We start from the raw sequence: 114,975 nt of genomic DNA, 5'->3' as shown, positions 1-114,975 counted from the left end.
TGCGGTGCACGGCACGGACCGGGATCGCGAGCAGCCACCAGTACTTGGCGAGGGTCGGTGACCAGAACGCCACCGGGATCGCCGTGGCGAAGACCAGGACGACCAGGAGGTTGCTGCGGACCGCCGTCCGCAGCCGCCCGGGCTCCACGTCCGCGGTGGCCAGCGCGGGCGCGGTCAGCAGCCGCAGGTACATCGCGCACAGGAGGCCCAGGGAAAGGGCGATCGCGCCCGAGTAACAGGCCGTCGCCGTGGTCGTCTCGCCGTACTGGCTGAGCAGCTTGGTCGGGAAGGGCAGCGCGGCCACGACCGCCAGCAGGGCGAAGTACAGGTAGAGCAGCGAGCGGTCGACGTCGGCGATCCGCGTGAACAGGGCGTGCTGGGTCAGCCAGAGCACGCCGATGACGGCGAAGCTCAGCAGGTACGCGCCGATCGCGGGGAACAACTCCCGTACGGCGTGGGCGACCTCGGAGTCGTGCAGGCCCTCGGGGACGGTGATGTCGAGGGCGAGCAGCGTGATGGCGATGGCGAACACGGCGTCACCGAGCATCGCCAGCCGTTCCGGTGCCACGGAGACCTCGCGGCGACGGAAGGCAAGGGGGCGGGGTCGGTTCATGGAGGCGGCACCACGGCATTCCTCGACGTACGGGACGACGGAATGATTACCACACCGCGGTGTACGCCAGGAGCGGGTACGACCAGGACGTGGCACGGCCTTGACCGACGGCCGTGCCACGCCCGGGCTCACAGGAGGGTGTGCGATCAGCCGATGATGCGGTGGGTGGCCCAGAACGACGTCAGGTCCGTGGTCGTGGCGGCCTGCGCGGCGGCCTTGAACTCGGCCGTGGTCGAGACGCCGTACCAGTGCGAAGTGGCGTAGTCCTTGAGGAGTTTGGCCATCACGGTGTCACCCAGGGTGCGGCGCAGATCGTGCAGGGCGCACTTGCCGTAGCCGTAGACGACGGTGGAGTAGCGGGACGAGTGGGCGTCCCAGTAGGCCATCGAGTTGGTGATGTTCTCCGCGGACGAGGCCCAGGAGACGCTGTTCCAGCAGTTCGTGCCGGTGCTGCCCAGGGCCAGGTCGGTGGCGTAGTCGGTGAACGCCTCGTCCAGCCAGGGGCTGTTGTACTCGTCGTCGCCCACGATGCCGTAGAACCACTGGTGGCCGATCTCATGGGTGAGCGCCGTGGTGCTGACCAGGTCGAGGACGAAGCCGGGGTACTCCATGCCGCCGAACCAGAAGTTGTTGTCGATGACGGCGTCCAGCTCGCCGTACGGGTAGGCGCCGAAGCGGCCCGCGTGGGCGTCGACCGCGGTCTTCGCGGTGGTGAGCATGGACTGCGCACTGGACGAACTGATGCCCGAGACCGAGTAGATGTTGATCGGGGTGCCCGCCGTCGAGGTGCCCGAGATCTTGGTGAACGGGCCCGCCGCCCACGCGAAGTCACGGACCTTGGACGCGGTGGCCGTGGTGACCGTGCGCCCGCTGGTGCCGGGGGTGTCGACCGAGGTGCCGGTGGCCGGGACCAGCAGGGTGGTCGGGTGGTCGAGGGTCACCTTGAAGTCGGCGGCCAGGGAGTAGAAGGACTCGCCGTTGTTCGTGTACGGGTCCAGGTGCCAGCCCGAGCCGTCCTTGACCGCGAGGACCGGCAGCGCGTTGCCGATCATGCTGAAGGCGCCGTCGTGGCCGAACCGGTCGGCGCCGCTCGGGACGGTGATCCCCAGGTCGAAGCCGATCGTGGTCGACTGGCCCTGCGCCAGCGGGGTCGGCAGCGCGATCTGGAGGGCCGTGCAGGCCACCGAGAGGGCGCCCGCGGTACCGCCGGTGACATTGGTGACCGTGATCGGCGGCGCGGAGCAGGTGCCGTGGTAGTTGTCCCACAGCCGCAGGTACACCTCGGTGAGCGGAGTGGCCGAGGCGTTGGTGAAGGTCGTGCTCTCGTGTCCGGTCCAGACGGTGCCGGCGGTGTTGCTGCTGAGACTGACGGTGTACGACGGGGCGGCCGGCGTGCGCGTCGAGTCGGCCGGCGGGGCGGTGTCGCCGGAGGTGTTGAGGGCGATGTCGTCCAGGACGAAGCTCGTCTGGAGACTCGAGTCCTCGGTGCCGGTGAAGGCGAGGCTCACGGTCTGGCCGGCGAACGCCGACACGTCGAACGACTTCTGGACGTAGCCGGTGGCCTTGTTCAGGTTCGAGTACGTCGCCAGGGTCGTGCTGCCGATCTTCGCCGTGAGCTTGTCGTACGCGGTGGACGAGGTGGTCTCGGCGGTGTCGATGTGCAGCCAGAAGGTGAGGGTGGCGCTGCTGCACCCGGACGGGATCGTGACGCTCTGGGAGAGCGTGTCGGTGTGCGTGCTGCCGACGCCGTCGAGCCAGGCGAAGCTCGTGCCGCCGTGGGCGCTCTGCCCGGTGCGGCTGGTGATCACACTGGTCGAGGACTGGGTCCAGGACGAAGTGCCGCTCTCCAGGCCGCCGTTGGCGACCACTTGGGTCGGAGTGCAGGCCGCCTCCTCGGCGGCCGACGCCGTGCTGCCGGGGAGCAGGGCCGCGGCCAGCGCCGCGACGGCCAACGCACTGGTGACGAAGGCCTTGTGGGGGGTCGATCTCACACGAAACTCCTTTGCGGCGACCGGGATCCCGGTCTGCTCGGTGACCGCCGGTCCGGCTGGGGTGCGCCGGGGAGCGGTCACAGGTCACGCGTTACGAGTGGTGCGAGTCCGAAGCCTGACAGACTTGACCAGGCCATGTCACTAAGGGATATCCCGCGCGTCAGAGATGGTCCGCGCAGCACGGGGTGGGGTTGGGGACCTCGAACGGGGCCAGCAGGCCGCCCGCCGCCGGGACCAGGGCCAGGGTGAGGACGCCGTCGCGCCACTCCGGGCGTACGTGGTCCTGCGTCAGGATCTGTGTGGCGGGCGGGAGTTCGGCGGCCGGTGCGCCGAGCACCACCAGGCGTTCGACGGCGGTGCGGTCGAGGATCGCGCCCGCGGTGACCGTGCCGGTGAGGCGCCGCACGCCCGGGTAGACGACCGCCCTGCCGGAGGTGCGGGGTGCGGCGGCCGCCCGGCGGGCGCTGTCCGCCGCGTCGCCCGGGCCGTGGGTGCGGTCGGCCAGGGCCAGGCCGGTGCCCTCCGGGAGCGCCGTCAGCAGTTCCCGCCACACCGCGTCCGGGTCCGGGACCGCCAGCGACACCGCCGTACCCCGGCGCTCGTCGGTGCGGTGCAGGTGGGTGCAGGCGAACACGCCGTCCGGGAGCGCCAGTCGGCCCAGCAGCTCGTGGATCAGATGGTCCGCCTCGCGCAGGGTCGCCGTGCCGGCGTCCACCCCGATGACGGGGTGGACGCCGGCGGCGTGGTGCCGGGAGGTCATGCGGGCAGGACCCACATCGGGTTGGAGTAGAACCACAGGTCCTTCCACGGGTCGGCGTCGCCGAGGACGTCGATGGCCGGGCCCGCCGGGTCCACCGCGGCACCGTGGATGCCGACCGCCGAGCGGTTTCCGTCGGTGCCGCGCAGCCGCACGTACACCGGCTTGTCGAGGCGGCCGAGGGAATAGGTCAGCCGGACGGCCCCGGTGGCCTTGTCGACCTCGAAGGACTTCACGACCTTGGTGGCGGGCGCGGCGAAGGTGTCCTTGTCGCTCACCTTGCCGGTGACATCGCCCTGGATGACGTCGACGCGGGCCAGGGCCGGCACGAACTGCGCCCAGTTGGGGCCGTTGGCGAGGCTGATCTCGACGACCAGGTCGACCTGGCTGCCCCTGCGGACCTGGAGCACGCCGCCGAGGGTGACCGCGCGGGAGCCGGAGCGCAGCTGGGCGTTCAGGCCGCTGATCAGGCCGCCGTGGTCGACCCAGACCCGGCCGGCCCGGATGCCGTCCATGACCGACTTGTAGGAGAAGGAAGCGGCACCGACGTGGGTACGGGAGTACTGGCCGGGCCAGAAGTCGGTGTCGGTGAGGCTGACACCGCCGCCATAGACCGGGTCGTTGTAACGGCCGTTGGCGTTGAAGTCGCTGTTGGGGCCGCGTACCGCGGTGTCGGCGTACACGTTGTGGGAGTCGGAGTTGGCGGTGATCCACCAGGGTTTGCCCTCGGCGAGCAGGCTGTCCCAGAGGCCGCCGACGGTGGCGGTCATCCAGTCGAAGCCGCCCCAGGTGCGGTAGCTCTCCAGCGGGTAGCCGCCGAAGGAGTCCGCGCTCGGGCTGTTGTCGTAGATGCCGCGCGCGGAGCCGGGGCCGTTCGGCTTGGGCAGGCCGCCCGCCTGGTGGCCGGGGGCGCCCTCCATGCCGACGGCGATCGACGGCTGGGCGTCGCGCCAGGCACGGATCTCGTGCGGGGAGTCGATGCCCTTGCGCGCGGGGTGGTTGGCGAGGAACAGGGCGTCCTTGACCTTGCGGCGCTGCACCTGCTCGGCGAGGAAGTTGAGGCCGGAGATGGCCAGCGCCTCGTTGGCCGGGGTGTTGGCGGAGGCGCCCTTGACCGAACCGTCGAAGGAGTTCTCGAACTCCTTGAGGACGGCGACCTCGTTCTTGCCGGGGTGGACGAAGACGGTGCCGTGCTCGGCGGCCGGGATGTTCCACTCCAGGCCCTGGAAGACCAGCGTGTCGTCGATCTCGTCACGGGCCGCGACGATGTCCGGGTTGACCTTCTCGACACCGATCTTGGCGTGCTGCTCGCTGCCGTGGTCGGTGATGACCATCCAGTCCAGGCCGTGCGCGTTGGCCTGGCGGACGTGGTCGACGACCCGGTACTTGGCGTCCGAGCTGTACTGGGTGTGGATGTGGTGGTCGCCTGCCAGCCACAGGAAGTCGCCGGAGCGGCCGCTCCCGGAGTGGGAGGAGGAGACCGAGGCGGCGGCCTGACCCGCGCCGGCGAGGACACTGCCCGCCGCGAGGCCCGCGCCGAGCAGACCGGTGCGGCGCAGCATCGAGCGGCGGGAGAGCTGACCGGGCGTCAGCTCCTCGTCGGGGACCGACAGATCGAGGGCGGGCGGCAGCGAGGAGGCGTCGCCGTCCGTGTGGTGGTGATGGTGGTGATGATGACCGTGGTCGTGGCTGTGACCGTGGCTCATGCGCGAACTCCCGCGGGCCGTCGGGCTGGGGGGTGACTCCAGGACGTGCAGAGTCTGCGAAGGTCGCGTGAACAACGGGAGTCGAGGTCATGGTGAGGTAAAGAACCGCTGATGTGCAGCAAACTACGGGGAGTTGGCACGTAAAGAAGGTGCACGCGGACGTAAAGCACGGCACGCGGCCGTACCGCCCCGCAGCGGACGCGAAACCGGCCGTGGAGCCGCACGCACAAAGCCGCCCGGGCCGGCCGGTGAGGCCGGCCCGGGCGTCAGACGCCGGGCTTCGCCGGGATCAGACCCGCCGATGTCAGACCCGCCGCTATCAGACCAGGTCGAACCGGTCCGCGTTGGCGACCTTCGTCCAGGCGGCGACGAAGTCCTTCACGAACTTCTCCTTGGCGTCGTCGCTGGCGTAGACCTCGGCGACCGCGCGCAGCTCGGAGTTGGAGCCGAAGACCAGGTCGGCACGGGTGCCGGTCCACTTGACCGCGCCGGTGGCCAGGTCGCGGCCCTCGAACGTGGTCTGGTCCTCGGAGGTCGACTTCCACTCCGTGCCGTAGTCGAGCAGGTTGGCGAAGAAGTCGTTGGTCAGCACACCCGGGGTCGTGGTGAGGACACCGTGCTTCGACCCGCCCTGGTTGGCACCGAGCACCCGCAGACCGCCGACCAGGACGGTCAGTTCGGGGGCGCTCAGGCCGAGCAGGTTGGCGCGGTCCAGGAGCAGGTACTCGGCCGGCAGGCGGTTGCCCTTGCCGAGGTAGTTCCGGAAGCCGTCGGCCGTCGGCTCCAGGGCCGCGAAGGACTCGGCGTCCGTGTGCTCGTCGGTCGCGTCGACCCGGCCCGCGGTGAAGGGCACCTCGATGTCGACGCCGGCGTCCTTGGCGGCCTTTTCCACGGCGGCGGCACCGCCGAGGACGATCAGGTCGGCCAGGGAGACCTTCTTCGCGCCGGAGTTGAACTCCTGCTGGACGCCCTCCAGGACGCGCAGCACCTGGGCCAGCTCGTCGGGGTCGTTGGCCTCCCAGCCGCGCTGCGGCTCCAGGCGGATGCGGGCGCCGTTGGCGCCACCGCGCTTGTCGCTGCCGCGGAACGTCGACGCCGACGCCCAGGCGGTGGAGACCAGCTGCGCGACCGTCAGGCCCGAGTCGAGGAGCTTGGCCTTGAGGGCCGTGACGTCGGCGGCGTCGATGGCCTCGCCCTCGGCCGCCGGCAGCGGGTCCTGCCACAGCAGGGTCTCCGCCGGGACCTCCGGGCCGAGGTACAGGGACTTCGGGCCCATGTCACGGTGGGTCAGCTTGTACCAGGCGCGGGCGAAGGCGTCCGCGAACTCCTGCGGGTTCTCGTGGAACCGGCGGGAGATGGACTCGTAGATCGGGTCGAAGCGGAGCGACAGGTCGGTGGTGAGCATCGTGGGCAGACGCTTCTTCGACGGGTCGTGCGCGTCGGGGATGATCGCCTCGGCGTCCTTGGCGACCCACTGCTTGGCGCCGGCCGGGGACTCGCTGAGCTCCCACTCGTAGCCGAAGAGGATGTCGAAGAAGTCGTTGCTCCACCGGGTGGGCTTGGTGGTCCAGGTGACCTCCAGACCACTGGTGATCGCGTCGCCGCCCTTGCCGGTGCCGTAGGTGCTCTTCCAGCCGAGGCCCTGCTGCTCGATCGGCGCACCCTCGGGCTCGGCGCCCACGTTGTCCGCGGGGCCGGCGCCGTGGGTCTTGCCGAAGGTGTGGCCACCGGCGATGAGGGCGACGGTCTCCTCGTCGTTCATCGCCATGCGGCGGAAGGTCTCACGGATGTCGCGGGCCGCGGCGATCGGGTCCGGGTTGCCGTTGGGGCCCTCCGGGTTGACGTAGATGAGGCCCATCTGGACGGCGCCGAGCGGGCTCTCCAGGTCGCGGTCGCCGGTGTAGCGCTGGTCGTCCAGCCAGACCTTCTCGGGGCCCCAGTAGACGTCGTCCTCCGGCTCCCAGACGTCCACGCGGCCGCCGGCGAAGCCGAAGGTCTCGAAGCCCATCGACTCCAGGGCCACGTTGCCGGTGAGGATCATCAGGTCGGCCCAGGAGATGGCCTGGCCGTACTTCTTCTTGACCGGCCACAGCAGCCGGCGGGCCTTGTCGAGGTTGCCGTTGTCCGGCCAGCTGTTGAGCGGGGCGAAGCGCTGCTGGCCGGCGCCGGCGCCGCCACGGCCGTCGGAGATGCGGTAGGTGCCCGCGCTGTGCCAGGCCATCCGGATCATCAGCGGGCCGTAGTTGCCGAAGTCGGCCGGCCACCAGTCCTGCGAGGTGGTCAGCACCTCCGCGATGTCCCGTTTCACGGCCGCGAGATCAAGGCCCTGGAACGCCTCGGCATAGTCGAAACCCTCGTCGAGCGGGTTCGCGACGGCGGGGTTCTTGGCAAGGATCTTCAGGTTGAGTCCCTCGGGCCACCACTGGCGATTGCCGCCGCCCTGGGTGGGGTGCGGGGCACGGTCGTGCGCGACCGGGCACTTGCCCGCGGCGTTCTCCTGGGTCTCAGACATGGGGGAAATCCTTCCGGAAGGGGCGGATCAACGTACTCAGGAATTACTGACGGTGGAGCAGGCGGGGCACAGGCCCCAGTAGATGACCTCGGCCTCGTCGATGGCGAAGCCGTGGTCGTCCGAGGCGGTCAGGCACGGGGCTTCGCCGACCGCGCAGTCGACGTCGGCGACGGCACCGCACGACCTGCACAGGACGTGGTGGTGGTTGTCGCCGACGCGCCCCTCGAACCGGGCCGGGCTGCCGGCCGGTTCGATACGGCGTATGAGTCCTGCCGTGGTGAGCGCGTGCAGCGCGTCGTACACGGCTTGAAGCGATATGTGGCCTACACGCTCGCGGACGCCCGAGGCGACCCTTTCGACGTCGAGGTGGTCGCCGGCGCGGACGGTCTCCAGCAGCGCGACACGGGCGGCCGTCACCCGCAGGCCGGCACCACGCAGCTCGTCGGCGGTGGTCGGAGGCTGGGATGCGGTCATGACGCCAACCTATCCTCATAAACACGAGTGATTCAAGAAAACAAACCGTTCAAGTTTGATGTCGAGGCGAACGACCCCCGCGCCTCGGCCATCACCCGTCCGTGGGCTTTGCCATCTCTTTACAACCCGCCCCGGTGCCGGGTCGTCTCTCCGCTCGATCCGTTACTCAGCCCGCCCTGACCACCGCGGGCCGACGAAAGAGAGCGTCTCCATGCGCCGAACTGTCCTGACCGCCACGGCACTCGCCTGCACCGCCGTCCTGGCCGGCACCGTGCCCGCCTTCGCCGACGGCACCAGCCCGAGCCCGGTGCCCACCGTGGCACCGTCCACCGCCCCTTCCGCGGAACCCTCCGCCGTCCCGTCCGAGGCGCGCTCCGCCGAGCCCACCCGGGCCGCCACCCCGGCGCCCGCCCGGGACCGGGGCCAGGTCGCGGCCGTGCCCCAGGGCGCGCCCGACACCGGCGTGGCGGAGCCTTCCTCGGACTCCGGGACCGAGAACGCGCTGATCGGCGGCGGCGCGGCGGCGGCGCTCGCCGCGGGCGCCGTGGTCTTCGCCGTGCGTCGCCGCCGGGCGACCGGGGCATGACCTCGCTCTCCAGGCGCGCCTTCGTCACCGCCGCGACGGCCTCGCTGCTGGCGGGCTGCGCGGGGCAGGCGGCCCACTCGACGGCCACCACCGTCCACCGCGAGGAGCCGCCGGCGCCTTCGCCGTCCGCCACGCCGACCGCGCTCGGGCGTTCCGTGCCGGTCCGGCTGCGCATCCCGGCGATCGGCGTCGACACCCCGCTGCTGCGGCTGGGACTGGCGGCCGACGGCACGGTGCAGGTGCCGCCGATCACCGCGCACGACCGGGCCGGCTGGTACCGCCACTCCCCCACCCCGGGGCAGGTCGGCCCGGCGGTGATCCTCGGCCATGTCACGGTCGGCTCCTACGGTGACGGCGTCTTCCGCCGGCTCGCGGAGCTGCACCGGGGCGAGCAGGCCGTGGCGCGTCTGGAGAACGGCCGGTCGGCGGTGTTCACCGTCGACGAGGTGCGTACGGTCGCCAAGGCCGAGTTCCCGACCGAGGACGTGTACGGGGACGTGGACCGCCCGGAGCTGCGGCTGATCACCTGCGGCGGCCCGCGGGGCGGCGACGGCTACCTCGACAACGTGATCGTCTTCGCCACGCTGACCGGCACGACAGCCTGACCCGGCGGACACGGATGCGGGACCGGTGGAACGTACCGAACCGGTTCCGCATCCTCCTCATCGTCCGCGACGAGCCCTTCGACCCTGGAGAACGTTGAAACGGTCCCGTGACAAGGCGGCGTCCGAGCTCTTCGCCGCCCTGTACCCGCGCCTGGCCGGCTGGTGCCGCCGTCTGGTCGACGACGACGAGACGGCGCACGAGGTCGCCTCGGAGGCGTTCACCCGGCTGTGGGCCCGGTGGACGTCGGTGGAGGAGCCCCGCGGGTTCCTCTACGTCACCGCGGCCAACCTCGTCCGGGACCACTGGCGCAAGCTGGAACGCGAGCGCCGGACCGTGCGCCGCGTCGGCTCGGAGGCCGCGACCCGCCCGCACGCCGAGCAGGCGGACCCCTCGGTACGGCTGCTGGTGCAGTCGCTGCCCGAGCGGCTGCGCGTTCCGATCCTGCTGCACTACTACGCTGACATGCCGATCCGGGAGGTGTCCGAGCTGACCGGGCGCAAGGAGGGAACCGTCAAGGCCGATCTGCACGCGGCCCGTGAACTGCTCCGCGGCCATCTGAGGAGAAGCCTTGACCACACGCTTTGACGAGGAGCCGGAGTTCGACGGCCCCGACGACCCCCTCACCGTCGTGCTGCGGCCGCCGGCCGCCTATCTGGGCCCGCCACCGGGCCGGTACGAGGAGATCCGGCGCGCCGCGGGCCGCCGCCGGCTGGTGCGTGCGGCGGCCGGGGCGGGGGTGACCTGTGCCGTCGCCCTCCTGGTGGCCCTGCCGATGCGTCTGACGGCGCCCTCGGCACCGGTGTCCCCGCGGGTCCCCCTCGCGCCGCCGGCCGTCAGCCCCACGGCCCCGCACCGCGTCCCGGCGTCTCCGGCGCCCCGCAGCCCGTCACCGAGCGCCAGCACCACGCCCGGACCACCGAGTCCCAGCACCACGCCCGGACGGAGCCGCACCACACAGGTGCCCACCCGTGGGCCGTCGACGGCTCCGTCGGCGGTACGGGTCACGCCCTCCGAGGGCCGGCGGAGCACCGCCGCCACGCCCTCCCCGTCGTAGCGGCGTCAACACGGCGAAGGGCCACATCACCCGTTCGTGCCCCCGTGTTTCGGCGCGCCGCCTGTCCTGCGAACGCGCGGGCCAGGGCGTCGGGGCGGGGGGTACGGCGCCCCGCGAGGGCCGTGGTCCGTGTCGGCCGTCCGGGTAGGGTCGCACCGCCCATCCGGCCGCTACGGCCCGTTTGGCCGAGGCCGCTGCTCGGCGTTGGTGTGATGTTTCGTACGAGGCCGGAATGAAAGGTGTGGAACGGGCAACGCTCCGTTCCATGCTCCACGCGCGAACCCTCCGGCAGGTGACCTGATGACGACGGCGACCAAGGCCCCTCTGACCGCTCCGGCCGCCGCGCCACCCTCCCGTCCCCAGCCGTCCGCCCCCGCCCCCTCGCTGCCGTCCCTCACCGGGCTGAGATGGATGGCCGCGCTGCTGGTCTTCGGACTGCACGTGCACAACTTCCGTTACTTCGGCGGCACCGGCGCCCGCTTCATGTCCTGGGGATTCGAGGCCGGCGCGTCAGGGGTGTCGTTCTTCTTCGTGCTGTCCGGGTTCGTGCTCATGTGGTCCGCGCGGCCGGGTGACCGGGCGGCGCGTTTCTGGTGGCGGCGTGTCGCCCGGGTCTATCCGGTGCACCTGGTGACCGCCGCCGTCGCCCTCGTGATGGCCCTCACGCTGCCCCGCCAGCCGAGGCCGACCCTGCCGCAGGGCGTGGCCGACGTCTTCCTGGTGCACTCCTGGTGGCGGCCCTGGTGGCAGACACTGGACCCGGTCAGCTGGTCGCTGGCCTGCGAGGCCTTCTTCTACGCCGCCTTCCCGCTGCTGGCCCTGGTGCTGCGCCGGCTGGACGTGCGGGGCGCCAGGCTGCTGGCCGCGCTGTCCGTCCTCGCGGTGCTGGTGCTGGCCTGGACGGACGCCCACCACTGGTGGGACCAGCCGATCAGCTCCTTCCCGGCGGCCCGGCTGCCCGAGTTCGTGCTCGGCGCGGCCGCCGCGCGGCTGGTGCTGCTCGGCCGCTGGCGCGGCCCCGGTCTGGAGGCCTCGCTCGCGCTGGCGATCGTCGGGTACTTCCTGGTCCCGCAGTTCACCGACGAGTACGCGGCCACCGCGTGCACCATCACGGGTTTCGCGCTGCTCATCCCGGCGGCCGCCCTCGCGGACCTGCGCGGGCTGCCCTCGCTGTGGCGGCGCCGGTGGCTGGTGCGCCTCGGCGAGCTGTCGTTCGCGTTCTACATGGTCCATCTGCTGGTGCTGCGGACGGGCACCCACCTGCTCGGCACCCGCCCGCGCTTCGGCCTGCTCACCGGGACGGCCGCCGCCACCGTCGCGTTCGCCCTGTCGCTGGGCCTGTCCTGGCTCCTCTGCGAGGGAGTGGAGCGGCCCGCGCGACGGCTGCTGCTGCGGCGTCCGGCCCGGCGGACGACGGCCTAGCCGGCTACGGGAACTGCGTCACCTTCGAGGGCACCGTGCTGGTCCCCGAGGTCGGCGCTCCCGTGGTGTTGACGACGTGGGCGTACTGGCCCATGCCGCCCAGGGAGATCACCAGCAGGTCGTGCATCTTGATGCCCGAGCCGGTCGGCACCTGGAAGCCGTTGGACTGCACGATCGACGGGTCGGACGTGTAGTTGCAGTAGCTGCCAAGACCCCATGCCTCGTGACTGGTCACGGTGTCGGCGACCTTGTAGGCCGCGTAACCGACGACGCCGTCGTGGGTGATGGCGGCGGCGTTCGGGGCGTCGTAGGCCTTCTCGTTCTGGAAGAAGATCGTGCGGCCCCGCTGGCCGTTCCAGTAGACGTCGTACTTGTTGAAGTGCTCGACGAACAGGCCGGTGGCGAGGACGTCGTTGCCGTTGACCCGGAGGCCGTAGTCGGCGCGGTTGGTGTCCCAGCCGACCCCGCTGCCGTGGTCGGCGCGCCAGAGCCAGGTGTGGTCGATGATGACGTTGTTGCTGTTGACGACCACGGAGTTGGTGGCGAGGCCGGGTCCGGCACCGCCGACGCGGACGAACACGTCCTGCATGCTGGTCGGGTTGGCGGAGTGGTCGGCGGTGGAACCGGGGTCGCCGATCCGCAGCAGGGTGTCGGAGTTGACCGAGCCCGCGTCGATGAGGAACCCGGCGAGCTTCACGCCGTCGACGTCGGCCACGTGCATGGCGTCGATGCCGTTGTCGGGAACCAGGGTGGCCAGGCCCAGGCCGAGGACGACGGTGTTGGCGCGGGTGACGTTGATGGTCTGGTTGAGGTGGTAGACGCCCGGGGTGAAGAGCAGGTTGAGGCCCTGGGCGAGGGCCTGGTTGATGGTGGCGGCGGTGGCGCCGGCCTTGACGACGTAGAACTGGTCCAGCGGCAGCGAGGTGCCCGCGTTCGCCGGCCAGGAGACGCCCCGGGCGTTGGTGCGCTTCGCCGGGACGAAGACCTTGTAGGTGCTGCCGTCCAGGTACAGGAACGGCTTCTCGCGCGAGACCGGGGTGGTGTCCAGCGTGGTGTACGGACCGGAGTCGAAGTTGGTCGCGGGTGCGCCCTGGACTCCGGAGAAGGTCATGTTCCAGACGCCGTTGGTCCAGCCGCCGACCGAGCTGTCGCGGGTGTACCACTGCTGCTGGGAGTACGGGCCGACCGTGCCGTCGATCTTCGAGTCGGCGATGTAGCCGCCCGAGGCCCAGCCGTAGCCGTTCGGCGCCAGGTTGAGGCCGCCCTTGACGTGGATGCGACGGAAGGGGGCCGCCTGAGCCACGGCCCAGCGGTCCGTCCCGTTCGACGGTGTGATGGCGAGGTTCTCCGCCGAACGCCAGAAGTTCTGGGTGGCGTTGCCGTTGAACCAGCCGGCGTCGACCGTGACATCACCGTTGATCTGGGTGTCGTCGGGGTTGAGACCGAGGCCGGAGATCGAGGTGTAGAAGCCGATCTGGGCGTTGATGCCGTTGTAGGTGCCCGGCTTGAGCAGGAACTGGTAGCGGCCGCTGCCGAACTGGGCCGACTCCTGCTGGGCGAAGACGGAGTCGAACTTCTGCTGGAGGTTCGGCGTGGACGGGTCGACGACGATCACGTTGGGGCCGAGGTCGCCGCCGCCCTGGACCGGGGGCGTGCCGGTGGTGCTGCCGAAGACCTGGAACTCCCAGAGCGAGTAGCCGTACTGGGTGGCCCGGTGCACGCCCTGCATCCGGACGTAACGGCCCTGGCCGGAGACGGCGAGGGTGTCGGTGCCGCCGTCCCCGCCGGTGACCGACGTGAGGTCGGTCCAGCTGCTGCCGTTCGCGGAGATCTGGACCTTGTAGTCCTTGCCGTACGCGGTCTCCCAGTTGAGGACCACCTGGGTGACCGTGGCGGTGGCGCCGAGGTCGACCTGGAGCCACTGGTCGTCGGTGAAGGCGGACGACCAGCGGGTGCCGGTGTTGCCGTCGACCGCGTTCGCCGCGACGGTCCCGCCGTTCTCCTCGGAGGAGGCGGTGGCCGTCTTCCCCTGGGACAGCAGAGTGTCGGCGGCCTGGGCCGCCGGGGCGTGCACGGTGGGCAGGGCGAGCAGCGCCGCCATGGCGGCGAGCGCTACGCCCAGGGATCTCAGTCTCATCAGCGGCTCCCTGAGATGGGCACGGACGTGCCCGACGGGCGCGCCTCCGTGCTTAGTTCAGGATTTGATTTAAGTGATGAGGCAACCGGGCGACAACCCTTCGGCACCGGAATATTTTCGACGACCGCCCCTCCGCGACCGGGCGGAGGGAGGCCGACGGGCGGTCGGGGGGATCAGCTCACCGGGCGGCGAGTCGCTCGTACATGGCGGCCGGGTCGCCGGACAGGGCGCCCTTGACCCAGCGCGTGAGGTCGTCGGCGAGCACCTCGAAGGCGTCCGACTCGACACCGTCGAGGGCCGCCGCCGCGATGTCCTGCGGGCTCGTCTTGGGCGCGTCGACGTGGGCCGCCATGTCGGTGTCGACATAGCCCATGTGCAGGCCGGTGACGCCGATGCCCCGCGGCTGGAGCGCCAGGCGCAGGCTGTTGGTCTGCGACCAGAACGCCGCCTTGGAGGCGCTGTAGGCGCCGCCCTCGGCGAACCAGGACAGCACCGAGTGGACGTTCAGGACGTGACCGCCGCCGTTGCGCTCGATCAGCGGGACGAAGGCGCGGGTGAGCAGCAGCGGCCCGTAGAAGTTGATCTCGAACTCGTGGCGGATGTCGTCGAGCGAGGAGGTCAGGAAGCGGGTGCCGGTGGCGACCCCCGCGTTGTTGACCAGGAGGGTGACGTCCTGGGCCTGCTCGGCGACCGCGGCCACGGAGGCGGGGTCGGTGACCTCCAGCGCCAGCGCCACCGCGTCGGGGTGGGTGACGGAGCGCGGGTCGCGGGCGGTGGCGTAGACCTTGCCGGCGCCGCGTGCGTACAACTCCTCCACCAGCGCCTTTCCGACGCCCCGGCTGCCGCCGGTGACGAGGACGACGGAGTCCTTGATCGCGGTCATGACACTCACACTCCAGACTTGGGACACAGCCGAAAACCGATCGGTTTCCGACGACTGCGGCCATGGTAAACCGATCGGTTTCCGACTTCAATCGCCGAGGGTGGCCCCAAACCCCCGGCCGCATCGGACTCCCTTACGGGCAGGGCTGGTTACTCGATCCAGTTCGTTGCGTCCGACCTCTGGCTCCGGACTCCTACCGGGCGGTATACAGACCCCCGACACACGCGTGCGGACCACCCGTCGGGAGCGGTTCCGCGCGCGTCCCGGTTCCAGGGGGGATCTTCATGGCGTACGGCACCCCGTCCGACGGTTCGGCGAGACGGCACCGGCGGAAGGCCACCATGGCCGCGGCGCTGGGCGGCTGCGCCCTGGTGGCCGCGTCCACCACACCGGCCGCGGCGCACGGCGGCGGTCACGGTGGCCACGATCGCGGCACCAGCTATGCGGCGCTCGGCGACTCCTACACCTCGGGCCCCGTGATCCCGACGCAGGTCGACGCCAACTGCGCCCGCTCCGACCACAACTACCCCTCGCTGGTGGCGGCGGCGCGGCACGTCAGCGCCTTCAAGGACGTGAGCTGCGGCGGTGCCACGACCGCGGAGATGTGGAAGGCGCAGGGCACCAACGGCCCTCAGCTCGACGCCGTCGGGCGGGACACCGACCTGGTGACGGTCCAGATCGGCGGCAACGACATCGGTTTCAGCTCCATCATCGGCACCTGCGCGACGCTCAGTGCCACGGACCTGACGGGCAACCCCTGCCAGCGGTACTACAACGCCTCCGGCTCCGACCAGCTGACGGTCCGGATCGCGCAGACCGCACCCAAGGTCGACAAGGTGCTGCGGGCCGTCCGCGCCCGGGCCCCGCACGCCCGGATCCTGGTCGTCGGCTACCCCGACCTGCTGCCCGACGACGGCAGTGGCTGCTATCCGACGGTGCCCTTCGCCGCCAAGGACTTCCCCTACCTCCGGGACGTCGGGAAGCGGCTGAACCTCATGCTGCGCCTGGTCGCCGCCTGGAACGGCGACCGGTACGTGGACACCTACGGCCCGACCGTCGGCCACGACATGTGCAAGGCCCCCGCCGACCGCTGGATCGAGCCCCTCCAGCCGACCTCGCCGGCGGCTCCCGCCCACCCCAACGCCAAGGGCGAGGCGGCCATGGCCGGGGCGGTGCTGGAGCGGCTGGGCAGGCGGTACTAGCAGCTGGTCGACAGCGGCTCGGGTGCCGCGCCCCACGGGGGTGCCGGCGCCCGAGCGGCCCGGACGGTCCGACACCACGGCCTGTCCGCCCCCGTGGAAGGGACCGGGGGACGGTTCGCGATAGGTTGGCCTTCATGAGCGACAACGTTTATTTCGACATCTCGATCAACAACGAGCCGGCCGGCCGGATCGTGTTCAACCTGTTCGACGACGTGGTCCCGAAGACGGCCCGCAACTTCCGTGAGCTCGCCACCGGGCAGAACGGCTTCGGCTACGCCGGTTCGGGGTTCCACCGGGTCATCCCCCAGTTCATGCTCCAGGGCGGTGACTTCACCCGCGGTGACGGCACCGGCGGCAAGAGCATCTACGGCGAGAAGTTCCAGGACGAGAACTTCCAGCTCAAGCACGACCGCAAGTACCTGCTGAGCATGGCCAACGCGGGCCCGCACACCAACGGCTCGCAGTTCTTCGTCACCACCGTCCTGACCCCGTGGCTGGACGGCAAGCACGTGGTCTTCGGCGAGGTCGTCGAGGGTTCGGACATCGTGGACAAGATCGAGGGCTACGGCACCTCCAGCGGTGCGCCGAAGGCCAAGATCGAGATCACGGCCAGCGGCACCGTCTGACGAAGACCCCCCACAGCTGAACGGTGACCGGGCGACCGCCCGGTCACCGTTTGTCCCGAGCGCGCCGGGGTTTCCCGGCCTCCGGCGGGGCACGCCCGGCCGGGTGATCGTGCGCGGTGAGGTGTTCCAGGGCCTCGGCCAGTTCCTGGCAGGCCTCCTCGACGGAGAGCCGCGTGTTGCGCTGCTCGGTGATCACGGCGGACAGCAGCAGGGCGGTCAGGGCCAGCGAACCGTTGAACAGCTGGAGCTTCAGCATCACCTCGACGTGGGACAACCGCGTGAACGCGCCGACTCCTCTCGTCGCGGCGACCGTGGCCATCACCGATGTGAACAGGGCGCACAGCATGCTTCCCGCAAGGCGGAACCGCAGCGCGGCCCAGATCAGCAGCGGGTAGACGAGGAAGAGCGCGCTCATGGAGCTGCGTGTGGCCACCGAGACCAGGACGGCTGCGACGACCGCGAGAGCCAGCGCCTCCTTCCAGCGGGCCAGGGACGGAAGCCCGCGGGCTTCGAACAGCACCAGCAGGACCGGGGTGACGATCAGGACTCCCATCGCGTCGCCGACCCACCACGCCAGCCAGATGGGCCAGAAGTGGGTCGCGGCGAGCTTGCCGGCCAGGATCAGCGTGACCACGTCGACGGTGGAGCTGACCAGCATGGCGGCGAGCGCCCCGAGGAACACCAGGGCGAGGCCGTCCCGGAGCCGCCCCAGGTCGGTGCGGAAGCCGACCCGGCGCAGCATCACGTAGGCGCACACCGGCCCGGCCGTGTTGCCGAGGAGGATGCCCAGGACGTCGGGCCCGGGCGCACCGAGCGACAGCACGAGGAAGAAGGCGCCGAGCGTGACACCCGGCCAGCAGCCCAGGCCGAAGACGAGCAGACAGGCCACCGCCACTCCGGTCGGCGGATAGATGGGGGTGAAGACGGCGCCCTCGACGGTGAGCCGGCACAGCAGCCCCAGCCGCCCTGCCGCGTAGTAACAGACGGCGACGGCCAGCGTCAGGAGGGCGTAGCCGGCCGGTCGGCGCGGATCCTGGATACCCACCACAGCAGCCATCAGACACCGAGGCGGCCGGGTCGGCGAGGCGGGGACCGCCTACGGCTGAAACCCCGGGCCGACACCGCTCACCCACGCCCCTTACAACCGGGACACCCGTCCCACGGCCGTTCCGCTCGAGGGCGAGGGCGAGGGCGAGGGCGAGGGTCTTCACGGCGTGCGATCGCGACCGCCGCCGCCCCCGACCGGAAGCCCATCACACCGCACGCTCGCAGCCACCGCAGCCCACGACCGGAAGCCCATCACACCGCACGCTCGCAGCCACCGCAGCCCACGACCGGAAGCCCATCACACCACACGCTCGCAGCCACCGCAGCCCACGACCGGAAGCTCGTCACGCCGTGCGGTCGAGGCTGTCGTGGCCCACGACCAGGACCGCGGCGTCGTCCTCGTGGCCCACCTGTTCCGCGCCCTTGATCACGGCGGCGGCCAGGGAGTGTGCTTCCAGGCCGGCGACGGCGGCGATGCCGGCGAGCCGCACCACCTGGTCGAGGCCCTCCTCGACGCTCATCGACGGCCCTTCCACCACCCCGTCCGTGAGCAGCACGAACATGCCCCCGGTGGTGATCCGGAACCGGGACACCGGGTACTCGAAGCCGGGCTCGATGCCCAGCGGCGGCCCGCCCTCGTCCTCGCCGACCCCGGACTTTCCGTCCGCGGTCGCCCAGACGAAGGGGATGTGACCGGCCCGGGCACTCTCCAGCACCCCGGTCTCCGGGTCGAGCCGCATGAACGTGCAGGTGGCGAAGAGGTCGTTGCCCAGGGAGACCAGCAGGTCGTTGGTGCGGGCCAGCAGTTCGCCCGGCTCGCTGGTCACCGAGGCGAGCGCCCGCAGCCCCGCCCTGACCTGGCCCATGAAGGCGGCCGCCTCGATGTTGTGGCCCTGGACGTCGCCGATGGACAGGCCGATACGGCCGTCGGGCAGCATGAAGGCGTCGTACCAGTCGCCGCCCACGTTGAGTCCGTAGGTGGCGGGCGCGTACCGGACGGCCAGGTGGAAGCGGGGGGTGTCGGGCAGGTCCCGGGGCAGCATGCCGCGCTGCAGGGCGATGGCCAGCTCGACCTGGGAGCGCTGGTACTCGGCCCGCTCGCGTGCCTGGGCGGTGAGCGACCTGAGTCTGACCAGCAGCTCGTCGTCGTCCATGGAGCGCTTGCGGGGCATGGATCACTCCGGCCGGGGCGGCAGCCCTTCCAGGGCAAACCCTTGGATTTTCACCTTTACAGGATCATAGTGCGCATGACGGGCAGCAGGTCGGCCGCACCGGCGACGGCCGGGCACGGCCGGCCGTCGCCGTCCTGACCACGGGACGGCCCGGCGGGCGGGGCGGGCTCGCGGTCCGGACGGGGGGTTCACCCCTGGCGGATCCCGTCCGGGCGGCGCGAGGCACGCAGCGTGCCGACCGTCTTCAGCAGCCGGTCCGCCGGCTCACGCAGCCGGGGATGGGCGAGGACGGTGTTGCGCAGCCCGCGGACCGGGCGGCGCCACAGCCGGTGCGCGGCGGCCACCGGATGGGTGCGGGTGACGAACCCCTCACCCACCCGCAGTTCGCGGGTCTTGAGCCAGTCCTTGTACTCCTTGTCCCCGCGCCCGAGGTCGACGAGGGTCACACCGCCGCGCGCCGCGCCCTCGGCGGTGCGCAGATGCATCATCAACCCGGGTGAGTAGTAGTGCATTTCGGGGTCGTAGGCGGTGAACCAGGCGGCCAGTACGGTGCCCGAGCGCGGCCCGAAGTGCGCGGCCACCGGGCGGTCGCCCGCGTAGAGCACGGAGAGCACACCGGTGAAGTGCTCCTCGCGGACATGGAAGAGGTGGTCCACGAGGTCGACGATCCAGGGGCGGGCGAAGCGGTCCATCCGCCCGGTCCGCCGGTACTGGGCGGACTTCCAGCGCATCAGGGTGCGCAGGGCCGCCGGGTCGCGCTCGTCGAACTCGAACCGCAGGTCGCCGATGTCGCGCCCGAGGCGCCGTTCCTTCTTCAGCGTGGTCTTCGCCAGACCGGGGTAGGTGGCGCGCAGCCACTCGGGGTAGCCGCCGTCGCCGGGTTTGACGTCGATCACCGGCGAGGCGAAGGTGCCGGTGACATGGCCGGCGAACGGGCCCTGCTCGGCGACCAGATGATCGAACTCGAAGATGGACATCCCGCACGCGCTCAGCAGCTCCTGGGCGTCCCAGGTGACTCCCGGCCGGTGCACCAGCGCCTGGCAGTCGGAGAGGCCGAGGCCGATGGCCCGGCCCACCCCGAGGGCGTTGCGTTCGAAGGGGAAGAAGCCGACGGGTTCGCCGGCGTCGCGCAGGACCGCGACCCGGACGCCCCCGCGGTGCCTGCCGACCCCGATCGTGAACTCCGGGGCCAGAAAGGGATTGGCGTACTCCGGTGACTCGTCCATCGCATGGTGCCAGGCCCGGCAGAGCGACTGGGTCAGCTCGCCGGGTCTGTGGATCGTGATGTCCACCTCAGATCAACCGCCCTTCGGTTGACGAGGTGCGTGGCGCATGACTCCGGGACCTACTCCCGGACGGGCCTCTGCACTGGCCTCTGGATCGCATGGGCGACCACTCCCCCCCATAACGCGGATTCCGCGTTCTGCCGCTGCTACGAACAGCTCCTGTTCCCCGCCGTACACCTTCGGTCCGCGACCGGCGACGGGGTCGCCGGTCCGGAGGTGTCGCTCAAACGTGGCGAAACAGTACGCACGCTGTCAAGAGTGCCACTGTCACGGCGGGATGGGGGTGGGGTGACTCGGACTTTCCCGGTACTTTCCGTCAGGTCGCCGTCGCCGCGGCCGCCGCCCGGCCCGCCTGGCGGCCCGAGAAGAGACAGCCGCCGAGGAAGGTGCCCTCCAGCGAGCGGTAGCCGTGCACCCCGCCGCCGCCGAAGCCGGCGACCTCACCGGCGGCGTACAGGCCGGGCACCGGGGAGCCGTCGCTGTTCAGGACGCGTCCGGAGAGGTCGGTCTGGAGACCACCCAGGGTCTTGCGGGTGAGGATGTTGAGCCGGACGGCGATCAGCGGGCCGGCGCTGGAGTCCAGGATCCGGTGGATCGGCGCCGTACGGCTGAGGGAGTCGCCGATGTAGCTCAGGGCGTTGCGGATGCCCTGGACCTGAACGTCCTTGGTGTACGGGTTGTCGATCTCGCGGTCGCGGGCCTCGATCTGCCGTTTGAGGTCGGCGAGGTCGATGAGGTGGTCGCCGGTCAGCTTGTTCATGCCGGTGACGAGGTCGGTGAGGTTGTCGGCGACCACGAAGTCGGCGCCGTTGTTCTTGAACTTCTCGATGGGCTCGGGGGTCTGCCAGATCCGGGACAGCAGCTGCCAGACGTTCTTGTTGGTGAGGTCGGGGTTCTGCTCGGAGCCGGAGAGCGCGAACTCCTTGGCGATGATCTTCTGGGTGGTGACGAACCAGGAGTAGTCGTAGCCGGAGGCGGTGATCCACCCCAGCGTGTGCAGGGTGTCGTAACCGGGTACGTCGGGGGTGTTGAAGCGCCGGCCCTTCGCGTCGAACCACATCGAGGACGGGCCGGGCAGGATGCGGATGCCGTGGTTCGGCCAGATCGGGGCGTAGTTGCGCAGGCCTTCGGTGTAGTGCCACATCCGGTCGGGGTTGACGATCCGGCCGCCCGCCTGCTGGGTGATGGCCAGCATCCGGCCGTCCACGTGCGCGGGGACTCCGGTCACCATGAACTTGGGCGGGGTGCCGAGCCGGGCCGGCCAGTTCTGCCGTACGAGGTCGTGGTTGGCGCCGATACCGCCCGAGGTGACCACCACGACCGGGGCCCGCAGTTCGAAGTCGCCGACGACGGTACGGCTGCTCGGGGTGCCCCGGGCCGCGCTGCTGGGCTCCAGGACCGCGCCCCGCACGCCGGTCACGGCGCCCGCGGTGGTCACCAACTCGTCGACCCTGTGACGGAACTTGAAGGTCACCTTGCCCGCGGCGACCGCCGCGCGCACCTTCTTCTCGAACGGCTCCACGACGGCCGGACCGGTGCCCCAGGTGACGTGGAAACGGGGCACCGAGTTGCCGTGGCCGTCGGCGAGGCCGCCGCCGCGCTCGGCCCAGCCCACGATCGGGAACCACTGCACGCCGAGGCCGGAGAGCCAGGAGCGTTTCTCGCCGGAGGCGAAGTCCACATACGACTGGGCCCATTTGTAGGCCCAGTAGTCCTGGCCCTTGGGGTCGTCGACGTCGCGGTCGAAGCCGGCCGTGCCGAGCCAGTCCTGCCAGGCCAGGTCATGGGAGTCCTTGACGCCCATCAGCCGCTGTTCGTCGGAGTCGACGAAGAACAGTCCGCCGAAGGACCAGAACGCCTGGCCGCCCAGGCTGGCCTCCGGTTCCTGGTCGAGCAGCAGCACCTTGCGGCCGGCGGCGGCGAGTTCGGCGGTGGCGACCAGGCCGGCGAGGCCGTGGCCGACGACGATCGCGTCCGCGTCCTGGGACTCGGCGGCGAACGCCCCCGCCTGACTGAGGGCCATACCGGCGAGCGTGCCGCCGGCCACCGTCAGTACCTGACGGCGGGTGAATCGGGACGGCTGGCCGGTGCCGTCGATCGGGCCGGCGCCTGCTCTGGGATTCTCCATGGATGGGGGTGCCTTCCGTACGGATGCGGGCGGTGCGGGAGACAGGTCTGAGACTGCCGGGACGGCAGGGTGTTACCGACGGTAGCCCAAGGTGGCGGGCGGCGACCAGAGTTCTGCACACGGGGATTGTCAGATATTCCGAGGCGGCCAGAGGCATCACGCGGGCAGGCGATTTCCTATAGGATTTTGGCGGCGGATGCACGGAGGACACACGCTCAAGCGGCGCGGAGGGTGATTCCGGGGCGAGCGTCGCCCGCATCACCGCTGATCACATCGGTTCCTGTCACAAGTCTTGACGCACAGCCCTCCCTGACCCACGATCTCCGCATCGATTTCCTATCTGATTCCGCAGGGGTGGGCGATGCACTTCCCGACCAGATCCGTCCTGCCCGGGCTTCTCACAGCGGCCCTGCTCGCCGCGGGGACAGCGGCCTGCACCTACCGCAACGCCCCCGGCCCCGCGGCCGGTGGGGCCACGGCTGCCCAACGGACCGGCGGCGGTGCCGAGTTGGCGGACGGCTCCCGGACCGAGGTGGCCCTGGTCCCCGGTGGCGCACATCCCTACTTCCAGCCCTGGAAGACCGCGGGCGCCGTCGCGAAGAAGACGTACGGCCTCGGGTCCGTGACGTTCGACGAGACGGCCGAGTGGGACCAGCAGAAGCAGAACAACCTGCTGTCCACGCTCGCGGCGCGCGGCTACAACGCCTTCGGGGTGTTCGGGGTCTCCCCCACCGACATCAACACGACCTTCGCGGACCTCAAGTCGCAGGGCTTCCCGGTGGCCTCCCTCGGCTCGTGTCCGGCGGGCGGTACCGACGAGGCCGACTTCTGTCTCTCCACGAACGTCGAACTCGCCGCGTACAAGGCGGCGAAGGCGGCCATCGAGGCCATGGGCGGCCAGGGCACCCTGGTCCATCTGACCGGCAACAACGTGGACGCCAACACCCAGTTGCGGATCAAGGGGGTCGCCCGGGCCGTCGAGGAGTCCGGCGGCAGGGTGCGGCTCCTGCAGACCGTCACCGACATCGACACCGACCTTCAGACCGCGCAGAAGGCGGTGTCCGACCTGATGGCGGCGAAGGGCGACCGGATCACGGGCATCGTCGCGACCGCCTACAACCCCGCCGTCGCCGCCGCCGACGCCGTCCGGTCGTCAGGGTCGAAGGCGAAGGTCATCGCCATCGACGACGACGCCAAGATCCTCAGCGGCATCAGGCAGGGCACGGTCACGGCCACCGTCGTGCAGAACCCGGTGGGCCAGGCCGAGATCGGTGTCTGGGCGCTCGCGCTGCTCCAGACGAAGCAGTGCACCGTGCGCGACCCCGGGGTGGAGGTGGACTCCGGCTCGTTCGTCGTCGACAAGGCGAACGTGGCCGACTACGACAAGGCCCGGCGGACGAAGACCGCGCAGCTCAAGCAGGAGTTCGCCGACAAGATCCTCGCGTGCGGCTGACCGCCCCGACACAGAACGGACATCGATGACCCTCATCACGACCGCGACCGCCAGGCTGGCCGACATCGCCGTCGAGACGGACCGTACCGACGCGGTGCAGTCCTTCGTCAAGCAGGAGACGGTCCTGGTCGACCTGGAGACGACGGACGGCCTCACGGGCACCGGCTACGCCTACACGATCGGCACCGGCGGCAGCTCCGTGCTGGCCCTGCTGCGCGACCATCTGCTGCCCGCCCTGGTCGGGCAGGACGCCCGCAACGTCGAGGCCCTCTGGCAGCGGCTGTTCGCGCTGACCCGGGCGACCACCACCGGAGCCATCACCTCCCTCGCGCTCGCCGCCGTGGACACCGCCCTGTGGGACGTGCGCTGCAAGCGGGCGGGCGAGCCGCTGTGGCGGCTGGCCGGCGGACACCGCCAGGAGGTCCCGGTCTATGACACCGAGGGCGGCTGGCTCCATCTGAGCACCGAGGAACTGGTGAAGAGCGCCCTGCGGGCCCAGGAGGCGGGCTGGGCGGGCGTCAAGATCAAGGTGGGCCGGCCGCATCCCGCCGAGGACGCGGAGCGGCTGGCCGCCGTACGCGCGGCCGTGGGCCCCGCGCTGCACATCATGACCGACGCCAACCAGTCCCAGACCGCGTCCTCGGTGCTCCGCCTGGCGGCCGCGCTGGAGCCGTACGCGCCCTACTGGCTGGAGGAGCCGCTCCCGGCGGACGACATCAGCGGGCACGCCCGGCTCGCCCGGGCCACCGGGATACCCGTGGCCGTCGGCGAGTCCATGTACTCGCCGGCGCAGTTCCGGAGTTACCTGGAGGCCGGTGCCGCCTCCGTCGTCCAGGTGGACGCCGCCCGGATCGGCGGCATCACCCCGTGGCTGAAGGTCGCGCACCTGGCGGAGAGCCACAACGTGATGGTCTGCCCGCACTTCCTGATGGAACTGCACGTCAGCCTGGCCGCCGCGGTGCCCAACGGCAGCTTCGTCGAATACATCCCGCAGCTGCGGGCCGTGACCCGGACCGAGCTGGCCATCCGCGACGGCCTGGCCGTGGCGCCGGACGTGCCGGGCATCGGCATCGACTGGGACCGGGACGCCCTCGACGACCGGAGGGTGGCATGACGACGTCCGTCAGCCCACCGGACACCGTCCCGGAGGAGAGGACAGCCGGTCACCGCATGCCGTTCTGGGTCAACCAGCGGCTCGGCCTGCTCGTCCTGGTCATCGCGCTCGGCGTCCTGTTCGGCGTGCTGCGGCCGGCCTTCCTCGACCAGCGCCTGGTGCTCTTCCCGCTGCTGCGGGACGTGGCCACGCTGACCGTGGTGGCGCTCGCCCAGATGGTCGCCCTGTCCGTGGGGCACATGAACCTCGCGGTCGGGCGGATGGCCGCCTTCGGCGCCATGTTCGCGGGCCTCGGCTACGACAGGCTCCATCTGCCCATGCAGTTGGGCCTGTTGCTGTGCCTGGCCGCGGGCGCGGCGATCGGCGCGGTCACCGGCTGGCTGATCGCCCGCACCGGGGTGAGCTCCTTCGTCGTCACGCTGGCGATGGACTTCGCCCTGCTGGGCCTGGTCTCCCTGCTGTACTCGGCCCTCACCGAGGACGCCGCCTTCACCACCCGCCCGGCCGGCATCGACGCGCTGCGGTCCTACTCCCTCGCCGACATCTGCGTCGGACCGGTCTGCGGCTCGCCGGCCATCCCGCAGCTGGCCCAGTTCACCGTGTACGCCATGCTCGGTCTCGGTTTCCTGTACGGCTGTACGCGCATCGGCAGGGAACTGCTGCTCACCGGGGCGAACCCGGCCGCCGCGGAGCTGTCCGGGATCCCCACCGGACGCCGGGTCCTGCTGGCCCACACCCTCTCCGGGCTGCTCGCGGCGCTCGCCGGTTTCATGGCCGCCGCCGGGACGGGCACGTTCCGCGCCTCCATCGGCGACGACTTCATGCTGCCGTCCTTCCTCGGCGCGGTGCTCGGCGGCACCCTGCTCACCGGCGGGGTGGTCTCCGTCCTGGGCACGCTGCTCGGCACCGCGCTGGTCGGTGTGATCCGCAAGGGGCTCGACCTGCTCGGCGTCGGCCTGGAAAGCCTCAACATCTATCTCGGCTGCATCCTCCTCCTTGCCCTGTCGGCCGACCGTATCCGCACCGTGGTGTCCTATCGCAAGGTGGTGCGCTCCACATGAGCACGATCGATCAGCACAACCGTGCGGCCGCGGTGCTGCACCGGTTCTCCCGCACGACGACGGCCATGCTGCTGCTGGTGGTCGTGGCCGGCTCGGTGGCGCTGGAGGTGGCGTCGTCGGGCTCCTTCTTCGAGGGCCCCTCGGTACGGGTCTTCCTGCAGTACCTGGCCACGCCCATCCTGATCGGTCTGGCGCAGATGGTGGCGCTGTGCGTGGGCCAGCTCAATCTCGCCGTCGGCGCCCTGGGCGGTTTCACCGCCTGTCTGACGGGGGTGCTCATGGCCGATCACGGAGTGCCGGCCGTGGTCGCCGTGCCGGCGGGCCTGCTGACGGCGACCGCCGTCGGCCTGGTGACCGGCATCGTCATCGTGGCCACGCGGATCAACGGCTTCATCGTCACGCTCGCCACCATGACGATCCTCCTCGGCGCCCAGTACCGGCTCACCGGCACCCGTACCGTCGACGGCTACTCGCCGGCCCTGCGCGACCTCGGCACGGCGGCGCCGCTGAACGTCCCGCTCGTCTTCGTCACGGCGATCGTCGCGGCGGTCCTGCTGGGCGGGTTCGTCTACCGGACGGTCGCGGGACGGCGACTGCTGGCCGCCGGCGGCAATCCACTGGCCGCCCGGCTGTCCGGGATCTCCACCGACCGGCAGATCGTGGTCGCGCACACGCTGTCCGGACTGCTGGTCGGGGTGGCCGCCGTGACGGCGACCGCCTCGCTGCCCGGCGTCAACCGCAGCGTCGGCGGTGACTGGCTGCTGCCGAGCTTCGCGGCGCCGATCATCGGCGGTGTCGCGCTGACCGGCGGCTCCATCGCCGTGTTCGGGACGGTGCTGGCGGCCTTCGTGACCCGGCTCATCGACGCGGCACGCGCCCAGTTCTCGCTGGACCCGAGCTGGGTGAACCTCCTGATCGGGCTGGTCGTGCTCGGCACGGTCGCCGGCGGGCACCTGCACCAGACCCGGCTGGCGAGGGCCACGCCGTCTCCGCAGCCGGGAGGTGCGCGGTGAATCCGGTCCTTCTCGAATGCCGCGACCTGGTCAAGGTCTTCCCCGGGGTCCGCGCGCTGGACGGCGTGGGGCTGCGGCTCACCGCCGGCAGTGTGCACGCGCTCCTCGGGGAGAACGGCGCCGGCAAATCCACCCTCATCAAGGTCCTGACCGGGGTGCACGCCCCCGACGGCGGCACCCTCGTCTGGTGCGGCGAACAGGTGCAGCTCCGCTCGCCGTTGGAGGCGACCCGCACCGGCATCGGCGTCGTCCACCAGGAACGCAACCTGATCCCTGGCTTCTCGGTGGCCGAGAACATCACCCTGCAGAAGCCGCCCGCGCGCCGCGGACTGGTGGACTACGCGGCCATGACCGAACCGGCCCTCAGCTGCCTGACCGAGCTGGGCGTCGACCTCGACCCGGACCGGCCGGTGCGCGAACTGTCCGTCGCCCAGCAGCAGTTGGTGGAGATCGCCAAGGCCCTGTACACCGAGAGCCGGGTGCTGCTCCTGGACGAGCCCACCGCCTCGCTGTCCCCCGAGGAGACGGAACGCCTGTTCGAGGTGGTCCGGCGGCTGGCCGAACGCGGCGCCTGTGTGGTGTTCGTCAGTCACAAGCTGGAGGAGGTGTTCGCCGTCTGCGACACCGTCACCGTGCTGCGGGACGGGAAGTCGGTGCTGGAGTCCGCGCCGCTGGCCGAGCACACCCACGACGACATCGTGAGCCTCATGGTGGGCCGCGCCCACGCGGCGGCGGAGATGCGCCCGCGCGCGGTCGACCGGTCCGCCGCGCCGGTCCTGGAACTGGACGCGGTCGCCACCGCCGGCGGGCACCGGGACATCAGCCTGGCGGTACGGCCCGGGGAGATCGTCGGTCTGTACGGGCTGGTCGGCGCCGGGCGGAGCGAGCTGGTCAAGGCGGTGCTCGGCCTGGACCGCGTCACCGGCGGGGAGGTGCGGGTGCACGGCAGGCCGGCCCGGATCGCCTCGCCGCGCCAGGCGCTGCACGAGTTCGGCATCGGGTACGTGACCGAGAACCGCAAGGAGGAAGGCGTCTTCCTGGAGCAGCCGATCGTCCGCAACATCACGGTGACGGTGTGGCGGAGGCTGGCCAGGGCGTTCGGGTTCGTCCCGGCGGCCGAGGAACGCGCGGTCGCCCTGGACCTCGTCGGCCGGCTCGGCATCCGGATCACCGGCCTCTCGCAGAACGCCGGTGAGCTCTCCGGCGGCAACCAGCAGAAGGTCAGCCTCGCCAAGTGGCTGGCCGCCGACACCCGGCTGCTGATCGTGGACGAGCCGACGGTGGGTGTGGACGTCCGTACCAAGCGTGCCTTCCACGAGCTGATCTGGGAGCTGGCCGGCGACGGCCTGCCCATCCTGCTGATCAGCAGCGACCTCGCGGAGATGGTCACCCTCGCCGACCGGATCGTGGTCATGACGGACCACCGCGTCCGCGGCGAGCTCGACAACGACCGTGACTACGAACGCATGAGCGGCCGGATCATCCGCCTGATCCACGCCCAGGACCCGGTGCGCTCGTGAAGCGCGGGGCGCCCCGGGTCAGGGAGCAGCCGGCGGCTCGGGGGCGTCCTCGCCCTCGCGGCCGCCGCCCTCGCCGTCGCCCTCGGCGACCTGTCGTTCCATGCTGCGGGTGAGGTGGTCGGTCATCGCCTCGGCCGCCCGCTCGGGGTTGCGGCGCAGTACGGCCCGGACGATCCGCTCGTGCTCGGCGACGGTCGGGCCGCCGGCGCCGACCACCTTGCTGAGCCGGAAGATGTGCAGGTGGGCGTGGAGGCGTTCCACCGCGTCCACGAGGAGCGGGCGGTGCGCGGCCTGTCCGATCGCCTCGTGGAAGCGCTGGTCGAGCGCGGCGAAGTCGCGGTAGGACGCGTACCGGCCGTTCGGGCTGGGCTGGGCCTGCATCTCCTCGACGATCCGTTCGAGGTGGTCGAGTTGGTCCTCGGTGGCGTTGGCGGCGGCCAGGGCGGCGGCCCGCGGCTCCAACAGCAGCCGCATCTCGAAGAGTTCGGCGAGGCCCTGACGGGTCAGCAGCTCCGTGGCCCGGTATCCGGACAGGGCGCGCTTGACCACCAGTCCGTCGGACTCCAGCCGGGCCAGGGCCTCACGGACCGGGGTGGGCGAGACCTTGAGGGTGCGGGCGAGCGCGTCGATGCCGACGCGGGCGCCGGGGGCGATCTCGTGGTCCATGACCATCGCCTTGATGCTCTCGTACACACTGTCCGACAGCGCCTGCCGGACGGGAGGCGGCCCGTCGTGCTCCTCACCCTCGGCCGGGGCCCCGGCCGCGGAAGAGCTGTGCGACGGCATCCCGGCTCCTCGTCCTCAAGGCCTCTGTGTCGTCCACAGTTTACCCAGGTGGGCGGGGTGGGAGGCGTGAAAGTCCTGATCACGCACGGCAGCTGCGGCATCCGGTCCGCCACCCTTCCCACCGCCGCCTCGCACTGGTGTGCTAAGACCCTGTCCATGGAACCCGAGCCGATCACCCCCTCCACCCCACGGCCCGTGCGGCGGCCGACCCAGGTGCAGGGCTGGCACGAACTCACCTTTCTGCACTGGCCGGTGGCGCCGGAGCGGGTGGCGGGGCTGCTGCCCGCCGGCACCCGGCCGGACACGCTGGACGGGGTCAGCTACGTCGGCCTGGTCCCCTTCCTGATGCGGGGCGTCGGCCTGGGCCCGGGACCCGGACTGCCGTATCTGGGGACCTTCTGCGAGACGAACGTACGGCTGTACTCGGTGGACGAGCAGGGCCGGCGCGGTGTGGTGTTCAGATCCCTGGACGCGGCCCGACTGTTCCCCGCACTGGGGGGCCGGCTCGGATTCCGGCTGCCGTACTTCTGGTCCTCGATGCGGCTGCGCCGCGAGGGCGAGACGATCACCTACACCTGCCGGCGACGGGGCCGCCCGGCCACCGGTAGCCGGGCGGTCGTACGGATCGGGCCGCCGATCGCCGAGCCGTCGCCGCTCGAGCACTTCCTGACCGCGCGCTGGGGGCTGCACACCACCTGGCACGGGCGCACCATGCACCAGCCGGCCGAGCACCCGCCCTGGCCGCTGCACCGTGCCGAACTCCTCGATCTGGACGACGAGTTGGTGGCCGCGGCGGGCCTGCCCGCACCTGCCGGGCCGCCGGTCAGCGTGCTGTGGTCGCCGGGCGTGAAGGTGCGGTTCGGGCGGCCCACGCTGTCCCGGCGCGCCAGGTAAAGAACTCGTATGGTCTAGTCCAAAGTGCGCTTTGGTCCAGTCCAATCTATTGACGTGATCGCGACACCTCCGGAAGCTGGGGCACCACCCCCACCTCCCCCCGCCCCCTGGAGGCACCAGTGAGACCCCTTCGCGCATGTCTGGGCGCGGCGGCCGCCGTCACCCTCGCCGCCGCCGGCACGACCGCGCTCGTCGCGAGCAACGCCTCGGGTGCGACCACCGCGCTGAGCAACCGGTGGTACGCGGCCGCCCCCTACCTGATGCCGCTGGACAACAACCCGCCGAACGCGGCCACCATCATGGACGCCACCGGCCTCAAGGCCTTCCAGCTGGCGTTCGTCCTGGCCCCCAACGGCGGCGGCTGCTCCCCCACCTGGGGTGGCACGGCGGCGGTCTCCTCGGACACCGCCGTCCAGTCGGTCATCAGCACCATCCGCGCCAAGGGCGGCGACGTCTCCGTCTCGATCGGCGGCTACGGCGGCACCAAGCTGGGCCAGACCTGCGCGGACGCCACCTCCACCGCGGCGGCCTACCAGCAGGTCATCACCAAGTACGGACTGCACGCGATCGACTTCGACCTGGAGGAGCCGGAGTACGAGAACACCGCGGCGATCAAGAACGAGATCGGCGCCGCGAAGATCCTCCAGCAGAACAACCCGGGCCTGTACGTCTCGGTCACCACGGCCGGCACGGCGGACGGAACCGGCTGGTTCGGCAAGCAGATGCTGCTGGAGGCGAAGTCCCAGGGGTTCACGCCGAACAACTTCTCCATCATGCCGTTCGACGGCGGATTCAGCGGGGCGGCCTCGCAGACCAGCGCGCTCACCAACTTCAACGCCATCCTGCAGTCCACCTTCGGCTGGGACCAGGCGACCGCCTACGCCCACGAGGGCTTCTCCGGGATGAACGGCCGCAGCGACAGCGGCGAGTACTTCACCCAGGCCGACTTCCAGACGGTGCTCGACTACGCAACGAGCCACAACATGGACCGCTTCACGTTCTGGTCCCTGAACCGCGACCGGCAGTGCAGCCCGCCCGACAACAACGGCACCACGTCCGGGACCTGCTCCAGCGTGGCACAGAGCGACTGGGACTTCGCCAAGTACTCGGTGAGGTTCGCCGGGGTCACCCCGCCGACCGGCACGCCCACTCCCACGCCGACCCCGACTCCGACCCCGACCCCGCCGTCCACCTCCTGCAAGACCGCGTGGAGTTCGACGGCGGTGTACACGGCCGGCAACGAGGTCTCGTACAACAGCCACAACTGGAAGGCCAAGTGGTGGACCCAGAACGAGGTGCCCAGCGCCTCGGAGTGGGGCCCCTGGCAGGACGAGGGCGCCTGCTGAACCTCTTGACGGGGTTGGTTCGGACCTTTAGCTTCACGGGTCATCGACGGTTATGGATGCGTCCGGAGTTCACCGACATGAACCCCCTGCCGAGTTCCGGACGCACCCCTCCTCCGAAGGGACCCCCCACATGAACCGTTCCCGGCTGCTCGCGGCTCCACCCGCCGCGGGCCTCGTCCTCGCCCTCGTCCTGCTCACCGGCGGCAGCGCGGGCGCCGCGGACCCGAGCAAGGCGCCCGGCGGCAACTTCGACCTGTCCATTTGGCAGCTCCAGGAGCCGGTCGGCTCCCCCGGCTCACCGACCACCATCCCCTCGTCCCGGCTGCAGGGTGCCAACGGCTACCAGGACGCGTACTTCTACACCGACACCCGCGACGGCGCGATGACCTTCTGGGCGCCCGAGAAGGGCGTCACCACGCCGAACTCCAACTACGCCCGCTCCGAGCTGCGCGAGATGAACCGCGACGGCAGCGCGGCCAACTGGTCGCTGAGCGGCAGCCACCGGATGAGCGCGACGCTGCGGGTGGTCTCGGTGACCAAGAACGTGTGCGTGGGCCAGATCCACCTCGGCACCGGCGGCTCCTCCACCAAGCCCCTGCTGGAGCTGTACTACCACTCCAACGGCGACATCGTCCTCGGCACCGAGAACTCCCCGTCCGGCGGCCAGACCACGCACGACGTGGGCCATGTGTCGATCGGCAAGACCTGGACCTACACCATCGCCGTCTCCGGCGGGAACACCATCGACCTGACCGTCAACGGCACCACGACCCACTACGCCATCCCGTCCTCCTTCAACCCGTACAAGCAGTACTTCAAGGCGGGCTCGTACAACCAGTCGTCCTCCGACAGCACGACCAACGGCGCCCGGGTCGCGTTCTACGGCCTGACCGTCAATCACGGCTGAGTTCTGCCACCGCTCTGGCGGGGGCGGTGGTTCCGCCGCACGATGGACATGCCATCCGCGCCGCGGGCCGGACGACGGGAGGACTCATGACGCAGAGCTGGGCACCACGTCCTCCCGTCCCTGCGGACGACGCCGAGTGGCGGCCCGCGCTGGACATCCCGGCACCCGGGCCGCAGCGCCGCTGGACGGTACTGCTGCGCTGGCTGCTGCTGATCCCGCAGTTCGTCGTCGTCTGCCTGCTGGGCATCGCCGCGTTCTTCGTGACGGTGGCCGGCTGGTTCGCGGCGCTCGTCCTGGGCCGGCTGCCCGACGGGATCGCCGGCTTCCTGGGCAGGTACCTGGCGTACGAGACCCGGGTCACGGCCAGCTCCATGCTCCTGGTGGACCGCTATCCGCCGTTCGCCCTGACCGCGCCGGAGTACCCGGTGCAGATCGAGCTGCGGCCCACCACCCTGAACCGGTTCGCGGTGCTGTTCCGGCTGATCCTGATGATCCCGGCGGGGATCGTCGCCAACTTCGCGGCGGCCGGCTGGTTCGCGATCGGCTGGATCTTCTGGATCACCGGGATCGTGCTGGGGCGGCTGCCCGGGCCGGTCTTCGGGGCGACGGCGGCGGTCGCCCGCTACCGGATGCGGTTAGGCGCGTACGCCGGCATGCTGACGCCCGTCTACCCCAAGGGCCTGTTCGGCGACCAGCCGGCCGCCAAGGCGCAGGAGGCCCGCTCCGCGACCCGTCCGCTGCTCCTGGACACCACCGCGAAGGTCCTCGTCTGGCTCTTCCTGGTTCTCGGCCTGCTCACCCAGGTCTTCTCCCGCTCCACCGCCGACTACGACGACAACGGGCTCGCCCACCCGGCGCAAGTGGTACATCCGGCGGGACGGTCGTAGCGTCGAAGGGAAGGCAATACGGCGGAACTGGTGGGAGCGACCATGCGCAGACCAGTGGTGGGAACGGCGATCGGACTCGGGGCGGCCCTGCTGCTCACGGCGGGCATGACGACGGCTTCCGCGACACCGCCGACACCGGCCGCGTCGCGGGCGGTCCAGCACCCGGTGCTCGTCGACTGCCTCTGGCACCAGCGGTTCCGGCCGACCGACTTCCTGCTGGCCTGCGGTGACGGCAACAGCCTGCTGACCGGTATGCGTTGGACCCAGTGGAACGACAACACGGCGGTCGGTCACGGCGTGAACGCGGTGAACGACTGCAAGCCGTACTGCGCGGCCGGCCATTTCCGCAAGTATCCGGTGACGGTACGGCTCGACCGGCCGACGGCCTGGACGAAGCATCCGAACGTGGAGCAGTTCACGCGGATGAGCCTGAACTACTCCGGCGCCAAGCCGGAGGGATACACGCAGGTCATGAACTACCCGCTGTGGAACTGAGCGGGACCGTCACCCGGCTGCACGGCAAGCGGGGCCACGCCGTGCGCCGGGCGGGCGACGTCCCGGCCGGGGCTGCCCCGGGCCGGGACCGACGAGCAGTCATGTTGGTGTGACCGGTACGCCGGAGCTTCGCGCTCCCGTCGAAAGAGGTCACATGCCCCGATTTCTCCGTCCGGCCGCCGTCGCCCCGGCCGCGATCGCGATCGGCCTGCTCGCGGCGGCTCCCGCCGCGAGCGACGAGCCGGTCGTCTCCAGTCCGCACGTCATCGCGCACTTCGACCTGGCCGCCGGGCAGACGCCCGAGAACGTCGTCACCGAGCGGGGCGGCTCGGTCGACGTGACCTTCGCGTTCGCCCGGCAGGTCGCCAGGGTCACCCGGGAACGCCGGGTCCGGGTACTGGCCACCCTGCCCGCCGAGGACCACCCCCGCACCTCCCTGATGGGCGGCGCCGTCACCCTCGGCCTGGCCCGCGCCCACGACGGCACGCTCTACGTCAACTACGCCACCGGCACCGACCGGACCGGCGTCTGGCGCGTCCCGGCGGGCGGCGGCACACCCGAGCGGATCGCCCAGTTGCCGTCGGACAGCCTGCCCAACGGCCTGGCCCTCGACGAGCGGCACGGGGTGCTCTACGCCGCCGACTCGGCGCTGGGCACGGTGTGGCGCATCCCGCAGGCCGGCGGCACGCCGACGGCCTGGGCCAAGGGCACCGAACTCCGCGGGCTTCCCGCGCCGGCCAGCGGCTTCGGCGCGAACGGGGTCAAGGTGCACCAGGACGCGGTCTGGGTGACCAACAGCGACCGCGGGACGCTGCTGCGCATCCCGGTCGGCGCCGACGGTTCGGCCGGGGCGACCGAGACCCGGGCGACCGGCCTCACCGGCGTCGACGACTTCGTCTTCCCCGGTCACTCGGACGTCGTGCTCGCCGCGCTGAACACGTCCAACGAGGTCGTCATGGTCCGCCCGGACGGCACCCGCAGCACCGTCCTCACCGTGCAGGAGGGCCTGTCCAACCCGACCTCGCTGGCCGTGAACGGCCGCGATCTGTTCGTGGCGGGCGGCGCCTACTCCACCCAGCGCGACCCGAACCTGCTGAAGGCGCGGCTGCGCGCCCACTTCGCCCGCTCATGACCGAGGAGGGGAGGCCCGGCACCGGCCGGCCCCCCCCTCGCCCTGGTACCGGCCGGACTCAGGCGATCTCGACCAGCAGGTCGCCGCCCTCGACCTGCTGGATGCGGTTGATGGCGAGCCGGGAGATCCGGCCGGCCTTCGAGGCGGTGATGGTGGCCTCCATCTTCATGGCCTCGATGGTGGCCACCGTGGCGCCCGCCTCGACCTCCGCGCCCTCCTCGACGGCGAGGGTGACGACTCCGGCGAACGGGGCCGCGACATGGCCGGGGTTGGCGCGATCGGCCTTCTCGGTGGCCGGGATGTCCGAGGCGGCCGCCCGGTCGCGGATCTGGATGGGCCGCAGCTGGCCGTTGAGACTGGACATCACCGTGCGCAGACCGCGCTCGTCGGCCTCGCCGATCGCCTGGAGCTCGATGAGCAGCCGGACGCCGGGCTCCAGGTCGACCGCGTACTCCTTGCCCGGGCGCAGGCCGTAGAAGAAGTCCTTGCTGTCGAGGACGCTGGTGTCACCGTAGGTCTGACGGTGCGTCTCGAACTCCCGGGTCGGGGCCGGGAACAGCAGCCGGTTCAGAGTGGCGCGGGGGTCCTTGGCGAGGCCCTCGCGGTCCTCGGTGCCCAGCTCCGGTGCCGGCTTGGCGGCGCCGCGGCCCTGGAGCGCCTTGGTGCGGAACGGCTCGGGCCAGCCGCCGGGCGGGGTGCCCAGCTCGCCGCGCAGGAAGCCGATGACCGAGTCGGGGATGTCGAACCTGTCGGGGGTCGCCTCGAAGTCCTCCGGCTGCACCCCCGCGCCGACCAGGTGCAGGGCCAGGTCGCCGACCACCTTCGAGGACGGGGTGACCTTCACCAGCCGGCCGAGGATCCGGTCGGCGGCCTCGTACATCGCCTCGATGTCCTCGAAGCGGTCGCCGAGGCCGAGCGCGACGGCCTGGGTGCGCAGGTTGGAGAGCTGGCCACCGGGGATCTCGTGGTGGTAGACGCGGCCGGTCGGGGAGGCGAGGCCCGCCTCGAAGGGCGCGTAGACCTTGCGGACGCTCTCCCAGTACGGCTCCAGGTCCTCGATCGCCCGCAGGTCGAGCCCCGTGGGACGCTCCGAGTAGTCGGTCGCGGCCACGATCGCCGACAGCGAGGGCTGCGAGGTCGTACCCGCCATGGAGGCCACCGCGCCGTCCACCGCGTCCGCGCCCGCCTGGATCGCGGCCAGGTAGGTGGCCAGCTGGCCGCCCGCCGTGTCGTGGGTGTGCAGGTGGACGGGGAGGTCGAACTCCTGGCGCAGCGCGGAGACCAGCTTCGCGGCGGCGGGGGCGCGCAGCAGGCCCGCCATGTCCTTGACGGCGATGATGTGCGCGCCGGCCTCGACGATCTGCTCGGCGAGCCGCAGGTAGTAGTCGAGGGTGTAGAGCCGCTCGTCCGGGTTGGAGAGATCGGCGGTGTAGCAGAGGGCGACCTCGGCGACGGCGGTGCCGGTCTGCCGTACCGCCTCGATGGCGGGGCGCATCTGGCCGACGTCGTTGAGGGCGTCGAAGATGCGGAAGATGTCGATGCCGGTGGCGGCGGCCTCGTGTACGAAGGCGTCGGTCACCTCGGTCGGGTACGGCGTGTAGCCGACGGTGTTGCGGCCGCGCAGCAGCATCTGCAGGCAGATGTTGGGGACGGCCTCGCGCAGGGCGGCCAGCCGCTCCCAGGGGTCCTCGGCGAGGAAGCGGAGCGCGACGTCGTAGGTGGCGCCGCCCCAGCACTCCAGGGAGAGCAGTCCGGGCAGGGTGCGGGCGACGACCGGGGCGACGGCGAGCAGGTCCCTGGTGCGTACGCGGGTGGCGAGCAGGGACTGGTGGGCGTCGCGGAAGGTGGTGTCGGTGATGCCGACGGTCGGCGACTGGCGCAACGCGCGGGCGAAGCCCTCCGGGCCGAGTTCGACCAGGCGCTGCCGCGAGCCCGCGGGCGGCTCTCCGGCCGGCAGCGGGGGCAGCTTGGTGGTCGACTCGATCAGGTGGGGGCGCTCGCCGTGCGGCTTGTTGACGGTGACGTCGGCCAGATAGGTGAGCAGCTTGGTGCCGCGGTCGGCGGAGGAGCGGGCGGTGAGCAGGTGCGGGCGCTGCTCGATGAACGAGGTGGTGATCCGCCCGGCCTGGAAGTCCGGGTCGTCCAGGACGGCCTGGAGGAAGGGGATGTTGGTGGCCACACCGCGGATGCGGAACTCGGCGACGGCACGCCGGGCGCGGCCGATGGCGGCCTTGAAGTCCCGGCCCCGGCAGGTGAGTTTCACCAGCATCGAGTCGAAGTGGGCGCTGATCTCCGTACCGGCGTGGGTGGTACCGCCGTCGAGGCGGATACCGGAGCCGCCCGGGGAGCGGTAGGCGCTGATCCGGCCGGTGTCGGGGCGGAAGCCGTTGGCGGGGTCCTCCGTGGTGATACGGCACTGGAGGGCGGCGCCGTGCAGCTTCACCGTCTCCTGCGACAGCCCGAGGTCGGCCAGGGTCTCGCCGGAGGCGATGCGCATCTGGGCCTGGACCAGGTCGACGTCGGTGACCTCCTCGGTGACCGTGTGCTCGACCTGGATGCGCGGGTTCATCTCGATGAAGACGTGCTTGCCCTGGCGGTCGAGGAGGAACTCGACGGTGCCGGCGTTGCGGTAGCCGATCTCGCGGGCGAAGCGGACCGCGTCCGCGCAGATGCGGTCGCGCAGTTCGGGATCGAGGTTGGGCGCGGGGGCCAGCTCGATGACCTTCTGGTGGCGGCGCTGCAGCGAGCAGTCCCGCTCGAAGAGGTGGATGACGTTGCCCTCGCCGTCGGCGAGGATCTGCACCTCGATGTGGCGCGGGTCGACGACCGCCTTCTCCAGGAAGACGGTCGGGTCGCCGAACGCGGAGGCCGCCTCCCGGGAGGCCTGTTCGATGGACTCACGCAGCGCGGCCGGGTCCTCGACCCGGCGCATGCCGCGGCCGCCGCCGCCGGCGACGGCCTTCACGAACACCGGGAAGCCGATCTCGTCGGCGGCGCGGACCAGTTCGTCGATGTCGTTGGAGGGCTGCGAGGAGCCGAGCACCGGTACCCCGGCGGCGCGGGCGGCGGCGACCGCGCGGGCCTTGTTGCCGGTCAGCTCCAGCGTCTGGGCGCTCGGCCCGACGAACGTGATGCCCGCCTCCTCGCAGGCGCGGGCGAGTTCCGGGTTCTCGGAGAGGAAGCCGTAGCCCGGGTAGACGGCATCGGCCCCGGCCCGCCGGGCGGCGGCCACGATCTCCTCGACGGAGAGGTAGGCCCGTACCGGGTGCCCTGGTTCCCCGATCTCATAGGCCTCGTCGGCCTTCAGCCTGTGCAGCGAGTTGCGGTCCTCGTGGGGGAACACGGCGACCGTGCGCGCGCCCAGTTCGTAGCCCGCGCGGAAAGCGCGAATGGCGATCTCTCCACGGTTGGCGACCAGCACCTTGCGGAACATCCCTGGATCCCTTCAGCCTGCCGGCGACGAACACCATGGTGTCAGCCGCGCCCTGCCGTAGCCCGCGCAACATTAGGGGTTGCCCGGACCGGCTGAAGTGCGAAAACCATCACATTGACGTCGATGAGCAGTTCGGCGGGTCGGCCGCGTGACTTATGGGGTTTCGGGGAAGACGACAGAGTTGGGGAGTCTCAGGGGATCCGGAGCGACGGCACGGGGCGCTGCGGTGCGTCGGGCCGGGGTACGGGCGGGTCGGACCGGGGCGGGGTCGGCGGGGTGCGGAGGCGTTCGGCGGGGCGTTCGACGAGCCGGGCGGACATCGGCAGCCTGCGGCCGCGCAGCAGGCCGAGGGCGATCGCCGTGGCCACCGCGATCAGGTGCTCGCGGCCGGCGAGGTTCGGTACGGCGACGGACTCCCACACCATCGAACCGCCGGTCAGCGCGAAGACGACGGGCGCCCGGCGGACCACGGCCAGATAGGTGAACAGGCCCACCACAGCGGCGGACGGCCCCGTGTCGAGGATCCGGCCGGCCTCCGCGGGCAGGCCGAAGCCCCACCAGCCCGGGCCCAGCGCGACCATCACCCGGGCGGTCATGGTGCCGGCCAGGGTGGTGAGGTACGCGACGGCGAGGGTCCGGGCACGGCCGAGGATGAGTTCGGCGAGGGCGAAGGCGAGGAAGAGCTGGGTGATGCCGGCCCAGACCGGGAGGTCGAGCGCGGGGACGTAGAGCGAGACCGGGGTGCGCAGCAGGGACAGCCACAGGGGTAGGTCGGCGGTGACACCGCCGAGGTGCCACACCAGCCTCCTGCCGAAGGGGTGCTGGGCGATGCCGTGGAAGAAGATGACGCCGAACGCGGCCACGAACGCCAGCACGATCCCGCGGAGACCACGCCGTACGAGCTGCCGTACCGGCTCCACGACGATGGAGCGCCCTTCGTCGCGCAGGGTCCGCCCTGCGAACCGGACCGCACGCGCGGCCGCCGTCCCCCAGCTTCCGTTCCCCGTCATGAAAGGCATCGTCCCCTCGACACCGGCCCCCGGCCGTCGGCCCTGCGCCCCTGAAGAGCCTCTCCGCTCTCCGGCCGTTCCACGCGTCATCGTAGAGACGTTTGGATCATTTGCGACGATGCGGGAGCTACTACCGGCCGGATATCGGCGTCAGGTTTGTCACCCGTCCACGACGGAACCTCCGGGGACGTGATCACGTCCCCCTCGTCGAAACCTCGGCAAAGGAGTGGTAATGCAGCAGCCGTCGCGCCGTGTTGTGCTGACCGCGGCCCTGGGAACCGCACTGCCCGCCCGCACCGCCCCGGACACCACGGCCGGATTCCGGGCGCTGGAGCGCGCGCACGGGGCCCGGCTGGGGGTGTTCGCCTGGGACACCGGCTCGGGGGCCCAGGTCCGGCACCGTTGCGGTGAACTCTTCCCGATGTGTTCGACGTTCAAGACGCTCGCGGTCTCCGCGGTGCTGCGGGACCTGGACGAGGAGGTGCTCGGCGAGGTCGTCCACTACGACCGGACCGATGTCGAGAAGTCGGGCGGGGCGCCCATCACGGGGAAGCCGGAGAATCTCGCCGCCGGAATGACGGTCGCGGAGCTGTGCGCGGCGGCCGTCTCGTACAGCGACAACACCGCCGCCAACCTTTTGCTGGAGCAACTGGGCGGTCCGGTGGCGGTGACGCGGCTGTGCCGTTCGATCGGGGACCGGGTGACCCGGCTCGACCGGTGGGAGCCGGAGCTGAACTCGGCGGAGCCCGGCCGGGTCACCGACACCACCACTCCCCGGGCCATCGGCACCAGCTATGCGCGGCTGGCCGTCGGCAACGCCCTGGACGGTGCGGACCGGCGGCGGCTCACCGGCTGGCTGCTCGCCAACACCACCGGCGGGGAGCGGATCCGCGCGGGGCTCCCCGCGGACTGGAAAGTCGGTGACAAAACCGGAACGGGCGCCTACGGCACCGCCAACGACGTCGCGATCGCCTGGCCCCCGGGCCGCGCCCCGGTCGTCGTCGCCGTCCTGTCCACCCACACCGACCCCGCCGCCCAGGCCGACTCGGCGCTGGTGAAGGAGGCGGCCGCCGTGGTGGCCGACGTGCTCACGCGAGGCGATTCATAGCATCGTTCACAGTCGGGACACGGCAAGTAGGCGTCACGGACAGCGGTTTCCGGCAAGGGGACCGGAACTGTTCTGTTTCGATCACGAACTCTCGTATAGTGACGGCCAGTTCAGTACCGAGCGTCACATCTCCTTCACCGGAAACACTTCCCTACCCGCTCCGAGGACCAGACCGGACCGATGACCGCGCCCACGCATACCGGCGATCGACCTGCCCTCCGCACGCTCGTTCTCACCCTCGCGCCGACCGCGGTGGTGTCGGCCCTCGTGGTCGTCGCCGCGGTGACCGCCGCGCCGCCTTCGGTCCGCACCCCCCTCGCCCTGGGGGCCGGCGCGGCCGCGCTGGTGCTGTGCGCGGCGGTGACCTGGGCCGCCCACGCGGCGCGGGCCGCCCGGCGCGCCCGGCGCCGGCTGGAGACGGTGAGCCAGGACATCGGCCGGCTGCTCCAGCAACAGGTCCGCACGACCGAGGAGGCGCGCCAGGAGCAGCAGCGGCTCATCGACGAACTGGCCCAGCAGCGAAGCGAGTTCGCGGACTCCTTCGAGCAGGAGCGGGCGCGGATCCACGAAAGCAGCAGCCAGGAGCTGGACTGGTACCGGCAGGAGAACGGCCGGCTCACCGCCGACCTGGAGCAGGCCTCCCGGGAGCGGGCCGCGGCGATCGCCGCGGCCGGCAACGCGGCCGGCCGGATGCAGGCCCTGGCCACCGCCACCCTCGCCGACCTGCGGGCCATGGAGGAGCGGCACACCGACGAGGAGGTGCTCGCCGACCTGCTGCACCTCGACCACCGCACCGCCCAGGCGGGCCGGATCGCCGACTCCATCGCCGTCCTGACCGGGGCGCGCTCCGGCCGCCGCTGGGCGCGTCCGATCAGCATGGAGTCCATCCTGCGCGGCGCGCTGGGACGCATCAGCGGCTACCGCCGGGTGCGGGTGCACTCGGTGAGCGAGACGGCCGTCACCGGGCACGCGGCCGAGGGCGTCATGCACGCGCTCGCCGAACTCCTCGACAACGCGGCCAACTTCTCGCCCCCGACGGCCGAGGTCCACGTCTATGTGGAGGAGGTGCCGGCCGGGGTCATCGTGTCCGTGGAGGACAGCGGGCTGGTGATGGGCGATGTGCAGCTGCGCCGCGCCGAGCGGGCGGTCGCCGGTGACACCACCGAACTGGGCGGGCTCACCGGTACCCGGCTCGGGCTCGCGGTGGTCGGCAGGCTGGCCGGCAAGCACGGTCTGAAGGTGTCGTTCCGGCCGTCGGCGCGCGGCGGCACCGGGGTGCTGATGCTGGTCCCGCAGGACCTGCTGACCCGCCCGGTCGCCGACGAACCCGCGCTGCCCAGGCGGCCGGAGGCGGCCGAACCGGTACCGGCCCCGCCGGACCCGGCACCCGTGCACGAGTCCGCGGAGCCCGACGAGGACGAGGAGGGCCCCACCGGGCTGCCCAGGCGGCGCCGCGGCCGGACCCTCGCCGAGGCCGAGCGCCGGTCGGCGCCCCAGCCGGCCGAGCCGCGCCCGGCGCCCGCCGCCGAGGACGCCCGGGTCCGCGCCGCCCGCTTCAACAGCTTCCGGCAGGCCGTCCGCCCGGCCGCGGCCGACCCCGCCGAGGCCCCGGGCGCATCGGACCACGCCGACGCCCTCGGCGCGCCCGGCTCGGCCGGGGCCCAGGGCGCGGCCGACGCCGCCACCGCCCCCTACACCCCTAGCCCGGCGCACGACCCGGTCCCCGCCCCCCACCCGGAGTCCGGCCCCGAGCCCACGTCCCACCCGCACGCGCACCCGGAAGGCGACACCACTTCATGACCGGCAGGACCACCGCCGACGACAAGCTCACCTGGCTCATCGAGGGCCTCCTGGAGCGCACCCCCGGCGCGCGGCACGCCCTGGTGCTCTCCCGCGACGGGCTGAAGCTCTGCCGTACCCCGGAGCTCTCCGTCGACCAGGCCGACCAGCTCGCGGCGATCGCCGCCGGCATCCAGTCTCTGTCGCACGGGGCGTCCGTCGAGTTCGGCGACGGCAGCGGCGGTGTGCGGTCGGCGATGACCGAGTTCTACGGGGGCGTGCTGTTCATCGTGGAGGCCGGCGACGGCGCCCATCTGGCCGTGGTGACCAGCGAGGACGCGGACCCCGGGCTGGTCGGGCACAACATGAGCGAACTGGTCGAGCAGCTCGGCGAGCACCTGACCGCGCAGCCCCGTACGTCATGAGCCGGCCCGGCAGGGACGACGCACCCGACCGCCTGTACACCATCACCGGCGGCCGCAGCGGCACCGGACCGGACAGCCCCTTCGACCTGGTCACGCTGGTCGTCGCCGAGTCGGAGCCGACCCCGGGCATGCAGTCGGAGCACGCGGCGATCCTGCGGCTGGCCGAGTTCCCGACCTCGGTGGTGGAGATCGCCGCGGAGCTGAAGCTGCCGGTGAGCATCACCAAGGTCCTGCTGTGCGACCTGCAGGCGGCCGGCCGGGTCAGCGCCCGCCATCCGTACCGGCCGGCCATCACCGACCCCGACATCCTGGAGCAGGTGCTCGTTGGACTCCGCAACCTCTGACGCGCGCACCCCGTTGGGTGCCTCCGCCGACCACGGTTTCAAGATCGTGGTCGTGGGCGGCTTCGGCGTCGGCAAGACCACCCTGGTCCGTTCCGTCAGCGAGATACGTCCCCTCAACACCGAGGAGACGATGACCCAGGCCGGCGAGGAGGTCGACGACATCCGCGAGGTGCGTGGCAAGTCCGCCACCACCGTCGCCTTCGACTTCGGCCGGATCACGCTGGACGCGCGCAACGTGCTGTACCTGTTCGGGGCGCCGGGCCAGGAGCGGTTCTGGTTCCTGTGGGACCGCCTGTTCTCCGGCACCCTCGGCGCGGTGGTGCTCGTCGACACCCGGCGGATCGACGACTCCTGGTACGCCATCGACCGGCTGGAGAAGCACGGCACGCCGTTCATCGTGGCCTGCAACGACTTCGGCGGCCCCGTGCACACGCCCGAGGACGTCCGGCACGCGCTCGACCTGGACCCGCACATCCCGCTGGTCACCTGTGACGCCCGCTCCCGGCAGTCCGGCAAACAGGTGCTCATCCAGCTGGTCCAGCACGTCAAGAACCGGTACGCCGGCCCCTCGGCACCGGCGGACCTGCCCCGACAGGAGTTCGTGTGACCCCCGAAGCCGTGCCGCTCGGCGGCCCCCGGTTCCAGACCGAACCGGCGCGTCTGTACCGCGAGATGCGGCGCGACCACGGCGCCGTCACCCCCGTCGTGCTCGACGGGGACGTGCCCGCCTGGCTGGTCGTCGGCTACCGCGAGCTGCACCAGGTGACCGGAGACCCGGTGCTGTTCAGCCGGGACTCCGAGCTGTGGAACCAGTGGGACGTGATCCCCGACGACTGGCCGCTGCTGCCGATGATCGGCCGCAAGCAGCCGTCGATCCTCTACACGGTCGGCGAGCGGCACCGCGAGCGCGCCGGGATGATCAGCGACGCGCTGGAGGCCGTCGACCCCTTCGAACTGCGGGGCCACGCCGAGCGGTTCGCGGACGAGCTGATCGACGCGCTGTGCACCAGCGGCGAGGCGGACCTGGTCGGCCAGTACGCGATGCTGCTGCCGGTGCGGGTGCTGGCGCGGCTGTACGGCTTCTCCGACGAGGAGGGCCCCGGCCTGGTCACCGCGCTCAACGACATGATCGACGGGCGCGAGCGGGCGATCGACGGGCAGAGGCATCTGGCCACGTCCATGGCGCAGTTGCTGGCCGACCGGAAGGCGGACCCGGCCGACGACGTGGTGTCGCGGATGCTCCAGGACAAGAGCGGGTTCACCGACGAAGAGATCATGCAGGACCTGATGGTCATGATGGCGGCCGGGCACCAGCCGACGGCCGACTGGATCGGCAACTCGCTGCGCCTGATGCTCACCGACGACCGGTTCGCGGCCTCGCTGTTCGGCGGCCGCAACAGTGTCGCCGAGGCGATGAACGAGGTGCTGTGGGAGGACACCCCCAGCCAGAACATAGCGGGGCGCTGGGCCTCCCGTGACACCCAGCTGGGCGGCCGCCGGATCCGCGCCGGTGACCTGCTGATCCTCGGCCTGCAGGGCGCCAACTCCGATCCGCAGGTGCGCACCGACGCCTCCGCGCTGACCGGCGGCAACAGCGCGCACTTCTCCTTCGGGCACGGCGACCACCGCTGCCCGTTCCCGGCGCAGGAGGTCGCCGAGGTGATCGCCAGGACCGGTATCGAGGTCGTCCTCGACCGGCTGCCGGACATCGACCTGGCGGTGCCCGCCGGCTCCCTCGCCCGCCGGCCCTCGCCCTGGCTGCGGGGGCTGACCGAGCTTCCCGTCCGGTTCACGCCCGTACCCGCCCTGTAGTCCGACACCGACGGTCAGGCGCGGCACCGATTGGCGCAGTACTCCGACCCTGCCCTGGGAGGCACGTCACGATGACGACCGGTACCGAACAAACCCGGATCGCCCTCGACCCCTTCGTCACCGACCTGGACGGCGAGAGCGCGCGGCTGCGTGCCGCCGGTCCGCTCGCCGCCGTGGAGCTGCCCGGCGGGGTGCCCGTCTGGGCGGTCACCCGTCACGCCGAGGCCAAGGGGCTGCTCACCGACCCGCGTCTGGTCAAGGACATCAACGTGTGGGGGGCCTGGCAGCGCGGGGAGATACCGCCGGACTGGCCGCTGATCGGCCTCGCCAACCCCGGCCGTTCCATGCTGACCGTGGACGGCGCGGACCACCGCCGGATGCGCGCGCTGGTCGCGCAGGCGCTCACCCCGCGCCGGGTGGAGCAGATGCGGGAGCGGATCGAGAAGCTCACCCAGGACCTGCTGGACGCTCTCCCGGCGGACCAGGAGAGCCTGGACCTCAAGGCGGCCTTCGCCTATCCGCTGCCCATGTTCGTGGTCGCCGACCTGATGGGCATCGACGAGGCCGAACTGCCCCGTCTGAAGGTGCTGTTCGAGAAGTTCTTCTCGACCCAGACCCCGCCCGCGGAGGTCATCGCCACCCTCACCGAGCTGGCCGGGATCATGGCGGCGACGGTCGCCGCCAAGCGGGCCGAGCCCGGCGACGATCTGACCAGCGCGCTGATCCTGGCCTCCGAGGACGGCGACCACCTCACCGACGAGGAGATCGTCTCCACCCTCCAGCTGATGGTGGCGGCCGGGCACGAGACGACGATCTCCCTGATCGTCAACGCCGTGGTCAACCTCTCCGCCCACCCCGACCAGCGGGCCAAGGTGCTCTGCGGCGAGGTGGACTGGTCGGCGGTGGTAGAGGAGACCCTGCGCTGGTCCACCCCGACCTCGCACGTGCTGATCCGCTTCGCCACCGAGGACGTGCCGGTCGGCGACAAGGTGCTGCCGGCGGGCGACGCGCTCATCGTGTCGTACGCCGCGATAGGCCGTGACGAGGACGCGCACGGCCCGAGTGCCGGGCAGTTCGACGTCACCCGGGAGTCGAAGAACCGGCACATCTCCTTCGGCCACGGCCCGCACGTCTGCCCCGGCGCGGCGCTGTCCCGGCTGGAGGCGGGCGTCGCGCTGCCCGCCCTGTACGACCGCTTCCCCGGCCTGGACCTCGCGGTACCGGCGTCCGAGCTGCGCAACAAGCCGGTGGTCACCCAGAACGACCTCTTCGAGCTGCCTGTCCGGCTGAACCCCTAACGGGTTTTGACGGAGTACGACTTGGCTCCCGTGCCGGCCAGCCCACCGCCGTCGACGATCAGGTACTCGTCGCGGATCGGCCGGCCGGCGAGCCAGGACTCCAGGATCTCCCGGGTGCCGGCCGCGTAGCGGGCCTGGGCGGAGAGGCTGGAGCCTGAGATGTGCGGGGTCATCCCGTGGTGCGGCATGGTGCGCCACGGGTGGTCGGCGGGCGCGGGCTGCGGGAACCAGACGTCGCCCGCGTAACCGGCCAGCTGCCCGCTGCGCAGCGCCCGGTCGACTGCGTCCCGGTCGGCGATCCTGGCCCGCGCGGTGTTGATGAGATACGCGCCGCGCTTCATCGTGCCCAGCAGTTCGTCGCCGAACAGGCCCTCGGTCTCGGGGTGCAGGGGCGCGTTGATGGTGACGACGTCGCAGTGCGGGGCCATGGCGGCGGCGCTCTCGTGGAACGTCAGGTTCAGCTCGCGCTCGACGGACTCGGGCAGCCGGGCGCGGTCGGTGTAGTGCAGCTTCACGTCGAAGGGCGCGAGGCGGCGCAGCACCGCCAGACCGATCCGGCCGGCGGCGACGGTCCCGACGTGCATGCCCTCCAGGTCGTACGAACGGCTCACGCAGTCGGCGATGTTCCAGCCGCCGTCGAGCACCACCTGGTGCGCGGGCAGGTAGTTGCGGACGAGCCCCAGGATCATCATCACCACGTGCTCGGCGACGCTGATGCTGTTGGAGTACGTCACCTCGGTGACCGTCACTCCGTGGGAGATCGCGGCGTCGAGGTCGACGTGGTCGGAGCCGATGCCGGCGGTGATCGCCAGCTTGAGGTTCCGGGCCGCGGCGATCCGCTCCGGGGTGAGGTAGGCCGGCCAGAACGGCTGCGAGATCACCACGTCGGCGTCGACCAGCTCACGGTCGAAGACGGAGGCCGCCCCGTCCTTGTCGGAGGTGACGACGAGGGTGTGGCCGGCCTTCTCCAGGAAGGTGCGCAGGCCGAGTTCGCCGGAGACGCTGCCGAGGAGATGGCCGGGGGTGAAGTCGACCGCCTCGGGGGTGGGGGTGGTCTGGCCGCCCGGGTAGTGGTCGATGACGGGGACGTCGTCGCGGGCGTAGCTCTTCGGGTATCCGTCGGTCGGGTCGTCGTACAGGACGCAGAGCACCTTGGCCATGGTGGCGGCTCCTCAACTCCGTTGCGGATGGCTTCCCTTCACGATCCCCGGGTTCAACTGCGCAGGTCAAAGCGAACTTTGTTATGTGCTCATAGCCCGCGGCTATCAGTCGGGGCCGTCCAGGTGGGCGGTCAGCAGGCTGTCGAGCGCGTCCCGCAGCCGCGCCTGACGGGCGACCTTCACCAAGGCCTCGGCGAGCACGGACTGGGGTTCGCTGCGGGCGACCACGAGGCCCACCCGGGGACCGTGGGCCGGGCCCTCCAAGGGGACCACGCGCATGCCCGCCGGGACGCCGAACATGTGCAGCCAGGCGTGCGAGATCACGCTGGACCAGCGCCCGCCGGGGAGGTGGGCGTAGAGGCCGGCCACGCTGTCGGACTCGACCGCCGGAACCGGCGCGGCACCGTCGGCGGCGAAGCACTCGTCGATGATCCGCCGGTTGCGCATCCGTGGTCCGAGCAGGCACAGCGGGAGGGCGGCGGCCTGGGACCAGGTGGCGGTGGCCGGGTCGCCGAGGGGGCCGCCGACCGGGGTGAGCAGGACGTAGCGCTCCTCGTAGAGCGGGAAGCGGCGGACCTGCCGCAGTTCGTCGTCGTCCAGGTACGTCATGGCCGCGTCCAGCTCGAACTCCGCCAGACCGCGCCGGATGTCGACGGACGACAGGGACTCCATGGCCACCCGGGCGTGTGGATGCCGGTCGCAGAACGGCCCGGTGAGCAGCGCGGCCACAGGGACCGCGGTGGGGACGATCCCGAGGCGCAGGGTGCCCGTCAGGCCGTCCCGCAGGGCCGACAGCTCCTGGCGCAGCGCGTCCCGCTCGGCGAGGATGCGGTGCGCCCACGCCAGCACCACCTCGCCCTCGGGGGTCAGTCCCTCGTAGCGGCGGCCCCGGCGCACGATCGGCACGCCGAGCTCGTGCTCCAGCCTGCGTATCGCGGCGGACAGGGAGGGCTGGGAGACATGGCAGGCGGCGGCCGCGCGGGCGAAGTGCCGTTCCCGGGCGAGAGCGACCAGGTATTCGAGCCGGCGCAGCAGCATGCGGCCTCCCGGAAGGGCTCGGCGGCGGATCGACGGCGGTCGCCGTGTCCGGGTCCACGTGTACCGGGTCCACGGGTATCGGGTCCATGGGCATCGGGTCCATGGGCATCGGGTTCACGGGTATCGGGTCTGCCTGTTCCCGGTCTGGCCGCACCGGATCCGCGCGTATCGGGTCCACGGGTACCGGACGGGGGTACGGACCGGGAACGCGGGCCCGGGGCGGCCGTTTGACATCGAGTGCGCTCGAAGCCGTAGCGTCCGAAGCGCTCCACCGGACCAGGCCCCGGGCGCCGGGATGCCGACGCGCGGATTCCGCAGCTGAATGGAACGGGGCCCGCGGGCCCTCCGGAACCGGAGCCCGAACCGAGCAGGAACGAAAGGCTGGGAGTGAACATGCGACAGCGCAGTCTGCGAGACCTTCAGGTGAGCAGCATCGGCCTCGGCTGCATGGGAATGTCCGCCTTCTACGGCACCGCCGACCAGGACGAGGGCGCGCAGACCATCCACCGTGCGCTGGAACTCGGGATCACCTTCCTCGACACCGCGCAGCTCTACGGGCCGCTCACCAACGAGACGCTGGTCGGCGAGGCGGTCCGGGGACACCGGGACGAGTACGTGATCGCCACGAAGTTCAACTACCGGATGGACGACGCCGTCCCCGGCGACATGAGCAGCATCGGCCGGCAGGACGGCTCGGCCGAGCACGTGCGCAGCTCGGTGCACGGTTCGCTGCAGCGTCTCGGCACCGACTACATCGACCTCTACTACCAGCACCGCGTCGACCCGAACGTGCCGATCGAGGAGACCGTCGGCGCCATGGCCGAGCTGGTCGCCGAGGGCAAGGTGCGGCACATCGGACTGAGCGAGGCGAGCGCCGAGACGATCCGGCGGGCCCACGCGGTGCACCCGATCGCCGCGGTGCAGACCGAGTACTCGCTGTGGACGCGCGACCCGGAGGACGAGGTGATCCCGGTCTGCCGGGAGCTGGGCATCGGGTTCGTCCCCTACTCGCCGCTGGGCCGTGGCTTCCTGGCCGGCCGGTTCTCCTCCCCCGACGACCTCGACGCGAACGACTGGCGCCGCACCGGCCCCCGCTTCACCGGCGACAACCTGGAGGCGAACCTGCGGCTCGCCGAGAAGGTGAAGGAGATCGCCGCCGAGAAGGGCGTGACCCCGGCCCAGCTGGCCCTCGCCTGGGTGCTGGCCCAGGGCGAGGACATCGTCCCGATCCCGGGCACCAAGCGCCGTACCTACCTGGAGCAGAACGCCGGCGCCGTCGACGTCGAACTGACCAAGGAGGATCTGGCCCGCATCGACGCCGAGGTGCCCAAGGCCGCGGGCGAGCGCTACGACGAGGCCGGGATGAACAGCGTGAACCTCTAGGTCTCCGCTCTCGGTGGCCGCTCGATGGGGGGTGGCGCACGCTGGTGGCATGGTGAACCTGCGGAGCTGTACGGCGGGCCTGCGGCGGTCGTGGCAGTCGTCCCACGCGCTGCTGCTGCTCCCGATCGCACTCATCGTGGTGATCGCGGTGGCGGACCTGCGCGCGCCGAGGGACATCCATCTGGGCCCCGCCCTGGTCATCGCCCCCGCGCTCACCCCGTCCTTCGCCGGCCCCCGGGCCACCGCGCTGGTCGGGGTACTCGCGGTGGCCGCCCAGGTGGTGATCGCCGTGTTCCACGGCGGGCTGTTCACCGCGAACCACATAGTGCAGATCGTCACCCTGACGCTGCTCTCGGTGATGGTGGTGGTCTACAGCGCGGTCCGCGAGCGGCGCCGTGCCCAGCTGGCCCAGGTGCGCACGGTCGCCGAGGCCGCGCAGCACGTGCTGATGTGGCCGCTGCCCGAGCACATCGGCCCGCTGCGGATCGCCTCGCTATACCTGGCCGCCGAGGACGAGGCGCAGATCGGCGGTGACCTGTACGCGGTCACCCGCCGTGACGGCGAGGTCAGGGTCCTGATCGGCGACGTCCGCGGCAAGGGACTGTCCGCGATCGGGGAGGCGGCGCTGCTGCTGGGCGCCTTCCGGGAGTCCGCCCACCGGCACGTCACCCTGCCGGACCTGGCGGCCGCCCTGGAGCAGAGCGTGCAGCGCTACGCGGTGGACCTGGAGCCGCGGGAGGAGGCGGCCGAGCGGTTCGCCACCGCGCTGCTGGTCGAGATCCCCGACGAGGACCCGGTCACCAGGATGACCAGCTGCGGCCATCCGCCGCCCCTGCTGCTGAGCCCGGGGCACGCGGTGACCGTCCCGAGCCTGCATCCGTCGCCGCCGCTGGGTGTGCCCGGCGCGGGCGGCACCGAACACACCCTGGACGTGTTCTCCTTCGAGCCGGGCGACACCCTGCTGCTCTACACCGACGGTGTCGTCGAGGCACGGGACGCGCAGGGCCGTTTCTACCCGCTCGCGGACCGGGTGGCGCAGTGGACCGACGACTCTCCCGAGGCACTGATCCACCACGTGCGGCGCGATCTGCTGACCCATGCCGGCGGCCACCTCGGCGACGACGCGGCCCTGATCGCCCTGCACCGCACCCCGACCGTGCATCGCCGTCACCACCACGGTGTCCTCGGCCACGGGGCCAACCGGGCGTAGCGGGCCTCAGAACTCCTTGGTCTGCGACTCCAGATACGTCTTCAGGAAGGTGAGCTTCGCGTCGCTGTCCGCCACCGCGACCGGGCCGAAGTCCGCGCCGAGTTCCATCGTCCGCGGGGTGTCGGTGGCGAGGGCCGGCCAGTCGGTCAGGGAGCCGCCGTTCGGGTCGCCGGTGGCGGCGAACCGGGCGACGCAGGAGGCGGTGGTGTCGGCGATGTCGTAGTCCTGGGAGGTCCAGGGGCGGTCGGTGCTGTAGAGGTAGCCGAGCAGGTAGTAGACGTCGGAGCCCTGGAAGGCGCCGGTCACGTCGGTGCCGACGGCCGGGTTGGTGGCGTCGTGGCCGGGCGGGACCCGGGTCCAGAAGTAGGTGTGGACGGGGCCGGTGTTGCCGGCGGTGTCCTTGAACTGGGTCGCCCACAGGAAGGCGGAGACACGTTCCTCGTCACGGGCGTAGGCGTTGTACTGCTGGGCCGCCGTCGAGTCGCTGTCCGCCGGGTACAGCTCCAGGAAGGTGTCGGCCAGCCCCAGCGGACCGAACTCTGACCGGGCGTGGTCCCGGAACGCGTCGAGCGTCGTCCGCAGGCCGGGCGACGCGCCGTTCGCGTCCTTGCAGACACCGGTGAGGACGGGCACGTCGGTCTCGGCGCGGGCCGCCAGCACGGCCGTGTAGGTGTCCGGCAGGACGTGTCCGTCGAGCACCTGGCCGAAGTCGGCGGAGGAGTCGGCCAGGGCCCCTGCCACGATGTCGTCGGGGCCCAGCGCGCGCAGTGCGGCGAGGCCGTCGGCGCCCAGCCGGGCGGCGAATTCGGTGCCGTCGGCCTCGGCGTCGGCGAGGGTCCGGTAGCGGCCGGTCTCCCGGGCGATCGCCGGGTCCTTCGTGTACCGGACGCCGGAGGAGAGCAGGGCACGGTGGTAGAGGCCCCTGGCGCGCCGGGACGCGAGCAGGGTGTTGACGACGGACGCGCCCTGCGCCCAGCCGGCCAGGGTCACCCGGTCCGGATCGCCGCCGAACGCGGCGATGTTCCGCTGGACCCACTCCAGGGCGGCGACGACGTCCAGGATCCCCCAGTTGCCCGAGCCGCCGTACGTGGACTCGGCGGTCAGTTCGGGGTGGGCGAGACCGCCGAGCGGGCCGACGCGGTAGTCGGGGGTCACGACGACCACGCCCTTGGACGCGAGCAGGGAGCCGTCGTAGATCTCCTGGCCCGACCACAGGGCCTGCTCGCCGCCGTAGAGCCAGACGAGGACGGGGCGACTGCCGCCCGAACCGGTCGCCGCCGTCCAGATGTTGAGGTTGAGGCAGTCCTCGCCGAGTTCGGGCACCTGGCCGGCCGGGATGCCCGTGACGGGCTGCGGGCAGGCCGGCCCCCAGCTGTCGGCGGTGCGCACGCCGTCCCAGGAGGGGGCCGGCTGCGGCGGGCGCCAGCGGTTGGCGCCCGCGGTGGAGGCGGCGTACGGCAGGCCCTTGTAGACGGTGACGCCCCGCAGGCCGCCCTGGACTCCGGTGGTCCGGCCGGACTCGGTGGTGACCGGGTCGGCGTCGGCCGCGCTCCGGGCCGCCTCGGCCGGCGTGGGCAGCGTGCCGAGCAGCCCGGCCGCGGCGGCTGCGCCGAGAAAGCCGCGCCGGTTCAGCGCGGTCGGAGGCATGTCTCTGTCGTTCACCGGGCTCCCTTTCGGGTCGTGGGGGGGGCGAGCCGACGAGAAGCCTGGCGTCGGGCCGAGCGCCGCGGCAAGCGCAACCGGGCTACTCACAGCAGGTCAACAGGGTCTGACAGCAAGGGAGTTGATCGAGCTGTTCAATTGTCTTTGGGTCAAAGTTAAGTCGTAAGGGTGGTCTCGACCATTGGCTGACTGTCAGACTCCGCTTCGCCTTTCAGAGACAGGGAGTCGACATGCCCGACCTGCAGTCCCCCACCCGCAGACGGCCGCTGCGCAAGGCCCTGGCCGCCGCCCTCGGAGCCCTCGCCCTGGTCGTCGCCGTGCCCGCCACCGCGCACGCCGACGTCCTGACCCTGCTGCCGCAGAACGCCGACGGGCTGGAACAGACCTTCTCCCCGGCCTACGACTACGACGGCGACGGCTGCTACACCACCGCCGCGATCGGCGCGGACGGCACCCTCAACCCCGGTCTGGGGCTGGGCGGTGACGTCAACGGCCACTGCCACGACTACGCGCAGCTGGCCAACGCCAACACCTACTCGCGCGAGAAGTGCAACAACGGCTGGTGCGCGGTGATGTACGCCAGCTACTTCGAGAAGGACCAGGCGACGTACGGGCCCGCGGCCATCGGGCACCGGCACGACTGGGAACACGTCATCGTGTGGATCCAGAACAACCAGGTGCAGTACGTCTCGGTGTCGCAGCACAGCAGCTACCAGGTGGCGGCAGCCTCGGCGATCCGGTTCGACGGCACCCACCCGAAGATCGTGTACCACAAGGACGGCCTGTCCACCCACGACTTCCGCTTCGCCAACTCCAACGACGACCCGCCGGAGAACGTGACCGGTGGCTGGTTCTTCCCGCGTCTGGTGGGCTGGGACGGCTACCCGGCGGGCTACCGCGACAAGTTGATGAACGCGGACTTCGGCGACGCCACCATCAAGATCAAGGACGGCTCGTTCAACGCCAACCTGTCCTACTCCATGCCGTCCGGGATCTCCTTCGACCCGAACGCGTGAGTCACCCGCGGCCCTCGACGAGCCGGGCCAGGTTGTCGAGGGCCATCCGGGTGCCCAGTTCGTTGTCCTCGGGGCGGACGCCCTCGGGGACGCCCTCGTGCAGGACCTCGATGTCCGTGCCGCCGCCGGCCGCGGTGAGGGACGTCGTCATCGTCATGGTGCCGCGCACGGCGTCGTCGGCGGTCTCGAAGTCGATGACCTCGACGACGAGGCGGTCCGGGACCAGCCGGGCGAAGCGCCCCCGGTAGGTGTCGGTGTGCCCGCCGGACTTCCCGGCGCGCCCGGGGTCGTCGTAGTCGAGGGACACCCGGAACTCGCCGCCCTCCCGGGCGTCGAAGGCGTGCACCCGGGCGGTCATGCCGTCCGGCGTCCGCCAGGCGGCGACCGCCTCCGGGTCGAGCAGCGCCCGGTAGACGGCGGCCGGGGGCGCCTGTACCCGCCGGGTGACGCGCGTGCTGGTCATGACCTCACGGTACCCGTGGGACGACCGTGCCGGGGCCGGGAAGGTGAGCCGGGCCCCGGCACGGGGCTCTGGGTCACGGCTTGCGGGCGACCGCTCCGTACATCGCGATGTCCTCGTCGCGGATGCCTTCCTCGCCGTGGCCGTCCGGGAGCCACTTGTGCACCTGGACGATGCCCGGCTCGACCAGCTCCAGGCCCTCGAAGAACTTGTGGGCCTCGTCGATGGTGCGCAGCCGCATCGGCATGTTGCGGGCCGCGTACTCACGGGCGACCCGGCCCACCTCGTCGGGCGCGAACTCGGCGGTGCCGATGGACATCGCCAGGTAGCTGCCGGAGGGCAGCGGCTCCAGCAGCCGTCGTACGACACCGACCGCGTCGTCCGCGTCGAGCATGAAGTGCACGATGGCGATCACCGTGAGCGCCACCGGCTCGTCGAGGTCGAGGGTGTCGCGCAGCTCGGGGGCGTCCAGGATGGCCGCCGGGTCGCGGAAGTCGGCCTCGATGTACGCCGTCCTGCCCTCGGGCGCGCTGGAGAGCAGGCCCTGGGACAGGGTGAGGACGATCGGGTCGTTGTCCACGTAGACGACCCGGGAGTCGGGGGAGACCGCCTGGGCGATCTCGTGGAGGTTCGGGGAGGTGGGTATGCCGGTGCCCACGTCCAGGAACTGGCGCACCCCCGCCTCCTCGGCGAGCCAGCGCACGGCACGGTTCATCCAGTCGCGGTTGGCGCGCATGTGGACCGGGAGCGCGGGCCACTCCCGGGACATGGCGTCGCCCGCCTCCTGGTCGGCGGGGTAGTAGTCCTTGCCGCCCAGGATGTAGTCGTAGATCCGGGCGGAGTGCGCGTTCTCGGTGTCGATGCGGTCGGCCGGCCATCCGTTGTCGGGCAACGCCGTGTCTCCCATTCGGGTGAAGTGAGGGGGGTGCGGGGGGGGGGTGGTTGCGTCAGATGTGGGGGGTTGGGTGAACGATCAGCTATAGCAAGGAAGTTCCGGCAACACGGCTCACATGAGGAAGTCGGCGTCACCCGCCTTCACACCGGACAGGAAACTGGTCATCTCGCGGGGCGTGAAGACCAGCGCCGGGCCGTCCGGGTCGGTCGACTGGCGTACCGCTACCCGCCCGTCGGCGAGCTTCTTCACTTCCACGCAGGCGCCGCCGGCGTCGTCGCTCCACGGCTTGGACCAGCCGCGCGCGCCCAGTTGCCGGGACGGAATGCCGTTGTGTACGGGGTGGTGCACGTCAGAGCTCCTCGCGAATCGCACCGAGGATGACCTCGGTCTTCCTGGCGGGCGCCGCCTGGGCGCCCAACCGGTCCAGGGCCTCGCGGTAGACCACGACATCCTCGCTCTTGTCCAGGTAGACGGCGCCCACCAGGCCGTTGAGATAGACGATGTCGGGCAGTTCGGGGGCCCGGAACCGGAAGAGGTGGTACGCACCGGCGCGCATCGCCGGGTGCGGGCCGTTGGCGAACGGCATGATCTGCAGAGTGACGTTGGGCAGCCGGTTGATCTCGATGAGATGGTCGATCTGGGCGCGCATGACCCCGGCACCGCCGACCGGCCAGCGCAGCACCGTCTCGTCCATCACGACCCACAGCCTGGGCGGTGCCTCGCGGTTGAGCAGTTCCTGACGGCGCATCCGCAGCGCCACCCGGCGCTGGGTGGCCTCGGTCGGCGCGTGCGGGTTGCCGGCGCCGAGCAGGGCGGCGGCGTACTCCCGGGTCTGCAACAGGCCGTGCACGAACTGGTTCTCGTAGGCGCGGATCTGCAACGCGGCCTGTTCCAGGCTCAGATACGCGGCGAACCAGTCCGGCATCACATCGCGGTAGGTGTGCCACCAGCCGCGTTTGTTGGCCTCGCGCACCGACTGCAGGAAGGTGTCGACCTCCTGGCGGTCCGTCACGCCGTAGATCTGCAGCAGCTTCTCGGCGTCGGCCAGCCGGAGCCGGGCCACCTTGGCGGCCTCCATCCGGCGGATGGTGGAGTGGCTGACGCCGATCGCGATGCCGGCCTGCTCGTAGGTTAGGCCCGCCCGGGTCCGCATCTCCTCCAGTTGCCGGCCGAGGATCATGCGCAGGACGGAAGGGGCACCGCCCCAGTCGGTCTCCGAGGTCACGCCCTACCCCCTCGCACAGGTTTCAGGGTCACCGTCTCACGCGTTCCTGATCGGCTCGCGGACTCATTCGATCACTTCCTGTCGGGAGCAGCATGCACTTCACTTCTTGCAATTTTCAACTTGCCGGTTGCGAGGCGATGTTGGCAGATGCCAGAGTGGACCTACTGCTCCCGCTGACCAAGGAGCAGGCGAAGCAGTCCAGTTGGGGGAGACTGAGCTGCGATCCGGTGTCGGCCAGGCACGGGTCGTCGTCTGCCCCCGTGCGGCAGGGGCGGATGCGACCGCTCAGCCCCCCACGCTGCGAAGCCGGACGAAAGGCGCACGGCGATGGCCCCGCCCTCTCTCCCCCAGCCGCTCGACCGACTGCCCGATGACCGGATACCCGGCCTGCCCCGACCGGCGCTCGCGGCCGGCGCCGAGGGCCCGCACCGCCCGTCGGACGCGGCCGGCATCCCCCGACCACCCGGAGGCGAACGCCTCGGTCGACTCCCTGGGCCGCAAGGCCTCGACCGGTTCGCCTCCGGGGACCGGCCCGTCCCGCACAGCCTGGCGTTCGACCTGGCGCCGACACCCCGGGCGGTGGGCAACGCCCGCCGCAGCGTGGGCGAGCTGCTGGCCTCGTGGGGCGTGTGCGAGGAGGCCTGCGACAACGCGGTCCTGGTGACCTCCGAACTGGTCACCAACTCGATCGTCCACTCGGCCGGCCGGCGGATCATCTGCCGGGTGCACGCCGTCCCCGACCGGATCCGTATCGAGGTCGAGGACCAGAGCGGGAGCTTCACGCTCCCGGCGCCCCGGCAGGCCAGACCCGACGAGCAGAACGGGCGCGGACTGTTCCTGGTCGACGCGCTCAGCCTCGACTGGGGCGTCACGGTCGCGCCGGAGGGATCCTCCGCACGCGTCGTCTGGGCCGAGCTGTCGACGGCACCGGACTGACCTCCCCGCTTTCTCCCCCCATCTCAGGAAGCACGTCGTCTCATGAACCATCCCCCCACGCCCGACCTCGCCGCCGACCCGTCCTGGACCCGCACCCGTCCGAAGCCGGGCCCCGACCAACCCCACACCACTCCGGCGGGCTGACCCGCTCCCCGTCCCGCCCCGCGGCCCGGGCCTCCTGCGAGGCCCGGGCCGTCGTGTGTGCATGGCGGGCGCCCGGCACGGGATGCGGCCGTCGGGGTCGCGCCGCATGATCGGGGGAAGGGGCCCGCGGCGGAAGGCGGCACCTCGATGAAAGCGACGGTCGACGAGGCCATCGCCCGCGTGGCCAGGGCCGCCGAGTGGATCCTCGTGGACACGGTGCCGCTGGACTTCGTCTGCCATCGCCCCCAGGGCATGGACCGGGCCGACGGCAGCTTCTTCGTGAGCAGCTCGGAGATCCTGCGGCCGGCCGCGGCCACCGCGGGGCCGGAGGGGACGTCGTACACCCCGGGCACGGGCCGTGGGCACCTCTTCGAGATGAGCGGGCGGGGGCGGCTGCTGCGGCACTGGGAACTCGGCGAGGACACGTTCTACCACGCCGGCGGTCTCACCCACGACGGGCAGTTCGTGTGGGTCGCGGTGGCCGAGGACCGGCCCGACTCACGGTCCATCGTGTACCGGCTGGATCCGGCGACCGGCGAGGTGGAGGAGATGTTCCGGTACCCGGACCACCTCCGGGACATCGCCCGTGACCCCGAGACCGGGCTGCTGCACGCGGCGACCTGGGGCGGCCGGCGGGTCCTGGTGCTGTCCACGGACGGCGAACCCGTCGACGGGGCCCCCGTGCCGAGCCGTCACGTCGGCGTGCAGGACTGCGCGGCGGTCACCGCCCTCTCCCCCGCCGGGCGCGCGGTCACCGTCAGGGCCGTGGACTTCGAGATCGCCGGCACCGACCGGCTCCGGCTGTACGCGCTGCCCGACGACTCCTCGGCACCGGGCGAGACGTGCCTGCTGGTCCTGGAGGCGGCGCTGCGCGGCTGACGCCAGGCGGCCGGCCGGACGCCGGTCAGTTCGTCGCGTGGGACAGCAACGCCGTCGCCGCGGAGCGCAGTTGGGCCGCCGCGGCCGCGCAGGCCGTCGCCTGCCGCTCCAGGGCGGTCCCGCTCCACTCCGGTGCCTCGGCACAGCCGGCCAGGGTGACGGCGGCACCGCGCAGCCGTTGCGCGAAGCCGTCCATCCGGTCCGCGTCGACTCTCAGGTCGTCGACGTAGGCGAGGAGTTCGGGGGCGGCGGCGGTGGGGCGGGGTTCGGTCACCATGGTGGCGCACCTGTTCTCGGGCTCAGCGCGGCAGCGGCGCGCCGGCACTTCTGTGGGCGATGAACCGTGGGCTGGTCAGGACGAACCCGGGCCGGACGGTGTCGAGTTCGAGGATCTGGAGGTGGCGGGCCAGCGGCCCGTGCCCGCCGTCGAGCCGCAGCCGTACCCGGGGCCGGGTGTGGACACGCGGTCGCCCGTCGGCGCGGACCAGGGTGCGTACGGTGCTGTCGCCGCGGCGGCCGTAGAACACCCAGTCCGCCTCCGGACAGCGCACACCGGGGCCGGGGCTGCCCTCGACGTCCAGGCCCAGCTCCGGTGCCTCGACCCGGAGTTCACGTCCTTGCAGGGTGACCTCGGCGGATCCTTGCACGGCCGGCTGGGCCCAGAGCTCCTCGGCCACCGCCCGCGCCTCCCGGGTGCCGACGGCCAGCGCCACGACGTACCGTCCGGTGCGGCGCAGGTCGACGCGGCGCAGCAGGTCCCTGGCGAGGTCGTACGCGTGCGGCCGCCACAGGTCGTCGACCAGGACGGACAGGCCGAGTTCGGTGTAGGGGCCGATGGTGGTGCAGCGGTGCTCGTACAGGGAGAGCACGGCCACGGCGCGGCGACCGAAGCGGGTGGGGACCATCCAGGTGACGTCCGGCAACAGGCTGCGGGCGACGTCCGCGTCGACCGGGTAGCAGAGGTGGGCGGCGGAGGAGTCGTAGTAGCGGACCGGCACCTCGACCGGGCCCACCGAGGTGGGGACGCTGGTGGTGGGGACGGTCAGCAGGGGGTAGCCCTGGGGAGGCTGTCCGCGGTCCCTGAGCCGGTAGACACGGGTGCGTTCCACGGGGCCCCGGTAGGGGGTGAGGGCCTCGTCGACGTCCTGGGTGACCTGCGGGATCACCGTCTCCAGGTGGTCGATGTAGACGCGGAGCAGGTGGCAGCGCGGGAACTCGTGGTCGGGGCCGGAGTAGTCGGCCCGGTACCGGTGGGGGCGCGGGCCGGGGGCGGCGCCCGTGCCGCGGCCGCCCAACGCCGTGACGATGTCGTGCCGGTTGGTGATGCCGGCGACCCAGGTGCGCGGGTCGGCGGGCTCCCGGTGGTCCGTCGGCGCGCCGACGGCGACCACGTGGGTGACCCGGTAGGCGCGGCAGAACTCCTCGTCCTGGGCGAGGTTCAGCAGAGCGATCGCGCCCTCGCCGTGTCCGACGAGGGCGAGGTCGGCGCCGCGCGGGACGCCGTGGTCCCGGATCGCCAGCAGGATGGAGCGGGTGTAGGGCGAGTCGGTCATGAACAGGTTGCGCCAGGCGTCGGCGAAGTCCTGCGGGGAGTCGTCGCGGGGGCGGCCGGGGGTCGTGCCGGGGGCCTGGACGACGTACCGGAGCACGCCGTCGGGGCCGCGTACCTCCTGGAGCAGGACGCGGCCCTCGGCGTCGAGGACGTCCAGGTTGCGCAGGAAGGCGAGCAGGGAGCCCTCGCCGGCGAGGCCGCGGGCCTCCCGGGCGGACGGTTCGACGGCCTGGACGGCGCCCTCGCCCCGGTCCGGGGACGAGGGGTGGGCGGCGCTGATGCCGCGCGCCGGGTCGGCGGTCAGCTCACGGCCGGCGGCGAGCGCCCAGGCGGTCTCGTCGTTGACCGGGTCCTCGCCCAACAGGCCGCTGACGGCCAGGAGTTCGGCCAGGATCGGGGCCAGTGCGGACAGCGCGTGCCGGGCGTCATGGTCCTTGAAGAGGGCCCGCAGCGCGCGGACGGCCTCGAAGTCCCGGTCGGCGGTGACCGCGGCGGTCAGCCGGCGCATGCCCGGGTCGTGCCGGAACTCGGGGTGGTCGAGCAGGACGGCGGCGATCCTGAGCCGCAGCGAGGTGACCGCCACCAGCGCGGCCAGGGACTCCCGGCCGAGCGCCTCCCCCGCCGCGCCGAGGAGACGGCCCACGCCGTCCGGTGCCACGATCGCCGCGCCGCCGAGCCCCTGCCTGTTGGTGAGCGCCCGCAGCAGCGCCCAGCGGGCGGCGTAGCCGGTGCGGGGGCGGCGGCGCGCGGAACCCGTCAGCGCCGGGGCGAACAGGACGGAGCTGGTCCGTGCGCACACCTCGCGGATGCCCTCGGCGACGTCCACGACGTCACGGGCGCACTCCCGCAGCAGTTCCTCCGTGGGCGGCACCTCCGTGGGCGGCCCCGAGGCATGCCGGTGCGCTGCCATCCGGCGCTCCCTCGGATCGACGACATGGCCTGGTCCCATCGTGTGCCCTGGGCCCGGTGCGCGCACCTTCGTCCGTGTGGGTGACGGCGGGCGCCGCGGAGTCCGTCAGGCGTCGACGGCGACGGGTGACGGTGGGCGCCACGCGCAGCCCGTCAGGCGTCCTCGGCGTGGGGCGCGGCGCGCAGCCCGTCAGGCGTCCTCGGCAACGGGCGACGGTGGGCGCCACGCGCAGCCCGTCAGGCGTCCTCGGCGAGGCCGGCGGCGACGGTCGCGCCGAGTTCCCAGCACGCCTCGAGGTCGGCCTTGCCCGGCTCGCCGGTCACCGTCACCGGCTGGGCCGCCCGGCGCCAGCCGAGGCCGGTGGTGATGGAGTCGAGGGCGCGCAGGGCGCCGGTGACGTCGTTGCCGCCGTGCACGTAGGCGCCGAAGGGACGGCCCTGTGTCTCGTCCAGGCACGGGTAGTAGATCTGGTCGAAGAAGTGTTTGAGGGCGCCGGAGACATAACCGAGGTTGGCCGGGGTTCCGAGGAGGTAGCCGTCGGCCGCCAGCACGTCGGAGGCCGTGGCGGACAGGGCCGCCCGCCGCACGACCCGGACGCCCTCGATCTCCGGGGTCGTCGCCCCGGAGACCACGGCCTCGAACATGGCCTGGCAGTGCGGCGAGGGGGTGTGATGGACGATCAGCAAGGTGGGCACACCGGCACCCTGCCGTGCGCGGGCCGCCGACGGCAACCGGCGGGCCGCCGGTCAGGGCTGTGCGGGCATGGTCCAGCAGTTGGAGACGGCCGGCAGGCCGGACAGCCGGGCCGTGAGCCAGGCGACGGCGTCGCCCTGGTCGGTCAGCAGGGGGCCGAAGTGGTTCAGCAGGGCGCGGCCCACGTCCGGCAGCACGACCGGCACATAGGTGACGTCCGCGCCTTCGGCGCACCAGTCGACGGCGAGCCGCCGGGCCTGGGCGTGCGGGACGAGGTCGTCGCTGACGCCGGTCGCCAGCCGGACCGGGCTCGCCGGCGCCGTCCTGCCGATCCGCTGGTCGTCCAGGAAGGCCCGGAGGGCGGGCTCCTCGCCGATGATGTCGGAGACGGAGCTGCCGTCGGTGGTCCAGGCGGTGCTGTGCTGGGAGCCGTAGGCGAGGATCGCGTCACCGACACACATGGTCGACAGGTCGGTGAGGGCGGCCCGGCCCGCGGCGCCCAGGTGGGCGTCGACGATCGGCTTCAGCGCCGGGTCGGACTGGACGAAGCCGTTCACCGCCCAGCCGAGTGCGCCGGCCAGGTCCGTGCCGTCGATGGCCGCGGTGACGGCGGTGAGATCGGCGGGCGGCGCCCCGGCGTAGGTGCCGGAGAGGGTGACGTCCGGGGCGTAGTCGGGCTGGAGTTCGGCGGCCGCAGCCGTCGCGCCGCCGCCCTGGCTGTAGCCGAACAGGCCCACCCGCGAGGCGGCGGTGACCGTGGCGCCGGGGACGCGCCGGGCGGCGCGTACGGCGTCCAGGACCGCGTGGGCGCCGTCCAGCCGGTTGACGTAGGTGTGCAGCCGGTCGGTCGCGCCGAGCCCGACGTAGTCGGTGACGACGACCGCGACACCCTCGGCGAGCAGCCGGTAGATCGACAGGTCCTCGTAGCCGACGGACACCGTCCGGCCGTTGAGGAGCAGCGGGTGCTCCAGGCCCAGGGAGGCGGCGCACTGGTCGCCCTGGCCCATGGTGCCGGGCGCCAGGGCGACCAGCGGTCGGGCGCCGGGGCCGGTCCAGGGCAGCGTCGGCTCGATGTAGGCGCCGGTGACCGCGACGGGGCCGCCCGCCGAGTCGGTGGACCTGTACATCAGCCGGGTCGCCCGGCCCGGCAGCGGCCCGGGCAGGCTCGGCAGGCTCAGGGCCAGCGGGAGGGGTTCGGTGCGGATGAGGGCGCCGTCGGCGCCGGGGAGGCCGGCGGGCGGATCGTAGAAGGCGGGGATGGTGACACCCCGGGAGACCTCCGCTCGGGAGGCCGTGGCCTGCACGGTCTGGACACAGAGGCAGGCGGCAGCGGCGACGGCGGTGGCCAGTAGGCGGATGCGGACAGGCATGGGGTACCTCCTTGACGTGCGGGACGTGGGAGGTGGTGCGGGGAGCGAGGAGCGGCGTCCCCGGTGCGGCCCAGGGGACGGGTGCGGCTTCCCCGAAGGTAGCGAGCAGCGTGTTACCGGCGGTAGCGGGCGTAAGGTTACGGTTCAGTAATATGACAGTCCGTCAACCGCGGCTCACCGGACGGAAATCCGTCCAGCCGTGTCGGCGCCCTCGATTACAGTGACCCGCCGGAAGCCGAAGGGGAGGCAACGGGTGGGGACCCTGGCGAGAGGAGCCGTACCGCTCGCGCTGCTCGCGGGGCTGCTGACGGGGTGCGGGGTGTCGGCGCGCGCGACCGATGTCACGGTCTCGGGGCAGGCGTCCGGCGGGGCGGCCCGGAGCGGGGGCACGGTCGGCGCCGCCGGTTCGGCGTGTGCGCTGCCGGTCACGTTCGACATCGCGCGCGGCTGGCGGGCGGAGGCCGTCGACGGCCCGGCCTCGGACGGCACGGACGGCGACCTGGCTCGGAGCCTGCTGCGTCAGGGGCCGGTGACCCTGGCCTGCGAGATCGACGCCAAGCCCGCCGGGGCCATCGGCTTTCTGCGGGTGTCGACCGGTAAGCCCGGCAGCGGTGACGCCGGCGCGGTGCTACGGGCCTTCGTGGCCGCCGAGGACGGCACCGGCAAGGCCGGGTACCGGACCTTCACGTCCGGCGGGCTCACCGGCGTACGGGTCGACTACGTCCACACGAGCGAGCTGCTGGACGAGACCAAGAGGGAGTCCGCACTGGCCGTGGTCACGCCTCGCGGACCCGTCGTACTGCACCTGGGCGGGCTCGACAGCGCGGAGCACGACGAGATGCTCCCCGCGTTCGAGCTCGCCCTGCAGACGCTGCGCTCCGCCTGACCCCGGACACGGGGGTCAGGCGGAGCCGCGTCGACCTCGTCAGGCCGAGGCCGGGCAAAGTCGCGTCGGACGTGTCAGGACGACCTCCACCGGGTGCGCCACAGCAGCACGAACCCGGCGGCCAGCAGCACTCCGCCGAAGAGGGCCGGCCACAGGTGGGCGCCGGTCTCGGCGAGATCACCCTGGACGGCCTGCGGCTCGGTCTGGGGTGCGGTGGACGGCGCGCCCTGGCCCGCCGGAGCGGCGCCGGCCGTGGTCGCCGTGCCGGCCGGGGTCTCGGTCGCGGGCCGCTCGGTCGGCCGGCTGATGACACCGCCCCCCGTACCCGACGACTTCTTGGGCGAAGCGCTCGTGTAGACCTGCGGCAGACCGGTGTTGCCCGCGGCGGACTTCGTGGCGGACGGCTCGGCCGCGGGCTCGGAGGGCTGGGCGCTCTCGGTCTCGGCAGGCGGGTCGGCCTGGGTCGCCGTGTCGCTCGGCTCGGTGACCGGGCTCGCCGACTCGGACGGCGGGTTCTCCGGGCTCGCCGACTCCGACGGCGGGTTCTCCGGGCTCGCCGACTCCGACGGGTCGGGTTCGGCGCTCTGCGACGGCGGCTGCTCGTCGGCCCCGGCCCCGCAGGTGCGGCCGGAGTTGATGCAGCCGACCATCTTCCGCATCAGGCTCTCGTCGAAGACGTTGATGAAGTCGCCGTGGTCGGTCACCGGCTTGTGCAGCTGCTCGGGGAACGAGTCCACCGCGAACAGCGGGACCGTACGGCCGCCGTCCTGGAGGCTCGGCGCGTCGACGTCGTAGACGATGCGCTGCACCAGCTGCGGAATGGCCTGGAACCCGGCCGGGCAGCTGCCGTCGGCCGCGGCGAACGCCACATGGGTGCGGTGGTTGGCGCTGTCGATGTTCCGGCCGTCCCAGCAGCTCTGGAACCTGAACGTGCGCACGACGTCACTGCCCGAGGGGCAGAGCGGGTACTTGTCCTTGAGCTGCCGGTCCTCGAAACCGGTGCAGCTCCAGGAGGCGTTGGCGTTGGCCGGGCCGTTGACGAAGGCCTTGGCGTCGCCGGTGATGATGCGCAGCAGCCGGGGCATCTCGGTGACCTTGGAGGTCGGGTTGCCCTCGAAGGTGAGCGTGACCTCCTTCGCCGTCACGATCTGTCCGGCGTTGCCCTCGGTGCCGCCGCCCGGCTTGTCGGCGTCCCGCTCCTGCTTGCCGTTCTGCAGCCGCAGCACGGGCCAGTAGTACGTGGACTTGTCGCCCTGGTCCGCACAGCTCGTGTCGGCGTTCGCGAGGTCGTCGTCGCTGGCGAAGGCGTTGTTGGACTGGTTGCCGATGTAGTCGTGGAAGTGGTGGGCGCCGTTGGAGACGCCGGGCGCCACGATCACGTTGTCCGAGTTGAACAGGCCGTTCGCGTTGACGCCGCAGCTGGACGCGAAGGTGCCGGTGGAGCCACCGGGCTGCTCGGCCGGGGTCGCGACATTGGGCTGGACGGTGGTGATGTCGGCGTAGTCGGCGGCGACGGGGCCGTTGCCGCCCTGACCGCCGATGCCGGCACTGGCACTGGCACTGGCACTGGCACTCTGGCTCGGTGTGGCGCCGTCCTGCGGCGACGCCGACTGCCCGCCGCCCTGGTCCGAGGAGTGCAGGGTGCAGGCGGCGAGGTCGTCGAGGCCCTGCGGACGGTCGCCCTCGCGGTCGATGGCGTCGGCGATGCGCTGCAGGGACTCGGACCGCTTCTCCTTCAGCGGATCCAGGATCGTCTGGTCGGCGAGGCCGGGGTTCTGCTGGATCGCCGCGGCCGACTCCTTGAGCTGCTGGTAGGCGGCCGCGATCTGCTGGTCCAGCTGCGCGAGTTCACCGTCGACGTCATCCCGGGCCGCGTCGGGCACGTCCGTCAGCCGGCTGCCGACGTCGGGGCAGTAGACGGTGGGCGCGGACAGCACCTGAGCGGTGGCGGCCTGCCCGGACTGGTCCGATTCGGTGGCCGAGGCGTAGACGTTCACCGCGACCAGTGTTCCGCCGCCGAGCATCAGGGCGACCGCTGCGAAGGTCGCGCGTTGTGCGCCGGTCGGGCGTCTGCGCCTGTTGGGTCTCAAGGTCGTTCCCCTGCATGTCGTGGGCGGCCGGGCATGGAATTCCCCCGCCCTATACGCGGCGCGGCGCCACCGCGTTCAACGGCCCCACGAATTCACGGTGACCTCACAGGAAGCGGTCGCTCAAGCCGCCGCCGGCAGCGCTCCGACGGGCGTACGACGGCGCTCGCCACGTGGGCGAAACGCCCTCCCGCGACGGCCGGTTCTCGAACGCTACGACGAACATCACAATTACGTATCGGACATTAGGCACTTCAACCTTCACACGAGTGACACAAGTTGGCTAAGTTGACGGGCAAGCCGCTCGGCTCCCCCCGGCGAATCCCGTCGGGCCGCGCGGCCTCCGCCGAATCCGGTGCCCAACGGGGCGATCCGGAGCCGGGGACCCATCCGAACCACTGGGGTGAATCGGCCAACTGCCCTTAGGGGCAGGGACCGTAGGGCATGCCTTCCGGATCGACCCGCCCGAACCCGACAGCTAACTCGGTAGGCGGAGCACGGAAGGAGCACGACCCCCATGGCGCCCGAGAGCCGTGACGAGGTTCGACAGCGGATCGACAGCCTCTACGACCAGGCCGAGAACGCCACCGGGAACTACAACGCCACACGTGCGATGAACGGGGGCTCGCGGTCCCGCGGTGTCCCGCTGTTCAAGCGGCCCCGGCGCGACGACCCGGGGCTGGACAGCATCGCCAAGGAGTGGTTCGACAGCGCGCGCTCGCGGCTGGGGCCGAGTGTCCCCGCGGCGCTGCCCGCCGACCGGCAGCCCGCCCGCCCCGGCCCGCGACGGCCCGTCAGCGCGATGGCAGCCGACCTGCTCGGCCAGTTGGAGGGCTCCGGCCCGTCCCGGCCGGAGCTGACCGCGGGGCCGTCCGCGAACAGCGACATCGAGGTCGTCCGCGAACTGACGGAGCGCCCGAAGCTGGAACTGACGGCCGGGTCCCCGGCGGCGCTGCCCCCGGGACCGTCGAGCGCGGCCAAGGCGCTGCCCGCCGCGGCGCCGCGGCGGGCCACACCGGGCGCGTCCAAGACCAAGAGCCAGCTGAAGATCGCCAAGGCGCGCGAGGTGCTGTCGCGGCGCACCGGACAGCGTGCGATCGCGGCGCTCGAACCGGCCGCGCCCGCCCCGGCTCCCCAGGCGGCCCCGGCCGCCCGGACCCCTTGGCCCACGCCCGAGGCCCAGGTCCCGGCCCAGCAGTGGCCGGCCCCCGCCGGTATGCCCGGCCAGTACGGCGACACCGGCTCCTTCCCGACCGACGCCCTGACCGGTACCGGCGCCTTCCCGGCGGTGACCGTGACGGAGACCGGTGCCATCCCGGTGGTGCCGGCGACGGACACCGGCTCCTTCCGGGTCATGTCCCCGGGCGCCGCCCAGCCCATGTCCCCGGCGGACACGGGCGGCTTCCGCGTCATGACGCCGGGCGCCACGGGCGGCTTCCCGGCCGTGCCGCCCATGGACACGGCTGCGATGCCCGCCACCGGCCCGGCCGACACCGGCTCCTTCCGCGTCATGACGCCAGGCGCCACGGGCGGCTTCCCGGCCGTGCCGCCCATGGACACGGCTGCGATGCCCGCCGCCAGCCCGGCCGACACCGGCTCCTTCCGGGTGATGACGCCCGGCGCCACGGGCACGTTCCCGATGCCGGCCGACACGAACGCGTTCCCGACCGCGGCCCCGACGGACACGGGCGCGTTCCCGACCGCCGCTCCCACGAACACGGGGGCCTTCCCCACCGCCGCCGCCACGAACATGGGCGCCTTCCCGAACATGGGCGCCTTCTCCACCGCCGTCCCTGCGGACGCGGGCGCCTTCCCCACCGCCGCTCCCGCCATGCCGGCCGCGCCGGTCCCGGGCACGATGGCCACCGGTTCCTTCCCGGGCATGGCGCCGGACACGGCCGCCGCCTACCTCGGCGTGCCCCCCACCGCCGCGGAGACCGCCTACCCCACCGCCGGGTACGCCGTGCCGACCGCCGCGATGCCGTCGGCCGAATACGGCACCGGCGCCTTCCTCGCGGCGCCCGCCCCCGGCATGGGCGGCTACGCCGCCGGTATGCAGCCCGCGGCCGCCGCCTACGCCACCGCACCGGGCACGACTGCGCTCGACGGGCCGATGCCCACGGCGGTGATACCGACGGCGGTGACCGACCCGCCGTGGGCGATGATGGCCTCCCCCGCCGCGATGACCGCGCCTCCCCTGGCGATGGCCACCGCCGCCCCGGCGGCCCCGGCCTCGCTCCCCACCGCGCCCGTCCCGACGGCGCCCCCGGTGGTCACCGCCCCCGTCCCGACCGCACCCCCCGTGCTCACCGCCCCGCTCCCCACCACACCCGTCCCGAGCGCGCCCCCGGCCGCCTACCCCGCCGCGGCCGTCACCGACACCGGCTCCTTCCTCGTGCCCGGTGCCGCGACCGAGCCCGGCAAGGCCATGAAGGCGCTGGCGTTCGCCCGGGCACAGATCGGGCGGCCCTGCGTCTGGGGCGCGACCGGGCCGGAGTCGTACGACTGCTCCAGCCTCACCCAGGCCGCCTGGCGGGCCGCGGGAGTGTCGCTGCCGCGCAGCGCGCCGGACCAGGCCTTCGCCGGCACCCCGCTGACGCTGGCCGCCATCGAGCCCGGTGACCTGGTCTTCTTCTTCGACAACGACAGTCACGTCGGGGTCTACGCGGGCAACGGCATGATGATCCACGCGCCGAGCCCGGGGGCGGCCATCCGCGAGGAGTCGATCTACACCGCCGGGGAGTCGGCGATCCACCGGGTGGTCCGCCCGGCCTGAGCCCGGGCGGTCGGGTGCGTCGGGGTCAGACCCTCCGCCGCCGCGTGCGCCAGCTCTCGTGGTGGTCCAGGAGGGTCTCCTCGACGGGCCGGTAGGTGAGGCCCAGTTCCTGGACGCCCCGGCTGTTGTCGACGCGGAAGCGGATGCCGAGGTGGTTGCGTATGTAGTCCTGGGTGAGGCCGAAGGAGGGGCCGAGGATCCGTACCGGCCAGTGCGGGAGCGCGGTGCGCGGAAGGCGCGGATCCCAGGGACGGCGGGTGCGGATGATCCGGGACATCTCGCGGAAGGACGTCATCGTCTCGTTGGCCACGATGTAACGGCCGCCCGCCGCCGGGTTCTCCGCCGCCGCGATGTGCGCGTCGGCCACGTCGCGGACGTCCGCGGTGGTGAAGCTGAAGTCCGGGGCGCCGTAGCAGAAGTAGCCCTTGAACAGCTCGTCCAGCAGGAACAGGCTGCCGGACTCGGAGGCGGGCGTGAGCGAAGGGCCCAGTATCAGGCCGGGGTTGACGGAGACCATGCGCCAGCGGTCCTGGGCGGCCTCGGCGTCCCAGGCGGCGCGCTCGGCGACCGTCTTGGCGTAGTGGTAGGGGTTGCCGGCCACCGTGCTGGTGGTGTTGAAGTACTTCTCCGTCAGGATCTCGCCCGCCATCTCGCGGACGTCGGAGTAGTCGCCGAAGATCGCTCCGACGGTGGAGGTGAGGACCAGGGTCGCCACGTCCGGGGCGCGGTCCACGCTCGCCAGCACGTTGCGGGTGCCGAGCAACGCCGGGTCCACCACGTCCCGTCGGCCGTCCCTGATCCGTTGCGGCATGAGGAACGGCGAGGCCACGTGGAAGACGGTCGCACAGCCGCGGAACGCCTCGTCGAAGGAGCCGTCCTTGAGCAGGTCCGCCTCGAACAGGGTGAGCCGGCCCGGGAAGGCCTCCTGGAACTCCCACAGGGGCCGGACCTTGGCCGCGTCGGAGACGCTGCGGACGGTCGCGTGCACCCGGTAGCCCCGCTGCAGCAGCCTGCGCACCAGATGGCTGCCGACGAATCCGCTGCCGCCGGTGACCGCGACGGTCGTCTCCCCGCGTGCGTCCACGCTCTCACCCCTCGCCCTCCGGCCACCGCGCCTCGGTGCGCCGCAGAGGACAGGTTGGTGCATGCCCGGGGCGGCCGCCAAGGACCGGGAGGGGAGCTGTACCGTCTCCTGGCCATAAGCGGGACCCGACAGAGGTCATAAGGTCGTCTTATGAGGTCATAGACCGGACCCGCGTACTAACTTAGGACTGCCTTAGCTTAGGCTTCCCGTTCGAGATCGATTGTCCTCACTCGAAGGGAACCTGATCATGCCGCGCCCCCTGCGGGTAGCCATCGTCGGAGCCGGCCCCGCCGGGATCTACGCCGCCGACGCCCTGCTCAAGTCCGGGGTGGCCGCCGAGCCCGGCGTGTCCATCGACCTCTTCGAGCGGATGCCCGCCCCGTTCGGCCTGATCCGTTACGGCGTCGCCCCCGACCACCCGCGCATCAAGGGCATCATCACGGCCCTGCACCAGGTGCTCGACAAGCCGCAGATCAGGCTCTTCGGCAACGTGGACTATCCGACCGACATCAGCCTCGACGACCTGCGCACCTTCTACGACGCGGTGATCTTCTCGACCGGCGCGACGGCCGACCGCGAGCTGCGCATACCCGGAATCGAGCTGGACGGCTCCTACGGCGCCGCCGACTTCGTCTCCTGGTACGACGGCCACCCGGACGTGCCGCGCACCTGGCCGCTGCAGGCCGAGAAGGTCGCCGTCCTCGGTGTCGGCAACGTGGCGCTGGACGTGGCCCGCATCCTCGCCAAGACCGCCGACGAGCTGCTGCCGACCGAGATCCCGCCGAACGTCCACGACGGCCTGAAGGCCAACAAGGCCCTCGAGGTGCACGTCTTCGGCCGCCGTGGGCCGGCGCAGGCGAAGTTCTCCCCGATGGAACTGCGGGAGCTGGACCACTCCCCCAACATCGAGGTCATCGTCGACCCCGAGGACATCGACTACGACGACGGCTCGATCGAGACCCGGCGCGGCAACAAGCAGGCCGACATGGTCGCCAAGACCCTGGAGAACTGGGCGATCCGCGATGTCGGCGACCGCCCGCACAAGCTCTTCCTGCACTTCTTCGAGTCGCCGACCGAGATCCTCGGCGAGGACGGCAAGGTCACCGGCCTGCGCACCGAGCGCACCGCCCTGGACGGCACCGGCAACGTCAAGGGCACCGGCGAGTTCAAGGACTGGGAGCTCGGCGCGGTCTACCGTGCGGTCGGCTACCTCTCCGACAAGCTGCCCAAGCTGCCCTGGGACATCGACTCGGGCACGGTCCCGGACGAGGGCGGCCGGGTCGTCGAGGAGAGCGGCAACCACCTCCGGTCGACGTACGTCACCGGCTGGATCCGCCGCGGCCCGGTCGGTCTGATCGGCCACACCAAGGGCGACGCCAACGAGACGGTCTCCAACCTGCTGGACGACTACGCGAACGACCGGCTGCACACTCCCGGGTCGCCCGCGCCGGAGGCCGTCGACGCCTTCCTCGCCGAGCGGAACGTCCGCTTCACCACCTGGGAGGGCTGGTACCGGCTGGACGCCGCCGAGCGGGCGCTGGGCGAGCCGCAGGGCCGCGAGCGCGTGAAGCTCGTCGAGCGCGAGGACATGCTCCGGGAGAGCGGCGCGTGACACGACGCTGAACCACTCGAAGGGCTAGCCTCGGAGGGCTCGACGAAGGGCTCGCAGGGGGGCCGACGGATCGCCGTCGGCCCCTCACGTGTTCGCCGTCGGCCGGGCGAACGGGGCCCGCCCCTATGCGGATGGACGAGCAGACCCCGTTCGCCGCACCATTGTCCGGAATCCGCCTGGTCGGGGACACGGGTGAACCGCCGTCGCACGACGCACACGGTGCACACCCCGGGTGCGGGGCGCATTCCCCGTGCGCGGGCGGCCCCCGCCCTGTGGAACACGCTCCCGAGCGGTGATACTGGAACGCACACCCCGCTCCCATCAGCAGATTGGCCCATGTCGAACTCCGCCACCGACCGTGCCGTCCTCCCGCCGACCGTCTGGACCGCCCGCGGTCGCCACACGGGCCCGGACTCCGAGGAGGTGATCCGCCGGATCCTGCGCCGCCGCAGGGAGACCGGCGCCCTCGACGACTTCGCCGAGCCCGCCGTGGCCGCCGAACCCGCCGTACCCGGTGAATCCGGCCCGCGGGTCTTCGAGGCGCGCTGGCGCGTCGACGACGGCACGGTGACGGTGCGCGCCCGGCTGACCCTCGTGGCACAGGCGGCCGGACGGGAGTGGCAGCTCGTCGCCGAGGCCGAGCGGCCCTGGGACGAGGCCTGGCCCTCGCCGGCGACGGTGTTCTGGCCCGACGGCGACGAGGCCGGGGACGGCGGCGAGGCCGCCTGGGACTACCACCCGGCCGTAGCGGGCCTGCGGCTGCGCACGGTCAACCCGCTGCCCGCCGACGACAAGGACATGCGGCGGGTGCTGCGCGAGGCCGCGAAGGACGCCTGGTGCGTCAACCTCGTGGTGCACGAGGCGATGACGCCCGACGCGCTCGGCCGGCAGCCGCTGGTCCGGCAGCTGCCGCCCGGCCTCGCCCACCGTGTCGTGGAGCACCGGGCCACGCCCCAGCAGTTCCGTGCCGTCAACTGGGCGGTGCGCGACCTCGGCGTCGAGGTGCCGCGCGGCGGCGCCGTCCTGCTGCCCCCGGACCCGGCACCGGCCGGCTACGACGCGCGGGAGTACGCGGTGCGCAGCGTCTTCCTGGACGGCTCGGAGTCCACCGAACTGATCGCCGTGCTGCGCCGGTTCGCCGCGCTGCCCAAGCCCGCGCCGCAGGGCGCCGAGGAGGCGCTGGCCGATCTGCGCGACAACTGGACCCTGATGACGCTGGAGGAGGAGCTCGCCCGCGAACGCGAGCGGGTCGCGCAGTACGCCGAGGCCCTGGAGGCCATGACCAGGTCCCGCGACCTGTACCGGGAGGCCGCCGAGCGGGCCGACGAGGCGCTCGCCGCCCTCCGCGACACTCCCACCCCCGCCGTACCGGCCTCCCAACCCGGCTCCCCTTTCCAGCAGTTGACCCGGGTCTTCAAGGGTCTGCGGCCGCCGAAGGAGAATGCCGGGCCGACGGCGATGCCCGAGGACGAAACCGGGAAGACGGACCAGTGAGAAGCCCCGGGCCGGACCGGGGCAGGACGACAGGACAGCCATGGACACCACCACGACCGTGCTCGTGATCTGCGCGATCGTCGCGGCGGCCCTGCTCGCCGGGGCGGTCACCGTGCTCGTACGACTGGTCCGAACCCGGCGCACCCTGCGCCGGGCCGGGCTGCCCACCGGGCCGCGCTGGGTGTTCTGGGGCGCCGTCCTGTACCTGGTGCTCCCGACCGACCTCCTGCCCGACCCGATCTACCTGGACGACATCGGCGTCCTCCTGCTGGCCCTGCGCTCGATGCGCGCGGCCCGGGTGCTGCCGACGGAGGAGCCCGAACTCTGAGCCGCCCAGGGCATGATGGGCCGATGCGAACCACGTTCACCGGTGTCTCCGGGCTCTCCTCGCCGCCCGATGTCGCCGTGGGAGGAGGATCTGGCCTGCGCCCAGTACATCGCCGGGCGCGTGACCGACGACGGCCTCGACCCGGGTCCGTTCGTGGACCGGGCCCGGAACTCCGACGCCGCCGCGCGGCTCGCCGAGGGGCGCGGCTCGGCTGGGAGGGCATCCACCCCGAGGACGTACCGCTGTGCCTGGAGACGGACATCTTGCCGTTCGCCATGGCCGCCGCCCGGGAGGACGGCCACCTGGTGCTGCGCCCGGTCGCCGACGGCTGAGCCGGCGTTCCGCGAGGAGGAACCGGTCGGTGCCGCCCGGGTGCGTTCCGTGGGCGTCGAGGCGCATTCTTGCTGTGTCCCCCACCCAGCGGTGCACGGACGAGGTAGGACCGGATGACTGGGAGCGGCGAGCACCTGGGCCGGGCGCGTGAACGGCTGACCGCACTGCTGGTCGACGCCTCGATCGGCGCCCTGGACGCGGCCGGCGGCCACGTCGCCGGGGTGTACCTGCGCGCCGGCGCCCCCGGGTTGCTGCGTCTCGCGACGCTGGTGGGGCTGCCCGGCCCACTGTTCCGGCCCTGGTGGCGGCTGCACATGGACCGGCCGTTCCCGGTCGCGGACGCCTACCGGCTGGGGGTGCGGGTGGTGCTGCCCAACGCCACCGAGATGGTGCGCCGCTACCCCCAGTTCGCGGCCGGTCTGCCGTTCCAGTTCGGATCGGTGTACACGCCGGTGCCCGGGGCGGCGCCGTCCTTCGGAGTGCTCACCGTGCTGCGGCCGGCGGTCCCGGACGCGGAGGACGAGCTGCCCGGCCTGGACCACCTGGGCCGGCTGGCCGAGGACCTGGGCGCCGGGCTGCGCGCGCTGGTGGCCGAGGAGGGCGACGCGGCGGTCGCCTGGGAGGGCGAGCCGGTGTGCGTACGCCCGCCCGCGACGCGTCCGGGGACAGCGCACGCCGGGCGTTTCACCTGGGACCCGGCCACCTCGGTGGTGTGCGCGGACGACCGGCTGCACGCCCTGCTCGGCGTGGCGCCGAAGGACTTCCCCACCACCGGCGCCGAGCTGGCGGCGGCCGTGACGCCCACCGAAGCCCACCGGGTGCTGACCGCGCTGCGCGAGACCGCGGCCGGCCGCCCGCCGGAGTGCCCGCTGCGGGTGCGGGCCGCGGACGGCGCCCCGCGCCTGCTGGGACTGTGGCCGCCGCCCGGCGCCCCGGACCCGACCCTGGTCTCCGGGGTCGTCGTCGACCCGGGCCCGACCGGGTTCGCCGACGGGGTGGCCGATCTGCTCCCCCAGGGTGTGTTCTGCCTGGACCGCGCGGGGCTGCTGCGCTACGTCAACCCGGCGGCCGCCCGCCTGACCGGCCGGCCGGCCGCCGAGCTGCTCGGCCGCCCCGTGTGGGAGGTCATGCCGTGGCTGGGCGGCGCGCCGTACGACGACCACTGGCGCGGTGCGCTGCTCGCCCGCGACCCGGTGCACTTCCAGGTCCGCCACGGGGACACCGGCGAGGGCGACTGGCTCGCCCTGTCCCTGCACCCCGGCCCCGACGTCGTCACCGGTACGGTCGTCCCCACCAACCGGATCGACCCGGCCGTGCACCTGCCGAACCCGCCGCAGCCGGGCGCGGCGGGCGGTCCGGCCATCGTCGGCGGCGCCCCGACGGCCCCCCTGTACCGGCCGATCGCCCTGGCCATCGCGCTGACCGACGCGGTGACCGCGCGCCAGGTGTCGGCGGTGGTGATGCAGGAGCTGCTCCCGGCCTTCGGCGGCCGCCGGCTGGCCATCTACCTCCTCCAGGACCGGCATCTCTACCTGGCCTGGGAGTACGGCTTCCCGCCGGGCTTCCTCGACCCCTTCGACGGGGTCGGTCTCGACGCCCGCATCCCCGGCGTCGAGACCCTCACCACCGGCAGACCGCTGTTCTTCGAGTCGATGCGGCGGCTGGGGGACACCTACCCGGGCCTCGCCCTGGACGCCGACGTCGGCGCCCGCGCCTTCCTGCCGCTGATCGCCTCCGGTCGCCCGGTCGGCTCCTGCATCCTCGGCTTCGACGTCGAGCGCGGCTTCACGACCGAGGAGCGCACCGTCCTCACGGCGCTCGCGGGCCTGATCGCGCACGCGCTGGAGAAGGCCCAGCGGTACGACAGCGAGGCCGCCCTCGCCCGCGGACTCCAGCAGGCGCTGCTGCCCCGCCGGCTGTCGGCCCACCCGGGGGTGGAGACCGCGGGCCGGTATCTGCCGGGCACCCAGGGCATGGACGTGGGCGGGGACTGGTACGACGTGGTCGAGGCCGGCGACGGACTGGCCCTGGTCATCGGGGACGTCCAGGGCCACGGGGTGCAGGCGGCGGCCACCATGGGCCAGCTGCGCAGCGCGGTACGGGCGTTCGCGCTCGGCGACCGGCCGCCCGACGAGGTGCTGAGCGGCACCAACCATCTGCTCATCGACCTCGACCCGGGCCAGTTCGCCAGCTGCTGCTATGTGCGCCTGGACCCCGCCACCGGACGGGCCCGGGTCGCCCGGGCGGGTCATCCGCAGCCCCTGCTGCGCGCCCCGGACGGCCGCACCCGCGTCCTGGAGATCGCCGGCGGAGTGGTGCTCGGCGTGGACCCGCGGGCCCGCTACCCGGTGACCGAGCTGGAGCTGGAGCCGGACGCGATCCTCGCCCTGTACACGGACGGGCTGGTGGAGCGGCCGGGCGAGGACATCGACGACGGCATCACGGCGCTGCGGCTGGCGCTGGCGGAGGCCGGGGCGGCCCCGGGCCGGCGCGGCGGCCGTTCGCTGGCCGGGGTGGCCGACCGGCTCACCGCCACGGCCCGGCACGCCACCGACCGGCCCGACGACGTGGCGCTGCTGCTCGCCACCCGCCGCCGGGCGCCCGGAGACCGACCATGACCCGGCACGACGGAACCTCGGGCCGCTTGCCTCCGGAGACCCTCTCGCCTCGCAGGGCCGGGCAGTGTAGACATGGGCTCATGGTCCGTCTGCCCGGCCGGTCCGAGACCCGGCCGCCTCCTTCCGAGGCTCCGCACGCGCCGCTCGCGGAGCGGGAGCGGACGGCGACCCGGCCGGGGCACATGCGTGCCGGGCGGTGGTGGTCGGCGCGCAACGGTCGCAGCGTGGCCGGACAGGTGTTCCTGCTGCAGGTGGTGATCGTGCTGCTGCTGGTCGTGATGGCGGTGGTGGAGCAGGTCCTCCAGGTGCGGCACGACAGCAGCATGGAGGCCCGCAACCGGTCCGTGGCCGTCGCCGAGTCCTTCGCCAACGCGCCCGGCACCGCCGCCGCGCTGCGGCTGCCCGATCCGACCTCCGTGCTCCAGCCGAAGGCCGAGGCGGCCCGCAAGGCGACCGGCGTGGACTTCATCGTCGTCATGAACACCGAGGGGATCCGCTACACCCACCCGAAACCGGACCGCATCGGGAAGAAGTTCGTCGGGAACATCGGGCCCGCGCTGACCGGCCAGACCGTCACCGAGGAGGTCCACGGCACCATCGGGGAGCTGGTGCAGGCCGTGGTCCCGGTCAGGGACGCCGACGGCAAGGTGGTGGGGCTGGTGTCGGCCGGCATCACCACCGCGCACGTGGGCGGCGCCGCCGACCAGCAACTGCCGCTGCTGCTGGCCTCGGCCGCCGCCGCGCTGGCCCTGGCGACGGCGGGTACGGCACTGGTCAGCCGACGCCTGAGGCGTCAGACGCACGGCCTCGGCCCGCACGAGATGACCCGCATGTACGAGCACCACGACGCGGTGCTGCACTCCGTGCGGGAGGGGGTGCTGATCGTCGGCGGCGACGGCCGGCTGATGCTCGCCAACGACGAGGCACAGCGCCTGCTGGACCTGCCCCCGGACGCCGAGCACCGCAAGGTGCGGGACCTCGGCCTGGACAGCGACACCGCGGAGCTGATCGCCTCGGGACGGATGGCCACCGACGAGGTGCACCTGGTCAAGGACCGGCTGCTGGCCGTCAACCAGCGCCCCATCGAGGTGCGCGGCGGCCCGCCCGGCAGTGTCATCACCCTGCGCGACTCCACCGAGCTGCGCGCCCTGTCCGGGCGCGCCGAGGTGGCCCGGGAGCGCCTGAACATGCTGTACGACGCCGGGGTGGGCATCGGCACCAGCCTGGACGTCACCCGGACGGCCGAGGAACTGGCGGAGCTGGCCGTGCCCCGGTTCGCGGACTACGCCGCCATCGACCTGTACGACGCGGTCCTCAAGGGCGAGGAGCCCAAGCCCGGGGACGCGCTGCGCCGGGTGGCGTTCACCGGCCTCCACAAGGACGCCCCGCTCTACCGGGTCGGCGAGCGGATCCGGTTCGTGCCGTCCTCGCCGCAGGCCCGCTGTCTGGAGACCGGCGATTCCGTCGTCGAGCCGCGGCTGCGCGACGCGCCCGGCTGGCGGGCCCAGGACGTGGAGCTCACCGGCCGGATCCTGGACTTCGGCATCCACTCGCTGATCACGGTGCCGCTGCGGGCCGGGAACCTGGTGCTGGGGGTGGCCAACTTCTGCCGTTCGGAGAAGCTCGCGCCGTTCGACACGGAGGAGCTGGCGCTCGCGGAGGAGCTGGTGGCCCGGGCCGCCGTCTCCATCGACAACGCCCGCCGCTACACGCGCGAGCACAGCATGGCGGTGGCCCTCCAGCGCAGTCTGCTGCCGCGCAGGCTGCCCGAGCAGAGCGCCCTGGACATCGCCTACCGCTATCTGCCGGCGCAGGCGGGCGTGGGCGGCGACTGGTTCGACGTCCTGCCGCTGTCCGGGGCCCGGGTGGCGCTGGTGGTCGGGGACGTCGTGGGGCACGGGCTGCACGCGGCGGCGACCATGGGGCGGCTGCGCACGGCCGTGCACAACTTCGCGGCGCTGGATCTGACCCCCGACGAGCTGCTGAGCCTGTTGGACGAGTTGGTGAGCCGCATCGACCAGGACGAGATCCCCGCGGACAGCACGGCCCCGGTCACGGGGGCCACCTGCATCTACGCGATCTACGACCCGGTCTCCCGGCGCTGCACGGTGGCCCGGGCCGGTCACCCGCCGCCCGCGCTGCTCGGGCCCGACGGCAGCGTGCGGTTCCCGGACGTGCCGGCCGGGCCGCCGCTGGGGGTGGGTGGACTGCCCTTCGAGACGGCGGACCTGGAGCTGCCCGAGGGCAGCAGCCTGGTCCTGTACACCGACGGGCTGGTCGAGGACCGGCAGCGGGACATCGACGAGGGTCTCGAACTGCTCGCGGGTGCCTTGGAGTCGGCGGCGGGCGGCACCCCCGAGGAGACCTGTGCGGCGGTCCTGGAGCGGTTGCCGGCCCGCCCCAGCGACGACGTGGCGCTGATCGTGGCCCGCACCCGGGCGCTCGGCGCGGACCAGGTCGCCGAGTGGCAGGTGCCGGCCGACCCGGCGGCCGTCTCCGAGGTGCGGGCCAAGGTGACCCGTCAGCTCGCGGACTGGGACCTGGACGAGCTGTCGTTCACCACCGAACTGATCCTCAGCGAACTGGTCACCAACGCCATCCGCCACGGCCGCCCGCCCATCGGGGTACGGCTGCTCTGCGACCGGACGCTGATCTGCGAGGTCTCCGACGCCAGCACCACCTCGCCGCACCTGCGGTACGCGGCGAGCACCGACGAGGGCGGCCGGGGGCTGTTCCTGGTCGCGCAGATGGCCGAGCGCTGGGGCACCCGGTACACCCCCGCCGGCAAGGTCATCTGGGCGGAACAGCCGCTGCCCTGAGGCCCCGCGGGGGTGCCTCGAACAATTGTGTTGAGGACACGTCACCCCGCGGGTGATGATCTCCGGTATGTTCTCGCGCCGCAGCCGTCGCCCCAAGTCCGCCGAACTCGTCAAGGCCTGGGAGTGCCTGGACTCCGGGGATCTGCCCGGAGCGGTACGCCAGTTGCGGGCCGCCGGGGAGGACGCCCCGGTCGTCGAGGTGGCCCTCGTGGTCGAGCGGGCCGCCGAGGCGGCGGGCTTCGACGACCTGGGACGGGCCGCCGCCGCGCTCGCCGCCCGGCCCGACCATGCCAAGAACCTCTTCGACTTCGGGTACGCGTGTGTCGAACGCGGCCTGTCCTTCCTGGCGATCCCGCCGCTGCGCACGGTGCTGAGCCACAACCCGGGTGCGCTGACGGTCCTGCGGGAGCTGGTGTCGGCGTACGAGCGGGAGGAGCGCCACCAGGAGGCGATGACCGAACTGGCCCGGCACGAGGGCGACTTCGCCGACTGGCCGGACCGGTATCTGCTGGTGTACAACGCGCTCATGGCGGGCGACCTCGAGATGGCCCGCCGTCAGCACGCGCTGCTGCCCGAGCCGGCGGACGCCCAGTGGCTGCCCACCCGGGAGCGCCAGACCCGGATGCTGGAGCGGGCCGCCGCCCTCGGCGAGCCGTCGGGGCTGCGTGACTGGCAGTACGTGATCGGCGGCCAGGTGCTGGGCACGCTCTCCCCGTTCGGCTTCGCCGCGGGCATGGCGGGCCGGTACGCCTGGCTCCAGGACAGCCCGGAGATGTGCCTGCGCGCCCTGCGGCGGCTGGCGCTCCTGCTGTCCACGACGCGGACGAGCCCGCGTTCGGTGTCCCTGCTGCCCGACCGCGGCTCGCGGATCCTGGGCCTGGCCGCCGCGGAGGTGCTGGACCTGCCGGCCGTGCCGTTCGAGCCGGACCGCCAGGACACCGTCGTCGTGGCGTACGACCTCGACGAGCTGGCCGGGCACCCGTCGGGCCCGGAGATCATCGGCTCCCTCTTCGGGCGCGCGCCGGGCCAGGTGCTGCACGAGCACGCGAGCTGCTGGACCGACACCCCGGCCGTCACCGCCGACAGCATCGGTCTGCTGCACCAGTCGGTGGTGGCCCGTGGGGCGAGCGGCTGCGGGTCGGCGAGAACGGCGAGGCGGAGCGGGAGGCGGCCGACGAGCGGCCCGAGGAGGAGCTGGCCGCCGAGATCACCCGGGCCGACGCGACTCCTGACGAGGGCGACGGCGAGGGGCCCGCCGACCCGGACGAGGCGTTCGCCGCGTTCGCGGAGTCCGTCCGGGACAGCTGGCTCACCGGCGACCGGGCCCGCGTCAACTCTTCGGGACCGGTGCGCAGTTCACGCTTCGCGTGACCGTCAGCCGAGCGCCCGGTCCAGGTTGAAGGCCGCGCTGATCAGCGAGAGATGGGTGAACGCCTGCGGGAAGTTGCCCTGTTGCTCTCCGGTGCGGCCGATCTCCTCGGCGTACAGGCCGAGATGGTTGGCGTAGGTGAGCATCTTCTCGAAGGCGAGCCGGGCCTCGTCCACGCGTCCGGCACGCACCAGGGCCTCCACGTACCAGAAGGAGCAGATGGAGAACGTGCCCTCGTCGCCGCGCAGGCCGTCGGGGCTGGCCTGCGGGTCGTAGCGGTAGACGAGGGAGTCGGAGACCAGGTCCTCGCCGAGGGCGTCCAGGGTGGAGAGCCACTTGGGGTCGGTCGGCGCGATGAACTTGGCCAGCGGCATCATGAGGAGTGAGGCGTCCAGGACGTCACCGCCCTCGTACTGGACGAAGGCGTGGCGCCGCTCGGACCAGCCGCGCTCCATGATCCGGCGGTAGATGGCGTCCCTGGCGCCCAGCCAGTGGGCCAGGTCGGCGGGCAGGCCGCGCCGGCGGGCCAGCCGGATCGCCCGCTCGATGGCGACCCAGCACATCAGGCGCGAGTAGAGGAAGTTCTTGCGGCCGCCCCTGGTCTCCCAGACGCCCTCGTCGGGCTGGTCCCAGTGGTCGCAGACCCAGGCGACGAGCCGGGTGACGTCGTCCCACTGGCCGCTGGAGATGGGCTGGGCCCACTTGTCGTAGAGGTAGATCGAGTCGATGAGGGCGCCGTAGATGTCCAGCTGGAGCTGGTCGGCCGCGGCGTTGCCGACGCGCACCGGGGCGGATCCGCAGTGGCCCTCCAGATGCGGGAGCTCACGCTCGGGCAGGTCGGTGCGGCCGTCGATGCCGTACATGATCTGCAGCGGCCCCGAGGCGGCGCCGTCGCCGGGGGTGATGCAGGTGGTGAGGAACTTCATGAAGGCCTCGGCCTCGCCGGTGAAGCCGAGCCGCAGCAGGGCGTAGACGGCGAAGGCGGCGTCCCGGACCCAGACGTAGCGGTAGTCCCAGTTGCGTTCGCCGCCGAACTGCTCGGGGAGGCTGGTGGTGGGCGCGGCCACGATGGCGCCGGTGGGCGCGTAGGTGAGCAGCTTCAGGGTGAGTGCGGAGCGGTGCACCATCTCGCGCCAGCGCCCCCGGTAGCGGGACCGGGACAGCCAGCGCCGCCAGTAGCGGACGGTGGCCTCGAACTGCCGTTCGGCCTCGATGTGGGCGCAGCCGCGTGGCGCGATGTGCTCGCCGGCCTGGTCGAGGGCGAAGACCGCGGACTCGCCCTCGCCGAGTTTGAAGTCGGCGTGGGCGTCCGCTCCGTCGCTCTCCATGACCACCGTGGCGGTGAGCGCCAGGGACAGCGTCTCGGACTCGAACAGGGCGGTGCCGTCGACCAGACGCAGGGTGTGCGGGTCGGCGCCGTAGTTGAAGCGGGGGGCGACCCGGACCCGGAAGGGTACGGTGCCGCGCACGCAGATCACCCGGCGGATGAGCCGGTGCCGCTCGCAGTCCCCGGACTCGCCGGTGACGGGCATGAAGTCCTGGACCTCGCCGACGCCGTCGTCGGTGAAGAACCGGGTGATCAGCACGTTGGTGTCGGGGAAGTAGAACTGTTTGGTGCGGGCCGGTACGGCCGGGGCCAGCGCGAAGTGGCCGCCGCGCTCGGCGTCCAGCACGGCCGCGAAGACGCTGGGGGCGTCGAAGGACGGGCAGCAGTACCAGTCGATGGTGCCGTCGCTGCCGACCAGGGCCACGGTGCGCAGGTCACCGATCAGCCCGTGCTCGGCGATCGTCAGGTAGCGGGGGCTACCGGGCGCATTCTGAAAGAACCGCTGTTCGATCATCGCGGCGGCCTCCCCGGAACGGATGTATGGGCACATTACATCCAAAAGGGGATAATTTCCTTCCGGCATCGGGTACCCGGTGCCGGAAGGGCCCCGGGCCGCTCCGGATGCGGGGTGCGGCCGGCCGGGCAATCGTGAGAGTGTGCACCCCGCTCCGCGAAGGAGAGACCATGTCGACCTCAGAACCCGAAGCGTCCCGGTCGTCCGACGACCGCGCCACCCCGGACTCCCTGCTGCACAGCGCCCCCGGCACCGGGGTGGCGCCCGAAGACCTGGTGATGGCCTCGGGCCGGGACGTCACCCCGGCCACGCTGGAATGGGCCAGGAAGAAGATGGAGCGTGAGGGGCCGAACTGCATCGAGAGGCTCCTGCCCTGACGTTGGACAGGCGCCGCCTCCTCGGCCTCCTCGGATCGGCGGCCGCCGTGTCGTCCGGGCCCGCCGTGCTCCCGCCGCGGGCCGTCCCCGCCGTCGTCGCCACGTCCACGGGCGGCGACGGCGCGGACCACGCGCCGTTCAGGAGCGAGGACCACGAGCGGTTCATGAGGGCCGCGGTCGAGGAGGCGCGCCGGAATCCGCGCTACCCCTTCGGCGCGGTACTCGTGGGCTCGGGCCGGGTCCTCGGACGCGGGGTGAACACCTCGGCCGAGAACCCGACGTACCACGGGGAGATGCTCGCCATGGCCGACTACGTACGCCGGGTCGGCAACCGCGGATGGGCCGCGACCACCCTGTACTCGACCGGGGAGCCGTGTGCCATGTGCATGAGCGCCTGCGCCTGGGCGGGTGTGGGGCAGGTCGTCTGGGGCACCTCGATCGACGGGCTCGGCCGCACCGGGCTGGACCAGATCGCCCTCCCGGCACGGGCGGTGGCCGACGCGGCCAGGTCCTTCTACACGCCCCGGCTGCTGGGAGGCGTCCTCGCCGGGACGACGGACGCGCTGTTCCGGCGGGCCCAGCTCCTGCGCGGCGGCCGGCCGGGCGGGGCGCGGTGAGCCGGCCGGGCGGCGCGGGATGCGCAACGGCCCAGGTCCGTACCGGATTTCACGCGAAGGTCGGCCGTTCTCTCTTTCTAAGCGGGGGCGTCTGCTGACAGACTCCGCAAGGTGCCAGACTTCGACATGCTCGTCATCGGATCCGGACCCGGCGGCCAGAAGGCCGCCATCGCCGCGGCCAAGCTGGGCCGCCGGGTCGCCGTGGTCGACAGCCCCGAGATGGTCGGCGGTGTTTCCATACACACCGGCACCATCCCCTCCAAGACCCTGCGCGAGGCGGTCCTCTACCTGACCGGTCTCACCCAGCGCGATCTCTACGGCCAGAGCTACCGGCTGAAGGAGGACATCACCGTCGCCGACCTGACCGCGCGCACCCAGCACGTGGTCAGCCGCGAGGTGGACGTCATCCGCAACCAGCTCTCCCGCAACCACGTCACCCTCTGCTCCGGCACCGGCCGGTTCGTCGACCCGCACACCGTCGCCCTGCGCGAACCGAACGGCGACGAGAGGCTGCTGACGGCGGAACACGTCGTCATCGCCACCGGCACCCGGCCGGCCCGCCCGGACAGCGTCGAGTTCGACGGCCGCACCATCATGGACTCGGACAACGTGCTGTCGCTGGAGCGGGTGCCGCGCTCCATGGTCATCGTGGGTGCCGGTGTGATCGGCATGGAGTACGCCTCGATGTTCGCCGCGCTCGGCAGCAAGGTCACGGTGGTCGAGAAGCGCGCGGCCATGCTCGACATGTGCGACGTCGAGGTCGTCGAGTCGCTCAAGTACCACCTCAGGGACCTGGCCGTCACCTTCCGGTTCGGCGAGACGGTCGCCGCCGTCGAGCGGCACCCCCGGGGCACCCTGACCGTGCTGGAGAGCGGCAAGAAGATACCGGCGGACACGGTGATGTACTCGGCGGGCCGGCAGGGGCTGACCGACGAACTCGACCTGGACAAGGCGGGCCTGTCCGCGGACCGGCGGGGCCGGATCAAGGTGGACGAGCACTTCCGCACCGAGGTGCCGCACATCTACGCCGTCGGCGACGTCATCGGCTTCCCGGCGCTCGCCGCGACCTCGATGGAACAGGGCCGGGTCGCCGCCTACCACGCCTTCGGGGAACCGGTCGGACAGATGGACAACCTGCAGCCGATCGGGATCTACACCATCCCGGAGATCAGCTTCGTCGGCCGGACCGAGGACCAACTCACCGAGGAATGCGTGCCGTTCGAGGTCGGCGTGGCCCGCTACCGGGAGCTGGCCCGGGGCCAGATCATCGGGGACTCGCACGGGATGCTCAAGCTCCTGGTCTCCCCCGACGACCGGCGGCTGCTCGGTGTGCACTGCTTCGGCACCGGAGCGACAGAACTGATCCATATCGGTCAGTCGGTGATGGGCTGCGGCGGCACGGTCGACTACCTGGTGGACGCCGTCTTCAACTACCCGACGCTCGCCGAGTCGTACAAGGTCGCGGCCCTGGACGCCACCAACAAGCTGCGGCAGCTCGACCGGCTGGAGGACTGAGGAACTCACGGAACCACTGCTTCCGGTGTGGGGGTTGGCCACCCCGAGTGGCATATGTGATTACCGGTCGGTCAGCTTGAAAGGTCAAAGGGTGCCGCTATAGTCACACCCACCCACGCGGTGTGACCGTTCGCCGACTCTCGGCATGCGGCCTTCACCACCCCTTTGTCTCTTCCGACCGGCCCCCTGCCCGAGGCCAACCCTCACCGGCTGCGAGGCGGGTCGTGCACTCCCCGTACCACCGCGGGCCTGCACTCCCGTGCGCCCTGCACGACCGGAAAGCGGCACAACCATGAGCAACAACAGGGGCAGAGGGCTGCAGGCCAACGCCCTCGGCACGTTCGACACGGTGGTGATGGCCGTAGCGGGCAGCGCACCGGCGTACTCGCTGGCCGCGACCACCGCGGTCCTGGTGGGGGCGGTGGGGCTGGCCAGTCCGGCCGCGCTGCTGTGGTGCGCGATACCCATGCTGGGCATCGCGCTGGCCTTCAGCTACCTGGGCCGGATCGATGTCAACGCGGGTGCCAGCTACTCCTGGGTGGGCCGCACCCTGCACCCCTTCCTCGGCTTCGTCAGCGGCTGGGCGCTGGTGGTGTCGGCCACCATCTTCATGGTGGCCGGCTCACTGCCCGCCGGCTCGATGACGCTGTCCCTGTTCGACTCGGGCCTCGCCGACAACGTGGCGCTGTCGACGGTGGTCGGGGCCGCCTGGTTCCTGGTCATGCTGGCGGTGGTGCTCGGCGGCGCCCGGCTCACGGTCCGCGCCCAGCTGCTGATGTCCGGCATCGAGCTGGCGATCCTGCTGCTGTTCGCGGTGCTCGCCCTTTTCCACACCGGCAACGCCCGCGCCTTCCACTGGTCGTGGCTCGGCTTCAGCCACTTCGACAGCGCCTCCGGCTTCGCCTCGGGCGCGCTGATCGCCGCCTTCTACTACTGGGGCTGGGACGTCACCAGCAACCTCAGCGAGGAGACCCGCAACTCCCGCCGTACGACCGGACTCGCGGGTCTGATCGGGGTGGGCATCGTCTTCGCCCTTTTCGAGGTGTTCACCATCGCCGTGAACGTCATCCTCTCCTCCGACCAGATCGCGGCCAACGACGCCAACGTGCTGGCCGTGCTGGGCGACGAGATCGCGCCGGGGTGGGGCGGCAAGCTGCTGATCGTCGCCGTGATGCTGTCCACCATCGCCACCCTGGAGACGACCCTCATCCAGGTCACCCGCTCGCTGTTCGCGATGGGCCGCGACCGCACGATGCCGGCCGCGCTGGGCAAGGTGCACCGCACCTGGAACACCCCCTACGTGGCGATCGGCGTGGTCGGCGCGGTGGCGCTCATGATGTTCATCGCCTCCAACGCGCTGCGCTCGGTGGGCGAGATCCTCGCCGACGCGATCTCGGCGATCGGCCTCCAGATCGCCGTCTACTACGGTCTCGCGGGCCTCGCGGTGGTCGTCGCCTACCGCAAGGTGCTCTTCAAGTCCACGGGCAACTTCCTGCTCGGAGGGCTGTGGCCGCTGCTCGGCGCGGTGTTCATGTTCTGGATCTTCGTCGAGTCGCTGAGCGAGCTGAGCGGCGCGGCGATCGTCATCGGCGTCGGCGGTCTGGCCGTCGGCCTGATCCCGATGCTCTGGTACTGGAAACAGGGCAGCGACTACTACCGGCCTGCCAAGCTGGACGCCACCCACACCGTCGAGACCGACTACGTGCCCGACGACCACGCCACCGCACAGGCCCAGGCTTACGAAGGCCTCCCCACGGATTTCTGAGGTAGTACCCGATGGCGAGAGACCGCTTCGTCCCCGACTTCGACCCGGACTGCGGGGACACCGCCCTCACCTCGGCCCGTCAGGACATCGTCATCGGCCGCTGGCAGGGCCTGCGGGACCTGCTGCGGGCCACCGGCCCGGACTGGCTGGTCCGCGGGCACCGGGTGCGTCTCCTCGCGCAGGCCTGCGCGGGCAGTTCGACGGCGGAGTCCTGGCTGGCCGCGGAACCGCACGGCGCCGACGCGCTGGCGCTGCGGGCGGCGACCGAGACGGCCCGGGCGTTCACCCTGGCCATCTCGGCGGGCCGGGGTGCCCCGATCGACCGGTCCAGGATCGACGCCGCCGTACTGGCCTGCCTGGCGGCCGCGGAGGCGTACCCGCAGGACCCCACCCCCTGGGTCTCCCTGATCTCGGTGGCACGGCTGTATCCGACCGGCGTGCGCCGGCAGGAACTCGCACGCTGGTGGGACGAGTTGCACCGGCGCGACCCGTACAACGTGGAGGGCCATCTCCAGGTGCTCCACTACTACTCCGCGCGCTGGCACGGCACACACGGCCTGATGTACGACTTCGCCCGGGACGCGGCCGGGGTCGCTCCGCCCGGCTGCGCGCTGCCGGTCCTCGTGCAGTACGCCCGCGTCGAGGAGTTCCGCTATGCCCTGGACGAGGCGAGCGGACAGCAGACCTCGGTGGGGCACGGCCAGCACTGGAAGCACGACGGCGCGGTCAGCGACGTACGGCGCACCTGGGAGCGCTGGATCGCCCAGCGCGGTGAGGAGCCCGTCGCCCCCGGCGAACTGCGTGACCTCAACTACCTCACGCACGCGGCCTGCCAGGCGGGGGTCATGGACATCGCCTCGGCCCTGCTGCGGATCCAGGGGCGGCGGGTGACCCGCACCCCGTGGTCGTACACCGGTGACGCGGAGAAGCAGATCGCCAAGTGGCGGGCGGACCTGAAGATCCGCGGCTGACGGCGGCGGGCTACGCCTCGGTCTGCTCGGCGGGCCGGGCGAGGCCCGTCGTCCACTTCTCCTCGATGCGGCCCGCCTTCCAGATCAGCAGGGCGATCGCCCAGGTGGCGAAGAACAGGCCGACGATGACGAAGCCCACGGTGTTGAGGTCGAGGCCGGAGACCCAGTCCCAGAAGGCGCCGTGCAGGTCCAGCTTGTCGGCGAGGAGGCCGAGGAGTTCCACCGTGCCGATGATGAGGGCGACGGCGACGGACAGGCCGGTGATGGTGAGGTTGTAGTAGACCTTCCGGACCGGCTTGGAGAACGCCCACTCGTAGGCGAAGTTCATGAACGAGCCGTCGATGGTGTCAAGGAGCGACATGCCCGCGGCGAACAGGACCGGCAGGGTCAGGATGGCGTACCAGGGCAGACCGGAGGCTGCGCCGGAGCCGGCCAGCACCAGCAGGGCGATCTCCGTGGCGGTGTCGAAGCCGAGGCCGAACAGCAGGCCCAGCGGGTACATCTGCCAGGGCTTGCGGATGGAGCCGGTGACCCGGCCGAGGAAGCGGTTCATGAAGCCGCGGTTGTTGAGCTGCGTCTCGAGGGCGGCCTCGTCGTAGGCGCCGGAGCGCATCTGCCGGAAGACCTTCCAGATACCGGCCAGGATGACGAGGTTGATGCCGGCGATGAGGTAGAGGAAGGTCCCGGAGACCGTCGTACCGATGAGGCCGGTGACCTCGTGGAGGTGCGAGTTGTCGTCCTGGACCGGACCGGCCAGGGTCTTCATGCCGAGCGAGAGCAGCAGGGCGAGGCCGAAGACGATGCTGGAGTGGCCGAGCGAGAACCAGAAGCCGACGGAGAGCGGGCGCTGGCCCTCGCCCATCAGCTTGCGGGTGGTGTTGTCGATCGCGGCGATGTGGTCGGCGTCGAAGGCGTGCCGCATGCCCAGGGTGTAGGCGGTGACGCCGATGCCTATGCCGAACGATTCGGTGCCGACGCTGAAGTGCTGCGGCGCGATGATCCCGACCAGGGTGCCCCAGCCGATGACGTGCAGGGCGAGCACGAAGGCGGCCATCCCGCCGACCCTGATCCACTCCTGCCGTGTCATGGAGCCCCGGACACGGTGCCAGGCCGAGCGCTTGGTCTCGGCCTGGGCGGGGAGGGACGGAGCGGAACCAGGGGCGGCCGTCATCGGGAGGGGCATCCTTCGGTCGAGCATGTTGAGCAACTGCGGTCAGCAGTCTGCTGTCATCCTCCCGTACTTGCAAATCGTTCGCACTAAAGCCGGTGGCAGACCTTTCCCATGAGAAGGTAAAGGAAGGGTAAGGCGCTCAGGCGGCCAGCAGCCCGCTGCCCAGCCAGTCCCCGCCGTTCCGCACGCCGGGCAGGGCGAAGAAGTAGCCGCCGCCGGTCGGGGAGATGTAGTCGACGAGGGGCTCGTCGATCAGCCGGGTCTGGGTGGCCTCGAACTGGCGCCGGACGTCCTGCTGGTAGCAGCAGAAGACCAGGCCCATGTCGAGGTTGCCGACGCCGTCGACACCCCGGTCGTAGTTGTAGCCGCGGCGCAGGATCCGGGAGCTGTCGGTGTCGGCGGTGCGCGGGTTGGCGAGCCGGATATGGGCGTCCAGCGGGATCGCGTTGCCCTGCGGGTCCTTGGCGTAGTGCGGGATGTCGGTCTCCTTGGCGCCGTCCAGCGGGGCGCCGGTGTCCTTGCGGCGGCCGAACATCAGCTCCTGCTCGCTGAGCGAGACCCGGTCCCAGAACTCGACCAGCATCCGGATGATCCGGATCACCTGGTAACTGCCGCCCGCCGTCCAGGCGGGCTCGCCCTGGCCGTCGCCGACCCAGATCAGCCGGCCGGTCTCCCGGGCCGAGGTCACGTCCGGGTTGGCGATGCCGTCCTTGAAGCCGAGCAGGTTGCGCTGGGCGCCGGTGGGACGCGGGGCGTTCTGGAAGCCGTCCACGCGCCACTTGATCTGCATGGCACCGCGGGTGTGCTTGGCGATGTCGCGGAGCGCGTGCAGCACGGTGTCCTGGCTGTCGGCGCAGATCTGCAGTGAGAGATCGCCGTGGCACTCGGCGGGCTTCAGGTTGTCGTTCGGGAAGGTCCGCATCGGGGTCAGCCGGGCCGGCCTGGCCTTCGCCAGGCCGTAGCGGTCGTCGAAGAGGGATGCGCCGACGCCGACGGTGACGGTCAGCGCGTCGGAGGGGACCTCGGGGCCGAGGATGCCGTTGTCGGCCGGCGGCGCGCCCACGCCGAGGTCGGCCGGGGTGCCGCCGGAGGTGAGGAAGCGGGCCCGCTCGGTGATCGTTTTCAGCAGGTCGGCGAGGTCCTGCCGGGTGTCGGCGATGACGTCGAGGGAGACGAAGGTGGCGGCGGCCGGGGCGGGGGTGAGGATGCCGGCCTGGTGGGTGCCGTGGAAGGGGACCCTTGCGGGGCCGGTCGCGGCCTCCGCGGTACCGCCGGCCTGGCCGAGCGCGAAGCCGCCGCCGGCCAGGACCGCGCCCGCGGCGCCGGCGCCCAGCGCCGTCCGCACGAAGGAACGGCGGCCCGCGCCCATCGGGCAGGATGGGGTCTCGGCAGCGGACATCGGAGGGTTCCCTTCGTCGTACGGGTGCTGGTGCGGTGCGGGGTTCATCAGGCGGACTTCCTGATCTCCAGGAGGTCCGGCACCGGGGAGAGGTCCTCAAGGAGCTGGCCGGTGGCTCCGCTGATCCGCTGCCGGGTGACGGTGTCGAGCCGCTCGACCGGGGTCCAGCCCGGGCCCTGGTGCTCGGCGTCCAGGAGCTTCTGCAGGCGGGCGATGCCGGCGTCGACGGTCGGCAGCAGCCTGGGCGCGCGGGTGGTCAGCAGCGGCCTGAGCACCGTGAGCAGCTCGCGGGTGCCGGCCAGGTTGGCGTCGGCGGTGGCGAGGTTGGTGCCGCTGCCCTCGTCGGTGTCGGCGGTCAGCTCGAACTGGAGGGTGTTCTCCAGGATCTCGTGGGCGCGCAGCGGCAGGTCGCCCGGATCGAAGTCCTGGGCGGGGAACGCCTTCTGCAGCCCGGCCGCCGCGCCGGCGAGCGCCTGGGCGGGGGCCTTCAGCTGATCAGCCGACTGCCCGTGCCAGAGCCCGTACTCCACCCGGTGGAACCCGGCGAAGTCCTGGTCGGCCACCCCGCCGGCGAGCCCGTCGGCACGGCCGTTGATCTTCTGGTCGTAGTCCTCGAAGGTCCCGTAGGCGGCACCGAGCGATGCGTAGGTGAGATGGGCGGTCAGCCAGTCGGTCCGGGCCCTGTCGAGGTGGTTGCCCGCGATGTCGGCGTCGAGCGTGCGGGTCTGGGCGACGAGGGTGGCAAGGCCCTGCCCGACGTACGCCTTGTAGGCCTTCAGGGGCGCCGCGAGGTCCTGTTCGGAGACCGGTACGACGGCCTGGGCGCCGCTGCCGCCGCCGGAGACCGTGACCGACGCGGAGGTGACGGCCCTGCCGCCGGAGGGGACGCAGCGCCAGGCGTAGGTGCCGCGGGCGACGGTGGCGACCAGGGCGCGGGTGGTGCCGGGGGCGAGGCCCTCGACCTCGCCGTAGACGGCGTTGCTGCCCGGATCGATCAGATACACCTCGGCGGTCCTGCTGCCGGTGTTCCGCATCTGGAAGGTCTGCCGGCCGGGCTGGGGCGCGGTGAAGCCCTTGCCGCACTCGGTCTCGGAGACGGCGACGGTCTCACCGCCCGTGGACTTGGGCCGGGCGAAGGCGACGACGAGTCCGGCGACGACGGCCGGGACGGCGACCACGGCGACGGGGACCACCCAGCCCGGCCGGCGACGCGGCCCCCTGACCGGCCGAGGGCGGGAGCCGTCGGCCGTGGGCGCCGACCGCGGCTCGGGGCTGTCGCCGGCGGACACCGACGCCGGTTCCGGCTCCGGCTTGTCCGCGGCGGGCGTCGACGCCGGCTCCGGCTTGTCCACGGCGGACACCGACGCCGGTTCCGGCTTGTCCGCGACGGGCGTCGACTGCGCTTCAGGTTCCGGCTTGCCCGCGTCGGGCGTCGGCTCCGGCTCCGGCTCCGACTTGTCCGCGGCGGGCGTCGACTGCGGCTCCGGCTCCCGCTTGCCCGCGGCGGGCCGCGCCTCGGGCCCGGCGGTGGTCGGGCGCGGTGCCGTGGCCCGCACTCCGCGCACGAACAGCGTCATGACGACGGCGAGGTAGCCGGCGTACCCGATCACCTGGAGCCAGGTCATGGCCGGAGTGATGTTGAGGACGCCCTGGAGGAGCGTGCTGTACCAGGAGCCGGCGTCGACGGTGCCGCTCAGGTCGAAGACGTACGCCGTCCGGCCCGGAAGGACCCCGCCCTCCTGGAGGTCCCGCAGCCCGTAGCCGAGGACGCCGGCCGCGATCACGATCAGCACGGCCCCGGTGTAGGTGAAGAACCTCGTGAGGTTGATCTTCAGGACCCGGCGGTACAGCCCCCAGCACAGGGCCGCCGCCAGCACCAGGCCGACCCCGGCGCCGGTCAGCGGCCCCGCGGACTCGCCGGCCGCCTGAGCGGTGGTCCACAGGAACAGCGCGGTCTCCAGACCCTCCCGGCCGACGGCGAGGAACGAGGTGACGACCAGCACGCCCGAGCCCATGGCCAGGGCGCCCGTCACCTTCTCCTTGATCTCGCCGGAGAGGCCGCGGGCCGAGCGGCGCATCCAGAAGACCATCGCGGTGACGAAGGCGACCGCGATCACGCTGAGGCTCCCGCCGAAGGCCTCCTGCGCGGTCGCGGAGAGCGAGGCGGCGGTGAAGGTGAGGACCGCGCCGAAGCTCAGCGCCAGCGCGATCGCGGCCAGGACACCCGTCCAGACCTGTGGCAGCCGGCTCTTGGCACCGGCCCGCACCAGCGTGGCCACGAGGATCGAGACGGTCAGGCCGGCCTCAAGGCCCTCCCTCAGCCCGATCAGGAAACTCGGAAACGCGTCGTCCCACATCCGCCGCAGCCCTCCCCGGCAGGCCCGTCCCCGCCATGCGGCTCGAACTTAGTGAAGGCATGCCTTACTTCCGCCGACCATGATGACTACAACCGTGTAGTCAATCGGTCATGAACCGGCAATGGTGCGGCAAAGCTCACGGCGGGACACGGACTCGCACCACGGGGAACACCGGCAGGCCGCCAATCGTCTACATTCCAGTAGACAGTCATCGCGCAGGAGAGGGCCGCCACCGGGTTGATGAACCGCAAGAAGACCGCGGAGTTCGCGGGAAGTGTCGGGCTCGGCGCCTGGGCGGGGTTCGCCGTGCTGGCCCTGGTCGTGGCCGGTCGCCATGGCGCCCCGCTCCCTGTGGACCGCACCCTGCTGGCCTGGTCCCTCGCTCATCGCCCGGAGGTGGCGGTGGCCGTGGCCCGGGGGCTCACCGCGACCGGCACCGGGGTCGTGCCGTACGCCCTGGCCGTGGTGGCCGGGCTGCTCGTGGGCCGCACCCCGCGGCAGCGGATCGCCGCCGTGCTGTTCTGCGCGGCCTGCCTCGCCCTGGGCCAGGCGGCCCGGTACGGCGTGCTGGAGCTGATCGCCCGGGCCCGGCCGCCGCAGGCCTACTGGCGCACCCACGCCTCCGGCTGGTCGTTCCCGTCCGGCCACAGCACGACGTCCGCGCTGGCCGCCGGTCTGGTGGTGCTGGCCCTGGGGATCCGGGCCCCACGCGGCCGGACGCCGTGGTGCGTGGCCGTCGCCTGCTGGGGACTCGCCGTCGGGGCCACCCGGATGTTCCTCGGCGTGCACTGGTGCACGGACGTGATCGGCGGCTGGCTCTTCGCGGTCGGCTGGCTCGGGGTCTGCTGGTGCGTGGCCGTCCGTTGGGCGCCGGATCCGGCGGCCCCGGACGACGTACCGGAGAGTCCGGTGACGGAGACCGGCGGGAAGCGCGGCGGTTGACGTCGGGGCCCGCGCCGCCGGACTCCCTCCTGTGGCCCCGCCCGGTCACAGTGCCCGGCGCCGGACCAGCAGCCCGAGGACCAGCAGGCCCGGCAGCAGCGGCAGCCACATGGTCAGCAGCCGGTAGCCGAGCACGGCGGAGGCGGCCGCGGCGGCCGGGGTCCCGGAGGCGGTCAGGGCGAGGGCGAGGGCCGCGTCGAGCGAGCCGAGCCCGCCGGGCGTGGGCAGCAGCGCGGCGGCGCCGCTGGCGGCGAGGTACAGCAGCGCCACCCGGGCCGGGGACAGCGAGAGTTCGACCGCCCGGGTCACGGCGATCAGGACCAGGGCGTGCAGCCCGGCGAAGGCGAGGGAGCCGCCCCACAGCGCCGCGGCGCGGGCGGGGCGGGTGTGCAGGGCCCGGAGGTCGGCGGCCACGGCGGTCACCGCACCCCGGCAGCGGGCCCACACCCGGGCCCGGACCAGGACGGCGAGCAGCACGGCCGCGGCGGTCACGGCGAGGATCGCGGCCACGGACACGTGCGGGATCCGCAGCAGTCCCGGGCAGGCGGGGGCGAGGACGGCGATCAGGACCAGCCGGACCACGGCACCGGCGGCGGCCTTGACCGCCAGGGCCGACGCGCCGCGGCCGGCCGGGAGGCCGCAGCGCATCAGGAAGCGCAGGTTCACCGCGCCCGCGCCGAGTCCGGCGGGCAGCAGATGGTTGGCGGCCGAGGCGGCGAACTGCGCGGCGACCAGGCGCCCGCCGGGCAGCCGGCGGACGACCGCGCCCTGCTGGGCGAGGGCCGAGGACGCCCAGGTCCCGACCGCCGCCAGGGCCGCCACGAGCATCCAGCCCTGGTCGGCGACGGCGAGCCGGAGCGCCCCGTGCTCCACGGTCGGCCAGTGCCTGCGGAGCAGCCAGCCCGCACCGGCCAGCAGGGCGAGGCAGAGGCCGGTCTGCCAGTAGACGCCTCGGCGGCCCGTGACGGGCGTGGCGTTCACGTTCGGGACCATCGAGGCACCCACCCCTGTTCCCCTACAGCTCGCAGGACCGTTTTGGGCTTCAGGGACAAACACTGACAAACTAATGAGAATTACTGGTGGAGGCAGCGCAGGTACGTCCATACGAACGTCGGCACTACGCGCTGTAAGGTTGTGCCATGGCTGGCACAGGGTCCCGCGGCAGAGCGGAGCGGCGCAGCGCGGGAGAGCTGGAAAGCGAAGTGCTGGCAGCCCTGTGGGCGACCGAACACCCGTTGACCCCGGCCGAGATCCAGTCCGAGATCGGTGGCGGACTCGCCTACAACACGGTCCACACCATCCTCAAGCGGCTGTACGACAAAGGGCTGGTGCTGCGGGACGCCGACGGGCGGCGCGGTGCCTACCGGCCGGCGAAGAACGCGGCCGAGCTGACCGCCGAGGCCATGCACGAGGCCCTGGACCGGGGACCCGACCCGATCGCCGCCCTCCAGCAGTTCGTGTCCGGGCTGAGCGCGGAGGAGGAGCGGGCGCTGCGCAACCTGTTCGCCGGGGGCGGCGCATGAGGTTCGACGTCTACACCCCGCTGCTGGTGTCCCTGCTGCTGCCGTCGGTCAGTCCGCTGATCGGCCGCCGGGTGGCCCCGGCCCTGGCCGCGCGGGTGCTCACCGCCGCCGCCGCACTGACCGCCGCCGCGACCACCTGGTCCCTGGTGCTGCTGACCACCGCCCTGCTGGGCGACGCCCCGCCGGTGATCCGGGAGGCCCGCGAGGACGGCCGCCCGCTGACCGACCCGGTGCCCGAGGTGATCGGCCTCGCCGCGTGTCTCGCGCTGGCCGTGGTGGTGTGGCGGGTACAGCGGGCGGTGCGCGCCGAGCGCCGGACCCGGCGGGCGCTGCGACGGCTGTGCGCGGGGCATCCCGGGGACACCGAACTGGTCGTGGCCGCAAGCAGGGTGCCGCAGGCGTTCGCGATCCCGGGCCGGCCGGGCCGGATCCTGGTCACCTCGGCGATGCTGAGCGCGCTGGCCCCGGCCGAGCGGCGGGTGCTGCTGGCTCACGAACGGGCCCATCTGACCCACCGGCACGGCCTCATGGTGACGGCCACGACCCTGGCCGCGGCCGCCAACCCGCTGCTCGGCCCGGTCCGAGCGGCCGTGACCTTCCTGGTGGAGCGGTGGGCGGACGAGCGGGCGGCGACCGAGGTCGGGGACCGCGGGACCACCGCCCGGGCGCTGGCCCGTGCCGCCCTCAGCGCGGGCCGAGCCCGCCAGTCCTGCGCCCTCAACTTCACGGACCGCGCGGTCACCCGCCGGGTCGCGGCGCTCCAGACCAGCCCGCCGCCCTCCCTGTGGCCGGCCGCCGTGGCGGTCCTCGCCCTCGGCGCACTGGCGGCACTGTTCGCGGCGGACGCGACGGGCGACTTGGTAGGGCTCCTATTCAACGCGCTCACGTGAAACGCCCCGTTTTCTAGGGGCGCGGGGAACTGCGCGACAAGCCACGACGGTGGCGCGGACGACCGTGGCGGAGTGCGGGTCGGTGGGGGCTGATCGCGCAGTTCCCCGCGCCCCTTACGGGGCGCTACGGCTCAGGCCGGTCGGTTCGGTGCCCGGTGCGGCGGTTGCTGCGGGGTCGGTCCGGGGCGGACCGGTGGCACCGCCCGTACCGCCGGGCTGTCCGTGCTCACCGTCAGCGGCTCCCCGTGGTGGTGGACGGTGAGCGGCGGCCCGTCGAGGAGGGTGTAGGTCGCCTTGTCGGCGCCGATCTCCACGCGCAGCCTGCTGCCCCGCAGCTGCAGATTGAAGGCGAGACGGCGCAACCGCTCCGGCAGCCGGGGCGCGAACCGGGCGCCGTCGTCGTAGTGGCGCATCCCGCCGAAGCCGGCCACCAGCGCCATCCAGGTGCCGGCCAGGGAGGCGATGTGCAGTCCGTCGCGGGTGTTGTGCTCCAGGTCGTCGAGGTCCATCAGCGCGGCCTCGGCCGTGTAGGCGTGGGCCAGCGTCAGATGTCCGGCCTGGGCGGCGACGACGGCCTGGCAGCAGGCGGACAGGGAGGAGTCGCGCACGGTCAGCGGCTCGTAGTAGGCGAAGTTGCGGGCGATGTGCTCCTCGTCGAAGTAGGCCCCGCAGGTGTACATCGCCAGGACCAGGTCGGCCTGTTTGACGACCTGTTTGCGGTAGAGGTCGAAGTAGGGGAAGTTCAGCAGCAGCGGGTACTGCTCGGGGCTGGTGTTGGCGAAGTCCCACCGCTGGTAGCGGGTGAACCCGGCGTGCTGTTCGTGGACGCCCAGTTCGTGGTTGTAGGGGACGTGCACGGAGTCGGCGGCGTCCCGCCAGGCGGCGCTCTCCTCCGCGTCGACACCGAGCCGCGCCGCCTGCCGGGGGTGGCGTTCGACCGCGTCGGCGGCGGCCAGCAGGTTCGCCCGGGCCATCAGGTTGGTGTAGGTGTTGTCGTCGGCGACCGCGCTGTACTCGTCGGGGCCGGTGACGCCGTCGATGTGGAAGGCGCCGCGGCTGTCGTGGTGGCCGAGCGAGCGCCACAGCCGGGCGGTCTCCACCAGCAGCTCGACGCCGGTGTCCCGTTCGAAGTCGGTGTCGCCGGTGGCGGCGACATAGCGGACCACCGCGTCGGCCACGTCGGCGTTGACATGGAAGGCCGCGGTGCCGGCCGGCCAGTATGCCGAACCCTCCGAGCCCGCGATGGTCCGCCAGGGGAACGCGGCGCCGTCCAGGCCCAGTTGGGTGGCGCGTTCGCGGGCGGCCGGCAGGGTGCTGTAGCGCCAGCGCAGCGCCTCGGCGACGGCGTCGGGGGCGGTGTGGGTGAGGACGGGCAGCACGAACATCTCGGTGTCCCAGAAGGCGTGCCCGTCGTATCCGGAGCCGGTCAGGCCCTTGGCGGGTATCGCGCGCTGTTCGGCGCGGGCCCCCGCCTGCAGCACATGGAAGAGGGCGAAGCGGACTGCCTGCTGGACCTCCTCGTCGCCGTCCACCTCCACGTCGGCGCGGGACCAGTAGTCGTCCAGGTAGCCGCGCTGGTCGTCGGCGAGCCCCTGCCAGCCCTCGTGCGCGGCGGCCGCCAGGGCCGCGTCCACCTGGTCGGCCATCGCGGGCAGCGAGCGCACCCCGGACCAGCCGTGGGCGACGAACTTCTCCACCCGCAGCCGCTCCCCCGGCTCCAGCACGGAGGTGACGGTCAGCCGGGCCACGTCGGTGTCGCTCTCGGCGTCCGTGGTGGTCCGTCCGGGACCGGCGACCGTGTGGTCGGCGGCGACCGCGACCCGCAGGCCGCTGCGCCGGGTGCGGTGCACCAGGCGCAGCCGGCGCCCGGAGGCGAAGTCGTCCTCCTGCTCCAGCGGTGACTCCAGGGCCATCGCGGCGCGCGGGTCGCCGTTCGCGCCGGGCAGCTGCTCGTTGGCGACCAGCTCGGACTGGATCACGATCCGGCAGCGCCGGTCGACGGCCTCGACCTCGTAGGCGACGGCGGCCACCGCCCGCTGGGTCAGCGACACCAGCCGGGTCGAGCGCACCCGCACGGTGGATCCGGCGGGCGAGGTCCACTCGCAGGTCCGCTCCAGCACGCCCCGGCGCAGGTCGAGGACCCGCTCATGGGCGACCAGCCGGCCGTAACGCAGGTCGAAGGGCTCGTCGTCGACGAGCAGCCGCAGGATCTTGCCGTTGGTGACGTTGATGACGGTCTGCCCGGACTCGGGGTAGCCGTAGCCGGCCTCGGCGTACGGCAGCGGGTGCACCTCGTGCACGCCGTTGAGGTAGCTGCCGGGCAGGCCGTGCGGTTCGCCCTCGTCGAGGTTGCCGCGCCAGCCGACGTGCCCGTTGGACAGCGCGAACACCGACTCGCTCTGCGCGAGCACGTCGAGGTTGAGGGCGGTCTCGCGGACCGTCCAGGGCTCCACGGCGTACGACCGGTGGGTGATCACTCCTTGCCTCCCAGCTCGGCGAGGTCCGTCACGACGGTGTCCGCGCCGTGTGCGTACAGGGCGTCCGTCTGGCCGACGCGGTCCACGCCCACGACGTACCCGAATCGGCCGGCCCGACCCGCGTCCATGCCGGCGAGGGCGTCCTCGAAGACGGCGGCATGGGCGGCCTCGACGCCGAGGTCGTGGGCGGCGGCCAGGAAGGTGTCCGGGTGCGGCTTGCCGGGCAGATGGCGCTCGGCGGCCACCACCCCGTCGATGCGGACGTCGAAGAAGTGCTCGGCACCGATCGAGCGCAGCACGTCCCGGCAGTTGGCGCTGGAGGAGACGATCGCGGTGCGCAGTCCCCGCGCGCGGACCGCCTCCAGGTAGCGCAGGGTGCCGTCGTAGGCCTCGACGCCGTCGGTGCGGATCTTCTCCAGGAGCAGTTCGTTCTTGCGGTTGCCGAGGCCGTGCACGGTGTCGGCGTCCGGCGGGTCGTCCGGGGTGCCCTCGGGCAGGTGGATGCCGCGGGAGTCCAGGAAGGCGCGGACCCCGTCGGCGCGCGGACGTCCGTCGACGTACTCGTCGTAGTCGGCGACCGCGTCGAAGGGCCGCTGGCCGTCGTGGCCGCGCAGGAAGGCGTCGAAGGTCTCCTTCCAGGCCGCCGCGTGCACGACGGCCGTCTTGGTGACGACCCCGTCGAGATCGAAGAGACAGGCCTGGATGGTGTCGGGCAGACCGAGTGCTGTCATGTCCGGCATCTTCCCCACCAGGCGGCTTCCAGGGGGTGGTACACACCACATCCCGGGCCCGGTGTCACACTTTTTGCGTGCCGCTGACTTTCGACGACCTCCTCGACCGGGCCCGTTCACTCACCGGACGCGGTCCGCGTGCGATCCTCGGCATCGCGGGCAGCCCCGGCGCCGGCAAGACCACGCTCGCCGGGCATCTGGTGCGCGAGCTGAACGGCTCCGGCGAGCCGTGGGTGGCGCGGGTGCCCATGGACGGCTTCCATCTGGCCGACGTCGAACTGGACCGGCTGGGGCTGCGGGACCGCAAGGGCGCGCCCGCGACCTTCGACGCGGCCGGGTACGCGGCGCTGCTGCGGCGGCTGCGCGAGGACACCGGCGAGGTGGTGTACGCGCCGGGCTTCGAGCGGGTCCTCGAACAGCCGCTGGCGGGCGCGATCCCGGTGCCGCCGACGGCCCGGCTGGTGGTGACGGAGGGCAACTACCTGCTCCTGGCGGAGGGTCCCTGGACGCGGGTGCGGCCGGCCCTGGACGAGGTGTGGTTCTGCGAGATCGACGAGGCCGAGCGGATACGGCGGCTGGTCGCCCGGCACGAGGAGTTCGGCAAGGGGCACGCGCAGGCGGTGGCCTGGGTGGCGGGCACCGACCAGCGCAACGCCGACCTGGTCGCCGCCACCCGGAACCGGGCGGACCTGGTGGTCCCGGAGACGGCGCTGCCCACGCCGTAGCGCCCTTCAGGGGCGCGGGGAACTGCGCGACCAGCGACGACGGCGCGGCAGCCGAACAACGACGCGGCACAGCACTCGCGGCGGAGCGCTCAGCAGCCGGTGAGGGCGAGCCCGGGATCGCCGTGGGCGTCCTCGGCCCCGATGACCGCCGTGAACGCCTCGGTGTGCACGGTCAGGTCGCCCTCGAACGACGGCGTGAAGTCACCGCCGGGCCCGTACCGTACGGCGAACACGTGCAGGTGCGGCGGTGCGCCCGGCGCCGGTTCGGCCTCGTAGGCCGTGGAGGCGACCAGGTGGCGCCAGCCCTCGTCCGGGTTTCCGTAGCCGCGCGGGTCGGCGGCGAGTGCGAACGCGGCCTGCTCCTGGGTGAGTTCGGCGCGCGCGTCGAAGTGGTCCACGCCGTCCCCGGCGGGGTGGGTGAGGCGCAGCGCGCCCGCGGCGGCGATCTCGCCCTCGGCGACCCGGCGCACCCGGTCGCCGTCGTCCGCCGCGTACGGCAGCCCGGCCAGCAGGTACGGCGTCCCGGCCAGGCGCTCCATGGCCACCGTCACCCACAGCCGGGCGCCGTCCGTGACGTACAGGGAGCGCACGTGGCGCAGGACATGGTCACGCCCCACGACCGGCTTGCTGACCAGCTTGGCGGTCAGACCGTCGACGCGCACGTCACGGACCCGGACCTCGCCCATCGGCCGGCAGTACAGGAAGCCTTCCAGAGCAGGACCGAAGCCGTGCTGCCTGTTCACCGCCGCCGGCAGGTAGTAGGTGCCGCCCGCCTCGACCAGGGACGGGGTCATCCGGGTGTCGAAGGCCACCGAGACGGATCCCGCGCGGAGTTGGTGGCGGGCCGGGGCCGTGGACGGGTCGCGGTGCCAGGACGTGGTGTCCTGGATCTGCCAGACCAGCATCCACGCGAAGTGCCCGTCGACACCGCCGTCCGCCTTGACCGCGTGCCGGCCCCAGTTGGTGTCGCCCCGGTAGCGGCCCAGGTCGGAGCCGATCCGGGCGCCGAAGTAGCGCAGCCCCAGGACGGACTCGAAGCCGGAGTGCTGTTCGCTGTAGCGGGGGCCGCCGTTGTCGAAGCCGCCGCCCGGCAGGCGGGCGTCGAGATAGCGGGCGAGCGCGTCGCCGTCCTCCGCGAACATCGCCTCGCCGCTGATCCGGTGGGCCTGGGCGAGGAAGGACAGCGAGATCGGACCGTAGTTGTTGTCGTAGGCGCCGCCGTGCTCGGGGGGCAGCAGCGCGCCCCGGTCCAGGACGCGATGGGCACGGATCCTGTCGGTGTACAGGGCCAGCGCCCGCTCGCGGACCTGCTCGCCCTCCCCGGCGGGAAGGTGGCGGGCCAGCATCAGCCCGCCGACCACGCACCCGATCGCCTGGTTGCCGGCCTCCTGCGGGTTGAAGAAGGTGGCCTCGGTGAGCCGGCGCCAGTAGCCGCGGCCCACCTCGGTCAGCGCGGTGCGCTGTGCGTCGTCGACCAGGCCGTCCGCGAGGTCGAGGACGTTGACGGCCTGCAGCAGCGCCCACACCGTGCTGGGCCAGTCCCCGATGGGGTGCGCGCCCGGTGCCAGGACGTAACGGGCGTACGGGAGGCCGGAGTCGCGGACCGTCAGGTTCGGGTATCCGGGGTTGTCCTCGGTGTAGACCCGCTCGCGCAGGTGGAAGGCGAGGCTGCGGTGCACGGCCTCCGGCAGCCGCGGGTCCTTGGCGCGCTGCCAGGCGAGGGCCAGCAGTGAGGTGACGCCGAGGGAGGTGTCGCCGATGTCGTCGTCGGCGTCGGGGTGTTCGAGGTTGCCCTCGGGCGTGAGGCGGGCCAGGGCCTGTTCCACGACGTCGGCGAGGACCGCGTCGTACGCCTCGGGGGTGGACGGCAGGTCGTGCAGCGGGCCGAGCTGGCGTGGCAGGTGCATGGGTGGATCAGCCCTTCATGCCGGAGGTGGCCATGGCGTGGTGCGTCGGGGTCGGACGACAGGCGCGGGACGGCGGGCGCGCAGTGCGACGGTCAGTGTCTGCGGGCCGTGTCCGCCGAGGTAGACGCGGTTCCCGCCGGTCGCGTCGGTGCCGCCGACCACGGTGTGGTCCTGACCCGGGTCGTACCGTAGTACGTCGCTCCGGTCCGGCCCGGCGAGCGGTTCGCCTGCCTCGACGTCGGCCTCCACCCGGATCTCGTCGTCACCGACCCGGTAGGTCATCGGCCCGGTCGTCAGGCACCAGCGTCCGTCGCCGATCGGTTCGGCGCCGTCCGGCACGCCGCCGGGCCGGAAGGTCAGTTCGAGGGCCCAGGGCACCCGGGGGCCGCCGATGTCGATCCGCAGGTCGACGCCGTCCTCCCGCAGCTCGGCTTCGACGTGGGTCGTGTGGGAGACCTCGTCCCGGGGCCGGTCCTGGAAGGTCATCGCGGCCGAGAAGCGTCCCTCGTCCGCGACCCGGTAGGCGCCGTCGGCCCGTCGCCGGTCCGGCGGGAGCGGCTGGTAGTAGGCGGCCGTGCGGGTTTCGGTGAGCCGGTACCGGTGGCCGGCGAGCTGTTCCATGCCGGCGGCGCGGAACGGGCCCAGGTCGAAGAATCCCCGGGAGAGGCGGACCGCGTCGAGGACGGCGTCACCGGCGAACAGGCGCAGGAAGGTGGGATTGCAGGCGAGGCCCGAGCGGATGCGCCGGTGTTCCGGCACGTCCGAGCCGCCGTACAGGACACTGTGCGCGGTGGCGGAGGCATGCGAGGCGAGGCGGGCCGTGGTGAGGTACCGGGCGCGGGGAAGGGGTTCCGGCGCCGGTGCCGGCAGCACGCGGCACAGCTCGGGGGTGAGGATGGTCTCGGCGAGCAGGCCGGGGTCGTCGATGCCGCCGGCGGCCGCCAGCCGCGCCGCCCGGCTGAAGTCGCGTCGGCCGGAGCGGATCGCGAGCAGCCGGTAGTGTGCCAGATAGGGCGCCAGCGGGAACGGGTGGTTCTGGTCCTGCCGTCGCGAGTGGACGGTCTCCACCGTGCCGTCCGGTCTGATGAGGTCCAGGGTCGCGGTGAGGTTGCGTTCGACGGCGTCCCTCAGGTCGGTGCGGCCGAGGACGTCGGCCAGGAGCAGCAGCGACGGGTTGGACACGTGGGCCGCGTAGTTGGCGCTGCGCTCCGAGTACAGGCCCTCCGCGTCGATGTCGACGCCCTCGGCGAGCCACGCGTCGATGCGGTCGGGCAGCCGGCTGTCCGGGAACGACCGGTGCAGCCGGGCCAGCGCCGCGCACAGCTCCCAGCGGTGGTTCGGGGTGTGCACCCCACCGGTCAGGAGGGCGCCGGCGGCGGCGCCGGCGATCTCGGCGAGCGCGGCCGTGACGTCGCGCAGTTCCGGCCCGGCGCCCGCGGCGAGGATGTGCGCGTCGCACACGTCGTTGACGGTGAACGCGGAGTCCGGCGGTGACTGCACGTTGTCGCCGCCGGCGAAGAGGCCGGTGCCGGTCTGCGTGGCCCGCAGGGCACGGAGGTGGGTCGTCGCGGCGGCGACGGCCTGCCCGCTGCCGTGCAGAGCCGAGTCCGTGGAACGGTACGCCGCGACCAGAGTCCGCACCCGGCGTGCCAGGGCGCGGTGGGTCACACCGGCGGGTTCCTCGTCGGGGCCGGCCGCCAGCGGGACGGCCGGCCGGTCGGCGGCGCCGGCCGCCGCGCGGACGAACTCGTGGTCGAGCGGGGTGGGCACGGTCAGTCCTTCAGTCCGGCGTTGATGTCGGCGCCCATGACGTAGCGCTGGAAGACCAGGAAGATGACGATCAGCGGGATCATGGAGATGACCGAGGCGCCGAGCAGGACCGACCAGTTGATGTTCTGCGCGCCGACGATGCTCTGGATGCCGATCTGCACGGTGAACTTGCTGGGGTCGTTCAGCATCAGCAGCGGCCAGATGTAGTCGTTCCACCGCCACTGGAAGGACAGGATGGCGAGGGTCAGCATGATGGGCCGGGAGAGCGGCACCATGATCCGCAGGAAGATCGACAGTTCGCGGGCGCCGTCGATGCGGGCGGCTTCCACGAGTTCGTCGGGGACGGTCAGGAAGAACTGGCGGAACATGAAGCATCCGGTCGCGGTGAGCACGGCCGGGAGGATGATGCCGGCGAACGAGTTGTAGAGGCCGAGGTTGCGCACCACCAGGAACTCGGGGGCGAGCATGACCTCGCCCGGCAGCATCGTGGTGGCAAGGATGCAGATGAAGAACGCCTTGAGCCATCTGTTGTCGTACTTGGCCAGCGCGTACCCGGTGCAGCAGCTGACGCCCACCGTCAGGATCGTCGTGATGACGCACACGATGGTCGTGTTGACGAAGTACTGGGAGAAGTTGGCGCTGCGCCACGCCTCGAAGTACCCCGACAGGGTGGGGTGGTGCGGCACCAGCGTCAGCGGATAGGAGAACAGGTCCCCGGCCGGCTTGAGGGAGCTGAGGATGAACCACAGCACCGGCAGCCCGTAGAGGCACGCCAGGATCCACAGCAGGGTCGTCGCGGGTACCGCCCGCCGGAGCCCACCCGTGGTCGCACCGCGGGACCGCTTTTTGGAAACGGCCCGTCCGGGGCCGGCGTCGACCGGGCGTGTCGTGTCTGTGGTTGTCATCGGTTCTCCACCCGCCGGTTGACGATCAGCTGGATGATCGCGACGGCCATCAGGATGAGCATGAGCACGAACGACGCGGCGCTCGCGTAGCCGATCTGGCCCCGTTGGAAGCCGGTCTGATAGATGTACTGGACAAGCAGGTTGTTCGACGTGCCGGGTCCGCCGTTGTTGAGGGAGACGAACACCGGGTATTCCTTCATCGCGTTGATCGTGTTCAGCAGGATCACGATGAACGAGGTGGGCGCGATGCTCGGCAGCGTGATGCTGATGAACTGGCGCCAGGGGCCGGCGCCGTCGAGCGAGGCCGCCTCGTAGTAGGACACCGGCACGTTCTTGATCGCCGCGATGAACAGCAGCATCGAGAAGCCCGTCCAGGCCCAGGATGCCGCGAACACCACCACCAGCAGCGACAGGTCCGCGTTCGACTGCCACGGGACGGCGGACCCGCCGAACTTCTCGATGATGTAGTTGACCAGACCGAAGTTCTCGCCGAACAGCCACCGCCACAGGACACCCACGACGATGGGCGACAGCAGCCACGGGATGAAGAAGATGACACGGGCGACGGACGCGCCCTTGGCGTGCTTGCTCACCAGCAGGTTGGCGGCGAGCAGTGAGAGCGCGAAGTTCAGGGGAACGAAGAGGACGGCGTACAGCAGCGTCCGGGTCAGCGCGTCGTAGAAGGCGGAGTCCCCGAACAGGTTGTGGTAGTTGTCCAGTCCGACGAACTGGAACGCACCCACGCCCGTGTAGTTCGTGAAGGAGTAGACGAGCCCGATCACCGCCGGCCACACGAAGAACAGCGCGAAGAGCACGACATTGGCCGCGATGAGGACGAGCGGCGCGAGAATGTAGGTGCTGCGTCTCCTGGGCGGCCTCACGGACACGTCCGCGGCGCTTTTTGTCATCTTCCTGACTTCCGTGCTGGTGGATGGATTGCTGCGGGCTCACGCCGTGAGCCCGGCCTCACGTGGGCACCCAGGGTCCGGGCGGCGGCGTCTCGAGGCCGCCGCCCGGGCCCCCTGGCCTACGACCCGCCGCCGACCTGCTGGTTGTAGCCGTCCACGATGTTGTCCAGGGCCTTGTCGACCGACTGCTGGCCGTTGATCGCCTTGCCCAGCTCCGTCTTGGTCGGGTCGGTGGCGAGGCTCTTGCCCTTCAGCACCCAGTTCGTCTGCGCGCCGTTGAAGTAACCCGAGATCGGGGCGTAGAGCGGGATCTCCTCGTTGTACAGCTTGAACGCCGACTGCGCCGCCTCGGAGGTGAAGGGGTACTTCGGGCTGAGACCGCTCTCGACCGGGAGGAACCCGGAGGTCTCCACCAGCTCGGTGTACTGCTTCGGCTCGTACACCCAGGACAGGAACTTCTGCGCGGCGGTGGCCGCGGCGCCGTTGTTGTTGAAGCCCACCATCATGCCGCCGCTGTTGACGTCACTGGCCTGCACCGGCTGGGCGGGAGTCGGGACGCTCGCCCAGTCGAACTTCTTGATGCTGTCGGCGAAGGAGGCGACCTGCCACACGCCGGACCAGTAGGCGACCACGTCACCGCTCTGGAACATGGCCGACGGGTCGGCGCCGCTGGTCCACACCGACTTCGGCATGGTCTTGTCGTCGTTCAGCCCGACGAAGTACTTCACGGCCTTCTTGGTCGCGGCGTCCACCGAGAACTTGCCGGAGGAGTCCGCGTGGACGTACTGCCCGCCCATCTCGTACACCATGGCGCGGAGCCGGGACGGCGACTGGTCGAACGTGAGGGAGTACTTGGCGCCGGTCTTCTCCCGGACCTTGTTCGCCGCCGCGATGAACTCGGTCCAGGTCCAGGTCTTCTGGGGCGAGGTCGGGACGGCGACGCCGGCCTTCTTGAACAGCGTCTCGTTGATGAACAGGCCGGACGCGGTGACGTCCGAGGGGATGGACAGCACCTTCCCGGACGAGTCCTTGGCGAGGAAGTTGGCGTTGATCTTGTTGGTCTTGTCGCCGGCGATGGAGCTGAGGTCGATCAGCTTGTTCGACCAGATCGGGTCGAGCGCCGGCACGTCCGCGACGTCGGGCAGCGAGTTCGCCTGCGCGGCGTTGTGCAGCTTCGTCGGGTAGCCGTCGTAGGGGATGTTGACGAGCTTGACGTCGACGCCGGCTTCCTTCTTGTACTGCGCCACCAGCTTCTTCCAGCCCGCGTCCTGGCCCGGGACCGTGGAGATCCAGAACGTCAGCGACTTGGAGGTCCCGCCCGAGCCGGATCCCGACCCGCAGGCGGAGAGCAGCAGGGCTCCTGCCGTGGCCACGGCAGCGAGAGGAGCCAGACGGCGTATGCCGCCGCGGCCGAGTCGGCGAGAGCGCCGCACACCCACACTGGTCATCTTCAATCCCTTTTCGTCGTAGCGGAAGAAGCACGGCGCCTGCCGAGGCGGCACGGGTGCATTTTGCGGGAGATTTCGCTTTCCGGGGGCACGGCCTCGCCCGGCCGTGTCGCCTTGACGGGTGGGGTCCCCGGCCATGACGGCCGGCGTCGCACAAGCACGCCCTCGTGCGGCTGCCGTACTTCGAGTACGGGCTGAAGGCTCACCCGGAGTCGGCGTCCCGGCCGACTTAGAAAGCGCTTGTCCGGACATTGGCAGACCGATCAGGAAGCCGTCAATCCTTCACCTGCACGCCTTCGGTCACGTTTTGGACTCCCTTGGCCACGGCGAGCCGGGCGGCACCCACTACCGTACCGAGATCGCCGATCTGGCTGCTGACCACCTCGGTGGGCCAGCTCAGCCGTCCCAGCTCGGCCCGCACCCCGGGCAGGAGCTGGGGATACGCGCCGGTACTGCCGCCGAGCACGATCAGCCCCGGATCCAGCACGGCGGCCACCGCGGCGGCCAGCCGGCCCACGTCGGCGGCGTGCCGGGCGACCAGTCCGCTGGCGGGCTCCCGGCCCTCGGCGGCCAGCGCGAAGAGCCCCTCGGCGGTCCGGGGGCGCGGGCCGTCCCCGGCCCGCCAGGCCGCGGCGGCCCGGCGCAGCAGGGCCTGCGAGCCGACGTACGCCTCCAGGGCCTCCTGACGGGGCTCCCGGTCGTCGTCCCAGGGGTAGGGCAGCCGGGCCAGCTCACCGGCCGCGCCGTTGGCGCCGCGCAGCACCTGGCCGCCGATGACGATGCCCAGACCGATACCGACGCCGATCCGCAGGTAGCCGAAGGTGCGGCGGCCCCGGGCGGCGCCCTCGTGGAGTTCGGCGAGGGCGGCGCAGTTCACGTTGTTCTCCAGGTGGACCGGCACCCCCGGCGGCAGGGCGACCGAGACCGCGTCGAAGACGGGGCCGGCCTTGGCGGTCGCGGGGCGCATCCCGGTGCCCGCCAGGTCGGGGGCGGTGACGTCACCGATGGCGACGACGATGGCCCGCAGCGGGGCGCCCGCGGGCAGCGCGGCCAGGGCCTCGCGGACGGCGTCGGCGGCGCGTGGCCGGGGCGTGTCCGCCTCCGCGAGCAGGGTGCCGTCCAGGGCGCAGCCGCGCACCCGCGTGCGGGCCGGCCCGAGGTCGACGGCGAGGACCGAGCCGGAGGCGGGCCCGAGGCCGTAGACGGCGGCGGAGCGGCCGGTGCCGCCGGACGCGGTGCCGGAGTGGGTGGCCAGCCGGGCCCCCTCCAGCTCCGCGACGGCGGCGGAGACCGTCGGCTTGGACAGGCCGGCGAGGCTCGCGAGCTGCGGCCGGGTGGCGCTGCCGGCCTGGGCCAGCACGGCGAAGACCGCGCCGGCGCTCTCGGTGAGCCGGGGGGCCTCAGTCACGACGTGTTCCACAGTTCCCCCATGGGTCAGGGGCCGCGCTCCCCCGGGTGTCGCGGGATGCGGCGATGCGGTGCCCTTGTGCCGCGCGGTTCTGGCCTCGACAACGTCCCGTTGATCGAGTCCGCGGCAACTCTTGACGCACTGTACTTCGTTAGTTAACTTCCTAACGAAGTACACGGTACTCGCCTGCCGTGCCCCGCAAGAAGCCCGTCCCGGGGCTTCCCGACTCACTCAACTCCTGTCCGGCCAGGCACGGTTCGCCCACCGTCGCAGCTAGGGCCTGGCCGGCGGATCAGGACGCAGGAAATCAGCGGCGCCTGTCAACGCCGGTGAGCGGGGCGTGGAGCGTGCAGCTGCAAGGCGGAGGAGGGAGTTGACGCGGAGCGTCGGCGACCGACGACAACGCCGCAGATGCGCGTGCCACGCCCCGCGCCTGCGGCTGGATCCGCCGGTCAGGCCCTGAGTGCCAGGCTCTTCGGCGCTGTTCGCCCAGACGACGAAAGAGGATCCGTGCAGGACACTCCTTCTTCCCCGCTCGTGGTCGGCATCGACGTGGGGGGCACCAAGACCCATCTCCGCGCACTCACCGGCGCGGACCTGGTCGCCGATCACATCCGTTCGAGCAGCGGCTGGCGGCCGCACGACCCGGCCGCCGCCGCCCGCTGGCTGACCGCGCTGGTGCACGAGGCCCTGCCGGCCGGCACCCGCCCCGCCGCCCTGGCCGTCGGCGGGCACGCCTGTGAGACGCCCCGCCAGTGCGCCCGGATCGCCGCCGCGCTGCGCGACTTCCACGAGATACCCGTCCTCGTCGTGGGCGACGCGGAACTCCTCGTCCCCGCCGCGGGCCTGGACAAGGGCGTCGGCCTGGTCGCCGGCACCGGTTCGGTGGCCGTCGGACGGCACGCCGACGGCAGCCCCGTGCAGGTCGGCGGCTGGGGCGCGGTCCTCGGCGACGAGGGCGGCGCCGCCGGACTGGTCCGGGACGCCGCCCGCGCCGTCTGGGCCGCGCACGACCGCGGCGAGGCACCCGACGCCCTCGCGACCGGACTCGTCGCCGCCTTCGGGGTGGCCGAAGTACCCGCACTCGGCGCCGCGCTGGAGGGCGCCCGCGACGTCTCCGCCGAGTGGGGCCGACGCGCCCCGGTGCTTTTCGACGCGGCCGACGCGGGCTCCCGGCTCGCCGCCGACGTGATAGCCGACGGCGGCCGCGCCCTCGCCGGCCTCGTGGTCCGGCTCGCCGCACGCGGTCTCGCCGTGGACGACGTGGTGGTCGCGGGCGGCACGATCCTCTCCCAGCCACGCCTGTACGACGCCTTCGCGGCCGCGCTCGCCGAGGCCGTGCCCGGGGCGCGGCCACAGCCGTTGCGACTCCCCCCGGTCGAGGGCGCGGTGGCGCTGGCACGTTCGATCCTGTGAGAAACCCGTCCGCAGCCCGTCCGGTCCCGCACGCCTGGACCACGGGCTGTTCGACGCTGCGAACACGCAGGTCCAGGCCCGTTCCTCCGGTGGACCACCGGGCTGCCGTTCAACTCCGGGTCATGTGACGGTCGTCCGACCATGACCGCCGGGACACGAACTCGCCCTAGAACTTCGCTCGTTCAACACTTTTCGCACGCGAACCCACACGCTCGCGCGCATCCGATGCACCGGTCGTCCGCGTGAACTCCCCCAGAACTCAAGAGAGGCACACCCATGCCGTCATCTGCCGGGCACCACACCTCCGCACCGGCCCGTGGACTCGCCGTCGGCCGACGGGGATTCCTGAAGACCTCGCTCGGCGCCTCGGCGGGTGTGCTCGCCGCCCCGACGTTCGCCGGCTGGCTCGCCGCCGCGGACGCCAAGGCCGCGACCGCTCTCGCGTTCGTCGACGACTACAAGACGAACATCAGTACCAACCTGACCGCCGACACCAACGCGGTGGTGCGCATCCTCGGCGGCTTCGCGCGGATATGGAAGACCGGTTCCGCCTGGAACACCGGTAGCGTGCTGCGCGCGGACATCCTGCGCGACAACATGCGGTACTGCGCCAAGATCACGCGCAGGCGCTCCGTCGCCGAGGCGAAGAAGGCGTTCGTCTACGACCGCCAGCACCAGAGCTACGCGATGATCGCCGGCCTCGGCCCGCTGGCGGACCTGTACAAGGCCGGTTCGCTCGCGGTCACCTCGATCACCGGCGCCCCCGACGGGACGCCCGCGACCACGATCAGCGACGCCGTCCCGGCCGACGCACCGACGGGCTCCGCGCTCGGCGCCGGCTCGCACGACTCGGCGCTCGGCAAGGTCGCCGAACTGGTCGACACCGTGCGCGGCAACTACGCCTCCGGCAACCCCTCCAAGTACGCCTACCAGTACCCGCGCCCCTGGCGCATGAACGAGGACAGCGAGGTCGTCGACACCGGAAGGACCGACGCCTACGGCTTCCCGGTCTACGACTCCGAGGTGGCCGTCGCCCCGCAGCTGCTGCGCCAGCGCAGCACCTCCCCGGTCGACGACGGCGGTTTCCCCTCCGGCCACACCAACGCCTTCCACCTGGCGGGTCTCGCCTACGCCTACGCGGTGCCGGAGCGCTTCCAGGAGCTGGTCACCCGCGCCCTGGAGCTCAGCGACACCCGCATCGTCGCCGGCATGCACAACACGGTCGACGTGATCGGCGGCCGCATCATGGCCACCGCCCTGGCCGCCGCGACCCTCGCCGACCCGGCCAACGCCGCCCTCAAGGCGGCCGCCCGCGCCCAGGCCCTCGCCTACTTCGAGGCGCGGACCGGCGCCACCGCCGACACCCTGTACGCCTACGCCCACTCGGCCGGCCCCGCCGCCGACCCGTACGCCGACCGCGCGGCCAACGAGCGCGCGGCCACCCCCCGGCTGACGTACATCCTGCGGCGGCAGGGCGGCGACCAGCCGCTCACCGTGCCCAAGGGCGCCGAGGTGCTCCTGGAGACCCGCCAGCCCTACCTCACCGCCGACCAGCGCCGGGAGGTGCTGCGCACCACCGCCCTGCCCGCCGGCTACGTGCTGCTGGACGGCGTCGAGCAGTGGGGCCGCCTCGACCTGTTCGCCGCGGCGGACGGCTACGGCGCCTTCGACACGGACGTCACGGTCACCCTGGACGCGGCGGCCGGCGGCTTCTCGGCGGCCGACAGCTGGCGCCACGACATCGACGGACACGGCGGTCTGACCAAGCAGGGCACCGGCACGCTGACGCTGACCGGCGGCAACGGCTACCGCGGCGGCACCGTGGTGGCCGGGGGCACCCTGGTGGCCGCATCGGAAGAGGCGCTGGGCCGCGGCGACGTGCGGATCACCGCCGGCGCCCTGCGGGTGGCCGCGGAACTGTCCGTGCGGGGGACGTACACGCAGGACGCGGGCACCCTGGAGGTGACGCTCGGCAAGGGCCGCAAGGCACCGCTCCAGGTCAAGCACCTGGCCGTGCTCGGAAAGGGCAGCAAGCTGTCCCTGGAGCTCGACACCGAGCACCCGCCGGCCGCGGGCCACACGCTCCCGGTGCTCGGCGCTCCGCGACTGCGCGGACAGTTCGACCACATCGAGCTGAACTCCGACAAGCTGCGGGCCGTACCCGTGTACACGGCAGACGGTCTGTCGGTACGACTCGTGAAGCGGTGACGCGCCCGGTGACGGGAGCGATGCGAGAGTGGGGCCCATGATCCCGCTCCTGATCGCTCCCGTCACCGCGGGCCCGGCGTCCCCGCGGGGCGGATGATGGCAAGCGAACAGCAGTCGGTCCTCGATCCCGGCGCCCTCGGTGACCCCGTACCCGCCCCCCGGCCGGCCCCCGCGGCCCGGCTGACCGCCGCCCTGCGCGCCCGACGCCGGTGGCTGGTGCCGGTCCTCGTGGTACTGCTGCTCGCCCAGATGGCGGTCGCGATGGTGACCAGCGCCGTCCAGCAGACGCCCACCATCGACGAGCCGGTCTACGTGGCCGCGGCCACCGACTACCTCCACGAGCACCGGCTGCGCTACAACCCCGAGCACCCGCCGCTCGGCAAGCTCGTCGTCATGGCCGGGATCGCGGTCGCCGACCCGCACTACGACCCGTCGTACCAGGGCGACCAGGGGCAGGTGGGCCGGCATCTGCTGTACGCCTCGGGCAACGACCCCTGGCGGCTGATGCTGTGGGCCCGGCTGCCGGTGATCGCGCTGACGCTGCTGTTCGCCCTGGTGGTCTTCGCCTTCGCCCGCGAGGTCCTCGGCACCGCCGCCGGGCTCCTCGCGCTCGCCCTGTACTGCTTCTCCCCCGACCTGATCGCGCAAGGCTCGCTGGCCACCCTGGACGTGCCGTCGGCCGGGCTCGTGCTGACGTCCGTCTGGCTGCTGTGGCGGGCGCGGCGCCGCCCCCGGCTGTATCTGCCCCTCGCCGGGGCGGCGTTGGGCGCGGCGGTGGCGACGAAGATGAGCGCGCTGCCCGCGCTGCCGCTGCTCCCCGCCCTGGCGGTGCTGTCCGTGTGGGGCGTGCGCCCCGGCCGGGTGCGGCGCGCGGTCACGGCGGCGGCGGTGGTGACGGTGACCGCGGTCGCCGTCGTGTGGCTGTCCTATCTGGCCGTCGATCCCCGGCTGCGTTCCGTGTCCGCGGTGCCGGTCCCGGCGATCCACGGTCCGCGGGGCCTGCTGATCGGCCTGATGCCCTTTCCGCACGCCTACCGGGACGGCATGCGCCTGCAGTTCGGCCTGGAGGACTATCCCTGGCAGGGCTATCTGTTCGGGCACCTCTACACCGGCTCCCGCTGGTACTACCTGCCGGCCGCCCTGCTGGTGAAGACCCCGCTGGGCATGCTGGCGCTGTGGGCGGCCGGCGCGGTCGCGGTGGTGGCGGTGCGGCGGCTGCGGCCGGCCGCGCCGTACGTGCTGCTGCCGCCGGCCGTGCTGCTGGTCTCGGCGATGACCGGGTCGCGGGACTTCGGGACGCGGTACGCGCTGTTCATGCCGATGTTCCTGGCGGTGGGCGGCGCCGCGGTGCTGGCCGTGCGGTGGCGGTGGTCGCGGCCGGTGGGCGGGGCGCTGCTGCTGTTCGTGGCGGTGAGTTCGCTGCGGACGTTCCCGTTCTACCTGCCGTACTCCAACGAAGCGTTCGGCGGTCCGGCGAAGACGCATCTGCGGCTGCACGACTCCAACGTGGACTGGGGCCAGGACCTGGGCCGGCTAGCCGACCGGCTGCGGGAGCGCTACCCGGGCGAGCGGATCTGGCTGGTCTACAAGGGCAGCGGCGTCCCCTCCTACTACGGCATCCACGCCACCGATCCCCGCACGGTGCCGTCCCGCGAGGTGCACGGGCTGCTGGTGGTCTCGGACTCGTCGGTCGCCAAGGCACGGGGCCGGCTGGCCGCGCTGATCGACAGCAGCCGTGCCGTCGACGACGTCGGGCATTCCATCACCGTCTACCGGCGGTGACCGCCGGAACCCCGGTGCCTGCCTCGCACGTTGTGCGTTCGGCCGCCGGGGCGGTCGGACGGTCGGCACAACCCCTGGTCACCACGGTCCGTGAGCTATGTTGAGTCCTCGTGGGAGACAAAGGAGGCGCTTCGGTGCCATCGCCGCAGCAGGCTCGCGCCCAGGCGTCCGCGATCACCTCGGGCAAGACGGTGCCGGAGGCGGAGGCCGCGCCCACCTCCCAGCTCCGCGAACTCTTCGACGGCCCCCGGCTCTCCCCCGGCCAGCGGCGCATCGCCCAGTACCTGATCGACCACATCACCGAGGCGGCCTTTCTGTCGATCACCGACCTCGCCGAGCGGGTCGGGGTCAGCCAGCCGTCGGTGACCCGGTTCGCGGGCGCGGTCGGCTTCAGCGGGTACCCGGCGCTGCGCGAGCGGCTCCAGTCGATCGCGCTGCGCACCCTGGCGGGCGGCACCGGAGACGCCACCGAGCACCGCAGCAACGAACTCCAGGCGGCCGTGGACGCCGAGATCGAGAACCTGGAGAACCTGCGCCGGGACTTCGCCGACCCGGACCGGGTGATCTGGATCGGCCGCGAGCTGTCCCAGTCCTCCCCACTGACCGTGCTCGGGCTGCGCATCTCCGTCTCGCTGGCGGAGTACTTCGCCTACGCCGCCCGCCGTATCCATCCCGACGTACGGCTGGTGACCCGTGGCGGGAGCGTGGCCTACGACGCGCTGCTCCAGTCGCGGGAGGCGGGCGGCACCTGGGTGCTGGCGTTCGGGATGCCGCGGCACGCGCAGGAGACGCTCACCGCGATCCAGGTGGCGCGGACCGCGGGTCTGCGGGTCGCGCTCGTGACCGACCTGGCGCTCGGCGCCCTGGCCGACGAGGCCGACGTCACCTTCAGCACCGGGATCGGGTCCCGCCTGGTCTTCGACACCTACGCGGCGCCCGGCCTGATGGCCGCCGCCCTGCTCCAGGCCATGACGGATGCCGACCCCGAGCGCACCCAGGCGCGCCTGGAGGAGTACGAGCACGTCGCCGAGCAGCACCAGTTCTTCCTCAAGGACTGACCCCGGGGCCCGGCGCACCGGCCGCCCCTCCCCTGTTCCGCCGCAGGAGCCCGTAGCGGGACCATTCACCGCATTTCACGCATGAATGTTTTCATACGTCTTGCAAACCGGTCGGCATATATAAATACTGCTCACGGACCACCCCGGCACACTCCGGGCACGTTCCGCACCGAGGACGCACCGCTCGCACCCGCCCCGAGAAAGCCGACGGACCGCCCATGCGCACGCAGCACCACCCGCAGTGCCGGCGGCCGACGCCCGGGGCCCCTGCACGGACGCCCCCAGCCGCCGTCTCCTACCCGCGTCGGCGCCCGGGGTGTTCGAACGGGCATCGCCTGCGCGATTCGCCCGCGGCGGCTCCGGCCATCCCCTAGGCCGGAGCCGCCCAGACATCCGTCGACCACCCTTCCCGACGCCGCACCCCGGAAGCGATGACCATGACCCTGACGACGACCACCCGCATCACGCCAGACTGGCCCTGCCAGGTCAAGACGCCGGGCAGTTACGACTGGGAGCGCTCCGCCACCAAGTGGCTGCGAGAGCTGGTGCCGGCCCGCTACGCCAGCTATCCGGCGCTGATCCGGCACCCCGTGCTGCTCGCACGGCACGCGCAGATACAGGTCCAGCACGAGATCCGGGTGGCCCGCACGGCACTGCAGACCGCACGGGCCGAACTGCCCCTGCTGGGGCTGCCGGAGTCGGTCATCGAGCACACCATCAAGCTGTACGCGGCGGAGGTTCTGCAACTCCAGCACATCGCGCGCAGCGTCCGTGCGGTCACCGAGGCGCTCGTCGGGCACAGTACCGGCCGCTGACCATTGCGCTCCGAGTCCGCTCGGAGGATGCACAGCTCCTGCACTGATCGGGCACGAGTGTGATCGGATGCCCCTTCCTGTGCCATGCTCG

92 protein-coding genes, 1 pseudogene and 1 riboswitch (1 of these 94 running past the window's edge) are annotated in these 114,975 nt (G+C 72.2%); of the genes and pseudogenes, 52 read left to right on the top strand and 41 right to left on the bottom strand.

The genetic code is table 11. The features are described 5' to 3' along the window. The 6 genes from ACWDGI_RS09260 to ACWDGI_RS09235 all read right to left on the bottom strand — a co-directional run. Positions 1-613, bottom strand: the 5' portion of a protein-coding gene (locus ACWDGI_RS09260; protein ID WP_450756974.1) for a TMEM175 family protein. It extends 53 nt beyond the left edge of the window; 613 of the gene's 666 nt are visible here — the first part of the coding sequence; the start codon lies at positions 611-613; the stop codon falls past the left edge of the window. 146 nt (positions 614-759) lie between these two features. Further along, positions 760-2,604 (bottom strand): M1 family aminopeptidase, encoded by a 1,845-nt coding sequence (locus ACWDGI_RS09255; RefSeq protein WP_450756972.1) that lies wholly within the window; start codon positions 2,602-2,604, stop codon positions 760-762. A gap of 160 nt (positions 2,605-2,764) precedes the next feature. After that, a complete protein-coding gene (locus ACWDGI_RS09250) occupies positions 2,765-3,364 on the bottom strand; it encodes a hypothetical protein (protein ID WP_450756970.1) in 600 nt (199 codons plus the stop codon). Beyond that, positions 3,361-5,067 carry a PHP domain-containing protein gene (locus ACWDGI_RS09245; protein ID WP_450756968.1) on the bottom strand — a complete coding sequence of 569 codons (1,707 nt, stop codon included), beginning with the start codon at positions 5,065-5,067 and terminating at the stop codon, positions 3,361-3,363. The genes ACWDGI_RS09250 and ACWDGI_RS09245 overlap by 4 nt, the downstream gene beginning before the upstream one ends. A 319-nt stretch (positions 5,068-5,386) precedes the next feature. Continuing rightward, positions 5,387-7,579, bottom strand: coding sequence for a catalase/peroxidase HPI (katG, locus tag ACWDGI_RS09240; protein ID WP_450756966.1), 2,193 nt, complete (start codon positions 7,577-7,579; stop codon positions 5,387-5,389). A gap of 36 nt (positions 7,580-7,615) precedes the next feature. After that, complete coding sequence (locus ACWDGI_RS09235; protein WP_450756964.1) at positions 7,616-8,053, bottom strand: Fur family transcriptional regulator; 438 nt, start codon at positions 8,051-8,053, stop codon at positions 7,616-7,618. A gap of 211 nt (positions 8,054-8,264) precedes the next feature. Here ACWDGI_RS09235 and ACWDGI_RS09230 point away from each other — a divergent pair, with 211 nt between their 5' ends. From ACWDGI_RS09230 to ACWDGI_RS09210, 5 genes are all read left to right on the top strand, one after another. After that, positions 8,265-8,639, top strand: a complete 375-nt coding sequence (locus ACWDGI_RS09230; RefSeq protein WP_450756962.1) for a sortase-dependent protein — start codon at positions 8,265-8,267, stop codon at positions 8,637-8,639. After that, complete coding sequence (locus ACWDGI_RS09225) at positions 8,636-9,244, top strand: class F sortase (RefSeq protein WP_450756960.1); 609 nt, start codon at positions 8,636-8,638, stop codon at positions 9,242-9,244. The genes ACWDGI_RS09230 and ACWDGI_RS09225 overlap by 4 nt, the downstream gene beginning before the upstream one ends. Before the next feature lie 94 nt (positions 9,245-9,338). Then, complete coding sequence (locus ACWDGI_RS09220) at positions 9,339-9,830, top strand: RNA polymerase sigma factor (RefSeq protein ID WP_450756958.1); 492 nt, start codon at positions 9,339-9,341, stop codon at positions 9,828-9,830. Then, on the top strand, positions 9,814-10,299 hold the full coding sequence (locus ACWDGI_RS09215) for a hypothetical protein (protein WP_450756956.1): 486 nt from the start codon (positions 9,814-9,816) through the stop codon (positions 10,297-10,299). Before ACWDGI_RS09220 ends, ACWDGI_RS09215 begins: the two co-directional genes overlap by 17 nt. A 300-nt stretch (positions 10,300-10,599) precedes the next feature. Further along, entirely contained in the window at positions 10,600-11,721 is a 1,122-nt protein-coding gene (locus ACWDGI_RS09210) for an acyltransferase family protein (protein ID WP_450756954.1), read from the top strand. Positions 11,722-11,725: 4 nt separating this feature from the next. On the opposite strand, the gene ACWDGI_RS09205 is transcribed toward ACWDGI_RS09210, so the two are convergent. After that, the gene (locus ACWDGI_RS09205; RefSeq protein WP_450756952.1) at positions 11,726-13,858 is read right to left on the bottom strand and encodes a discoidin domain-containing protein; all 2,133 of its coding nucleotides are present in this window, start codon (positions 13,856-13,858) and stop codon (positions 11,726-11,728) included. A gap of 178 nt (positions 13,859-14,036) precedes the next feature. Next, positions 14,037-14,741: an SDR family oxidoreductase gene (locus ACWDGI_RS09200; protein WP_450756950.1), complete on the bottom strand. Its 705-nt coding sequence runs from the start codon at positions 14,739-14,741 to the stop codon at positions 14,037-14,039. A 284-nt stretch (positions 14,742-15,025) separates the two neighbouring features. On the opposite strand from ACWDGI_RS09200, the gene ACWDGI_RS09195 reads away from it, so the two are divergent. Next, positions 15,026-15,943 (top strand): SGNH/GDSL hydrolase family protein, encoded by a 918-nt coding sequence (locus ACWDGI_RS09195; RefSeq protein ID WP_450756948.1) that lies wholly within the window; start codon positions 15,026-15,028, stop codon positions 15,941-15,943. A gap of 134 nt (positions 15,944-16,077) precedes the next feature. Further along, a complete protein-coding gene (locus ACWDGI_RS09190; protein WP_351696674.1) occupies positions 16,078-16,569 on the top strand; it encodes a peptidylprolyl isomerase in 492 nt (163 codons plus the stop codon). Between the two features lie 43 nt (positions 16,570-16,612). Here the strand turns inward: ACWDGI_RS09190 and ACWDGI_RS09185 are convergent, their stop codons facing one another. The 4 genes from ACWDGI_RS09185 to ACWDGI_RS09170 form a co-directional block, all read right to left on the bottom strand. Continuing rightward, complete coding sequence (locus ACWDGI_RS09185) at positions 16,613-17,626, bottom strand: MASE1 domain-containing protein (protein ID WP_450756946.1); 1,014 nt, start codon at positions 17,624-17,626, stop codon at positions 16,613-16,615. A 334-nt stretch (positions 17,627-17,960) separates the two neighbouring features. Beyond that, positions 17,961-18,788 (bottom strand): PP2C family protein-serine/threonine phosphatase, encoded by an 828-nt coding sequence (locus ACWDGI_RS09180; protein ID WP_450756945.1) that lies wholly within the window; start codon positions 18,786-18,788, stop codon positions 17,961-17,963. A gap of 188 nt (positions 18,789-18,976) precedes the next feature. Further along, positions 18,977-20,080, bottom strand: coding sequence for a GNAT family N-acetyltransferase (locus tag ACWDGI_RS09175; RefSeq protein WP_450756943.1), 1,104 nt, complete (start codon positions 20,078-20,080; stop codon positions 18,977-18,979). Positions 20,081-20,390: 310 nt separating this feature from the next. After that, positions 20,391-22,202: an FAD-binding dehydrogenase gene (locus tag ACWDGI_RS09170; protein ID WP_450756941.1), complete on the bottom strand. Its 1,812-nt coding sequence runs from the start codon at positions 22,200-22,202 to the stop codon at positions 20,391-20,393. Positions 22,203-22,563: 361 nt separating this feature from the next. Between ACWDGI_RS09170 and ACWDGI_RS09165 the strand changes: the two genes are divergently transcribed. From ACWDGI_RS09165 to ACWDGI_RS09145, 5 genes are read left to right on the top strand one after another with little or no spacing between them, the layout of a single operon-like run. Beyond that, positions 22,564-23,655 (top strand): sugar ABC transporter substrate-binding protein, encoded by a 1,092-nt coding sequence (locus tag ACWDGI_RS09165; RefSeq protein WP_450756939.1) that lies wholly within the window; start codon positions 22,564-22,566, stop codon positions 23,653-23,655. A gap of 25 nt (positions 23,656-23,680) precedes the next feature. Further along, a complete protein-coding gene (locus ACWDGI_RS09160) occupies positions 23,681-24,769 on the top strand; it encodes a mandelate racemase/muconate lactonizing enzyme family protein (RefSeq protein ID WP_450756937.1) in 1,089 nt (362 codons plus the stop codon). Beyond that, positions 24,766-25,830, top strand: coding sequence for an ABC transporter permease (locus ACWDGI_RS09155; protein ID WP_450756935.1), 1,065 nt, complete (start codon positions 24,766-24,768; stop codon positions 25,828-25,830). The genes ACWDGI_RS09160 and ACWDGI_RS09155 overlap by 4 nt, the downstream gene beginning before the upstream one ends. Next, entirely contained in the window at positions 25,827-26,843 is a 1,017-nt protein-coding gene (locus ACWDGI_RS09150) for an ABC transporter permease (RefSeq protein ID WP_450756933.1), read from the top strand. Before ACWDGI_RS09155 ends, ACWDGI_RS09150 begins: the two co-directional genes overlap by 4 nt. Continuing rightward, entirely contained in the window at positions 26,840-28,363 is a 1,524-nt protein-coding gene (locus ACWDGI_RS09145; protein ID WP_450756931.1) for a sugar ABC transporter ATP-binding protein, read from the top strand. Before ACWDGI_RS09150 ends, ACWDGI_RS09145 begins: the two co-directional genes overlap by 4 nt. Positions 28,364-28,381: 18 nt before the next feature. On the opposite strand, the gene ACWDGI_RS09140 is transcribed toward ACWDGI_RS09145, so the two are convergent. Next, entirely contained in the window at positions 28,382-29,149 is a 768-nt protein-coding gene (locus ACWDGI_RS09140) for a GntR family transcriptional regulator (protein ID WP_450756929.1), read from the bottom strand. Positions 29,150-29,305: 156 nt separating this feature from the next. Between ACWDGI_RS09140 and ACWDGI_RS09135 the strand changes: the two genes are divergently transcribed. From ACWDGI_RS09135 to ACWDGI_RS09110, 6 genes are all read left to right on the top strand, one after another. Next, on the top strand, positions 29,306-30,043 hold the full coding sequence (locus tag ACWDGI_RS09135; RefSeq protein ID WP_450757461.1) for a YqjF family protein: 738 nt from the start codon (positions 29,306-29,308) through the stop codon (positions 30,041-30,043). A 119-nt stretch (positions 30,044-30,162) separates the two neighbouring features. Then, positions 30,163-31,389, top strand: coding sequence for a chitinase (locus ACWDGI_RS09130; protein ID WP_450756927.1), 1,227 nt, complete (start codon positions 30,163-30,165; stop codon positions 31,387-31,389). 130 nt (positions 31,390-31,519) lie between these two features. Continuing rightward, a complete protein-coding gene (locus ACWDGI_RS09125) occupies positions 31,520-32,296 on the top strand; it encodes a polysaccharide lyase family 7 protein (protein WP_450756925.1) in 777 nt (258 codons plus the stop codon). Between the two features lie 86 nt (positions 32,297-32,382). Beyond that, positions 32,383-33,183, top strand: a complete 801-nt coding sequence (locus tag ACWDGI_RS09120; protein ID WP_450756923.1) for a DUF4389 domain-containing protein — start codon at positions 32,383-32,385, stop codon at positions 33,181-33,183. 42 nt (positions 33,184-33,225) lie between these two features. Then, a complete protein-coding gene (locus tag ACWDGI_RS09115) occupies positions 33,226-33,678 on the top strand; it encodes a hypothetical protein (protein WP_450756921.1) in 453 nt (150 codons plus the stop codon). A 154-nt stretch (positions 33,679-33,832) separates the two neighbouring features. Further along, a complete protein-coding gene (locus ACWDGI_RS09110; RefSeq protein ID WP_450756919.1) occupies positions 33,833-34,810 on the top strand; it encodes an SMP-30/gluconolactonase/LRE family protein in 978 nt (325 codons plus the stop codon). Positions 34,811-34,868: 58 nt separating this feature from the next. Here the strand turns inward: ACWDGI_RS09110 and ACWDGI_RS09105 are convergent, their stop codons facing one another. Together ACWDGI_RS09105 and ACWDGI_RS09100 are read right to left on the bottom strand one after the other, a co-directional pair. After that, positions 34,869-38,243: a pyruvate carboxylase gene (locus ACWDGI_RS09105; protein ID WP_450756917.1), complete on the bottom strand. Its 3,375-nt coding sequence runs from the start codon at positions 38,241-38,243 to the stop codon at positions 34,869-34,871. 191 nt (positions 38,244-38,434) lie between these two features. Next, entirely contained in the window at positions 38,435-39,253 is an 819-nt protein-coding gene (locus tag ACWDGI_RS09100; protein WP_450756915.1) for a hypothetical protein, read from the bottom strand. A 232-nt stretch (positions 39,254-39,485) separates the two neighbouring features. On the opposite strand from ACWDGI_RS09100, the gene bla reads away from it, so the two are divergent. The 7 genes from bla (at position 39,486) to ACWDGI_RS09065 (ending at position 46,019) form a co-directional block, all read left to right on the top strand. Further along, positions 39,486-40,361, top strand: coding sequence for a class A beta-lactamase (bla, locus tag ACWDGI_RS09095; RefSeq protein ID WP_450756913.1), 876 nt, complete (start codon positions 39,486-39,488; stop codon positions 40,359-40,361). Positions 40,362-40,541: 180 nt separating this feature from the next. Then, complete coding sequence (locus tag ACWDGI_RS09090; RefSeq protein WP_450756911.1) at positions 40,542-42,161, top strand: ATP-binding protein; 1,620 nt, start codon at positions 40,542-40,544, stop codon at positions 42,159-42,161. After that, the gene (locus ACWDGI_RS09085) at positions 42,158-42,565 is read left to right on the top strand and encodes a roadblock/LC7 domain-containing protein (protein WP_351734280.1); all 408 of its coding nucleotides are present in this window, start codon (positions 42,158-42,160) and stop codon (positions 42,563-42,565) included. Before ACWDGI_RS09090 ends, ACWDGI_RS09085 begins: the two co-directional genes overlap by 4 nt. Continuing rightward, positions 42,562-42,909 carry a DUF742 domain-containing protein gene (locus ACWDGI_RS09080; RefSeq protein WP_450756908.1) on the top strand — a complete coding sequence of 116 codons (348 nt, stop codon included), beginning with the start codon at positions 42,562-42,564 and terminating at the stop codon, positions 42,907-42,909. The genes ACWDGI_RS09085 and ACWDGI_RS09080 overlap by 4 nt, the downstream gene beginning before the upstream one ends. After that, positions 42,890-43,516 carry a GTP-binding protein gene (locus tag ACWDGI_RS09075; protein WP_450756906.1) on the top strand — a complete coding sequence of 209 codons (627 nt, stop codon included), beginning with the start codon at positions 42,890-42,892 and terminating at the stop codon, positions 43,514-43,516. Before ACWDGI_RS09080 ends, ACWDGI_RS09075 begins: the two co-directional genes overlap by 20 nt. Continuing rightward, a complete protein-coding gene (locus ACWDGI_RS09070) occupies positions 43,513-44,721 on the top strand; it encodes a cytochrome P450 (RefSeq protein ID WP_450756904.1) in 1,209 nt (402 codons plus the stop codon). Before ACWDGI_RS09075 ends, ACWDGI_RS09070 begins: the two co-directional genes overlap by 4 nt. Positions 44,722-44,792: 71 nt before the next feature. Next, positions 44,793-46,019, top strand: coding sequence for a cytochrome P450 family protein (locus ACWDGI_RS09065; RefSeq protein WP_450756902.1), 1,227 nt, complete (start codon positions 44,793-44,795; stop codon positions 46,017-46,019). Here ACWDGI_RS09065 and ACWDGI_RS09060 read toward each other — a convergent pair. Both ACWDGI_RS09060 and ACWDGI_RS09055 read right to left on the bottom strand, forming a co-directional pair. Continuing rightward, positions 46,016-47,179 carry an NAD-dependent formate dehydrogenase gene (locus ACWDGI_RS09060; protein ID WP_450756900.1) on the bottom strand — a complete coding sequence of 388 codons (1,164 nt, stop codon included), beginning with the start codon at positions 47,177-47,179 and terminating at the stop codon, positions 46,016-46,018. The genes ACWDGI_RS09065 and ACWDGI_RS09060 overlap by 4 nt on opposite strands. Positions 47,180-47,284: 105 nt before the next feature. Further along, a complete protein-coding gene (locus ACWDGI_RS09055) occupies positions 47,285-48,217 on the bottom strand; it encodes a LysR family transcriptional regulator (RefSeq protein ID WP_450756898.1) in 933 nt (310 codons plus the stop codon). A 393-nt stretch (positions 48,218-48,610) separates the two neighbouring features. Here ACWDGI_RS09055 and ACWDGI_RS09050 point away from each other — a divergent pair, with 393 nt between their 5' ends. Together ACWDGI_RS09050 and ACWDGI_RS09045 are read left to right on the top strand one after the other, a co-directional pair. Then, entirely contained in the window at positions 48,611-49,600 is a 990-nt protein-coding gene (locus ACWDGI_RS09050; protein ID WP_450756896.1) for an aldo/keto reductase, read from the top strand. 49 nt (positions 49,601-49,649) lie between these two features. Continuing rightward, the gene (locus ACWDGI_RS09045; protein ID WP_450756895.1) at positions 49,650-50,810 is read left to right on the top strand and encodes a PP2C family protein-serine/threonine phosphatase; all 1,161 of its coding nucleotides are present in this window, start codon (positions 49,650-49,652) and stop codon (positions 50,808-50,810) included. A 6-nt stretch (positions 50,811-50,816) separates the two neighbouring features. Here the strand turns inward: ACWDGI_RS09045 and ACWDGI_RS09040 are convergent, their stop codons facing one another. Then, a complete protein-coding gene (locus ACWDGI_RS09040) occupies positions 50,817-52,472 on the bottom strand; it encodes a carboxylesterase/lipase family protein (protein WP_450756893.1) in 1,656 nt (551 codons plus the stop codon). A gap of 230 nt (positions 52,473-52,702) precedes the next feature. Here ACWDGI_RS09040 and ACWDGI_RS09035 point away from each other — a divergent pair, with 230 nt between their 5' ends. Continuing rightward, positions 52,703-53,488 (top strand): NPP1 family protein, encoded by a 786-nt coding sequence (locus ACWDGI_RS09035; RefSeq protein WP_450756891.1) that lies wholly within the window; start codon positions 52,703-52,705, stop codon positions 53,486-53,488. 1 nt (position 53,489) lies between these two features. Here ACWDGI_RS09035 and ACWDGI_RS09030 read toward each other — a convergent pair whose 3' ends face one another. From ACWDGI_RS09030 to ACWDGI_RS09015, 4 genes are all read right to left on the bottom strand, one after another. Next, positions 53,490-53,951, bottom strand: coding sequence for an SRPBCC family protein (locus ACWDGI_RS09030; RefSeq protein WP_450756889.1), 462 nt, complete (start codon positions 53,949-53,951; stop codon positions 53,490-53,492). A 73-nt stretch (positions 53,952-54,024) separates the two neighbouring features. Further along, the gene (locus tag ACWDGI_RS09025; RefSeq protein ID WP_360478571.1) at positions 54,025-54,840 is read right to left on the bottom strand and encodes an SAM-dependent methyltransferase; all 816 of its coding nucleotides are present in this window, start codon (positions 54,838-54,840) and stop codon (positions 54,025-54,027) included. 114 nt (positions 54,841-54,954) lie between these two features. Then, positions 54,955-55,191, bottom strand: coding sequence for a DUF397 domain-containing protein (locus ACWDGI_RS09020; RefSeq protein WP_406431475.1), 237 nt, complete (start codon positions 55,189-55,191; stop codon positions 54,955-54,957). Between the two features lies 1 nt (position 55,192). Next, positions 55,193-56,068 (bottom strand): helix-turn-helix domain-containing protein, encoded by an 876-nt coding sequence (locus ACWDGI_RS09015; protein WP_450756886.1) that lies wholly within the window; start codon positions 56,066-56,068, stop codon positions 55,193-55,195. Between the two features lie 327 nt (positions 56,069-56,395). Here ACWDGI_RS09015 and ACWDGI_RS09010 point away from each other — a divergent pair, with 327 nt between their 5' ends. Further along, on the top strand, positions 56,396-57,004 hold the full coding sequence (locus tag ACWDGI_RS09010) for an ATP-binding protein (protein WP_450756884.1): 609 nt from the start codon (positions 56,396-56,398) through the stop codon (positions 57,002-57,004). 291 nt (positions 57,005-57,295) lie between these two features. After that, on the top strand, positions 57,296-58,027 hold the full coding sequence (locus ACWDGI_RS09005) for a DUF6454 family protein (RefSeq protein ID WP_450756882.1): 732 nt from the start codon (positions 57,296-57,298) through the stop codon (positions 58,025-58,027). A gap of 25 nt (positions 58,028-58,052) precedes the next feature. On the opposite strand, the gene ACWDGI_RS09000 is transcribed toward ACWDGI_RS09005, so the two are convergent. From ACWDGI_RS09000 to ACWDGI_RS08985, 4 genes are all read right to left on the bottom strand, one after another. Then, complete coding sequence (locus ACWDGI_RS09000; RefSeq protein ID WP_450756880.1) at positions 58,053-58,304, bottom strand: hypothetical protein; 252 nt, start codon at positions 58,302-58,304, stop codon at positions 58,053-58,055. A gap of 22 nt (positions 58,305-58,326) precedes the next feature. After that, a complete protein-coding gene (locus ACWDGI_RS08995; protein WP_450756878.1) occupies positions 58,327-60,489 on the bottom strand; it encodes a hypothetical protein in 2,163 nt (720 codons plus the stop codon). 236 nt (positions 60,490-60,725) lie between these two features. After that, a complete protein-coding gene (locus tag ACWDGI_RS08990) occupies positions 60,726-61,184 on the bottom strand; it encodes a flavodoxin family protein (protein WP_450756876.1) in 459 nt (152 codons plus the stop codon). Positions 61,185-61,235: 51 nt separating this feature from the next. Continuing rightward, positions 61,236-62,552 (bottom strand): lipase family protein, encoded by a 1,317-nt coding sequence (locus tag ACWDGI_RS08985; protein WP_450756874.1) that lies wholly within the window; start codon positions 62,550-62,552, stop codon positions 61,236-61,238. A gap of 253 nt (positions 62,553-62,805) precedes the next feature. Between ACWDGI_RS08985 and ACWDGI_RS08980 the strand changes: the two genes are divergently transcribed. Continuing rightward, a complete protein-coding gene (locus ACWDGI_RS08980; protein ID WP_450756872.1) occupies positions 62,806-63,438 on the top strand; it encodes a lipoprotein in 633 nt (210 codons plus the stop codon). A gap of 74 nt (positions 63,439-63,512) precedes the next feature. Here ACWDGI_RS08980 and ACWDGI_RS08975 read toward each other — a convergent pair whose 3' ends face one another. Further along, complete coding sequence (locus ACWDGI_RS08975) at positions 63,513-65,462, bottom strand: DUF1996 domain-containing protein (protein ID WP_450757459.1); 1,950 nt, start codon at positions 65,460-65,462, stop codon at positions 63,513-63,515. 397 nt (positions 65,463-65,859) lie between these two features. Beyond that, positions 65,860-66,034: riboswitch (cyclic di-AMP (ydaO/yuaA leader) on the top strand. Positions 66,035-67,947: 1,913 nt separating this feature from the next. Here ACWDGI_RS08975 and ACWDGI_RS08970 point away from each other — a divergent pair. Beyond that, a pseudogene (locus ACWDGI_RS08970) lies at positions 67,948-68,301 on the top strand (C40 family peptidase); the annotation flags it as partial. A gap of 25 nt (positions 68,302-68,326) precedes the next feature. On the opposite strand, the gene ACWDGI_RS08965 reads toward ACWDGI_RS08970, so the two are convergent. Then, positions 68,327-69,385 carry an NAD-dependent epimerase/dehydratase family protein gene (locus ACWDGI_RS08965; protein WP_450756870.1) on the bottom strand — a complete coding sequence of 353 codons (1,059 nt, stop codon included), beginning with the start codon at positions 69,383-69,385 and terminating at the stop codon, positions 68,327-68,329. Positions 69,386-69,632: 247 nt separating this feature from the next. On the opposite strand from ACWDGI_RS08965, the gene ACWDGI_RS08960 reads away from it, so the two are divergent. From ACWDGI_RS08960 to ACWDGI_RS08935, 6 genes are all read left to right on the top strand, one after another. Then, entirely contained in the window at positions 69,633-70,997 is a 1,365-nt protein-coding gene (locus tag ACWDGI_RS08960) for an FAD-dependent oxidoreductase (RefSeq protein ID WP_450756868.1), read from the top strand. Between the two features lie 336 nt (positions 70,998-71,333). After that, positions 71,334-72,491 (top strand): hypothetical protein, encoded by a 1,158-nt coding sequence (locus ACWDGI_RS08955; RefSeq protein ID WP_450756866.1) that lies wholly within the window; start codon positions 71,334-71,336, stop codon positions 72,489-72,491. A 40-nt stretch (positions 72,492-72,531) separates the two neighbouring features. Continuing rightward, positions 72,532-72,819 (top strand): DUF1232 domain-containing protein, encoded by a 288-nt coding sequence (locus ACWDGI_RS08950; protein WP_351696789.1) that lies wholly within the window; start codon positions 72,532-72,534, stop codon positions 72,817-72,819. 23 nt (positions 72,820-72,842) lie between these two features. Then, positions 72,843-73,151: a hypothetical protein gene (locus ACWDGI_RS08945; RefSeq protein WP_450756864.1), complete on the top strand. Its 309-nt coding sequence runs from the start codon at positions 72,843-72,845 to the stop codon at positions 73,149-73,151. 114 nt (positions 73,152-73,265) lie between these two features. Then, entirely contained in the window at positions 73,266-75,770 is a 2,505-nt protein-coding gene (locus tag ACWDGI_RS08940; RefSeq protein ID WP_450756862.1) for a SpoIIE family protein phosphatase, read from the top strand. A gap of 182 nt (positions 75,771-75,952) precedes the next feature. Further along, positions 75,953-78,589, top strand: coding sequence for a SpoIIE family protein phosphatase (locus tag ACWDGI_RS08935; protein ID WP_450757457.1), 2,637 nt, complete (start codon positions 75,953-75,955; stop codon positions 78,587-78,589). 1,374 nt (positions 78,590-79,963) lie between these two features. Here the strand turns inward: ACWDGI_RS08935 and ACWDGI_RS08930 are convergent. Beyond that, positions 79,964-81,799, bottom strand: coding sequence for a glycoside hydrolase family 15 protein (locus ACWDGI_RS08930; protein WP_450756860.1), 1,836 nt, complete (start codon positions 81,797-81,799; stop codon positions 79,964-79,966). A 170-nt stretch (positions 81,800-81,969) separates the two neighbouring features. Here ACWDGI_RS08930 and ACWDGI_RS08925 point away from each other — a divergent pair, with 170 nt between their 5' ends. The 5 genes from ACWDGI_RS08925 to ACWDGI_RS08905 all read left to right on the top strand — a co-directional run bounded on the left by ACWDGI_RS08925 (position 81,970) and on the right by ACWDGI_RS08905 (position 87,044). Then, the gene (locus ACWDGI_RS08925; protein ID WP_450756858.1) at positions 81,970-82,176 is read left to right on the top strand and encodes a hypothetical protein; all 207 of its coding nucleotides are present in this window, start codon (positions 81,970-81,972) and stop codon (positions 82,174-82,176) included. 2 nt (positions 82,177-82,178) lie between these two features. After that, complete coding sequence (locus tag ACWDGI_RS08920; protein WP_450756856.1) at positions 82,179-82,793, top strand: nucleoside deaminase; 615 nt, start codon at positions 82,179-82,181, stop codon at positions 82,791-82,793. A gap of 111 nt (positions 82,794-82,904) precedes the next feature. Then, positions 82,905-84,308 carry a Si-specific NAD(P)(+) transhydrogenase gene (gene sthA, locus ACWDGI_RS08915; RefSeq protein WP_450756854.1) on the top strand — a complete coding sequence of 468 codons (1,404 nt, stop codon included), beginning with the start codon at positions 82,905-82,907 and terminating at the stop codon, positions 84,306-84,308. A 292-nt stretch (positions 84,309-84,600) separates the two neighbouring features. Then, positions 84,601-86,073 carry an APC family permease gene (locus ACWDGI_RS08910; RefSeq protein WP_450756852.1) on the top strand — a complete coding sequence of 491 codons (1,473 nt, stop codon included), beginning with the start codon at positions 84,601-84,603 and terminating at the stop codon, positions 86,071-86,073. 11 nt (positions 86,074-86,084) lie between these two features. Continuing rightward, positions 86,085-87,044 (top strand): hypothetical protein, encoded by a 960-nt coding sequence (locus ACWDGI_RS08905; RefSeq protein WP_450756850.1) that lies wholly within the window; start codon positions 86,085-86,087, stop codon positions 87,042-87,044. A 10-nt stretch (positions 87,045-87,054) separates the two neighbouring features. Here the strand turns inward: ACWDGI_RS08905 and ACWDGI_RS08900 are convergent, their stop codons facing one another. The 3 genes from ACWDGI_RS08900 to efeU form a co-directional block, all read right to left on the bottom strand. After that, the gene (locus tag ACWDGI_RS08900) at positions 87,055-88,215 is read right to left on the bottom strand and encodes a HoxN/HupN/NixA family nickel/cobalt transporter (RefSeq protein ID WP_450756848.1); all 1,161 of its coding nucleotides are present in this window, start codon (positions 88,213-88,215) and stop codon (positions 87,055-87,057) included. 139 nt (positions 88,216-88,354) lie between these two features. Beyond that, positions 88,355-89,614 carry an iron uptake transporter deferrochelatase/peroxidase subunit gene (gene efeB / locus ACWDGI_RS08895; RefSeq protein WP_450756846.1) on the bottom strand — a complete coding sequence of 420 codons (1,260 nt, stop codon included), beginning with the start codon at positions 89,612-89,614 and terminating at the stop codon, positions 88,355-88,357. Between the two features lie 47 nt (positions 89,615-89,661). After that, the gene (gene efeU, locus ACWDGI_RS08890) at positions 89,662-91,971 is read right to left on the bottom strand and encodes an iron uptake transporter permease EfeU (RefSeq protein WP_450756844.1); all 2,310 of its coding nucleotides are present in this window, start codon (positions 91,969-91,971) and stop codon (positions 89,662-89,664) included. Between the two features lie 240 nt (positions 91,972-92,211). On the opposite strand from efeU, the gene ACWDGI_RS08885 reads away from it, so the two are divergent. Then, a complete protein-coding gene (locus tag ACWDGI_RS08885; RefSeq protein ID WP_450756842.1) occupies positions 92,212-92,913 on the top strand; it encodes a phosphatase PAP2 family protein in 702 nt (233 codons plus the stop codon). A 45-nt stretch (positions 92,914-92,958) separates the two neighbouring features. Here the strand turns inward: ACWDGI_RS08885 and ACWDGI_RS08880 are convergent, their stop codons facing one another. Next, complete coding sequence (locus ACWDGI_RS08880; RefSeq protein WP_450756840.1) at positions 92,959-93,906, bottom strand: lysylphosphatidylglycerol synthase domain-containing protein; 948 nt, start codon at positions 93,904-93,906, stop codon at positions 92,959-92,961. Positions 93,907-94,052: 146 nt separating this feature from the next. Here ACWDGI_RS08880 and ACWDGI_RS08875 point away from each other — a divergent pair, with 146 nt between their 5' ends. Beyond that, complete coding sequence (locus tag ACWDGI_RS08875; protein WP_450756838.1) at positions 94,053-94,436, top strand: BlaI/MecI/CopY family transcriptional regulator; 384 nt, start codon at positions 94,053-94,055, stop codon at positions 94,434-94,436. Further along, positions 94,433-95,326 (top strand): M56 family metallopeptidase, encoded by an 894-nt coding sequence (locus ACWDGI_RS08870; RefSeq protein ID WP_450756836.1) that lies wholly within the window; start codon positions 94,433-94,435, stop codon positions 95,324-95,326. Before ACWDGI_RS08875 ends, ACWDGI_RS08870 begins: the two co-directional genes overlap by 4 nt. A 131-nt stretch (positions 95,327-95,457) precedes the next feature. Here ACWDGI_RS08870 and ACWDGI_RS08865 read toward each other — a convergent pair whose 3' ends face one another. Both ACWDGI_RS08865 and ACWDGI_RS08860 read right to left on the bottom strand, forming a co-directional pair. Next, positions 95,458-97,803, bottom strand: coding sequence for a glycoside hydrolase family 65 protein (locus ACWDGI_RS08865; RefSeq protein WP_450756834.1), 2,346 nt, complete (start codon positions 97,801-97,803; stop codon positions 95,458-95,460). After that, positions 97,800-98,534, bottom strand: a complete 735-nt coding sequence (locus tag ACWDGI_RS08860; RefSeq protein WP_450756832.1) for a beta-phosphoglucomutase family hydrolase — start codon at positions 98,532-98,534, stop codon at positions 97,800-97,802. The genes ACWDGI_RS08865 and ACWDGI_RS08860 overlap by 4 nt, the downstream gene beginning before the upstream one ends. A gap of 77 nt (positions 98,535-98,611) precedes the next feature. Here ACWDGI_RS08860 and ACWDGI_RS08855 point away from each other — a divergent pair, with 77 nt between their 5' ends. Next, the gene (locus tag ACWDGI_RS08855) at positions 98,612-99,259 is read left to right on the top strand and encodes a nucleoside/nucleotide kinase family protein (RefSeq protein WP_450756830.1); all 648 of its coding nucleotides are present in this window, start codon (positions 98,612-98,614) and stop codon (positions 99,257-99,259) included. Between the two features lie 89 nt (positions 99,260-99,348). Here the strand turns inward: ACWDGI_RS08855 and ACWDGI_RS08850 are convergent, their stop codons facing one another. From ACWDGI_RS08850 to ACWDGI_RS08825, 6 genes are all read right to left on the bottom strand, one after another. Beyond that, complete coding sequence (locus tag ACWDGI_RS08850; protein WP_450756828.1) at positions 99,349-101,166, bottom strand: hypothetical protein; 1,818 nt, start codon at positions 101,164-101,166, stop codon at positions 99,349-99,351. Positions 101,167-101,181: 15 nt separating this feature from the next. Next, positions 101,182-102,936 carry a hypothetical protein gene (locus ACWDGI_RS08845; protein WP_450756826.1) on the bottom strand — a complete coding sequence of 585 codons (1,755 nt, stop codon included), beginning with the start codon at positions 102,934-102,936 and terminating at the stop codon, positions 101,182-101,184. 2 nt (positions 102,937-102,938) lie between these two features. Further along, on the bottom strand, positions 102,939-103,841 hold the full coding sequence (locus tag ACWDGI_RS08840; RefSeq protein WP_450756824.1) for a carbohydrate ABC transporter permease: 903 nt from the start codon (positions 103,839-103,841) through the stop codon (positions 102,939-102,941). Next, positions 103,838-104,749, bottom strand: a complete 912-nt coding sequence (locus ACWDGI_RS08835; protein WP_450756822.1) for a carbohydrate ABC transporter permease — start codon at positions 104,747-104,749, stop codon at positions 103,838-103,840. Before ACWDGI_RS08835 ends, ACWDGI_RS08840 begins: the two co-directional genes overlap by 4 nt. A 119-nt stretch (positions 104,750-104,868) precedes the next feature. Next, positions 104,869-106,197 (bottom strand): extracellular solute-binding protein, encoded by a 1,329-nt coding sequence (locus ACWDGI_RS08830; RefSeq protein ID WP_450756820.1) that lies wholly within the window; start codon positions 106,195-106,197, stop codon positions 104,869-104,871. Between the two features lie 274 nt (positions 106,198-106,471). After that, a complete protein-coding gene (locus ACWDGI_RS08825; RefSeq protein ID WP_450756818.1) occupies positions 106,472-107,605 on the bottom strand; it encodes an ROK family transcriptional regulator in 1,134 nt (377 codons plus the stop codon). Positions 107,606-108,115: 510 nt separating this feature from the next. Here ACWDGI_RS08825 and ACWDGI_RS08820 point away from each other — a divergent pair. The 5 genes from ACWDGI_RS08820 to ACWDGI_RS08800 all read left to right on the top strand — a co-directional run bounded on the left by ACWDGI_RS08820 (position 108,116) and on the right by ACWDGI_RS08800 (position 114,884). Beyond that, on the top strand, positions 108,116-109,021 hold the full coding sequence (locus ACWDGI_RS08820) for a BadF/BadG/BcrA/BcrD ATPase family protein (protein ID WP_450756816.1): 906 nt from the start codon (positions 108,116-108,118) through the stop codon (positions 109,019-109,021). A 276-nt stretch (positions 109,022-109,297) separates the two neighbouring features. Next, the gene (locus ACWDGI_RS08815) at positions 109,298-111,229 is read left to right on the top strand and encodes a phosphatase PAP2 family protein (RefSeq protein WP_450756814.1); all 1,932 of its coding nucleotides are present in this window, start codon (positions 109,298-109,300) and stop codon (positions 111,227-111,229) included. A gap of 93 nt (positions 111,230-111,322) precedes the next feature. Further along, positions 111,323-113,011 carry a phospholipid carrier-dependent glycosyltransferase gene (locus ACWDGI_RS08810; protein WP_450756812.1) on the top strand — a complete coding sequence of 563 codons (1,689 nt, stop codon included), beginning with the start codon at positions 111,323-111,325 and terminating at the stop codon, positions 113,009-113,011. Positions 113,012-113,145: 134 nt separating this feature from the next. After that, entirely contained in the window at positions 113,146-114,069 is a 924-nt protein-coding gene (locus tag ACWDGI_RS08805) for a MurR/RpiR family transcriptional regulator (protein ID WP_450756810.1), read from the top strand. A gap of 431 nt (positions 114,070-114,500) precedes the next feature. Continuing rightward, positions 114,501-114,884: a hypothetical protein gene (locus ACWDGI_RS08800; protein ID WP_450756808.1), complete on the top strand. Its 384-nt coding sequence runs from the start codon at positions 114,501-114,503 to the stop codon at positions 114,882-114,884. The last annotated feature ends 91 nt before the right edge of the window (positions 114,885-114,975 follow it).

The sequence above is a fragment of the Streptomyces sp. NPDC001220 genome (assembly GCF_053597895.1).
The sequence above is the reverse complement of the archived record's forward strand: the minus strand, read 5'-3'. Positions and strand labels throughout refer to the sequence as shown.

Excerpts from the sequence above, each read along its gene's own strand:
- ACWDGI_RS09250 (WP_450756970.1), bottom strand. The coding sequence starts at position 3,364 with ATGACCTCCCGGCACCACGCCGCCGGCGTCCACCCCGTCATCGGGGTG.
- ACWDGI_RS09245 (WP_450756968.1), bottom strand. The coding sequence starts at position 5,067 with ATGAGCCACGGTCACAGCCACGACCACGGTCATCATCACCACCATCAC.
- katG (WP_450756966.1), bottom strand. The coding sequence starts at position 7,579 with ATGTCTGAGACCCAGGAGAACGCCGCGGGCAAGTGCCCGGTCGCGCAC.
- ACWDGI_RS09235 (WP_450756964.1), bottom strand. The coding sequence starts at position 8,053 with ATGACCGCATCCCAGCCTCCGACCACCGCCGACGAGCTGCGTGGTGCC.
- ACWDGI_RS09230 (WP_450756962.1), top strand. The coding sequence starts at position 8,265 with ATGCGCCGAACTGTCCTGACCGCCACGGCACTCGCCTGCACCGCCGTC.
- ACWDGI_RS09225 (WP_450756960.1), top strand. The coding sequence starts at position 8,636 with ATGACCTCGCTCTCCAGGCGCGCCTTCGTCACCGCCGCGACGGCCTCG.
- ACWDGI_RS09210 (WP_450756954.1), top strand. The coding sequence starts at position 10,600 with ATGACGACGGCGACCAAGGCCCCTCTGACCGCTCCGGCCGCCGCGCCA.
- ACWDGI_RS09205 (WP_450756952.1), bottom strand. The coding sequence starts at position 13,858 with ATGAGACTGAGATCCCTGGGCGTAGCGCTCGCCGCCATGGCGGCGCTG.
- ACWDGI_RS09200 (WP_450756950.1), bottom strand. The coding sequence starts at position 14,741 with ATGACCGCGATCAAGGACTCCGTCGTCCTCGTCACCGGCGGCAGCCGG.
- ACWDGI_RS09195 (WP_450756948.1), top strand. The coding sequence starts at position 15,026 with ATGGCGTACGGCACCCCGTCCGACGGTTCGGCGAGACGGCACCGGCGG.
- ACWDGI_RS09190 (WP_351696674.1), top strand. The coding sequence starts at position 16,078 with ATGAGCGACAACGTTTATTTCGACATCTCGATCAACAACGAGCCGGCC.
- ACWDGI_RS09185 (WP_450756946.1), bottom strand. The coding sequence starts at position 17,626 with ATGGCTGCTGTGGTGGGTATCCAGGATCCGCGCCGACCGGCCGGCTAC.
- ACWDGI_RS09180 (WP_450756945.1), bottom strand. The coding sequence starts at position 18,788 with ATGCCCCGCAAGCGCTCCATGGACGACGACGAGCTGCTGGTCAGACTC.
- ACWDGI_RS09170 (WP_450756941.1), bottom strand. The coding sequence starts at position 22,202 with ATGGAGAATCCCAGAGCAGGCGCCGGCCCGATCGACGGCACCGGCCAG.
- ACWDGI_RS09165 (WP_450756939.1), top strand. The coding sequence starts at position 22,564 with ATGCACTTCCCGACCAGATCCGTCCTGCCCGGGCTTCTCACAGCGGCC.
- ACWDGI_RS09160 (WP_450756937.1), top strand. The coding sequence starts at position 23,681 with ATGACCCTCATCACGACCGCGACCGCCAGGCTGGCCGACATCGCCGTC.
- ACWDGI_RS09155 (WP_450756935.1), top strand. The coding sequence starts at position 24,766 with ATGACGACGTCCGTCAGCCCACCGGACACCGTCCCGGAGGAGAGGACA.
- ACWDGI_RS09150 (WP_450756933.1), top strand. The coding sequence starts at position 25,827 with ATGAGCACGATCGATCAGCACAACCGTGCGGCCGCGGTGCTGCACCGG.
- ACWDGI_RS09140 (WP_450756929.1), bottom strand. The coding sequence starts at position 29,149 with ATGCCGTCGCACAGCTCTTCCGCGGCCGGGGCCCCGGCCGAGGGTGAG.
- ACWDGI_RS09135 (WP_450757461.1), top strand. The coding sequence starts at position 29,306 with ATGGAACCCGAGCCGATCACCCCCTCCACCCCACGGCCCGTGCGGCGG.
- ACWDGI_RS09125 (WP_450756925.1), top strand. The coding sequence starts at position 31,520 with ATGAACCGTTCCCGGCTGCTCGCGGCTCCACCCGCCGCGGGCCTCGTC.
- ACWDGI_RS09120 (WP_450756923.1), top strand. The coding sequence starts at position 32,383 with ATGACGCAGAGCTGGGCACCACGTCCTCCCGTCCCTGCGGACGACGCC.
- ACWDGI_RS09115 (WP_450756921.1), top strand. The coding sequence starts at position 33,226 with ATGCGCAGACCAGTGGTGGGAACGGCGATCGGACTCGGGGCGGCCCTG.
- ACWDGI_RS09110 (WP_450756919.1), top strand. The coding sequence starts at position 33,833 with ATGCCCCGATTTCTCCGTCCGGCCGCCGTCGCCCCGGCCGCGATCGCG.
- ACWDGI_RS09105 (WP_450756917.1), bottom strand. The coding sequence starts at position 38,243 with ATGTTCCGCAAGGTGCTGGTCGCCAACCGTGGAGAGATCGCCATTCGC.
- ACWDGI_RS09100 (WP_450756915.1), bottom strand. The coding sequence starts at position 39,253 with ATGACGGGGAACGGAAGCTGGGGGACGGCGGCCGCGCGTGCGGTCCGG.
- bla (WP_450756913.1), top strand. The coding sequence starts at position 39,486 with ATGCAGCAGCCGTCGCGCCGTGTTGTGCTGACCGCGGCCCTGGGAACC.
- ACWDGI_RS09090 (WP_450756911.1), top strand. The coding sequence starts at position 40,542 with ATGACCGCGCCCACGCATACCGGCGATCGACCTGCCCTCCGCACGCTC.
- ACWDGI_RS09085 (WP_351734280.1), top strand. The coding sequence starts at position 42,158 with ATGACCGGCAGGACCACCGCCGACGACAAGCTCACCTGGCTCATCGAG.
- ACWDGI_RS09080 (WP_450756908.1), top strand. The coding sequence starts at position 42,562 with ATGAGCCGGCCCGGCAGGGACGACGCACCCGACCGCCTGTACACCATC.
- ACWDGI_RS09065 (WP_450756902.1), top strand. The coding sequence starts at position 44,793 with ATGACGACCGGTACCGAACAAACCCGGATCGCCCTCGACCCCTTCGTC.
- ACWDGI_RS09060 (WP_450756900.1), bottom strand. The coding sequence starts at position 47,179 with ATGGCCAAGGTGCTCTGCGTCCTGTACGACGACCCGACCGACGGATAC.
- ACWDGI_RS09055 (WP_450756898.1), bottom strand. The coding sequence starts at position 48,217 with ATGCTGCTGCGCCGGCTCGAATACCTGGTCGCTCTCGCCCGGGAACGG.
- ACWDGI_RS09050 (WP_450756896.1), top strand. The coding sequence starts at position 48,611 with ATGCGACAGCGCAGTCTGCGAGACCTTCAGGTGAGCAGCATCGGCCTC.
- ACWDGI_RS09045 (WP_450756895.1), top strand. The coding sequence starts at position 49,650 with ATGGTGAACCTGCGGAGCTGTACGGCGGGCCTGCGGCGGTCGTGGCAG.
- ACWDGI_RS09035 (WP_450756891.1), top strand. The coding sequence starts at position 52,703 with ATGCCCGACCTGCAGTCCCCCACCCGCAGACGGCCGCTGCGCAAGGCC.
- ACWDGI_RS09030 (WP_450756889.1), bottom strand. The coding sequence starts at position 53,951 with ATGACCAGCACGCGCGTCACCCGGCGGGTACAGGCGCCCCCGGCCGCC.
- ACWDGI_RS09010 (WP_450756884.1), top strand. The coding sequence starts at position 56,396 with ATGGCCCCGCCCTCTCTCCCCCAGCCGCTCGACCGACTGCCCGATGAC.
- ACWDGI_RS09005 (WP_450756882.1), top strand. The coding sequence starts at position 57,296 with ATGAAAGCGACGGTCGACGAGGCCATCGCCCGCGTGGCCAGGGCCGCC.
- ACWDGI_RS09000 (WP_450756880.1), bottom strand. The coding sequence starts at position 58,304 with ATGGTGACCGAACCCCGCCCCACCGCCGCCGCCCCCGAACTCCTCGCC.
- ACWDGI_RS08995 (WP_450756878.1), bottom strand. The coding sequence starts at position 60,489 with ATGGCAGCGCACCGGCATGCCTCGGGGCCGCCCACGGAGGTGCCGCCC.
- ACWDGI_RS08985 (WP_450756874.1), bottom strand. The coding sequence starts at position 62,552 with ATGCCTGTCCGCATCCGCCTACTGGCCACCGCCGTCGCCGCTGCCGCC.
- ACWDGI_RS08975 (WP_450757459.1), bottom strand. The coding sequence starts at position 65,462 with ATGCTCGGCGGCGGAACACTGGTCGCGGTGAACGTCTACGCCTCGGCC.
- ACWDGI_RS08960 (WP_450756868.1), top strand. The coding sequence starts at position 69,633 with ATGCCGCGCCCCCTGCGGGTAGCCATCGTCGGAGCCGGCCCCGCCGGG.
- ACWDGI_RS08955 (WP_450756866.1), top strand. The coding sequence starts at position 71,334 with ATGTCGAACTCCGCCACCGACCGTGCCGTCCTCCCGCCGACCGTCTGG.
- ACWDGI_RS08950 (WP_351696789.1), top strand. The coding sequence starts at position 72,532 with ATGGACACCACCACGACCGTGCTCGTGATCTGCGCGATCGTCGCGGCG.
- ACWDGI_RS08945 (WP_450756864.1), top strand. The coding sequence starts at position 72,843 with ATGCGAACCACGTTCACCGGTGTCTCCGGGCTCTCCTCGCCGCCCGAT.
- ACWDGI_RS08940 (WP_450756862.1), top strand. The coding sequence starts at position 73,266 with ATGACTGGGAGCGGCGAGCACCTGGGCCGGGCGCGTGAACGGCTGACC.
- ACWDGI_RS08935 (WP_450757457.1), top strand. The coding sequence starts at position 75,953 with ATGCGTGCCGGGCGGTGGTGGTCGGCGCGCAACGGTCGCAGCGTGGCC.
- ACWDGI_RS08930 (WP_450756860.1), bottom strand. The coding sequence starts at position 81,799 with ATGATCGAACAGCGGTTCTTTCAGAATGCGCCCGGTAGCCCCCGCTAC.
- ACWDGI_RS08925 (WP_450756858.1), top strand. The coding sequence starts at position 81,970 with ATGTCGACCTCAGAACCCGAAGCGTCCCGGTCGTCCGACGACCGCGCC.
- ACWDGI_RS08910 (WP_450756852.1), top strand. The coding sequence starts at position 84,601 with ATGAGCAACAACAGGGGCAGAGGGCTGCAGGCCAACGCCCTCGGCACG.
- ACWDGI_RS08905 (WP_450756850.1), top strand. The coding sequence starts at position 86,085 with ATGGCGAGAGACCGCTTCGTCCCCGACTTCGACCCGGACTGCGGGGAC.
- ACWDGI_RS08900 (WP_450756848.1), bottom strand. The coding sequence starts at position 88,215 with ATGACGGCCGCCCCTGGTTCCGCTCCGTCCCTCCCCGCCCAGGCCGAG.
- efeB (WP_450756846.1), bottom strand. The coding sequence starts at position 89,614 with ATGTCCGCTGCCGAGACCCCATCCTGCCCGATGGGCGCGGGCCGCCGT.
- efeU (WP_450756844.1), bottom strand. The coding sequence starts at position 91,971 with ATGTGGGACGACGCGTTTCCGAGTTTCCTGATCGGGCTGAGGGAGGGC.
- ACWDGI_RS08885 (WP_450756842.1), top strand. The coding sequence starts at position 92,212 with ATGAACCGCAAGAAGACCGCGGAGTTCGCGGGAAGTGTCGGGCTCGGC.
- ACWDGI_RS08880 (WP_450756840.1), bottom strand. The coding sequence starts at position 93,906 with ATGGTCCCGAACGTGAACGCCACGCCCGTCACGGGCCGCCGAGGCGTC.
- ACWDGI_RS08875 (WP_450756838.1), top strand. The coding sequence starts at position 94,053 with ATGGCTGGCACAGGGTCCCGCGGCAGAGCGGAGCGGCGCAGCGCGGGA.
- ACWDGI_RS08870 (WP_450756836.1), top strand. The coding sequence starts at position 94,433 with ATGAGGTTCGACGTCTACACCCCGCTGCTGGTGTCCCTGCTGCTGCCG.
- ACWDGI_RS08860 (WP_450756832.1), bottom strand. The coding sequence starts at position 98,534 with ATGACAGCACTCGGTCTGCCCGACACCATCCAGGCCTGTCTCTTCGAT.
- ACWDGI_RS08850 (WP_450756828.1), bottom strand. The coding sequence starts at position 101,166 with ATGCACCTGCCACGCCAGCTCGGCCCGCTGCACGACCTGCCGTCCACC.
- ACWDGI_RS08840 (WP_450756824.1), bottom strand. The coding sequence starts at position 103,841 with ATGACAACCACAGACACGACACGCCCGGTCGACGCCGGCCCCGGACGG.
- ACWDGI_RS08835 (WP_450756822.1), bottom strand. The coding sequence starts at position 104,749 with ATGACAAAAAGCGCCGCGGACGTGTCCGTGAGGCCGCCCAGGAGACGC.
- ACWDGI_RS08830 (WP_450756820.1), bottom strand. The coding sequence starts at position 106,197 with ATGACCAGTGTGGGTGTGCGGCGCTCTCGCCGACTCGGCCGCGGCGGC.
- ACWDGI_RS08815 (WP_450756814.1), top strand. The coding sequence starts at position 109,298 with ATGCCGTCATCTGCCGGGCACCACACCTCCGCACCGGCCCGTGGACTC.
- ACWDGI_RS08810 (WP_450756812.1), top strand. The coding sequence starts at position 111,323 with ATGATGGCAAGCGAACAGCAGTCGGTCCTCGATCCCGGCGCCCTCGGT.
- ACWDGI_RS08800 (WP_450756808.1), top strand. The coding sequence starts at position 114,501 with ATGACCATGACCCTGACGACGACCACCCGCATCACGCCAGACTGGCCC.